The following is a 114,112-nucleotide window of genomic DNA, read 5'->3' as shown; positions in this document are numbered from 1 at the left end:
AGGAGGGGTGTATGACGGGGGCGCAATTACCCGGCAGTGGCCTGGATGATCAGGTTCCGTTCCTCGCGCGACTGGAGAGCGCCGACCGCTCGGAGCTCCTGGCTCTGGGCCACGTCCTGAATTTCGCACCTCGCGTCATGCTCCTGCACGAGCGCGAGCCGTCGTCGCATGTCCTCTTTCTGGTGCAGGGCTGGTGCAAAGTGACTGCGGCCGCCCCCAATGGATATGAGGCGCTGCTCGCCCTGCGTGGTCCCGGCGATGTCCTGGGCGAAGCCGCCGCGCTCACCGGACGGCCACGGTCGGCGACGGTGACCGCCCTGGAACCCGTGCGCGCCGTGGCGGTGGAACGCGAGCACTTCACCGACTTCCTCTCCCGCTCCCCTGCTGTCTCATTCGCCCTCCTCGGACTCACTTCCGACCGCACCCGCGCTGCCGACCGCCGACGCCTGGAATTCGCTTCGATGAGCGTGCGGGAGCGGTTCGCCGTGCTGCTGCTCGATCTGGCCCGCACGCACGGCCGTCGGACCGATGACGGCATCGAGCTCTGTGTCCCCCTGAGCAAGCAGGAGCTGGCCGGGTCTGTCGGGGCCTCTCGTGAGGCGGTACAGCGACTCCTCAAGGAGCTTCGCACCCGCGGTGTCGTAGTGACCGGGCGCAGGGCACTGCTCATCGTGCGCCCGGACGTACTACGCCGAATAGCCAGCGCCGAGCATCCGGAGGTCTGACAGCCCTCCGCCTGCCTCGTCGGCCCGAGTTCTGTGCACACGGTCACACTCCGAGTGCGTCATCCGACCTCACGGTCGAGGCCACCCCGCCGCCAAGCTGCTGCGCGGCACAGCTTCCCCAGCTGAGAGGTGACCATGACCGACCCCGTGAGCCGGACCATCCTCCTGCTCGACATCGAGAAGTACAGCAACAGAGACGACGTCGAGCAGGCTTATCTGCGCCGCATGCTCTACAGCATCGCTGACCGTGTCCTGGAGGGCGCAGGCATCGACGCAACGCTGCGGCGGCGTGCCGACCGCGGTGACTCCCTCATGGAGCTGATTGATGCCGGTGCCTCGACGACAGCGCTGCTCCGCGCTCTCCTGACCGAGGCGCCTGTGGAGTTGCGAGCGGTGAACCGGATGGCATCGGCCTCCGCGCAGATCCGGCTCCGCGCCGTGCTCGCTACGGGCTATGTCGCGGTTGACGAGCTCGACGGCTGGGTGGGAGCCGACCTCAACCATGCCTGTCGGCTGCTCGACGCCGACGTGCTGCGCCTGGCCCTGCGGGAACGCCCGAACGACTTCGCCCTGTGCGTCTCGGAGAGCGTGCACCACGGGATCGTGCAGCACGACTACCCAGGTGTTCCCAGGGACGAGTTCCACGCCATCACGGTACGGAGCAAGAACGGGCCGCTGGAGGCCTGGCTGTACGGGCCCGCCCCGAAGGACGTGCAGGGCTCCGACGGGACGAGCGGGCCGGAGGGCGGCGCCGCGCCGACCGCTGCGGCAGGAACCCGGGCCACACCTCCAAGCCACGTCGATCTCAGCAATGCCTCTTTCGGCGGCGGCTACGTGGCCGGCGACCAGCACGGCGTATCCGGAAACGGCACAGTCTTCGGCGACGTTCACCTCGGGGGCGGCGGCGCTGCCAGGCGCGGTGAGCGGGAGTGAGCGTGGGCGAGCCGGGCCCCCGGCCGGGGGCCGCCGGCCCCCGGCAGCCCAGCGACAAAGATGCCGCCGACAGCCCGCAGCAGACGGGGCCCGAGGCCGCTGAGGCAGATGACAAGCCGGAAGAACAGGACCAGCCCCAGGACGCGTGGTCCGCCCGCAGAGACTTGGTTGACCACAGCCCTAAGGCAATGGGCGTCGGTGACAACGCGCGCTTCGGCGGCAGCCTGGTCGCGGGTGATCAGCACGGCGTGAGCGGCGGCCTGGTCGCCGGCGACGTCATCATGGGGAGCAAGACGGAGATCTACCACTTCGGGGTCTCCACCACGAGCCACGGCTCCGGCGAGGTGCCGGTGTCGACCCTGGACCGCCTCGCCCCGTACTTCGTGACCAACGAGTCCGTCTTCGAGAGCCTCCTGGCGCGGCTTCGCGCGGAGCGGGTCATCGTGCTGTCCGGTCCACACTTCACCGGGCGCCGAACCGCCGCGCTGATGCTGCTCCGGCGTCTGGGTGCCTCCCCTGTCCGCTCCCTCGTCCGCGACACCACACCCGCACAACTCGTCCAGCAGCTCAGCGACGGCCAACACGCGGCCAAGGGATACGTGCTGTGCGACCTGACCACCCGCCGCGACCAACCGCTCCGGGAACCACATCTCCTCGCCGCGCGCGCCAAACTCGCCGAGGAGGACGCTTACTTGGTCATCACGGTCGGTCCAATGGCCGCCCTGGAGGACATCTCCCCCGTCGAATGGAAGCCCCCGAGCCCCTCGGAAGCACTGCAGAGGCACCTGCTGGAGCTGACCGACGAGGCGACGACGGACCGGCTGCTGGCACTGCCCGCCGTCTCGGCGTTCCTGGAGCGCGACCACCAGTTGCGCGAAGTGGCGTCCTTCGCGAAGTACCTCAAGCGGTACGCGGACGGAGAAGTCACCGAAGAGGCCGTCGGGGCCTTCTCGCTGTTCACCCTCGAAAGCCAGGTCCAGGAGTGGTTCGACGAGAACGAGGAGCTGATTCCGCTACGGGACAAGGCATTTCTCATCGCCCTGGCCGCCTTCGACGGAGGCCCCTATGCACTCACGGCCGAACTGAGCGACCTGCTCTACACCTTCCTGCAGGACACCGCGAACTCGGCGTTGCAGCCACAGGTCCCCGTCTTCGGCACCCACATCGGCAAGCGTCTCCAACTCGCTCGCGCCAAGTGGTATCCGGAGGAAGAGAACACGGAGTGGGGGCCGGTCACACAGTCCAAGGCCGCTTTCCTCGACAACCGGGTCTCGCTGGTCCTCCTGCGCGAGGTGTGGACCGGGCATCCCTCGGCGAGGCCCGCACTCGTGTACTGGCTGCAACGGCTCGCCGGTGACGGCAGGCCTCTGGTGCGCACCCGCGCGGCATCCACCGTCGCCGTCCTCGCGTACGCGGATTTGCCCTCCACCATGGCTCTGATCATCGAGCCATGGGCGACGTCCAACCTGTTCCGCCACCGTCTCGTGGCGGTCAACTCACTGACACTCGCACACCTCCTGGAGGCGCCCAACGTTCCGAGCATCCTCGACTCCTGGTGCGAGAGCGAGGATCCCGCGATGCGCTGGGTGGCCATCCGCGCGTACGGCCTGATCGGCGCGGAGCGGCCGAAACAGACCCTCGCCGCTCTTCGGAGCGCAGTCCACAAGGAGTACGAACCCGTCGACGAGGGCGGCGACGAGGAAGACATGGACGAGCTCATGGTGAAGCAGCTCGCACAGTCCGTGGAACTGCTGCTGCTCTCCCCGGTCGGCGAGCAGGTCCTCGACGAACTGCTGCACCGACTCGACCAGGACCGGGCCGTACACGATCTCGCCCTGCGCGGCTTCCTCAGCGCGTGTGCGCGACGGAAGGAGGACGCACGCAACGGACGTCCACTGATCCTCGACTGGTACGCGACCTCGGCGGCCGACGGAGGCCGCGCGGCCGGCGGGATCGTACGGCTCTGGCGCTCGGCGCTCGAAGATCGCAGGCATACGAGAGCCGCACTGGAGGAGCTGGGTGGCTGGATACGCGCCGCCGACCACGATCCGGCGACGGAATGGGCGCTTGCCGGCCTGCTCCCCGCCCTGGTCTCCACGGCCTCCGAACACCAACGCCTGAGTCACCTCCTGCGCACCGTGCGCGGAGAGGACGGCGCTGACCCGCCTCCCGTCGCTGCCCGTCTGCTGACCGTTCTGCCGAACCGTCGCTGAACCACGGACTACCACAGCGTCCGCACGAACCCCTCAAGGAGACGCCATGCCCGACTTCCGCCGACCGCCGGACTGGGATCAATCAGCCGACCGGCACACGTCCCTGATCGATCCCGTCATCACTGTCCGGCAGCTCTCACGGTTCGGATTCGCCCGCAGGGCGCTGACCCGGATCGACCACGCCCTGGTCTTCTCCACCTCCAGGGGCGGATACGAGGCCTACCTGCCGCCCCTGCGCCCGAGCCGCGGCGAGGTGGCGGCGAAGCGCTACACATCGGTATACGAGGTGGACATGGGCGTCCACCCGCACAAAGCCGAGATCCCCCTGCCCAGCGACAACGACGCCTTCGAGTTCGTCGCCGCAGTCGATTTGTCGTGGCAGGTCGTCGCCCCCGCCGCCTTCGTCAAGAGCGGCCACCGGAACGTACCGGCCCTGCTTCTCGGCGAACTGCAGCTGGCCGCTCGGCCCCTCACACGCCGGTTCGCCATCCACGACAGTGCGCGCGCCGAGCGGCAGCTGCTGCACGCTCTCTCCGGCCAGGCACCGCTCGGCACAGCCGAGGGTCTCCAGGTGCTATGGACCCTGCGGCTGCGCCGCGACCAGCAGAACATCGACCACCAGCGGCGAATCCAGTCGATCGACCACAACGCCGCCGAGCAGATACGCACCGAGCAGCAGGGCGTGGCGTACGACATCGAGCTCGACCGGCGGACCCGCCGACAGGACGAGCTCCAGGCGGGGCGGGCCACGGAGTACGGACGGCTCGACCACGAGCTCGCGCTCCAGCGGCAGGTATGGCAGCAGGAGCAGGACCAATTGCGGGCCCGCCACGAGGCGGAGCTCCGACAGCTCGAAGCCGAGAAGATCGCGTTCTACCAGGAGTATCTGGAACAGGGGGGCGTGGTGGCCTGGGCCATGCATCTCGCCAAGAATCCACAGGATTCACGGCTCGTGGTCGACAGCATGCGCGAGGACCAACTTCGTTTGATCCTCGCTGAGCTGGAGCTGGCCAGGGAACTCCTGGGCGGCAACAGCGCAGAGGACTACGAACTGGAAGGGCCCAAGCGACGGGCCCTGGACGTCATGTACAAGATCTTCAACCAGCACGTGCCGGGAATCTCTCAGGACCAATCGCCGTCGACGACGCCCGCGCCGCCGGATTCGCGGCTTACCAGGGCCGACCCGCCTCAAGACACGCCGCTGTCGGCGCACTCGAAAGAGGAGTCGGGCACGGGCGCAGAGACAGACCAGGCACCCTCAGAGCAGACCGGCGGCTTCCCCGGCTGGCAACCGCCTCCGGGCTACGGCAGTTCACCGAGCGCGCCGCCACCACAGCGCTACGGCGAAGAGCAAGGGGACCTCGCCCCATGACCCCTGCCCGCGCTCCCGCGCCCCTGCCGCCCGTCTCCGCGCCCGGAACCATGACCGCCGAACGCCTTCTCACCGATCTACGCACCGAGATCGCCCGCGCGGATGCCAAGGCCGCGGTGTTGGTGGCAGCCCTCGGCGTGATGGCGGGCGTCTTCAGCGGTCTGCTCGCCCGCCGCGAATGGACGCCCGCCTCCCTGTCCGTCTCCGCCAGTTCGACATGGTGGTCGGGTGTTCTCGCACTCGCCCTGACTCTGCTCGCGCTCCTCATGGCCGTTCTGCCGCGCTACGGCACGAGCAGATGGACACCGGGCGCTCCCCTGTCGTACTTCGGCGACATCCAACGGGCCGCACGCAGCGGCCACTTGGCAGAAGCGCTGGTCGACACCGAACGCGATCCGACGGCCGACGCGATCGCGGCTCTGTCCGCGACCAGCCGTATCGCCCTGCGCAAGCACCAGTGGGTACGCACGGGCCTGATCGCCTTCACCATCGCCTCGGTGCTGCTCCCCGGATCCCTGCTCATTGGCTGACTTCCCCTCTTCCCGGAGGCTGATCATGGCCCGACCGCACTCTCCACAACAGCCCGAACCCCCTGACGACGATGCGCCCGCCCCTGACGACCTCGACTACCACCACCGCGGCGGCCGTCTCCACTTCACCGCCCATCAACGCGGGCTGGACGCCACGGCCCTGGGTCGACTCGTCCTGCACCTGCCCGGAACACTCATGAGCCTGCTGGTCCTGCTTCTGATATCCGGTGGTCTGGATGCCTGGCTGGGCATTCCGTTCTGGATATTTCCGCTGGTCTGGCTGCTGTCCGGGGCCATGGTCTTTCACCGCCCCACGGAAGACCTCTTCGCCCGATACCTGCTGCGGCTGCAGCGTCCGATGCCCGAGGAGTACGCGCGTCTCGCTCCCGTCTGGCACGAGGTGACCGCACGCGCGGGCGTTGACGGCCAGGCGTACGACCTCTGGGTTGAGGACAGCGACGACCTCAACGCCTACGCAGCATGCGGTCACATCGTCGGGGTCACCCGGTTCGCACTCGACCGACTGCCGAGCTCGCAGCTAGCCGCCGTACTCGCCCACGAGCTGGGCCATCACACCGGTGGCCACGTCTGGGTCTCGCTGCTCGGCTACTGGTACGCGCTGCCGGGGCTTGCGGCCTGGTACACGATCCGAATGATCGTCGCCTACGCTCTGGCGTTCACCAGCTACTTCTCCTGGGCGGCGACAGCAGTGCTGGTGCTCGTGATCTGCATCATCAGCTACACCACGATCACCCGCCTGTACGGGCTACCGCTGCTGCTGCTCGTCACTCCGTATCTGATCGCCGCTGTCGGTCGACGGGCGGAGCTTCGCGCGGACCAGCACGCCGCCGCGCTCGGATTCGCCCCCATGCTGGCCCAGGTTCTGGAGGCCATGTACGCGACCGAGACCGAAGCCAAACGGCAGACCGTGGTCGCCGCCGCCGGGCACAAGCTGGCCGCGCCCAGGCTGCTGGATCAACTGCTCTCCACACACCCCGACTATCCGACCCGCATCCACCGACTACGCCCGTACCTGTGACCGGTCGGGCCAGGAACGCCGAAGGGCGGCCACCCCCGAAGGGATGACCGCCCATTCAACTCAAGCGACTATCAGGCAACGCCTACTGGTTGTACGGACCGTAGTCGTAGTCCTCCAGCGGAACAGCCTGGCCGGAGCCCGTGCCGAAGGGCGAGTAGTCGATGTCGTCGTAACCGACGGCCGAGTACATCGCTGCCTTGGCCTCTTCGGTCGGCTCCACCCGGATGTTGCGGTAGCGGGAGAGACCCGTACCGGCCGGGATGAGCTTACCGATGATGACGTTCTCCTTGAGGCCGATCAGGGAGTCGGACTTGGCGTTGATCGCCGCGTCCGTCAGGACCCTGGTCGTCTCCTGGAAGGAAGCCGCGGAGAGCCACGACTCCGTCGCAAGCGAGGCCTTGGTGATACCCATCAGCTGCGGACGGCCGGAGGCCGGGTGGCCGCCTTCCGTGACCGTGCGACGGTTCTCGGTCTCGAACTTCGAGCGCTCGACGAGCTCGCCCGGCAGCAGTTCCGCGTCGCCGGACTCGATGATCGTCACGCGGCGCAGCATCTGCCGGATGATGATCTCGATGTGCTTGTCGTGGATCGACACGCCCTGGCTGTTGTAGACCTTCTGGACTTCGCCGACCAGGTGGACCTGGACCGCGCGCTGACCGAGGATCCGCAGCACGTCGTGCGGGTTGGTGGCACCGAAGGTGAGCTTCTGGCCCACCTCGACGTGGTCACCCTCACGCACGAGGACCTTGGCGCGCTTCGAGATCGGGAAGGGAGTCTCGTCGCTGCCGTCGTCCGGCGTGACGACGATCTTCTTGGTCTTCTCGGTCTCCTCGATACGGATGCGGCCTGCCGCCTCCGAGATCGGGGCGACACCCTTGGGCGTACGAGCCTCGAAGAGCTCGACGACACGGGGCAGACCCTGGGTGATGTCGTCACCGGCCACACCACCGGTGTGGAAGGTACGCATCGTCAGCTGCGTGCCGGGCTCACCGATGGACTGGGCGGCGATGATGCCGACCGCCTCACCGATGTCGACCAGCTTGCCGGTGGCGAGCGAACGGCCGTAGCAGAAGGCACAGGTGCCGACCGCGGACTCGCAGGTCAGGACCGAACGGGTCTTGACCTCCTCGACGCCGTTGGCGACCAGGGCGTCGATCAGGACGTCACCGAGGTCGACGTTCGCCGGCGCGATGACCTTGCCGTCGATGACGACGTCCTCGGCCAGCATGCGGGCGTACACCGAGGTCTCGACGTTCTCCGTCTTGCGGAGCACACCGTCCTCGCCCTTGACCGCGATCTTGAGCTTCAGACCGCGCTCGGTGCCACAGTCCTCCTCGCGAATGATGACGTCCTGAGAGACGTCGACCAGACGACGGGTGAGGTAACCGGAGTCAGCGGTACGGAGAGCCGTGTCCGCGAGACCCTTACGAGCACCGTGGGTGGAGATGAAGTACTCAAGGACCGAGAGGCCCTCACGGAACGACGCCTTAATCGGACGCGGGATCGTCTCGTTCTTCGCGTTCGACACCAGACCACGCATACCGGCGATCTGACGCATCTGCATCATGTTTCCTCGGGCACCCGAGTCAACCATCATGAAGATGGGGTTCGTCTTGGGGAAGTTCGCGTTCATCGCCTCGGCAACCTCGTTGGTCGCCTTGGTCCAGATCGCGATGAGCTCCTGCGTGCGCTCGTCCTTGGTGATCAGACCGCGCTCGTACTGCTTCTGGACCTTCTCGTCCTGCGCCTCGTAACCCGCGACGATGGCCTTCTTGGCCTCGGGCACGACGACGTCGGAGATGGCCACGGTGACGCCCGAACGGGTCGCCCAGTGGAAGCCCGCCGCCTTCAGGTTGTCGAGCGTCGCCGCCACGATGACCTTGGGGTAGCGCTCGGCCAGGTCGTTGACGATCTCGGAGAGCTGCTTCTTGCCCACCGAGTAGTCGACGAACGGGTAGTCCTCGGGCAGCAGCTCGTTGAAGAGCGCGCGGCCCAGGGTCGTACGCAGCCGGAAGCTGTCGCCCTGCTGGTACTCCTGCTCGCCCTCTTCGACGGCCGGCGGGGTCCAGCCGCGCGGCGGGATGGTGCCCACCGGGAAGCGGATGTCGACCTTCGCCTGGAGCGAGAGCTCCTTGGCGTCGAACGCCATGGTCGCCTCGGCGGAGGAACCGAACGAACGGCCCTCACCGATGACCTTGCGCTCTTCCTCGTCCGTCGTGAGGAAGAAGAGACCGAGAACCATGTCCTGGGTCGGCATGGTGACGGGACGGCCGTCTGCCGGCTTCAGAATGTTGTTCGAGGACAGCATCAGGATGCGGGCCTCGGCCTGCGCCTCCGCGGAGAGCGGCAGGTGCACGGCCATCTGGTCACCGTCGAAGTCCGCGTTGAACGCGGTGCAGACGAGCGGGTGGATCTGAATGGCCTTGCCCTCGACCAGCTGCGGCTCGAAGGCCTGGATGCCGAGGCGGTGCAGCGTCGGCGCACGGTTCAGGAGAACCGGGTGCTCGGCGATGACCTCTTCCAGGACGTCGTACACGACCGTGCGGCCGCGCTCGACCATGCGCTTCGCCGACTTGATGTTCTGCGCGTGGTTGAGGTCAACCAGGCGCTTCATCACGAACGGCTTGAAGAGCTCAAGCGCCATGGCCTTCGGCAGACCACACTGGTGCAGCTTCAGCTGCGGGCCGACGACGATCACGGAACGCGCGGAGTAGTCCACACGCTTACCGAGAAGGTTCTGACGGAAACGACCCTGCTTGCCCTTGAGCATGTCGCTCAGGGACTTCAGCGGGCGGTTACCGGGACCGGTGACCGGGCGACCACGACGACCGTTGTCGAAGAGGGCGTCCACGGCCTCCTGGAGCATGCGCTTCTCGTTGTTCACGATGATCTCGGGAGCACCGAGGTCGAGAAGCCGCTTCAGGCGGTTGTTGCGGTTGATCACGCGGCGGTACAGGTCGTTCAGGTCGGAGGTCGCGAAGCGGCCACCGTCCAGCTGCACCATCGGACGCAGGTCCGGCGGGATGACCGGCACGCAGTCGAGCACCATGCCCTTGGGGCTGTTGCTGGTCTGCAGGAACGCGGAGACGACCTTGAGGCGCTTGAGCGCACGGGTCTTCTTCTGGCCCTTGCCGGTACGGATGATCTCGCGAAGCCGCTCGGCTTCCTCATCCAGGTCGAACGACTCAAGGCGCTTCTGCAGTGCAGCGGCACCCATCGAACCGTCGAAGTACGTGCCGAAGCGGTCACGCAGCTCGCGGTAGAGCAGCTCGTCACCCTCCAGGTCCTGGACCTTGAGGTTCTTGAAGCGGTTCCACACCTCGTCGAGACGGTCGATCTCGCGCTGCGCACGGTCGCGCAGCTGCTTCATCTCCCGCTCGGCACCTTCGCGCACCTTGCGGCGCACGTCGGCCTTGGCGCCCTCGGCCTCGAGCTCGGCCAGGTCGGTCTCGAGCTTCTTGGCGCGGGCCTCCAGGTCGGAGTCGCGACGGTTCTCGACCTGCTGACGCTCCACGGAGACGTGCGCCTCCAGGGAGGGCAGGTCACGCGTACGGCGCTCCTCGTCCACGAACGTGATCATGTACGCCGCGAAGTAGATGACCTTTTCGAGGTCCTTCGGGGCGAGATCAAGCAGGTAGCCGAGGCGCGACGGAACGCCCTTGAAGTACCAGATGTGCGTGACAGGGGCGGCCAGCTCAATGTGGCCCATCCGCTCACGACGCACCTTGGCGCGAGTGACCTCGACGCCGCAGCGCTCGCAGATGATGCCCTTGAAGCGGACACGCTTGTACTTACCGCAGTAGCACTCCCAGTCCCGGGTCGGACCGAAGATCTTCTCGCAGAAGAGTCCGTCCTTCTCGGGCTTGAGCGTGCGGTAGTTGATGGTCTCCGGCTTCTTGACCTCGCCGTGGGACCACTGTCGGATGTCGTCCGCGGTGGCAAGGCCGATCCGCAGCTCGTCGAAGAAGTTGACGTCGAGCACTTTGTCGTCAATCCCTCTTTCGGGGTCGAGTCTCAATCATGGTCTGAACGGGTCCGGGGAGAGCCGGCCGGACACGAGGTCCGGCCGGCCAACCCGTCAGACCTCTTCGACGCTGCTCGGCTCGCGCCGGGACAGGTCGATACCGAGCTCCTCCGCCGCGCGGAAGACGTCCTCGTCGGTGTCGCGCATCTCGATGGACATGCCGTCCGAGGACAGCACCTCCACGTTGAGGCAGAGCGACTGCATTTCCTTGATGAGCACCTTGAAGGACTCGGGAATGCCGGGCTCGGGGATGTTCTCGCCCTTGACGATGGCCTCGTAGACCTTCACGCGGCCGGTCACGTCGTCGGACTTGATCGTCAGCAGCTCCTGGAGGGCGTATGCGGCGCCATAAGCCTCAAGCGCCCACACCTCCATCTCACCGAAGCGCTGACCACCGAACTGAGCCTTACCACCCAGCGGCTGCTGGGTGATCATGGAGTACGGACCGGTCGAACGAGCGTGGAGCTTGTCGTCGACCAGGTGGTGCAGCTTGAGGATGTACATGTACCCGATCGAGATCGGGTCCGGGAACGGCTCGCCCGAGCGACCGTCGAACAGCCGCGCCTTGCCGGACGGCATGACCATGCGGTCGCCGTCGCGGTTCGGGACGGTGTGCTCGAGGAGGCCGGTCAGCTCGTCCTCGCGGGCGCCGTCGAAGACCGGAGTCGCGACGTTCGTCCGCGGGGCGACCTGGTCGGCGCCGATGCGCTGCAGGCTCTGCGCCCACTCCTCGCTGAGGCCGGAGACGTCCCAGCCCTGGCTGGCGAGCCAGCCGAGGTGGATCTCCAGGACCTGACCCGGGTTCATTCGGGACGGGACACCCAGCGGGTTGAGGATGATGTCGACCGGCGTGCCGTCCTCAAGGAAGGGCATGTCCTCGATCGGAAGGATCTTGGAGATGACACCCTTGTTGCCGTGCCGGCCGGCGAGCTTGTCGCCGTCCGTGATCTTGCGCTTCTGCGCCACGTAGACACGAACCAGCTGGTTCACGCCCGGCGGCAGCTCGTCGCCCTCTTCACGGTCGAAGACGCGTACGCCGATGACCTTGCCGATCTCACCGTGCGGCACCTTCAGCGAGGTGTCGCGCACCTCGCGCGCCTTCTCACCGAAGATCGCGCGGAGCAGGCGCTCCTCGGGGGTCAGCTCGGTCTCACCCTTGGGCGTGACCTTGCCGACGAGGATGTCGCCGGCGACGACCTCGGCACCGATACGGATGATGCCGCGCTCGTCGAGGTCGGCGAGGACCTCTTCGGAGACGTTCGGGATGTCCCGGGTGATCTCCTCCGGGCCCAGCTTGGTGTCACGGGCGTCGACCTCGTGCTCCTCGATGTGGATCGAGGAGAGGACGTCGTCCTGCACGAGGCGCTGCGACAGGATGATCGCGTCCTCGTAGTTGTGACCTTCCCAAGGCATGAACGCCACGAGCAGGTTCTTGCCGAGGGCCATCTCGCCCTCTTCGGTCGCGGGACCGTCGGCCAGAACCTGGCCCTCGATCACGCGGGCGCCCTCGTCGACGACAACCTTCTGGTTGACCGAGGTGCCCTGGTTCGACCGGGAGAACTTGGCGATGCGGTACGTGGTGTACGTGCCGTCGTCGTTCGTGACCGTGACGTAGTCCGCGGAGACCTCCTGGACCACACCCGCCTTCTCGGCCTTGATCACGTCACCGGCGTCGACCGCACAGCGGTACTCCATGCCGGTGCCGACGAGGGGAGCCTCGGCGGTGATCAGCGGCACGGCCTGACGCATCATGTTCGCGCCCATGAGGGCACGGTTGGCGTCGTCGTGCTCGAGGAACGGGATCATCGCGGTCGCGACCGACACCATCTGGCGCGGCGAGACGTCCATGTAGTCGACGTCGTCGCCGGGGATGTAGTCGATCTCTCCGCCACGACGGCGGACCAGGACGCGCGACTCGGTGAAGCGCATGTCCTCACCGAGCACGGCGTTGGCCTGGGCGATCACGAAGCGGTCTTCTTCGTCGGCCGTGAGGTAGTCGACGTCGTCGGTGACGACGCCCTCGACGACCTTGCGGTACGGCGTCTCGACGAAGCCGAACGCGTTGACGCGGCCGTACGAGGCGAGCGAACCGATCAGACCGATGTTGGGGCCTTCGGGAGTCTCAATCGGGCACATGCGGCCGTAGTGAGACGGGTGAACGTCACGGACCTCGAAGCCGGCCCGCTCACGGGAGAGACCACCCGGGCCAAGCGCCGACAGACGGCGCTTGTGGGTGAGACCCGACAGCGGGTTGTTCTGGTCCATGAACTGCGACAGCTGGCTGGTGCCGAAGAACTCCTTGATGGAGGCGACGACCGGCCGGATGTTGATCAGCGTCTGCGGCGTGATCGCCTCGACGTCCTGAGTCGTCATGCGCTCGCGGACGACGCGCTCCATACGAGCCAGACCCGTGCGGACCTGGTTCTGGATGAGCTCGCCGACGTTGCGCAGACGACGGTTGCCGAAGTGGTCGATGTCGTCGGTCTCGACGACGATCGACGTGCCGCTGTCACCGACGGTCTCGACCTCACCGGCGTGCAGCTTCACCAGGTACTTGATCGAGGCGATGATGTCCTCGACCGTGAGGATGCCCGCGTCGAGCGGAGCGTCCGCACCCAGCTTCTTGTTCACCTTGTAGCGGCCGACCTTCGCGAGGTCGTAGCGCTTGGGGTTGAAGTAGAGGTTCTCAAGCAGCGTCTGAGCAGCCTCGCGCGTCGGCGGCTCGCCCGGACGGAGCTTGCGGTAGATGTCGAGCAGCGCGTCGTCCTGGCCCTGGGTGTGGTCCTTCTCCAGGGTGGCGCGCATGGACTCGTACTCGCCGAACTCCTCGAGGATCTGCTCGGTCGTCCAACCGAGAGCCTTGAGCAGAACGGTGACCGACTGCTTGCGCTTGCGGTCGATGCGCACACCGACCATGTCGCGCTTGTCGATTTCCATCTCCAGCCAGGCACCCCGGGACGGGATGATCTTGGCGGAGAAAATGTCCTTGTCGGACGTCTTGTCGATCGAGGAATCGAAGTAGACACCCGGCGAACGGACCAGCTGCGACACGACGACACGCTCGGTGCCGTTGATGACGAAGGTGCCCTTGTTGGTCATGAGCGGGAAATCGCCCATGAAGACCGTCTGGGACTTGATCTCGCCGGTCTCGTTGTTGGTGAACTCAGCGGTGACGAAGAGCGGAGCGGCGAACGTGAAGTCGCGCTCCTTGCACTCGTCGATGGAGTTCTTCGGGGGCTCAAAACGGTGGTCGCGGAACGTCAGGGACATCGACCCGGAGAAGTCCTCGATCGGAGAGATCTCCTCGAAGATCTCCTCCAGACCGGACTTGGTGGGGACGTCCTGTCCACTGTCGAGAGCCGCCTCGACACGACCCTTCCACGCTTCATTCCCGAGCAGCCAGTCAAAGCTCTCGGTCTGCAGCGCAAGAAGGTTCGGAACCTCGAGGGGCTCCCTGATCTTTGCAAAGGAAATGCGCAGCGGGGCGGTGCTGGCGCCGTTGTTCGTATTCGCGGTCGAGGCAGTGCGCGAGGCGGCCAAGAGGGGGTCCTTCCGAGGGCTCGGACTCACTACGCGCGTACCGGTCCCAGGCTGGACAGGGGGACAGAATTCCCAGGTCAGGGAAGATTCGGTCCACAGTGCTCAAGCATGGGCATGCCCCTGGTGACGGGCAGGAGGCAGCTAACAGGCAGCGCAAAGGGTCAGTGTAGCCAGTTGGCCCACTGATGTCCAGTGCGGGTTTTGGAAGACCCTCGTTGTTCTCAACCCCTGCTGCAAGCCACGCCCTCGATGCACATCGATACTGCCCTCTTCGCCGCCGATCCATGCCTCGGATGCGGATCGTTGTGACGACGCGTCCTGAGAATTGCGCGCTCCGTGCGGTTCGTCAAGGCCCCCCTGCCCCGACATGGCTCCCAGAGCGTCACCGTCACGGCCGTTCCGAGGCACAACGAAGATCACCATACTCGTCGGGGCGGACTACGCAAGGCAGCCGTGGGGTGCGCCGGAGAACGCCGAAGGGCGACCACCCAGATGGGTGATCGCCCTTGGCAGGCGTCGCCTCAGCGACGCTCAAAAGGAGTCAGACGACTCGCGAGGTTACTTGACCTCGACCGAGGCGCCGGCAGCCTTGAGGGACTCGGCAGCCTTCTCGGCGGCCTCCTTGGCGACCTTCTCGAGGACCGGCTTCGGGGTGCCGTCGACCAGGTCCTTGGCCTCCTTGAGGCCCAGGGAGGTGAGCTCGCGCACGACCTTGATGACCTGGATCTTCTTCTCGCCGGCGCCGGTGAGGACGACGTCGAACTCGTCCTGCTCCTCGACGGCCTCAGCGGCGGCGGCGGGGCCGGCCGGGGCGGCGGCGACGGCCGCGGCGGCGGTGACGTCGAACTTCTCCTCGAAGGCCTTCACGAACTCGGAGAGCTCGATGAGGGTGAGCTCCTCGAACTGGGCAAGCAGGTCTTCCTGGCTGAGCTTCGCCATGATGGGCGATCCTTCCACTAATTCGGCTGGTGCCGGGTGTATATGAAGGCGGGCGTACGTTGGGCCCGCTGCGACCGTCGCCCTAGCGGGCGGCGATCAATGCGCGAGCCGAATTACTCGGCACCGCCCTGCTCGGCCTGCTTGGCACGAAGCGCCTCCGCGGTGCGGACGAACTTCGACGGCAGCGCCTGGAAGAGCTGCGCAGTCTGCGTCTGCTTGCCCTTCAGCGCGCCGGCCAGCTTGCTGAGCAGAACCTCGCGGGACTCGAGGTCCGCGAGCTTCTTGAACTCATCGGCGGACAGCGCCTTACCGTCAAGGACACCGCCCTTGATGATGAGGTTGGGGTTGTCCTTGGCGAAGTCACGAAGACCCTTCGCCGACACCACCGGGTCACCGGTGACGAAGGCAACCGCTGTCGGACCCGTGAACAGGTCGTCCAGCGTGTCGATCCCGGCGTCGTTGGCCGCGATCTTGGTCAGCGTGTTCTTCACCACGGCGTACTCGGAGTTCTCACCGAGGGAACGGCGCAGCTGCTTGAGCTGGGCCACGGTGAGACCCCGGTACTCGGTCAGCACGGCGGCGTTCGAGCTGCGGAACTTGTCCGTGAGCTCGGCTACCGCGGCAGCCTTGTCGGGCGTCGGCATAGAGCGTCAGCCTCCTTCCGGGTGATGAGGACCGCTCAAAAGGGGCTGACAAAACAAAACGCCCCGGCGCAGGCGCCGGGGCATGAGCTCGACCTGACGGAATCCCGTCCGGGAGCACTCACTTCCACAGTCACCTACGCGGGTCGTCCGCAGTTTCAGCGGATCCTTCGGCCACCGCGTCCTCGTACGAGCACACGGCAACGACCAGCGGTCTTTGGCTTCTTTGGAAGAGTACGCGAACGGGTTCGCGTCAGGCAAATCGGCTCAGAGTCGCTGTCAGATTCCTGTCAGAGGCCGCTCAGAAGCCGCTGTCGGCACCGGCGCCGGAGCCGCCCTTGCCGAGCTCCTTGAACATCTCCATCAGGTCGAAGGTCTTCCCGGCGGGCGGAGCGGTCACCTTGGCCGCGGCGCCGTAGTCGGAGAACTTCTGGGACGTCTTCATCGTGCCCTCGGGGGACTTGATGTCGATGTCCATACGGACCGGGTAGTCGTCCTCGTTGACCCAGACCTCGGTGTCGTAGCCCTTGATGCCCAACTTCTCGATGTTCTTGAACAGCTCCTCGCGCTCGCTCTTGCTGAGCACGTCGCTGAGGCCCTTGTCCGTCTCCATCATTTCCTTGACGGTGAGCCGGCCCTTGTAACGCTGGGTCTCTACGCCGTCGACCTCGGCCGGGCCGACGTGCTTCAGATTCGGCGAGTCGAGGAGCATCGCGAGCTGCTGCGCCGGGTCCTGGTTCATGCTGTCCAGACCGCCGGTCAGCTGCTTGGCGAGCTTCTCGTCACCGGCCTGCTCGGCGATGGAGTTCAGGTCCATCTTCATCCACTGCTTGCCGTCCATGTCCTTGGCGGCCGCGGCCCCCATGTCCATGTACATGACGTTGTCGGACCAGAGCATCCGGACCTTCTCCGGAGTCTCGGGGCCGCCCTCCGTGAGCGCGGAACCAGTCATCGTCATATCCATGACGGTCGGGTCCCAGCCCATGACACCGGACATCTTCATGTCGCCGCTCGCGCCGGCTGTCGACTTCGGCGCGGTCATCGTCATCTCGACCTTGGCCGACTTGGCCTTCGCGGTCTTCTCGTACGCCGCCGTGATGACCTCGGTCACCTTCGAACGGGACTGGGTCTCCCCCGAACCCGCCCCGTTCGCCTTGCCGTCCTTGTCCGAGCCTCCACAGGCCACCGCACCCGTACACAGCAGCGCGGTGGCGAGCACGGCGCCCGCCATCCTCTTACGTCCCTTGTCTCCACGCACGTAAACAGCAGTCATGACCCCACCCCTAGGAACACATGATCGACACAATTAGGTCTGGCGAGACTACCTGACGGCCAGGTCAGGCCTGTGGCTGCTGCTTCATGAGGTCCTTGAAGCCCACGGTGTCCCCGGCCGGGGGCTTCTCGGTGGAGACCGGTGTGCCGTAGTCGCTGTAGTAGACCGTCTGCGAGAAGGAACCGGTCTTCATGGCGGCCTTCTCGGTCTTCTTGACCAGCAGGTCGTCGCCGTTGACCCAGATGTCGATCTTCTCGGTGCTCATTCCGGCCTGCTTGAACTGCTTCTTCAGCTCGGCCATCTGCCCGGCGTCGAGGTCCGTGCTCTTGCCGGTGAGGTCCGCGACGTCGACGGTTCCCGCGTAGTGGGTCGCCTTCGTGCCCCGGACGCTCTCCTCGCCCACGCGCTTCACGTCGCCGGACGCGAGGAGCATCTTCACCGACTGGTTGGGCGTGGTGTTCTGCATCTGGTCCTTGAAGGCTTCGCCCGCGGCGCCGCCCATCTCGGCCAGCGTGGCGTAGTCGTACTCGATCCAGTGCTTGCCGCCGGACTGGGAGGCGAACTTGTCGCCCATGTTGGCGTAGTACGCGTCGGGCAGGTAGCGGTAGTCGATCGTGGACTGGCCGAGCTGTTCCATCTGGTCGGCGGCGGCGCCATCGGTGAGGGTCGCCGTCACCTCGCCGGTCACGCCGTCCTTCCAGCCCATGACGCCCTTCATGTCCATCGACATCTGGGTGCCCATGACCGTCTTGCCCTCGACCTTGGCCGAGTCGGCGTTGTCGGTCTTGTCCTGGATGGTGCGCAGGGCGGCTATCGGACTGAGGGCGTCGGTGCCGTTCTTCTCGCTCTTCCCGTCGCCGTCTCCGCCAGAGGAGCCACAGGCCGCGACCCCGGTCAGCGCCGCGGCCACCGCGATCGAAAGGCCCGCACGTCGCATGGTCGTGCTGTTCATGACATCCCACCCCTTGCACTCGTGTGAATTTTGCACGCTAGCGCAGTGCCCTGACAGCTATGAGGACATGCACGGATACGAGGACGGGCCCCGCACCTCGAAAGGTTGCGGGGCCCGTCATCAGAAACGCGTACGCGACGCGACTGCCGTCAGATTCAGACGGCGGCCGGGTCCTCCTCGGTGAGGAGGTTGCGGGTGCGGTTGCTGTCCAGCGGAATGCCGGGGCCCATCGTGGTGGCCAGCGCGGCCTTCTTGATGTAGCGACCCTTGGCGGCCGACGGCTTCAGACGGAGGATCTCCTCCAGCGCGGCGGCGTAGTTCTCCACCAGCTTGGTCTCGTCGAAGGAGACCTTGCCGATGATGAAGTGCAGGTTCGAGTGCTTGTCGACGCGGAACTCGATCTTGCCGCCCTTGATGTCGTTGACAGCCTTCACGACGTCGGGGGTCACGGTGCCGGTCTTCGGGTTCGGCATCAGACCACGCGGACCGAGCACGCGGCCGAGGCGGCCGACCTTGCCCATGAGGTCCGGGGTGGCGACGACGGCGTCGAAGTCCAGGCGACCCTTGGCGACCTCGTCGATGAGCTCGTCGGCGCCGACGATGTCGGCCCCAGCGGCTTCCGCGGCCGCAGCACGGTCACCGGTCGCGAAGACCAGGACCCGGGCGGTCTTGCCGGTGCCGTGCGGGAGGTTCACGGTGCCACGGACCATCTGGTCGGCCTTGCGCGGGTCGACACCCAGGCGGAAGGCGACCTCGACGGTGCCGTCGAACTTGGTCGCGGAGGTCTCCTTGGCGAGACGGACGGCCTCGAGCGGGGCGTAGAGCTTGTCCCGGTCGATCTTGGCGTCCGCAGCGCGGAGAGTCTTGCTGCGCTTCACTTCTGCTCCTGTGCGGTTACATCATGCGGCTCTGCCGCGTGACAGGTGTGGAGTCGTGGTGTGGACCAGCGCTTGGCCCTACCACTGAGAAAGGTCAGACGGGGAAAGCTCTTAACCCTCGACCGTGATGCCCATGGAACGGGCGGTGCCGGCGATGATCTTCGACGCGGCGTCCAGGTCGTTGGCGTTGAGGTCTTCCATCTTGGTGGTGGCGATCTCGCGGACCTGCGCCTCAGTGATCTTGGCGACCTTGGTCTTGTGCGGCTCGCCGGAGCCCTTCTCGACACCCGCGGCCTTGAGGATCATCTTGGCGGCCGGCGGAGTCTTGGTCACGAAGGTGAAGGAGCGGTCTTCGTAGACCGTGATCTCCACCGGGATGACCCAGCCACGCTGCGACTCGGTCGCGGCGTTGTAGGCCTTGCAGAACTCCATGATGTTGACGCCGTGCTGGCCCAGCGCGGGGCCGACCGGCGGGGCCGGGTTGGCTGCGCCGGCCTGGATCTGGAGCTTGATAAGCCCCGTGACCTTCTTCTTCTTGGGAGGCATTGCTCTCTCCGGGTCCTAGTGAGAGTTTCCAGCCACCATCCAGTCATCCGGATGGAGGCATACCGCACCACGATAACGGGTATAGCAGCGCGGCCAAAAACCGAGCAGGTCAGACAGGCTTTGAGAGCCCGTCTGACCTGGTCGGAGGCGTGTGTTCCAGAGGAGGCCGCTAGGGCTAGTTCTTCTGGATCTGGTCGAAGCTGAGCTCGACCGGGGTCTCGCGGCCAAAGATCTCGACGAGACCCTTGACCTTCTTCGAGTCGGCGTTGATCTCGTTGATCGTCGCCTGCAGCGTCGCGAACGGGCCGTCGGTGACGGTGACCGAGTCGCCGACCTCGAAGTCCAGAACCTGGACCTCGACCTTGCGGGACGGAGCCGGCTTGCCCTCGGCCTCGGCGGCCTCGCGGGCTGCCTTCTCCTCGGCCTCGGGGGCGAGCATCTTGACGATCTCGTCCAGGGTCAGCGGGTACGGGTCGTAGGCGTTGCCCACGAAGCCGGTGACGCCGGGGGTGTTGCGGACGACGCCCCAGGACTCGTTCGTCAGGTCCATGCGCACCAGGACGTATCCGGGGAGCTTGTTCTGACGGATGGTCTTGCGCTCGCCGTTCTTGATCTGCGCGACCTCTTCCTGCGGCACCTCGGCCTGGAAGATGAAGTCCTCGACGTTCAGCGAGACGGCACGCTGCTCGAGGTTGGTCTTCACGCGGTTCTCGTAACCGGCGTACGTGTGGATGACGTACCACTCGCCGGGGAGGGTGCGGAGCTCTTCGCGCAGGGCCACGATCGGGTCGACCGGCTCGGCCTCCTCCTCGTCCTCCGCGGACTCGGACTCGGCAGCCTCTTCGGCCTCGTCATCGGCGGCGGCCTCGTCGCCAGCCTCGGCGTCCTCGGCGTCCTCGGCGGACTCGGCGACGGCCTCGTCGGACTCGGCCACGGGCTCGACGTGCAGGGCCGACTCTTCGGCGGGTACGCCCGCGGCGGCGTCAGCAGCTTCGGCCTGGTCCGGGTCCTCGGCGTCCGCCGCCTCGACGATGTCGAGCTTGTCCTCCACGGACTCCGCCGACTCGATGGCGTCGTTCAGGTTCGGGTCAGACACGGTGGCTGCTTCTTCCTGGATACAGAGGGGTGGAACGCGCGAAACGGGCGCCGGGTACGGCGCCCTTCGCTCTCGGCTGTGCCATCGGCTCAGCCGAAGACGTACTTGACGGCCTGGTTGAACCCATAGTCAATCACGGTCACGAGGCCGATCATGATGACGACGAAGACAATCACCACGGTGGTGTACGTCGTGAGCTGACTGCGAGTCGGCCAGACGACCTTGCGGAGTTCCGCGACGATCTGGCGGTAGAAGAGCGCGAGACGGCCGAAGGGGCCCTTCTTGCCGCGCTTGCCGCCCTTGCGGGCCTTCTTCTTGGACTCCGGCGCCTCGTCCTGGGCATCAGGCATGTCGATGGAGCCCACGGCGTCCGTCACTCGTCCTCACCTGATTCCGGGTCGTGGCCGTGCCGCGCCCGGTATGAGCCGCACGGCGGTGCAATGCAGTACGTACATGCGCACACATCCGAGAGGAGTGTGTAGCAGGGCCGGAGGGACTTGAACCCCCAACCGCTGGTTTTGGAGACCAGTGCTCTACCAATTGAGCTACGACCCTTTGATTTCCCCCAACCTACCGCATCCGCCCGAGTGCACTGAGTGCGATGAGTGGGTGCGGCCGGTGAAGGCCAACGAGCAGTGAGTGTACGTGCTCTGAGGCCCTCCGTCGAACAGAATCAGATCCGGTGGCCCGTCGGCAAACACCGAAACCTGTGTGCCCGGGGTGTTTCGGGTCTGGAACGATGGGGTGATGAGCGCTTCCACTTCTCCCACCGAGCGCCGGGTGTCCGCCCGCATCGGCGCGATCTCCGAGTCCGCGACCCTCGCCGTCGACGCCAAGGCGAAGGCCCTCAAGGCCGCCGGGCGGCCGGTGATCGGGTTCGGCGCGGGTGAGCCCGACTTCCCGACGCCCGACTACATCGTCGAAGCCGCCGTCGAAGCCTGCAAGAACCCGAAGTACCACCGCTACACCCCGGCCGGCGGGCTCCCCGAGCTCAAGGCCGCGATCGCCGCGAAGACGCTGCGCGACTCCGGGTACGAGGTCGACTCCTCGCAGGTCCTGGTGACGAACGGCGGCAAGCAGGCCATCTACCAGGCGTTCGCCGCGATCCTCGACCCGGGCGACGAGGTCATCGTCCCGGCTCCCTACTGGACGACGTACCCGGAGTCGATCCGTCTCGCGGGCGGCGTGCCGGTCGAGGTCGTCGCCGACGAGACCACGGGCTACCGCGTCTCGGTGGAGCAGTTGGAGGCCGCTCGCACGGAGCGTACGAAGGTCGTCCTCTTCGTGTCGCCGTCCAACCCGACGGGTGCCGTCTACAGCGAGGCCGACGCCGAGGCGATCGGCCGCTGGGCCGTCGAGCACGGCCTGTGGGTGCTCACCGACGAGATCTACGAACACCTCGTCTACGGAGACGCGAAGTTCACCTCGCTCCCGGCGATCCTGCCCGAGCTGCGCGACAAGTGCATCGTGGTCAACGGCGTGGCCAAGACGTATGCGATGACCGGCTGGCGCGTGGGGTGGATCGTCGGCCCGAAGGACGTGGTGAAGGCCGCGACGAACCTCCAGTCGCACGCCACGTCGAACGTCTCCAACGTCGCGCAGGTCGCGGCCATCGCGGCCGTCTCCGGCGACCTGGCCGCCGTCGACAAGATGCGCGAGGCCTTCGACCGGCGCCGCAGGACCATCGTGCGGATGCTGAACGACATCGACGGCGTGCTCTGCCCCGAGCCCGAGGGTGCCTTCTACGCCTACCCCTCCGTGAAGGGCCTCATCGGCAAGGAGATCCGGGGCAAGCGCCCGCAGGACTCCGTGGAGCTCGCCGCGCTGATCCTCGAGGAGGCCGAGGTCGCGGTCGTTCCTGGCGAGGCCTTCGGGACGCCGGGCTACCTGCGTCTTTCGTACGCCCTGGGTGACGAGGACCTCGTCGAGGGCGTGTCGCGGCTCCAGAAGCTGCTCGCCGAGGCCCGCGACTGACGGTCACGCCCCTTTTCGGCAGGCCCACGCGCGCGTGCGGGCCGTCTCCCCTCTTCGGGGAGGCGGCCCGTTTCTTCGTTCGGAGATGTGCACGAAGGGGAAAGTGGCTTCCGGGACGCCACATCCGTACGGCAAGATCCTCGAATGGAGCGTGTACGTGACGTAAGAGAGCTGCCGAAGGCCCATCTGCATCTGCACTTCACCGGGTCGATGCGGCCCACGACCCTGCTGGAACTCGCCGACAAATACGGGGTGCGGCTGCCCCCGGCGCTGACCGGCGGTGAGCCTCCGCAGCTGCGGGCGACCGATGAGCGCGGATGGTTCCGCTTCCAGCGGCTCTACGACATGGCGCGGTCCTGTCTGCGGGAGCCCGAGGACATCCAGCGCCTGGTGCGGGAGGCCGCGGAGGAGGATCTGCGGGACGGGTCGGGATGGCTGGAGATCCAGGTCGACCCGACGTCGTACGCCCCTCGGCTCGGCGGGCTCATTCCGGCCCTGGAAATCATCCTGGACGCCGTCGAGAGCGCCTCGCGGGACACCGGCCTGGGAATGCGCGTGCTCGTCGCCGCGAACCGCATGAAGCACCCTCTGGACGCGCGCACGCTGGCCCGGCTCGCCGTGCGGTACGCCGATCACGGCATCGTCGGCTTCGGCCTCTCCAACGACGAACGCCGGGGATTCGCACGGGACTTCGACCGGGCCTTCGCGATCGCACGGGACGGCGGCCTGCTCGCGGCGCCGCACGGCGGTGAGCTCAGCGGGCCCTCCTCGGTGCGGGACTGCCTGGACGACCTGCACGCGGGGCGGATCGGGCACGGGGTGCGGGCGGCCGAGGACCCGCGGCTCCTGAAGCGGCTCGCGGAGCGGGGCGTGACCTGCGAGGTGTGCCCGGCGTCCAACGTGGCGCTCGGCGTCTACGAGAAGCCCGAGGACGTGCCGCTGCGGACCTTGTACGACGCCGGGGTGCCGATGGCGCTCGGGGCCGACGACCCGCTGCTCTTCGGGTCACGGCTCGCCGCGCAGTACGAGATCGCGCGCAAGCACCACGCCTTCGACGACAGCGATCTGGCCGAGCTGGCCCGGCAGTCGGTGCGCGGCTCGGCCGCCCCGGTCGACATACAGGTGAAGCTGCTGTCCGGGATCGAGGAGTGGCTCAGCGGCTGATGCCCGCGAGGAGGGTGCGGGCGAGGGCGGCGGCGAACTCGTCGACGGGCTGCGGGGGTTGCTTGCCGACCGTGGAGTCGTAGGCGAAGGCACGCTGGGCACAGGCGCCCAGGAGCAGCGAGGCGGCCGCGAACGTGTCGGCTCCGGGGGCGATCCGGCCGGCGTCGCGTTCGGCGCGGAGGTAGGCGTCGAGGGCCTCGATGGGCACGTGCGGGCCCGTACCCATCTCCTGCATGGAGTCTTCGTGACGGCGCTTGAGCTTGGTCTCGGCGTAGAGGGACGCGGCGATCGGGAAGCTCTGGGCGTAGAAGTGGCTGGCCAGGCGGGCGATCTCGGCGAGGTTCTCCTCCACGGGCCGCTCCCCCGGGTCCTCGGCGAGACGGCGCAGAAGCGGGCCCAGGCGCGGCAGCCGCTCCTGGAGGACGCCCACGAACAGCTCTTCCTTGCTCGCGAAGTGCTTGTAGAGGGCCGCTTCGGAGCAGCCCGCCGCCTTGGCGATCTCCTTGGTGGTGGCACGGGCGAGGCCGATGGTGAGCATGAGGTCGTGCGCCGCGTCGAGGATGCGGGCCCGGGTGGGCTTCTGCTGCGTGTGCCGTTGCTGCATGTGCCGTCCAACCAAGCTTGACGAATGGGTGAGTGAGTACTCACCCTAGGGGTGAGTGAATACTTACCCACCCTGGGGAGGATGCGCCATGAGGCTCACGGTGTTCGGTGCGACCGGCGGTGTCGGCGGGGAGATCGTCCGGCAGGCGCTCGCCGCGGGTCACGAGGTCACGGCCGTCGTGCGTGACCCCTCACGGCTGAGCGCGACAGCCGCGACGGGAGGGAGCCTTGAGGTGTTCCGGGCCGACCTGACCGAACCGGAGGCCCTGCGGGCCGCGGTGGCCGGACGGGACGCGGTCCTCTCTGGCCTCGGGGCACGCAAGAAGGCGGACGTGGGGATCGCGTCCGAGCTCACGCGGTCCGTGGTGCGCGCGATGGAGGCCGAGGGGGTGCGCAGGCTGGTGGTGGTGAGCGCGGCGCCGGTCGGCCCTCCGGCCGAGCGCCGGCCGGTGGTCGACCGGATCGTGGGGTCCCTGGTCAGCGCGATCCTGAAGCCCGTGTACGACGATCTGCGGGCCATGGAGGCCGACCTGGCGGGCAGCGCGACGGACTGGACGTCCGTGCGCCCGCCGAGGCTCCAGGACAAGCCAGTGACGGGCAGCTATCGGAAGGTCGTCGGGGGCACGCCGGTCAGCGGGCGGTTCATCGGGAGGGCCGATGTGGCGCACGCGATGCTGGCGTCGCTCGACGACCTGTCGACGGTGAAGCAGGGCGTGGGCGTCGCCTACTAGCCGCCTCCTGGAGGCGGCCCCTGGAGGTTCCCCCTCTGGAAGGTGCCCCTCTGGAGGTGCCTCTAGAGGCTGACGCCCACCGTCACCGGCTCGTTGACCAGCGTGACCCCGAAGGCGTCCTGCACTCCGGCGACGACCTCACGGGCGAGGGCGAGCAGGTCCTCCGTGGTCGCGCCGCCGCGGTTGGTGAGGGCGAGGGTGTGCTTGGTGGAGATGCGCGCCCGGCCCTCTCCGTAGCCCTTGGTGAAGCCCGCCTTGTCGATGAGCCAGGCGGCGGAGGTCTTCACACGGCCGTCGTCCGTCGGGAAGGCGGGGGGTGCCACGTCCGGGCCCAGACGGTCCGCCACGCGCGCGTGGAAGGCGGCGAACTCGTCCTGCGTGAGGATCGGGTTGGTGAAGAAGGACCCGGCCGACCAGCTGTCGTGGTCCTCGGGGTCGAGCACCATGCCCTTGCCCGCGCGCAGCTTCAGTACGGTCTCGCGGGCGACGGCCGCCGGGACGCGCTCACCGGCCTCGACGCCAAGGGTGCGGGCCGTCTCCGGGTACTTGAGGGGGGCGCTCATCCCTTGGGCGTCCTCAAGCACGAAGCGGACGCGCAGCACCACGAAGCGGTCGGCATCGGCCTTGAAACGGCTGTGGCGGTACGAGAAGTCGCACTCGGCGTTCGTGACGGTGACCGTCTCGTGCGTCTTCCTGTCGTACGCGATCACTTCGGTGATGGTCGACGAGACCTCCTGGCCGTACGCCCCCACGTTCTGGATCGGCGTCGCACCCGCGGAGCCGGGGATCCCGGCGAGGCACTCGATGCCCGCCAGGCCGGCCTCCACGACACGGGCCACCGCGTCGGTCCACACTTCACCGGCTGCCAGTTCGAGCTTCGTACCGTCGAGTTCGAAGCCCTTCGTGGCGATGCGCAGAGCGGTGCCGTCGAACCCCTTGTCGCCGATGACGAGGTTCGAGCCGCCTCCGATGAGAAGCAGCGGGGTCCCGGAGTCGTCGGCTTCGCGGACGGCGGCGATCACCTCGGCGTCGGTCGTCGCGGTGATCAGACGGGCCGCGGGACCGCCGAGCCGGAAGGTGGTCAGCGGGGCGAGGGGAGCATCGTGGAGTTCCTGCACGTGCTCAAGAGTACGGTCCGGGGGGGGGGGGGTGGGGGGGGGGGGGGGGCGGTGTGGGGTTCCTGCAAGGTGCCAGAGGCCCGTTTCCTTCTCCCTTCTTTTTGGCGGCCCCCACGGACCGTGGGGTGAGACGGGTGGAGCCGGTTCTGGGGGCGGACGGAGCCGGTTCGGGGGTGGGGCGGGCGGAGCCGGTTCAGACTCCGGCCGGCGTGCGCGCCTCGGCCACGGCCGGTGCGGCGTCGACCGGCTTCTCGGTCGCCGTCCGCCCCGGGAGCAGCGCGGCCGACACCGCGCCGATGCCGACCACCCCGGCGCCGACCCACAGCGCCGGCCCGAGGCCGTCCACGAAGTGCTGGGCGGGCCCGTAGCCGCCCTGGGCGGAGAAGACCGAGGCGAGGATCGCGATGCCGAGGGCGCCGCCGACCTCCCGCAGGGCGTTGTTGGCGCCGGACGCGATGCCCTGCTCGGACGGGCGGACGCTGGACATCACCAGGTTCGCGGCGGGGGCGAAGTACAGCGCCATGCCGATCCCGCTGATGATCAGGGCGGGCAGCTGGGCGGCGTACGACACATCGGGCTCCACGATGGCCGCGAACCAGGCGAGGCCGACGGCCTGGAGCGCGAGGCCCGCGGTCACGACGGGGCGGCCGCCGATCCGGTCCGACAGATAGCCCGCGATGGGGGCGACGATCATCGGCATACCGGTCCAGGGGAGCATCCGCAGGCCCGCCTCTGTGGGCGAGTAGCCGATGACGTTCTGCAGGAACTGGCTGAGCAGGAAGATCGAGCCGAACATTCCTACGAACATCAGCAGGCTCGCGGCGTTGATCGCGGAGAAGGCGCGGCTACGGAAGAGCCGCATCGGCAGCATCGGGTTCTTGCTGTTGATGCCGTGGTGGACGAAACCGCCGAGCAGCGCGGCGCCCGCGATCAGGCCGGTGAGGACGGGAGCGCTGGTCCAGCCGTCGATGTTGCCGCGGATAAGGCCGTAGACGATCCCGAAGAGCCCGCCGCTGGCCAGCAGCGTTCCGGCGATGTCGAGCGGTGCCCCCGTGCCGTAGGACTCGGAGAGGCGCAGGCGGGCCAGCGGGAGCAGAGCGACGCCGAGCGGGACGTTCAGCCAGAAGATCCACTGCCAGGACACGTGTTCGGTGAGGCTGCCTCCGATGAGCGGACCACTGGCGACCGCGAGACCGTTGACGGCGCCCCAGATCCCGTACACCATCCCGCGCTTGGCCACCGGGACGGCCGCCGTCAGGAGGGTCAGCGTCAGCGGCATCATGATCGCGGCACCGACGCCCTGGACCGCACGGGCGGCGATCAGCGCCTCGATGCCGGGCGCGAGGGCCGCGGCCGCGGAGGCTCCGGTGAAGATGGTGAGGCCGGTGATGAAGAGCTTGCGGCGCCCGAAGCGGTCGCCCAGGGCCGCGCCGAACATCAGCAGCACGGCGAAGGTGAGGGTGTAGGCGCTCACCGTCCATTCGAGGTCGTGCAGCGCTCCCCCGAAGTCCTCACGGATGGCGGGCAGGGCCGTGGTGACGACGAGGTTGTCCAGGGCCGCCATGAATCCGGCGACGCTGGTGATGGCGAGGGCCCAGGCCGCTTGCCCGCGCCGTGCTGTCTGCAGTGACATCGCTTCCCCTATGGTTAGTTATTGATGACTAACTTTCGTGGGCGCAAAAGTACGCACCCTCCTGACCTGCACGGATCAACTCGGCTCAGTGCAGCTCAGCTCAGCCGTACTGAGCTGAGCTGAGCTTGACTCGGCCCAGTGCAGCCCGGCCCGGCTCGACCCCGCTCAGCTCGATCCTCGATCCGGCTCAGCTCTTGCGCTGCGCCGAGTCGTAAAGACCGGCCCACACCCGATGGTCGGGCCGGAACCCCATCGACACCAGGACATTGATCAGCATCCCGCACGCGAGGAACTGCGTCGTCTCGTCGACGTCCGCACCCAGCGCGAGGCGGGCCGTGTCGTACATCTCCATCCAACCGGCCCGCAACGCCTCGCCGAACTCCCGGTCACCGGACGCCTCCGCGGATGCCACGGCGACGTACATCTGCATCTGCATGAGCAGTATGTCCGGGTCGTCGGCGATGAGCGCCCGATAGGCCTCACCCATGGCGGGCAGGACTTCCTCCCCGTCGAGCCCCTCGGACGCCTTCCTGAAGACCTCGGTGACCTCCTGGCAGCAGCGCTTGGACGCGGCGAGGAAGATCGCCTCCTTCCCCGGGAAGAGGCGGAAGAGATACGGCTGCGAGACACCCACCCGTTTGGCGATCACCTCGGTGGACGTGCCGTTGAAGCCGCCGCGGGCGAATTCGATCATCGCCGCGCGGATGACGCTCTCGCGTCGCTCCTCTGCGCTCATCCTGACCATGAGATGAAGTTAGTGGCCAATCACTACCTAAGTCAAGAGGTCTTGGCGAGCAGACGCGAGGAGCGACAAGGGCGAGCAGAGGTAAGGGGCACCCACTGTGGGCGGGCGCCCCTTACCTCTTCATGTGCCGCGAAGGTCAGAGGCCAAAGGTCAGAGGCCAAAGGTCAGAGGTCAGAGGTCAGAGGTCAGAGGTCAGAGGTCAGGCGAGCTGGACCACGGCCCGGGACATGCCAAGGACCTTCTGGTCGCCGCTCTTCGCCACCAGGTCCACCCGGACCCGGTTGTCGTCGAGCTTCGCCGCGACCTTGGCGCTGACCTCGATCAGCGCGCCCTTGTCGTCGTTCGGGACCACGACGGGCTTGGTGAAGCGCACGCCGTACTCGACGACGGAGGCAGGGTCGCCCACCCAGTCCGTCACCACGCGGATCGCCTCGGCCATGGTGAACATGCCGTGCGCGATGACGTCGGGCAGGCCGACCTCGACCGCGAACTTCTCGTTCCAGTGGATCGGGTTGAAGTCACCGGAGGCGCCCGCGTACCGCACGAGGGTGGCGCGCGTCACGGGGAAGCTCTGGGGCGTCAGCTCGGTGCCGACCTCGACGCTGTCGTACGAAATCTTGGCGGTCATCGACTCAGGCTCCCTCTGCCGCGGGCTCCGCCGCACGCGCGACGAGCTTGGTCCAGGCGGTCACGACATGCTCGCCGGCCTCGTCGTGGACCTCGCCGCGGATGTCCAGGATGTCGTTGCCCGCCATCGACTTGATGGCCTCGATGGTCGAGGTGACCCTGAGCCGGTCCCCCGCACGCACCGGGCGGGTGTACGCGAACTTCTGGTCCCCGTGCACGACGCGGCTGTAGTCGAGCCCCAGCTGCGGGTCCTCGACGACCTGGCCCGCGGCCTTGAACGAGATGGAGAACACGAAAGTCGGCGGAGCGATCACATCGGGGTGCCCGAACGCCTTGGCGGCCTCCGCGTCGGTGTACGCGGGGTTGGCGTCGCCCACCGCCTCGGCGAACTCACGGATCTTCTCCCGGCCGACCTCATAGGGATCGGTGGGCGGGTAGGACCGCCCCACGAAGGACTGGTCGAGCGCCATGGACTCGGTACCTCCTGCAGGTATGGGTGAACAACGACGCGAGGCCGCCCCCGAAAACGGGGACGGCCTCGTGTACGAGCCTGTATCTAGCGCGTTTCGCGGTGCGCAGTGTGCGCGTTGCAGCGCGGGCAGTGCTTCTTCATCTCAAGACGGTCCGGGTCGTTACGCCGGTTCTTCTTGGTGATGTAGTTCCGCTCCTTGCACTCCACGCAGGCCAGCGTGATCTTCGGGCGGACGTCTGTGGCAGCCACGTGAGTGCTCCTTGACGGACGGATGGACGGATGAACGCAAAAAAATAGTAGCCGATCGAAGGTCCGACCCCACAATCGGCTACCAATTCAGTAGCGGTGACCGGACTTGAACCGGTGACACAGCGATTATGAGCCGCTTGCTCTACCGACTGAGCTACACCGCTGCGATGCCGGATCCCCCCGTCCGAAAACGAGGATCAACCAACATCAGAGCCCCAATGCGGAATCGAACCGCAGACCTTCTCCTTACCATGGAGACGCTCTACCGACTGAGCTATTGGGGCGAGCGATGAAGACATTACACGGTCGGCCGCCGATCGCCCAAATCCGTTTCGCCGGGGCTGTCCAGGGGCATCGCGACAGGCGTCCCGGCCGCCTCACCACGTCACTTCAGCGCCTCACGCCAGGCCGGTTCGGGCCCTCTGACGACGCCGGTTCGGACCCACTGACCACGCCGGTACGGGCCCTCGAACCGCTCCTCTTCGGAGCCCCGGGCCGCGGTCCTCCGTATCCCCGCGCCACGGTTCTCAGTGGCCCCGCGCCACGGTTCTCAGCGGCCTCTCAGCGGCCCCGCACCACGCCTCTCAGGAGCCCGCGCATCGCTTCTCCGGAGCCCCGCGCAACGCTTCTTTGTAGACCCGCACCACGCCGGTACGACTATTTCGCTCCTCCTCGAAGAGGGCCGGTCGTCGCCATAGGCTCGATCCACGTTGCGTGATCTTGGACGTCGTGTCCCCGGACGCCTCCGCCCGGCCGACGCCACACCCCGCAGCCGCCCCCGAACCTCAGGAGCGCGATGCCCGACAGCCAGCCGCAGCCCCACTCCTCCGGCCCTTCCGGCTCCTCGGGCTCCTCCGGCTCTTCCGGTTCCTCGGGTGATGACGCCGACGCCACCGCCCTGCTCCTCTGCGGCGCCCGGCTGACCGACGGCCGGACCGTGGACGTGCGGCTCGGCTCCGGGCGCATCGAGGCGGTCGGCACGGCGGGGAGCCTGACCGCGCAGTCCGCGCGACAGTCCGCGCGCGTGGACCTCGGCGGCTACCTCCTGCTCCCGGCCGCGGCCGAACCGCACGCGCACAGCGACACGGCCCTTTCCGCGGACGCGGAGGGCCCGGTCTCGTACGAACTCGCCGACGTCCAGCGCCGGACCACCGAGGCCGCCCTGCTGCAGCTGGGGCACGGCGCTACGGCGCTGCGCTCGCACGTGCGGATCGGTGACGTGCCCGGGCTCACGTCGATGGAGGCGGTGCTGCAGGCGCGGCGCTCGCTGCGTGGCCTGGTCGACCTGACGGCCGTTGCCGTGCCGCGGCTGCTGACCGGGGTGGCCGGTACCGACGGGCTCGCGATGCTGCGGGACGCGGTGAAAATGGGCGCCTCCGTAGTGGGCGGTTGCCCCGATCTCGACCCCGATCCGACCGGGTACGTGGAGGCGGTGCTCGAGGTCGCCGCCGAGCACGGCTGCCCCGTCGACCTGCACACGGACGCCAGCGATTCGGCGCGGCTCGGGCGGCTCGCGGCGATGGCGGGCGGGCTGCGGCCCGGGGTGACGATCGGTCCGTGCGGCGGGCTCGGACGGCTTCCGTCGGACGTCGCCGCCCGGACGGCGGAACAGCTGGCGGCGGCCGGCGTGACGGTGGTGTGCCTGCCGCAGGGCGGGTGCGGAAGCGTGGAGCGGCGGGGCACTGTGGCTCCGGTCCGGCTGCTTCGGGCGGCCGGGGTACGGATCGCCGCGGGCAGCGGGGCCATGCGGGACGTGTCGAACCCCGTGGGGCGCGGGGATCCGCTGGAGGCCGCCTATCTGCTGGCCTCGCGGTGCGGGCTGCGTCCCGATGACGCGTACGGCGCCGTGAGCACGGCGGCGCGGGCCGCGCTGGGGCTGCCCCAGGTGCGGGTGGAGGCGGGCTTCCCCGCCGAGCTGCTCGCGGTGCGCGGCGACCATCTCGCGGGGGCGCTCTCGCTCGCGTACAGCCGCATCGTGGTGCACCGGGGGCGCGTGGTGGCACGGACGAGCGCGGTGCGGGAGTACTGCGATTCGGCAGCCGCCGTGGCCCTCGACCTGCCGCGCCAGGGCCGCTCGAAGGGAGCGGGCCCGGGACGGCCGAAGGGCGCGGAACCGTCCTGAGGGCGGCGGCAGCGTCCTGAGGGCGGGTGACGCTTCCAGCCGTGCTCCCGCGTGCGCGGGGCGATCATGCGGGAGCTGTCGTACGGTCGGAGACATGCGCATTGTCATCGCTGGAGGTCATGGTCAGATCGCGCTGCGGCTCGAGCGGTTGCTCGCCGCGCGGGGTGACGAGGTCGTAGGACTCGTCCGCAGTGCCGGACAGGAAGGCGATCTGCGGGCAGCGGGTGCCGAAGCGGCGCTGTGCGACCTGGAGTCGGCATCCGTCGACGAGGTCGCCGGGCTTCTGGAGGGCGCCGACGCGGCCGTCTTCGCGGCGGGCGCGGGGCCGGGCAGCGGGGCCGACCGCAAGAACACCGTGGACCGCGACGCCGCCGTGCTCTTCGCCGACGCGGCCGAGCGCGCGGGCGTGCGGCGCTACGTCGTCGTGTCGTCGATGGGCGCCGACCCCGCGCACGAGGGCGACGAGATCTTCGACGCCTATCTGCGGGCCAAGGGCGAGGCCGACGCGTCCGTACGCGGCCGCGGGGCCCTGGACTGGACGATCCTGCGCCCCGGGATGCTGACGGACGACGCGGGCACCGGTCTCGTACGCCTGGAGGTGTCGACCGGGCGCGGGCCGATCCCGCGGGACGACGTGGCCGCGGTGCTCGCGGAGCTCGTCGATTCGTCGGCGACGGCGGGTCTGACGCTGGAGCTGATCAGCGGTTCGACGCCGGTGTCCGTGGCGGTCAAGTCCGTGGCGGGCAACTGACGCCCGCTCTGGACGGGAACTGAACTTCCGCACGCCGAAGTCGGATTGCGAAGTCGGTCTCCTGAGGGATGTCCCGCGCGCGTGGCGGTGCTTGTCTTGAGCTGCCGCCTACGTGAGGAACGTCATGCCCGCTTCCGATGTGCCCGCCGCGCGCGAGGCTCTCGTGCGGCAGATGTACGCCGTCTTCAGTACCGAAGCGCGCGACGCGTTCATCCCCCGCTCCCTGGCACCGGACGTGGACTGGCCGAATCTCCTGGACAACACGCGCGCCCGCGGCATCCCGGCGGTCCGCGCCTACTGGGCTCGGCAGTTCGCGGTGATGCATCCGCTGGTGCACCTGGAGCGGCTGCGGCTCGACGACGACGGGCGGCGCGTCGTGGCGACCGTGCGGCCCGGGCTGCGGGACGAGGCGGGTGATCACTGGGCACCGACGACGGTCGAGCACGTCTACACGTTCCGGGACGACGGCTTGGTGAGCCGGATGGACATAAGGAATCCGTAGTCCCACCCGTGCCCCACGCATGCCCCACGCGTGTGCCCCGTGCGGGCCCCACAGGAGCCCTGGGAGCCCTGGGAGCGCCTCAGAACAGCGGGAGCTGGCCGGGGAAGTCCGGGACCACGTAACCGTCCAGGGCGGGCTGTGCGGCGCCCAGCAGGGCCTGCCTGCGCGAACCCGGACAGGAGACGAGATCACCGCTGCCGCGCTGCCCAGGCGGATCATGGCGCGCGAACCGACCCCCGACGACGGCGATTTCACGGCGGCACTCGGGACAGTTCCTGCGGCGCGAGGCCGTGGATGACGCTGACAACATGGCCTCAGCGTACGAAAAGACCCCCTCCGACTCGCGTTTCCGCAAGATCGGAGAGGGTCTCCTTCGTGTGGCGGCGCCAGGATTCGAACCTGGGAAGGCTGAGCCGGCAGATTTACAGTCTGCTCCCTTTGGCCGCTCGGGCACACCGCCTGGGTCGCTGCCTGGAATCGACCGTTTGGTGCGGGCGCTCCGTGGCAACGACGTAAACGATACCTGATGCACAGGGGTGCTTCGCCACCCGATTGATCAGTACCCGGCGCGGGTGCGGTGGCTAGGCTTTGCGGATGCGGCCAGGGACCGAAGGCCGTGCACCAGCTGAGTACGCAGACCCCGATACAAGGAGCCACAGGACATGGCCGACTCCAGTTTCGACATCGTCTCGAAGGTCGAGCGGCAGGAGGTCGACAACGCCCTCAACCAGGCCGCCAAGGAGATCTCGCAGCGCTACGACTTCAAGGGCACGGGTGCCTCGATCGCCTGGTCCGGCGAGAAGATCCTGATGGAGGCGAACGGCGAGGAGCGGGTCAAGGCGATCCTCGACATCTTCCAGTCCAAGCTGATCAAGCGAGGTATCTCGCTGAAGTCGCTGGACGCGGGTGAGCCGCAGTTGTCCGGCAAGGAGTACAAGATCTTCGCCTCGATCGAAGAGGGCATCTCCCAGGAGAATGCGAAGAAGGTCGCCAAGCTCATCCGCGATGAGGGCCCGAAGGGCGTCAAGGCGCAGGTCCAGGGCGACGAGCTGCGCGTCAGCTCGAAGAGCCGCGACGACCTGCAGGCCGTACAGGCGCTGGTCAAGGGGCAGGACTTCGACTTCGACGTGCAGTTCGCCAACTACCGGTAGTCGCCGGTGGGCGGTGGGCGGTAGTCCGTAGTCGCCAGTTAGTACTGGTGTTTCTCGTCGTACGACGCCGGAGGGCGGGCACCCGAGTCGGGTGCCCGCCCTTGCTGCTGGCCGCAGATCGTGGGATTGGTGCCTGGAGCGGCGCGCGTGGCCTCAGCGGCGTGAGTGGCCGAAGAAGATGCGGTAGACGACGAGCAGGGCGAGTGAGCCGCCGATGGCCGCCACCCAGGTCGGGCCGTCGTAGAAGTCGTTGGTTATCGGGCGGTCGAGATAGCGGGCGGAGTACCAGCCGCCGATGAAGGCGCCCGCGATGCCGATGAGGGTCGTGCCGATGAAGCCACCCGGGTCGCGGCCTGGCAGCAGAACCTTGGCGATGGCACCGGCGAGCAGCCCCAGAACGATCCAGCTGATGATGCCCATGCGGTGAACCTGCCCCTCTCTGTGCTGTCCTCCTGAAGGACGTCACGGGGGCGGGGCGCGGTTGCGGTGATCAGTCGGATGCGGTGTACGACACACGGGTGCGATGCCGTGGCATCGCACCCGGTACGCGCGCTAGCGCGCCGCGAACGGCTGGTCCGTGCGGACGATTTCGCGGCCGAGCGGCATCAACGACACCGGGATCAGCTTGAAGTTGGCGACGCCCAGCGGGATTCCGATGATCGTGACGCAGAGAAGAAAGCCGGTGACGACGTGGCCGATCGCGAGCCACCAGCCCGCGAGGATCAGCCACAGGACGTTGCCGACGCAGGACGCCGCGCCCGCGTCGCGGCGCTCAACTGTCGTGTAGCCGAAGGGCCACAGGGCATAGCGGCCTATCCGGAAGCTGGCGAGACCGAACGGGATGCCGATGATCGTGATGCACAGGAGCACCCCCGCCAGGAGGTAGGCGAGGAACATCCAGAAGCCGCACAGGACGAGCCATATGACGTTGAGGATTGTCTTCACTGGTGGCGACCTGCCATCTGCTCGAGCCGGGCAATGCGCTCCGCCATCGGCGGATGCGTGGAGAACATCTTGGACATGCCCTGCCCCGGACGGAAAGGGTTCGCAATCATCATGTGACTTGCCGTCTCGATGCGTGGCTCGGGCGGCAGCGGCAGCTGCTTCGTGCCCGCGTCGAGCTTACGCAGGGCGCTCGCGAGGGCCAGAGGGTCCCCCGTGAGCTGCGCGCCCGAAGCGTCGGCCTCGTACTCCCTGGAGCGGCTGATCGCGAGTTGGATGACGGAGGCGGCCAGCGGGCCGAGGAGCATGATCAGGAGCATGCCGAAGATGCCGGGGCCGTCGTTGTCGTTCGACCTGCCGACAGGGATCAGCCAGGCGAAGTTGACCAGGAACATGATCACCGAGGCGAGTGCGCCCGCGACCGACGAGATCAGGATGTCGCGGTTGTAGACATGGCTGAGCTCGTGGCCGATGACGCCCCGCAGCTCGCGCTCGTCCAGGAGGCGCAGGATGCCGTCGGTGCAGCACACCGCCGCGTTGCGCGGATTGCGGCCCGTCGCGAACGCGTTCGGCGCCTCGGTGGGCGAGATGTAGAGGCGGGGCATGGGCTGGCGGGCCTGGGTGGAGAGCTCGCGGACCATGCGGTACAGCGCGGGGGCCTCGAATTCGCTCACCGGGCGCGCGCGCATGGCACGCAGGGCGAGCTTGTCGCTGTTCCAGTACGCGTACGCATTGGTGCCGAGCGCCACGAAAAGCGCGACGATCAAGCCCGTACGCCCGAAGAAACTGCCGATGACGAGAATGAGAGCGGACAGTCCCCCGAGGAGTACGGCGGTCTTCAGCCCGTTGGTCCGTCGGTGCACGGTACGCCCTCCTGTGGTGCGTGGGGGAACCCTCTGTCTACTGGTGCTTCCACTCTTCAGTGGACCCTCCCGTACTGGTCAACGCCAGGCGGCAGGCACTAGTTCCCTTGTGCGCACAGGAGCGGTGCAGGCGCGATATGGGCCGCTCGGGTGATGGCCGAGCGGCCCTCGCGGAGCCGGGGCCGCGTCAGAAGAGGCCGGTGTCGGAGAACCTCAGAACGAGTTGCGGCGCTCCGGAGAGGGCGATGCCGAGGACCGCGGTCAGGGCGATGGCCGCCGTCAGGGGAGCCGGGACGCGATGCTTTACCGGCTCGCCCTCGGGGGCGCGGAACAGCAGCGCGGTCCACTGGAGGTAGTAGAAGAGCGCGATGACCACGTTCACGGCCATCACCACGGCGAGCCAGCCCAGGCCCGCGTCGACCGCCGCCGAGAAGACGGTGACCTTCGCGAAGAGGCCGATGATGCCCGGCGGCAGGCCCGCGAGGCAGAGCAGGAAGAAGCCGAGCACCAGGGCCGCGAGGGGGCTCCTCGCGTACAGGCCCCGGTAGTCGCTGACGCGGTTCAGGCGCTGGGTCCGGCCGACGAGGGCGGCGACGGCGAAGGCTCCGAGGTTCACGGCCGCGTACATGAGGGCGTACGCGACGGTGGAGCCGACGGCCTTCTCGGCCTCCGCGGGGTTGTCGGCGTATCCGGCGGCGGCGATCGGCACGAGGAGGTATCCCGCCTGGCCGACCGAGGACCAGGCGAGCAGGCGTACCGCGCTGTACGCGCGCGTGGCCTGCTGGCGCAGCGCCGCCACGTTGCCCGCGGTCATGGTGAGGGCGGCGAGCACGGCGAGCGCCGGGCCCCACACGTCCGCGTACGAGGGGAAGGCGACGACGGTGACGAGGATCAGGCCGGTGAAGCCGACCGCCTTGCCTACTACGGAGAGATAGGCGGCGACCGGCAGCGGCGCGCCCACGTAGGTGTCGGGCACCCAGAAGTGGAAGGGCACGGCGGCCACCTTGAAGGCGAAGCCGACGAGGGTGAGGGCGACGCCGGCCTGGGCGAGCGTGTCCAGCTGCCCGTCGACGTGCCGGAGCTCGTCGGCGATCTCGGTGAGGTGCAGGGTGCCGGTCGCGGCGTACACGAAGCTGACGCCCATCAGCGTCACGGCGGTCGCGGTGACGGAGGAGAGGAAGAACTTCAGGGCCGCCTCGGAAGAACGCTTGTCGCCGTGCCTGAGGCCGACGAGGGCGAAGGCGGGCAGCGAGGCGACTTCGAGTGCGACGACGAGGGTCGCGAGGTCACGCGAGGCGGGCAGCAGCGCGGCACCCGCGGCGGAGGAGAGCAGCAGGAACCAGAACTCCCCTTCGGGGAGTTCCTTCTCCGTGCCGTTCGCGTCCTTGAGCGCGCTCATCGAGAGCAGTGCGGCCAGCAAGGCGCCGCCGAGTACGAGCAGTTGGATGACGAGCGTGAAGCGGTCCGCGGTGTAGCTACAAGCGTTCGCGGCGCCGGTCAGGCAGAACGTCGAGCGGTCGTCGTTCAGGAGCGGCAGCAGGGAGAGTGCGGCCACGGCGAGACCTGCCACGGAGATCCAGCCGAGCAGCGCCTTCTTCTTGTCGCCCACGAAGAGGTCGGCGACGAGCACGAGGAGACCGACGACCGCCGCGACGGTGGGCGGAGCGATCGCGAGCCAGTCGACGGACTGGACGACACTGGCGGCGCTTTCGACGGCCACGGTCACGACTTGCCTCCTGAGAGGAGCTGCTGCACGGCCGGGTCGGTGAGGCCGAGCAGAGCGGCGGGCCAGAGTCCGGCGAGGACGGTGAGGGCGACGAGCGGGGTCCAGGCGGCGAACTCATAGCCCTGGACGTCGGCGAGCGCCGGGGAATCGGTCTTGGCGGCGCCCTGGGACATCGGGCCCATGCAGACGCGGCGTACGACGATGAGCATGTACGCGGCGGTGAGCAGGGTGCCGAAGGCGGCGATCGCCATGAAGGTGAGGAAGGCCGGGCGGCTGAGGTCGTCGGCGGGCTTGAACGCGCCGAACAGGGCGAGCATCTCGCCCCAGAACCCGGCGAGGCCCGGCAGACCGAGCGAGGCGACGGCGCCGAAGGCCAGGAGACCGCCGAGGCGGGGGGCCTTGCCGTAGAGCGCGGCGCCCGATTCCTGCGCGAGGGTGTCGAGGTCGCTGGTACCGGTGCGGTCCTTCAGCGCGCCGACGAGGAAGAACAGCAGGCCGGTGATGAGGCCGTGCGCGATGTTGGCGAACAGCGCGCCGTTCACACCGGTCGGGCTCATCGTCGAGATGCCGAGGAGCACGAAACCCATGTGCCCCACGGACGAGTACGCGATGAGGCGCTTGAGGTCGCCCTTCGCACCCTGCTTGGCGAGGGCGAGGCAGGCGAGCGAACCGTAGATGATCCCGACGACCGCGAAGGCCGCGAGGTACGGCGCGAAGGTGTGCATGCCGTCGGGCGCGATCGGCAGCAGGATCCTGACGAAACCGTACGTTCCCATCTTCAGCAGCACACCGGCCAGCAGGACCGAGCCGACGGTGGGCGCGGCGGTGTGCGCGTCCGGCAGCCAGCTGTGCAGCGGCCACATCGGCGTCTTGACCGCGAGCCCGATCCCGATCGCCAGAACGGCGATGACCTGCACGGACGTGGTCAGGCCCCGGCCGTTGTCAGTGGCGAGTGCCACCATGTCGAATGTGCCTGACTTGAGGCCGATGAGGAGGAGGCCGAGCAGCATCACGACGGAGCCGAGCAGCGTGTAGAGGATGAACTTCCAAGCCGCTTGGGTGCGTTGGGCGCCGCCCCAGCGTGCGATGAGGAAGTACATCGGGATGAGGACCATCTCGAACGCCAGGAAGAACAGCAGCAGGTCGAGGACGGCGAAGGTCGCGAGGGTGCCGGACTCGAGCACGAGGATCAGTGCCACAAATGCCTTGGGAGACGGGCCCGACGGCATTTTGAAGTAGGAGTACAGCGCGCAGAGGAAGGTCAACAGCGCGGTCAGGACCAGGAGGGGGAGCGAGATGCCGTCGATGCCGAGGTGGATGCGCACGTCGAGTGCGGGGATCCAGCTGATATCGGTCGTGGCCTGCATCTTTGACGGGTGGTCATGGTCGAAGCCGAGCGCGAGGACGATCGCGGCGATGAGGATCGCGCCGGTCACGGTCACACCGTGGCGCAGCACGGCCTGGTCGGGTGACTTCCCCTTCAGCCCGGGCGGGGCCGGGAGCAGGGCGGCCACGGCGCCGATGAGCGGGCCGATGACGATCAATGCGAGAAGGAACTGCATCACGGATTCGCTGATATCGATCACGGCTGCTCACGCTCCGACGGTGGCGACGAGGACGGCGGCGACAGCCAGGACGACGGTGCCTGCGAGCAGCGCGCTCAGGTAGGTCTGCACATTGCCGGTCTGCGCGCGGCGGACGGCCGCGCCGAGCCAGCGGGGTGCGGTGCCCGCGCCGCGTACGTACGTCTCGACGACCTCGCGGTCGAGGAACCGGACGAGACGCGCGGCGGCCTGGACGGGGCGCACGAACAGGGCGGCGTAGACGGCGTCGAGGTGGAAGCCGACGGCGGCGTGCCGGTGCAGCGGGCCGAGCAGGAGGCGGCCGGGGTCGGCCGGGTCGTGGGCGGCGGCCACGTCTCCGTAGGCGGGGGCGTGCGTGGCGATGGCCTCGGCTTCGACCAGGCCTCCGTCGGCTGCGGCTCCCGTGTCGGCGGCGACCGCGCCCATCGGGTGGCGGTCGGCGAGGGCCGTGGTGTGGCGCCACGCGCCGTAGGTGACGAGCCCGCCGACGAGGGCGAATCCCGTGCCGAGGACGGAGGTGGTGAGGGTCGGGGTGAGCGAGTGGCCGTCGAACCATTTCGGCAGGACGCCGACGGTGAGGCCGAAGGCGAGTGAGGGCACGGCGAGCACCCAGAGCACGGCGGTCATCGCGACGGGCTGCCTGCCGTGGTCCGGGGCTTCGGGGCCCCTGCCGTTGAAGGCGAGCAGCCACAGACGCGTCGCGTAGGCGGCGGTGAGGAGGGCGGTCAGCAGACCGGCGACCAGGACGATCCAGCCCGCCGCGGTGGGAGCGGTCTCGGAGTGTCCTGTGGCCGCGTGCTCGGCGGCACCCAGGACGGCCTCCTTGGAGAAGAAGCCGCTGAACGGCGGGATCGCGGCGAGCGCGAGGAGCGCCACGGTCATCGTCCAGAAGGCGTCGGGGACGCGGTCGCGCAGGCCCTTCATGCGGGACATCGCGGCGAGGGAGTTGGTGCCGGCGGCGTGGATGATCACGCCCGCGCCGAGGAAGAGGAGCGCCTTGAAGGCGCCGTGCGACAGGAGGTGGAAGACGGCGGCACCGCGGTCGCCGACGGCGAGGGCGCCGGTCAGATAGCCGAGCTGGCCGATCGTCGAGTACGCGAGGACGCGCTTGATGTCGTCCTGGGCGAGCGCGGCGATCGCCGAGCCGGCCATGGTGACGGCGGCCATGACGGCGAGGACGACCATTGCCGCCGCCGACACGGCGAAGACAGGGAGGAGCCGGGCCACGAAATAGACACCGGCGGCGACCATCGTCGCGGCGTGGATGAGCGCGGAGACGGGGGTGGGGCCCGCCATCGCGTCGGGCAGCCAGGTGTGCAGCGGGAACTGCGCGGACTTGCCCGCCACACCGGCGAGGAGCAGCAGGGCGATCAGCGTCGGGTGGTCGAGGCCGCCGCCCGCGACCGTTGCGAGGACGGTCGTGATGCGGAACGACCCGGTGTCGACGGCGAGCGCGAACAGGCCGATCAGGAAGGGGACATCGCCGAGCTTGGTGACCAGGAAGGCCTTGAGGGAGGCGGCGCGGGCTTCGGGCGTCTCCCAGTAGTGGCCGACGAGGAAGTACGAGCAGATGCCCATGATCTCCCAGCCGACCAGGAGCACCATCAGGTCGCCGGAGTAGACGACGAGCAGCATCGCAGAGGTGAAGAGGGAGACGAGAGCGGCGTACGAGGGGTAGCGCGGGTCGTCGCGCAGGTAGCCCGTCGAGTAGATCTGCACGCAGGAGGCGACGACGCCGACCAGGACGGCGACGAGGGCGGCGAAGCCGTCGATGTGCAGGGCCAGTTCGATGGGGATCGAGCCGGTCGGGGTGAGCTCGGTGGCGGACTCGATGTCGGCGCCGCCGCCGTGGCGGGCTGCGACCAGGACGGCGATGACCAACGCCGCCAGGGTGGGCAGCACCGCGAGGGGGCGTACGAGACCGGGGACGGTGCGGCCGAGCAGCAGACCGGCGACCGCGCCCAGGAACGGCAGGAGGGGGACGAGTACGGCGAGGGTGGTCGTGGTCACGCGGTGGCCTCAGCCTTCTGCGACTTCTGTGCCGGGTCGTCCGAGAGGGGTTCTTCGGCGGCCGTGCCCTCGGCGTCGTCATCGGGGTCGTCGGGGCCCTCGGCGGTGTCGCGGAGTTCGTCGACGGCGGAGGAGCCGCGGTTGCGGTAGACCGCCAGGACGATCGCGAGGCCGATGCCGATCTCCGCGGCGGCGATGGCGATGGTGAAGAGGGTCAGGGCCTGGCCGGAGTGGAGGGCGTCGCGGAGCCAGACGTCGAAGGCGACCAGGTTGAGGTTGACGGCGTTGAGCATCAGCTCGACGGACATCAGGACCAGGATCGCGTTGCGGCGGGCGAGTACTCCGTACAGGCCTACGCAGAAGAGGAGGGCGGCCAGGACGGCGGGATAGGCGAGGTGCATCAGCGCTGCTCCTTGTCGCTGGGGGCTTCGCTGGGGGCACCGGTCGTGCGGGGGTGGCCGGTTGTGCGGGGGCGGCCAGTTGTTCGGGGTTGGCCGGTTGTGCGGGTGTCGTCGGGGGCGTCGTTCAGGCGGGTCATACGGGCGTTCCTGCGGGAGAGGACGATCGCGCCGACCAGGGCGGCGAGGAGCAGGACCGAGAGGGCCTCGAACGGCAGCACCCAGTGCTGGAAGAGGAACTCTCCGGTCGCGCCGGTGGAGCCCTGGGCCTCGTCGGCGGCGCGGTCGAGGTCGATCCAGGTCGTCCGGAAGGCGTCGACGACGACCCAGACCAGGGCGGCGGCCGCGAGGAGGGCCACCGCGAGCGCGACCGGGCGGTTGCCCGAATCGGCGTCCGGGGAACGGCCGATGGGGGCCCTGGTGAGCATCAGTCCGAACAGAAGGAGGACGACGACGGAGCCGACATAGATCAGGACCTGCACCCAGGCGATGAACTCGGCGGTGAGCAGGAGGTACTCGACGGCCAGGCCGCCGAGCGTCGCCACGAGCCACAGGGCGGCGTGCACCAGCTGCTTGGTGGTGACGGTGACGATCGCCGAGCCGAGGGTGACGAGGCCGACCAGGAGGAAGGCGATCTCGACTCCCGTCGGGGAGAGGAAGCCTTGAGGGGCGTTGGCTGCGAAAGTCACGCGTCTCCCTCCGGTCCGGACGGCGCTTCCTGTGCCGCTTCGGCTGTCCGGGCCGACTGTGCTGCTTCGGCTTCCTCGGCTGCCTGTGCTGCTTCGGCTTCCTGGGCCGCGGCCAGCTTCTCCGCCGCCTTGCGGGCGGTGACGATCTCCTTGGGGTCCTCGGCCGCGGGGTCCAGGGCCGGTGGGGCCGGGACCGTCCACATCCAGTCGCGGAGCTTGTCGCGTTCGTGGGTGAGTTCGTGGATGTCGGTCTCGGCGTACTCGAACTCCGGGGACCAGAACAGTGCGTCGAAGGGGCAGACCTCGATGCAGATGCCGCAGTACATGCAGAGGGAGAAGTCGATGGCGAAGCGGTCGAGGACGTTGCGGCTGCGTTCGCGGCCGCCCTCGACGGCCGGCGGGACCGTCTCCTTGTGGGAGTCGATGTAGATGCACCAGTCCGGGCACTCCCGGGCGCAGAGCATGCAGACCGTGCAGTTCTCCTCGAAGAGCCCGATGACGCCGCGGGTGCGGGGCGGGAGTTCGGGCTGATGCTCCGGGTACTGCTCGGTGACGGTCTTCTTCGTCATCGTGCGGAGGGTGACGGCGAGGCCCTTGGCCAGGCCGCTGCCAGGGATCGGAGGCATTAGTTGATCGCCACCTTCACGATTCCGGTGAGCGCGATCTGCGCGAGGGCGAGCGGGACGAGGAAGGTCCAGGAGAACTTCTGGAGCTGGTCCTCGCGGAGACGGGGGTAGCTGACGCGTAGCCAGATCACGAGGAAGGCGAGCACCGCCGTCTTCAGGAGGGTCCAGACCCAGCCGAGTCCTTCGGCGCCCCAGGGGCCGTGCCAGCCGCCGAGGAAGAGGACGGTGGTGAGGCCGCAGAGGACGACGATTCCGGCGTACTCGGCGAGGAGGAAGAGGGCGAAGCGCAGGCCCGTGTACTCGGTGTACGCACCGAAGATGATCTCCGAGTCGGCGACCGGCATGTCGAAGGGCGGACGCTGGAGTTCGGCGAGCCCGGCGACGAAGAAGACGAGGGCGCCGACGATCTGCCAGGGCAGCCACCACCACTCGAAGGCGTTGAGGATGCCGGGCAGTGAAACCGTCCCGGCCGCCATCGCGACCGAGGCCGCGGCGAGCAGCATCGGGAGTTCGTACGCCAGGAGCTGGGCGGCGGTGCGCAGGCCGCCGAGGAGGGAGAACTTGTTGGCGCTCGCCCAGCCCGCCATGAGCGAGCCGAGCACGCCGACGCCCATGACCGCGAGCACGAAGAAGATGCCCGCGTCGACGAGTTGGCCGACGGCACCTTCGCTCGGGCCGATGGGGATCGCGACGAGGACCAGGAGATAGGGCAGCAGGGCGACGGCGGGGGCGAGCTGGAAGATGCGGCGGTCGGCCTCCGCCGGTACGACGTCTTCCTTCTGCGCGAACTTGACCCCGTCGGCGACGAGCTGGGCCCAGCCGTGGAAGCCGCCCGCGTACATGGGGCCGAGGCGGCCCTGCATATGGGCCATCACCTTGTGCTCGGTCTGGCCGATGACCAGGGGCAGCACGAGGAAGACGGCGAAGACGATGAGGAGACGCAGGGCGACGTCGAGCGCGTCGGTCACTCCGGGCCTCCTTGGCGGTCTTCGCCGGGGGTGGTTTCGGGCTCGGGGGTGGTGCTCTCGGGCTTGGCTTGGCCGGGCGCTTCGGTGGAGCCGGGCGCTTCGGTGGGGCCGGTGTCCGTGTCTTTGGCGTCTTTGGCGTCCTTGGCGTCCTTGGCGTCCTTGGCGGTCGCGGCGCCCTCGGGCCGCTCAGCAGCAGCCGTAGTCGACTCCTCCGGGGCGTCGAACGCCGGTCGGGCCTGGTGCCATGGGGCGTCGGAACTGGCCGCGGGCGTCTTGGGCTTCGGCTCGGGCGCAGGAGCGGCCTCAGGCTCGGGCTTCGGCGCGGGCGCAGGAGCGGTCTCAGGCTCGGGCTTCGGCGCGGGCTTGGTCTCGGGTGCCGCAGCGGTCTCAGGCTTGGCTTCAGGCGCTGCGGCCGTCCCCGGCTTGGCTTCAGGCGCTGCGGCCGTCCCCGGCTTGGCTTCAGGCGCTGTGGCCGTCTCCGGCTCAGGGTCGGCCTCAGGGGCCGGAGCAGCTCCCGTCGGCGGCTCCGGCGTCGCCCGCTGCGAGGCCGAGCCCTGGCTCACGCTGCGCGAGCGGCGCGGGGTCCGGGGCTCCGGCTGCGCTGCCTCGGCCTGGCCCGCAGCGGCCGGTGCGGCAGCCGCCTGGCTGGCCGAGCCCTCGCCCGCCGTGCGTGTACGGCGGGCCGGGCGGTCGCCTGCCGCGCGGGCGGCGCCGCGGGCCGGGCGGGCCGGGGCCGCGGGGAGTTGGCCCTTCAGGGGGCCCCATTCGTTCGGGTCGGGTACGCCGGGAGGCAGCATCTGGCGGCGCTTGGGCCCGCCGTGCTCCGACTCCCCCGGCTCCTTCGCGCCGGGCCACGCCTTCGCGACCCGGGCCGCGAGGACGAAGTCCTTACGTAGAGGGTGGCCTTCAAAGGTGTCCGGGAGGAGCAGCGGCACCAGGTGCGGGTGGCCTTCGAAAGCGATGCCGAACATCTCGTGCGTCTCGCGCTCGTGCCACGCCGCGCCCGCGTAGACGTCGACCGCGGTCGGCAGGGCAGGGGCGTCGTGCGGGACGGTCGTACGGATGAGGAGGCGACGTACCGGAGAGAGGGCGACGACGTGGGCCGAGACGTAAAAGCCCGTGCCCGGTTCGTCGACGGCGCTCAGCCAGTCGAAATAGGTGCAGTTCAGGGTCGTGCGCGCGGTTTCCAGAGCCGCGATCCACGTGCTCGGCGGCACGTCGACCGTCAAGAGGTCGTACGACTCCTCGGCCGTGGCCTCCGCGCCGAAGAGCTCCTCGACGGGGCTCGGCAGCCAGCCGGTCATGCCTTCTCCTCCCCTGTCGCGGCCCCGGACACCGGTGCCTCCGGTGCCCGCGTCGGCACCGGAGGCTTGACGAGTCCGCTCTGCAGAGCCGCCGTCGAAGGCCGCCCGCCGTTGCCGTTGCCGTACCGCTCGGCCAGCGACTCCCGCGCGATCTTCTCCTGGAGCTTGAGGATGCCCTGGAGCAGCGCTTCGGGACGGGGCGGGCAGCCGGGTACGTACACGTCGACCGGGATGATCTGGTCGACGCCCTTGGTCACCGCGTACGAATCCCAGTACGGGCCACCGCAGTTGGAGCAGGCGCCGAAGGAGATGACGTACTTCGGCTCGGGCATCTGCTCGTACAGGCGCTTCACGGCCGGGGCCATCTTGTCCGTGACCGTACCGGAGACGACCATCAGGTCGGCCTGGCGCGGACCCGGCGCGAACGGGATCACGCCGAGCCGGATGAAGTCGTGCCGCGCCATGGAGGCGGCGATGAACTCGATGGCGCAGCAGGCGAGGCCGAAGTTGAAGACCCACAGCGAGTACCGGCGGCCCCAGTTGAGGACCACCTTCATCGGCTCGGGCGCGAGGCGGGACAGCACGCCGAGCTTCTGCGGCTCGGATGCGGGGAGCAGTGTCGGCTCGGGCAGGAGCACGGGCTCCGGCACGGGCTCCGGGGTCACGTCCATGTGAGGACGCCCTTCTTGTATGCGTACAGCAGGCCCACGGTCAGGAAGCCGAGGAAGATGAACATCTCCACCAGCGTCGTCGCACCGTAGCCGGGCGCGGCGAAAACCGTCGCCCACGGAAAGAGGAAGATCGAGTCGACGGCGAAGATGACATAGAGGAACGCGTAGACGTAGTAGCGGACCTGGGTGTGGGCCCAGCCGTCACCGACCGGGTCGACGCCGCACTCGTACGTCAGGAGCTTCTCGGGTGTCGGTACGACGGGCCTGAGCAGCCGCCCCGCCCCGAAGGCGACACCGACGAACAGCACGCCGACGACGGCGAGCAGTCCGACGACGGAGTACGACTGGTAGTAGCTCGCCGCGACATTCGACACGTGCACGTCAGCCCCTCACTCCCTGACACTCATCGACACTCATCGCTGATCGCTGATCGCTGATCGCTGTTCGACGATCTGTACGCACGGGAGTCTAGGGCCTGCTAAAGACGGGGTAAGCAGAGCGTCACGCATCGGCAAGGACTGATCGCTCGTGACGTGGCGCCGACGGGGGCGTCGGCAGGCGGGCGCGGGCGGGCGCAGGCGGGTGGGGTTATCCCCCGGGCGTCCGGGCGGCCCTCCTCATGGCGCCGCGGCGGCGGGCCGTGCACCCTAGCGCTTATGACCGCACGCGCCATGTCCTCATCCACGTCCCCGCCGCCCGCGCGCTTCGCGGCGTACGACCGGCAGACCTGGAAGGAGATCGCGCACCTCCTCGCCAACCTCCCCCTGGGCGTGGCCGGTTTCGTCTACGCGGTCGTCACGATCGCGGCCGGCGGCGGTCTCGCCGTGACGGTCATCGGCCTGCCGCTGCTCGCGGGCGCGCTGCTCGGCGCGCGGCTCCTGGGCAAGATGGAGCGGGCCCGGGCGCGGGCACTCCTCGGGCTGTGGATCGACGAGCCGAGCCCGATGCCGAAACTGCGCAAGCACGGGTTCTTCAGCTGGCTGCGGTCGAGTCTGAGAGACCCGGTCGGCTGGCGCACGATGCTGTACTCGTTCATGCGGCTGCCCTGGGGAGTGGTGACGTTCACCGTCACCCTGACGGGGCTCTTCGTGTTCTGGCCCGTGCTTCCCTACGTCGTGCGCGGCCTGACCAACGCCGACCGTGTGATGGCGCGCGGGCTGCTCTCGCCCTCCGACGAACTGGAGCGGCGCATCGTCGAGTTGGAGTCGGACCGCGGGGTCGTCGTGGACACGGCCGCGGCCGACCTGCGCCGCATCGAGCGCGACCTGCACGACGGGGCGCAGGCCCGCCTCGTCGCGCTCGCCATGGGGCTCGGTCTGGCCAAGGAGAAGCTCCTTGAGGGCCAGGCCGACGACACGGTGGCGGCGATGGTCGACGAGGCGCACGGCGAGGTGAAGCTCGCCCTGCAGGAACTGCGCGATCTCGCCCGCGGCATCCACCCCGCGGTCCTGACCGACCGCGGCCTGGACGCGGCCCTTTCCTCGCTCGCCGCGCGGTGCACGGTCCCGGTGAAGGTGACGGCCGATCTACCGACGCGCCCGGCCGCCGCGATCGAGGGCAGCGCGTACTTCACCGTCTCCGAGCTGCTGCAGAACGTCAGCAAGCACAGCGGGGCGCGTTCGGCGTCCGTGGAGGTGTGGCGTGCCGATCAGCGGCTGCTCATCCAGGTGCGGGACGACGGCCGGGGCGGCGCGAGTCTGGACGGGGGCACGGGCATGGCGGGCCTCGCGGACCGGCTCGGCGCGGTCGACGGCCTGTTCGTGATCGAGTCGCCGGAGGGCGGACCCACGACGATCACGGCGGAACTGCCCTGGCGGGACCGGGACCGGGACCGGGACCGGGGCAGGGAGAGGGACAGGGGTCAGGATGCGCGGGGGTAGGGACCGCGACGCCCGGAGGTAGGGGCCGCGATGCCCGGGGGTAGGGAAAACCCCCGGTCGAAGACACCTACGCACCACATGGTCCGGATCAGCTGCGCACGGGAGTCTGGAGATACGACGCCGGAGCACCACGGAACACAACGCGACGTCGAGGCAGCACACGACCGAGCAGCCCGAGCAGATCCAGCAGCCCGAGCGGCCCGAGCAGACCCGGCAGCCCGAGCGGGCCCGAGCAGACCCAGCAGACCCAGCAGACCCAGCAGAAACGGACGACACCGATGGCCACGGAGTACGGACAGGAGTACGGACGCATGAACCGTTCGGAGTTCCGGCGATCCGACCTCGATGAGCGGCAGCCGCGTATCCCAGCCGGGCTGCGCGCGCCGATCGAGGCCCGCGCCTGGAAGGAGTTCGGCTATGTGCTCCTGAGCCTGCCGATCAGCATCGTGACGTTCACGTTCGCGGTCACGATGCTCTCGCTCGGCGCCGGGCTGCTGATCACGTTCATCGGCATCCCGGTACTCGCCGCCGGGCTCGCCGCCTGCCGTGGGATCGGCTCGCTCGAGCGGGTGCGGGCGCGGGCCCTGCTCGACGTGGAGGTGGCGAACCCGGAGCCGCTGCGGCCCACGAACGGCGGCGGCATGATGGCGTGGATCGGCGCCGTGCTCAAGAGCGGCGTCTCCTGGCGGCACGTCCTCTACTCCCTGCTCCACATGCCGTGGGCGGTCTTCTCCTTCGGCGTGTCGGTGCTCTTCTGGACGTACGGCTGGGCGATGCTCACGTACCCGCTGTGGCAGTGGCTCTTCCCGGTCTACGGCGGCCAGGACGGCATCCAGCTCTACGGCGACGACGGGCACCGCGTCCTCATCGACAACCCCTTCGAGATCGGCGTCACCGCCCTCACCGGCCTGCTGGTCACGCTCGCCACGCCTTGGATCATCCGGGCCCTGACCACCGTCGACCGCGTCATGGTCGTCGGGCTGCTCGGCCCTTCCAGCCTGGCGACGCGCGTCGTCGAGCTGGAGTCGGACCGCGGGGTCGTCGTCGACACGGCCGCGGCCGATCTGCGCCGCATCGAGCGCGACCTGCACGACGGGGCGCAGGCCCGCCTCGTCGCGCTCGCCATGGACCTGGGTCTGGCCAAGGAGAAGCTGACGGAGGACCCCCAGGCCGCGGCCCGCATGGTGGACGAGGCACACGGCGAGGTGAAGGTCGCCCTCCAGGAGCTGCGCGACCTGGCCCGCGGCATCCACCCGGCGGTCCTGACCGACCGCGGTCTGGACGCGGCGCTCTCCGCGCTCGCCGCCCGGTGCACGGTTCCGATCCAGGTCGAGGTGGATCTGCCCGCGCGTCCTGCCGCCGCGATCGAGGGCATCGCGTACTTCACCGTCTCCGAGCTGCTGCAGAACATCAGCAAGCACGCGCGGGCGACCCGTGGCTCGGTCGACGTCTGGCAGGTCGAGAACCGGCTGATGCTTCAGGTCTCCGACAACGGCGCGGGGGGCGCGGACGTGACCGGCGGCTCCGGCCTCGCGGGGCTCGCCGAGCGGCTCGACGCGGTCGACGGGATTCTGGTCGTGGATTCGCCCGTGGGCGGCCCGACGACCGTGACGGCGGAGCTGCCCTGGCGGGCTTAAGGGCGGAGCTGCCCTGGTGGGCGTGGGAGCGGAGCTGCCCTGGCGAGCGTGACGGCGGAGCTGCCCTAGCGGGCGCGAGGGCGGAGCTGCCCTGGTGGGCATGACGGCGGCCCCACCCCGCTCGCCCAACCGGTAATCCCACCCCGCTCGCCCAACCGGTAGCCCACCCCCGCTCGCCCAACCAGTAGCCCACCCCCCTCATCCACCAGGTAGTCCCCCTCGCTCACCCACCCGGTAGCCCCCAGCGAGGGGAAGCCGGGTGGGTGTTCTGCCGTGCCGGTCCGTCCACGCACGCGGTAACGCCCCTTAGTACGCGCGATACTGGGGTGTCGGGGGACAACCAGAATCGAATATGCCGGGGGGCCGTGAACGTGGAGGACAAAGTGCGGGTCGTCATCGCCGAGGATTCAGTGCTGCTGAGGGAGGGCCTGACCCGTCTGCTGACCGACCGGGGGCACGACGTCGTCGCGGGGGTGGGCGACGCGGACCAGCTGATCAAGACGATCAACGAGCTCTCCTCCACGGGTGCGCTGCCCGATGTGGTCGTCGCCGACGTGCGGATGCCGCCCACGCACACCGACGAGGGGGTGCGGGCCGCGGTGCATCTGCGCCACCAGTTCCCGGGCCTCGGGGTGCTTGTCCTCTCGCAGTACGTCGAGGAGCAGTACGCCACCGAGCTGCTCGCCGGGTCCAGCCGTGGCGTCGGCTATCTGCTCAAGGACCGCGTCGCGGAGGTGCGCGAGTTCGTGGACGCGGTGGTGCGCGTCGCACAGGGCGGCACCGCGCTCGACCCGGAGGTCGTGGCGCAGCTGCTCGGCCGCAGCCGCAAGCAGGATGTCCTCGCGAGGCTTACTCCGCGCGAACGCGAGGTACTCGGTCTGATGGCCGAGGGGCGGACCAACTCCGCGGTCGCCCGGCAGTTGGTGGTGAGCGACGGCGCCGTCGAGAAGCACGTCAGCAACATCTTCCTGAAGCTGGGGCTCTCCCAGAGTGACGGGGATCACCGACGCGTTCTGGCGGTTCTCACCTACCTGAATTCATAGCAATCTGACACTCTGTCAGCTATTTGACGGCTTGAGCGCCACCAAAGGCGCTTGAGCGTCACTGGAGGCAGGGGCGCCACCATGAGCGCACAGAAGCACGGAGAGCAGTCCTGGAACCAGCAGTCCTAGAACCAAAGGATGGGCGGGGGCGTCTTCCATGACGGGCCGGGGGGTGAGGCACACCGTGACAAAACGGGGCAACATTGCGTCTCAAAAGCGCGTCCGTCATGCGATCTACCACAGGTAGGTGACCCTTACCGACGTAGGGTGGACTTTGGGAAGGCCGGTCGCCCAGCCCTTCCCGCTCAGCCGCCCGAGGGAGGTCCAGTTCAGTGACCAGCCAGGTCAGTAGCACAGCCGAGCAGGCCGATGGGACAGTAGTCGGAGAGCAGCGCAAGCCTGCTGGTGAGAAGGATGTACGCCGTCTGGACCGGGTGATCATCCGTTTCGCGGGTGACTCGGGTGACGGTATGCAGCTCACCGGCGACCGGTTCACCTCGGAGACGGCGTCCTTCGGGAACGACCTGTCGACACTGCCGAACTTCCCCGCCGAGATCCGTGCTCCTGCCGGCACCCTGCCGGGTGTTTCCTCCTTTCAGTTGCATTTCGCCGATCACGACATCCTCACGCCGGGCGACGCGCCGAACGTCCTGGTCGCGATGAACCCGGCCGCCCTGAAGGCGAACATCGCCGATGTGCCGCGCGGCGCGGAGATCATCGTCAACACCGACGAGTTCTCCAAACGGGCGATGGCGAAGGTGGGCTATGAGGCCTCGCCGCTTGAGGACGGTTCGCTGGATGGCTACAGCGTCCATCCGGTGCCGCTGACGACCCTGACCGTCGAGGCGCTGGGGGAGTTCGACCTCTCGCGCAAGGACGCGGGCCGCAGCAAGAACATGTTCGCGCTTGGGTTGCTGTCGTGGATGTATCACCGGCCGACCGAGGGGACGGAGAAGTTCCTGCGGTCGAAGTTCGCCAAGAAGCCGGACATCGCGGAGGCGAACATCGCGGCGTTCAGGGCGGGTTGGAACTTCGGTGAGACGACGGAGGACTTCGCGGTCTCCTACGAGGTCGCCCCGGCCACCCAGGCCTTCCCGACGGGTACCTACCGCAACATCTCGGGGAACCTGGCGCTGTCCTACGGTTTGATCGCGGCGGGGCGGCAGGCGGATCTGCCGCTCTATCTGGGCTCGTATCCCATCACTCCGGCCTCCGACATCCTGCACGAGCTCTCCAGGCACAAGAACTTCGGGGTGCGCACGTTCCAGGCCGAGGACGAGATCGCGGGCATCGGGGCCGCTTTGGGCGCGGCGTTCGGCGGCTCGCTGGCGGTGACCACGACCTCGGGACCGGGAGTGGCGCTGAAGTCGGAGACGATCGGCCTCGCGGTGTCGCTGGAGTTGCCGCTGCTGGTCGTGGACATCCAGCGGGGCGGGCCGAGCACGGGGTTGCCGACCAAGACCGAGCAGGCGGATCTTTTGCAGGCGATGTACGGGCGCAACGGCGAGGCGCCGGTGCCGATCGTGGCGCCGAAGACCCCGGCCGACTGCTTCGACGCGGCGATCGAGGCGGCCCGCATCGCGGTCACCTACCGCACCCCGGTCTTCCTGCTCTCCGACGGATATCTGGCCAACGGCTCCGAGCCCTGGCGCATCCCGGACACCGATGAACTCCCGGATCTGCGCGTGCAGTTCGCCTCGGGTACCAATCACACCGAGGACGACGGGAGTGAGGTGTTCTGGCCCTACAAGCGTGATCCGCGGACCCTGGCCCGCCCGTGGGCGATCCCCGGCACGCCGGGTCTTGAGCACCGGATCGGCGGGATCGAGAAGCAGGACGGCACGGGCAACATCTCCTACGACCCGGCCAACCACGACTTCATGGTCCGCACCCGCCAGGCCAAGATCGACAATATCGACGTCCCGGATCTGGAGGTCGACGACCCGGGCGGCGACGCCACGCTGCTCGTCCTGGGCTGGGGCTCGACGTACGGCCCCATCACCGCGGCGGTACGCCGACTGCGGGCGGTCGGCGAGAGCGTGGCGCAGGTCCATCTGCGCCACCTCAACCCCTTCCCCCGCAACCTCGGCGAGATCCTCAAGCGTTACGACAAGGTGGTGATTCCCGAGATGAACCTCGGGCAGCTCGCCACACTGCTCCGCGCCAAGTACCTCGTGGACGCGGTCTCGTACAACCAGGTCAATGGAATGCCGTTCAAGGCCGAGCAGCTCGCCACGGCTCTCAAGGAGGCCATCAATGGCTGACACGAAGACCGACAGCACCGGGAGCACCAAAAGCGCCGGGAGCGCTGGGAGCGCCGGGAGCGCCGGGAGCACGATCGAAGCGCTTTCCCTGGTGCCCAAGGCCGAGGCCAAGCAGTCCATGAAGGACTTCAAGTCCGACCAGGAGGTGCGCTGGTGCCCCGGCTGCGGCGACTACGCCGTCCTGGCCGCCGTACAGGGCTTCATGCCCGAACTCGGCCTGGCCAAGGAGAACATCGTCTTCGTCTCCGGCATCGGCTGCAGCTCCCGCTTCCCGTACTACATGAACACCTACGGGATGCACTCCATCCACGGCCGCGCCCCCGCCATCGCCACCGGACTGGCCTCCTCCAGGCGGGATTTGAGCGTGTGGGTGGTCACGGGAGACGGCGACGCCCTGTCCATCGGCGGCAACCACCTCATCCACGCCCTGCGCCGCAACGTCAACCTCAAAATCCTGCTCTTCAACAACCGGATCTACGGCCTCACCAAGGGCCAGTACTCCCCCACCTCCGAAGTCGGCAAAATCACCAAGTCGACGCCGATGGGCTCCCTCGACGCCCCCTTCAACCCGGTGTCGCTGGCCATCGGCGCGGAGGCGAGCTTCGTGGCGCGGACCGTGGACTCCGACCGCAAACACCTCACCAGCGTCCTGCGCGAGGCCGCCGAACACCCCGGCACCGCCCTGGTGGAGATCTACCAGAACTGCAACATCTTCAACGACGGCGCCTTCGAGGTCCTCAAGGACAAGCAACAGGCCGAGGAAGCCGTCATCCGCCTGGAGCACGGCCGGCCCATCCGCTTCGGAGCACCCCTGGAGAACGGTTCCGGCTCCAAGGGCGTCGTACGCGACCCGGCCACCGGCGACCTCAAAGTCGTCCCCGTCACCCCCGAGACCGAGTCACAGATCCTGATCCACGACGCGCACTCCACCTCCCCCACCCTGGCCTTCGCGCTCTCCCGCCTGGCGGACCCCGACACCCTGCACCACACCCCCATCGGGGTCTTCCGCAACGTCGAACGCCCGGTCTACGACACCCTCATGTCCGACCAGCTCGACACCGCCATCGAGCACAACGGCAAGGGCGACCTCGCCACACTCCTCGCCGGCAACGACACCTGGACCGTCGCCGGCTGACACCGCCGGGCACTGCCCCCTGCGCCCGGTTCTGACTTTTCAGGACCGGGCTTCGTCATACGCCCGCCGGGCTTCGTCGTGCACCTGCCGGGCTTCGTCATACGCCTGCCGCGCTTCGTCGTACGCCTGCCGGGCTTCGTCGTACGTCTGCCTCGCTTCCTGTACGTCCGACAGGCGCCGCTCGGTCCACTCGGCGAGCGCCCGCACCTGCTCGCCGACCTCGCGCCCGAGGTCGGTGAGCGAGTAGTCGACGCGCGGCGGAATGACCGGCTTGGCGTCGCGGTGCACGAGGCCGTCGCGCTCCAGGGTCTGAAGGGTCTGCGTCAGCATCTTCTCGCTGACCCGGCCGAGAGCCCGGCGCAGTTCGCTGAAGCGGTACGAGCGCTCGTCCAGGGCGATCAGGACGAGTACCCCCCAGCGGCTCGTCACGTGTTCCAGGACGAGGCGCTGCGGGCACATCCCGTCGTCGCCGAGGTTCCAAGTACTTACTGCCATGCCAGTACCTTACTTCAAAGTGGGTACTTTCCGAAAGTTAGCGCCCGGCGTAGGCTCTTCCTCAGAACCAGACCAAAGGGAGATTCCAGACATGAGCATCGTCGTCACCGGAGCCACCGGACACCTCGGCCGTCTCGTCATCGACGGGCTGCTCGACGCGCAGGTGCCCGCCGGGCAGATCGCCGCCGTAGTCCGCAACAAGGAGAAGGCCGCCGACCTCGCCGCGCGCGGTGTCGAACTGCGGATCGCGGACTACAGCGCGCCCGAGACCCTCACCGGCGTCTTCGCCGCGGGCGACAGGGTCCTGCTGATCTCCGGCAGCGAGGTCGGGCAGCGCGTGCCGCAGCACGCGGCGGTGATCGACGCCGCCCGCGCGGCGGACGTGGCGCTGCTCGCGTACACCGGCGTCCTCGGCGGACCCGACGCCGACTTCGACCTCGCGGACGAGCACAAGGAGACCGAGCAGCTCGTCCTCGACTCCGGTATTCCGCACACGTTCCTGCGCAACGGCTGGTACCACGAGAACTACACGGCCAACCTCGCCCCCGTCCTGGAGCACGGCGCCGTCGTCGCCTCCGCGGGCGAGGGCAGGGTCGCCTCCGCCTCGCGCGCCGACTACGCGGCCGCCGCCGTCGCCGTACTCACCGGCGAGGGCCACGAGGGCAAGGCCTACGAGCTGAGCGGCGATGTCGCGTGGAGCCTCGCCGAGTACGCCGCCGAGATCTCCCGGCAGACCGGCAAGGACATCTCGTACGCGAACGTCCCCGCCGAGCAGAACCTCGCGATCCTGACCGGCGCCGGGCTTCCCGAGCAGTTCGCCGCGATCCTCGTCGACGTGGACTCGGCGATCGAGCGGGGTCTCCTCGCCGGTACGAGCGGTGATCTCGCCCGTCTCATCGGGCGGCCGACGACGCCTCTCGCGGACGCGATCGCGGTTGCGCTCAAGGGCTGAGGACGGTGGCGCTCAAGGGCTGAGGGCGACGGCGCTCAAGGGCTGAGCGCGGAGCAGATGCCGAGGAGGTCGGAGCAGATCTGGGCCGAGGCGGACGTCATGACCGTTTTCCTGAGACGGGCATGACACGGGAGTGTCTGTGCGGCTACCTTCTTGGAGGCAGCGTGGGGCTGCCACGCACCAAGGAGGGGCCGTGGACGCCGCCGCAGCTGAGCAGTCGAAGAGCGAGCAGCGCACAGGACTGCTGAACGGCATCGCGGCCTACGGGATGTGGGGCCTCGTGCCCCTGTTCTGGCCCCTGCTCAAGCCGGCCGGGGCGGGCGAGATCCTCGCGCACCGGATGGCGTGGTCCCTGGTCGTGGTCGGCATCGCGCTGCTCGTCGTGCGGCGCTGGGCCTGGGCCGGTGAACTGATCCGGCAGCCGCGCAAGCTGGGCCTGGTGACGATCGCCGCGGCGGTCATCACGATCAACTGGGGCGTCTACATCTGGGCCGTGAACTCCGGCCACGTCGTGGAGGCCTCCCTCGGCTACTTCATCAACCCCCTGGTCACCATCGCGATGGGCGTCCTGCTCCTCGGCGAACGGCTGCGGCCCGTGCAGTGGACGGCCGTCGCCGTCGGCCTCGCGGCAGTTCTCGTACTCGCCTTCGGGTACGGGCAGCCGCCGTGGATCTCGCTCTGCCTCGCCTTCTCCTTCGCCACGTACGGCCTGGCGAAGAAGAAGGTCGGCCTCAGCGGTCTGGAGTCCCTCGCCGCCGAGACCGCGATCCAGTTCCTGCCCGCGGTCGGGTTCCTGGTGTGGCTCAGTCTGCGGGGCGACGCCACGTTCGGCACGGAGGGTTTCGGGCACGGGACGCTGCTCGCGGCGACCGGTCTGGTCACCGCCATTCCCCTGGTCTGCTTCGGCGCCGCCGCGATCCGGGTGCCGCTCGCGACGCTCGGGATGCTGCAATACCTCGCTCCCGTCTTCCAGTTCCTGCTCGGCATCCTGTACTTCCATGAGGCGATGCCGCCCGAGCGGTGGGCCGGGTTCGGGCTTGTGTGGCTGGCGCTGACGTTGCTGACCTGGGATGCGGTGCGCTCCGCGCGGGCCAATGCGGTGCGGTTGGCTGCCGCGAGGGCATCGGTGGCCGGGGTTCCCGTCGCCGGGCGGGAGACTGAGCCGATGACTCCCGCTGCCGGGCGGGAGGAGTCCGGGGTCTGACGCCGCGGCCACCGTCCGTCCCTGCGGGTGTGTTGTGGCTGGGCGTTGCGGGTGGGTTGTGGCTGGGCATTGCGGGTGGGTTGTGGCTGGGCATTGTTGTGGCTGGGCGTTGCGGGTGTGTTGTGGCTGGGCGTTGAGGCTGGGCGCGCCGTTCCCCGTGCCCCTTCGGGGCGCTCTCAGCCCCAGGCCCTCGCCTCCGATGCGGCCTTCGCGTAGACGCTGAAATCCTTGGGCTCTCGGCCCAGTACGTCTCGTACGCCGCTCACGGGCGCCGCGTTGTAGCCGTCCGCCAGCCAGGCGAGTACGTCCGCGAGGGCGCGGGCCGGTTCGGCGGGGACGTCTGCCGCGGTCAGTTCCGCCACGTACTCGTCCGCCGTGATGTGCTCGAACCGCATCGGGCGCCCCGACGCCTGCGACAGTTCCGCGACCGCCTCGGCGAAGCTCAGCGCGCGCGGCCCGGAGAGTTCGTAGACCCGGCCCGTGTGCCCGTCCTCGGTGAGCAGGGCGGCGGCCACGTCCGCGATGTCGTCCACGTCGATGAACGGTTCCGGCACATCGCCGACGGGGAGTGCGAGGCGGCCCGCCACGAGGGGTGCGTGGAAGATGTCCTCGTCGAAGTTCTGGGTGAAGTTGTTCGGGCGGATCACCGTCCAGTCCACGCCCGCCTCGCGCACCACGCGCTCGGCCTCCGCCATGGACGGCTCGAAGGAGCCGCCGTACACCTCGACGCCCCGCCCCGACAGGACGACGAAGCGGCGTACGCCCGCCGCCACTGCCTGGTCGACGAAGTCGGCGATCGGCTCGGGCTCGGGCGGACCGACCAAGTAGAGGGCGGACACGCCCTCAAGGGCCGGGGCCCAGGTGGAGCGGTCGGTCCAGTCGAAGCGGGTCTCGCCGGAGCGTGACGCCGCGCGCACGGCCCGGCCCGCCTCCCGCAGCCGGGAGACCACGCGGCGGCCTGTCTTGCCGGTGGCGCCGAGGACGAGGATGAGGGCGCCGGATGCCGGAGGGTTCTCCGCGTCGCTCACCGCGTCGCTCACCGCGTTGCTCTTCGCGCCGCTCTCTGGGTCGCTCTTCGCGTTGTTCTCTGCGTTGTTCTCTGCGTTGTTCTTCGCGTTGTCGGTCATGGGTACAGCCAACTGCCTTGCCGCGCCTTGTCACATGGGCGCCCGTCTCGCCCGCATGGGAGTACGTCTACGCGAGCGGGGCGCCGTCTACGGTGGGGGCATGGACGCTCTGGGGGATCTGCTGCGAGGGGTACGCGCTGACGGCGCGCTGTTCGACCGCACGGTGCTGACAGGACCTTGGGAGGAGAGCCGTAGCGAGGGGGCCGCGCTGACGCTGGTCTCGGTGGTGCGCGGCACGGCGCGGATCGCCGCCGCGTCGGGGGAACCGCGCACTCTGGGGGAAGGGGCCGCGGCCGTGGTGTGTACTCCGGCCCCGTTCACGCTCTCCGCCCCGGGCGCGCGCGTGGGCCCCGACGAGTGTGAACTGGTCACCGGCGCCTACCAGTTGGACAGCGCGGTGGGCAGGCGCCTGGTCAGCATGCTGCCGCCGCTCCTCGTGGTGCCGTCCGGCGACGACTGCACGCCCATCCTGGAGCTGATCGCCGCGGAAGTGGCCGCCGACCGGCCGGGCCGCCAGTTCGTGATGGACCGGATGCTCGACTGGCTGCTGGCCTGCACCCTGCGCGAGTGGTTCGACCTGCCGGACGCCTGCCCGCCCGCCTGGTACAGCGCGCTCGGCGACGAGGTGATCGGCCCCGCCCTGCACGCCATGCACGACGAGCCATCGCGGCCCTGGACGGTGGCCTCGCTCGCCGCACGCGCCCAGGTGTCGCGCGCCGCGTTCGCCCGCAACTTCGCCGAACAGGTCGGCAGGCCCCCGATGGCGTACCTCACCGAGTGGCGGATGACGCTCGCCGCCGAGCTGCTCGCCGAGCCGGGTGCGACGGTGGCGTCCGTGGCCGGGAAGGTCGGGTACGCGGACGGGTTCGGATTCAGCGACGCCTTCAAGCGGATCCGGGGCATCGCGCCGAGCGGCTACCGCGCCTCGCTGACCGCCCGGCGGCCGGACTCCGGCGCGCCGCTCAGGGCGGCGGGCTGACCGACGCCCGCTCGTCCGACGCCCGCCCGCTCGTCCGACTCCCCCCGTCCGACGCCCGCCCCCTCACCCAACTCCCCCCCCGTCCGACGCCCGCCCCCTCACCCAACTCCCCCCCCGTCCGACGCCTCCTCGCCCAACTCCCCTCTCACCATCGGCTACACCCGCATCCAGACGGGCGCCCCAACCGACTGGGCCCGAACCGACCGGGGCCGCGTCACCGACGTCCTGGCCGTCTTGGCCGTCCTGCGCGAGAAGGAACCCCCGCGCTGCGCCCGCGACTGGCGGCGCCACCGCGTGCCGGACTGCTGGTACTGCGGGATGTTCCAACCCGGGGATTGCTTCCGTCACGGCCTCGAGACAGGAGCGGACAGGAGTAGCGCGCCGACCACGTACCTCCTTCGTCTCAGGTCCTGCGCGGAGCGCTGTGCAGCAGGCCGTCGAGGAGGAGGCGGGTGATGGTTCGGGCCTCGTCCAGCCATCCCTCGCTCACCCGCAGAGCGCAGATGCCGCCAAGGGCCCGCAGCAGGGTGGGGCCGGTGACGTCGTCGCGTACGGCGCCGGCTGCGGCGCCGGCATCGAGCAGCCGGGTGAGAGCGTCGCTCATACGGGACCGGGCGTCGTCGAAGACCGGTGAGTCGCTCGCCATGATGCTCTCCAGTGCCACGGACATGCCCTTGCCCACGGCGGCGTGGTCCACGAGCAGCAGCAAGAAACGGCGCAGGGCCTCCGCCGGGGCGTACTGACCCAGCAGGTGGTCGGGCGCTGCACACAGGTCGTCGACCTCTTTGCGGTAGACCTCCTCGATCAGTGCGTCGCGGGTCTCGAAGTGGCGGTAGAGCGTTCCGACGGCTACCCCGGCGCTGCGGGCGATGTCTTCCACGTGCGCGTCGTCGTCACCGTCGAGGAACGCCTCGCGGGCCGCGGCCAGCAGTGCCTCGCGGTTGCGCTGCGCGTCCCGGCGCAACGGGCGTGATGCCGTCAAGGAAACCTCCATAAGGTGAGTCCGACTCCGCTTAGGTGTACATTTTCCGGAGTCAGGTTCACTTTACTGAGGAGACGCCCCGTGCCGAACACCGACAAGAGTCTGGACGGCCTGCGCGTGCTGGTCACCGGTGGCAGCCGGGGACTGGGCGAGGCGACCGTACGCCGGTTCGTCTCCGCCGGCGCGACCGTGCTGACGGCCTCCCGCACCCCGCCCACGACAGACAGCGGTGCCGCGTTTCTCGCGGCCGACCTGTCCACGGAGCAGGGCGTGGCCGACCTCGGTCGCCGCGTCGTCGAGCACATGGGTGGTGTAGACGTACTCGTGAACAACGCCGGTGCGGCGAGCGCGCCGGCGCCGACCCTGAGCCGGTCGGACGCGTCCTGGCAGGCGGACCTGGAGATGAACCTCCTCAGCGCGGTGCGCCTCGACCGGGCCCTGGTGCCGGGAATGGTCGAGCGCGGATCCGGCGTGGTGGTGCACGTCTCCTCGATCGCCAGCCAGCTGCCCCAGCGCACCGAGGCGTCCTACGCCGCCGCCAAGGCCGCGCTGAACACCTACAGCCGGGAACTGGCCACAGAGGTTGGTGAGCACGGCGTGCGCGTGGTGTGTGTCCTTCCCGGTTTCGTCGTTACCGACGGCGCGACCGCCCACCTGCGCCACATGGCCGAGAAGCAGGGCGTGACCACCGAGGAGGTCACCCAGCAGATCGTGGACCACCTGAAAGTCCCCCTGGGCCGCCCCGGGGATCCCGAGGACGTCGCCGAGATGATCGCCTTCCTCGCCTCCGACCGTGCGAAGTGGCTCACCGGCGCGCAGTTCCGCGTCGACGGCGGCATCCTCCCCACCGTCTGAAGCCCGACCAGCACGAAGAACAGGACCCCAACATGCCCCTCACCCTCACTTCCGTGATCATCGACGCTGCCGACATCGAGACGGAAGGCGCCTTCTGGCACCGCCTTCTCGGCGGCTCTGTCCACCGCACACCCACGCATCGCTTCATCCAGGGCCCCGGTCTGCCGGTGGTCGTCGTACAGTCGGCCCCCGGACATGTCGCTCCGAGCTGGCCCGACGGCACCTCACAGCAGATGCACCTCGACTTCGGCGTCGACGACCTCGCGAGCGCCGATCGCACGGCCACCGAGGCGGGCGCTATCCGCCTGCGGCCGACCGAGGCTGCAGGCGACCACACCGGCAACTGCGTCTACGCCAGCCCGGCCGGGCACCCCTTCTGCCTTCGCGCAGCCTGAGACCGCACAGCCGCTGGGGGGACGGCTCCGGCTGCCACGACTCAAGCGGCACCCGGCTGCGGAGTAGCCAGGCCATGGCACGTGCGGCGACGGATCTGCTTGGCCCTTACTCGCCGGGCGGGCGCTGCCTGCTCCGCAGATCCGATGGGCAGCGTAGGGAGCATCATCGCCACCGCTCTCCGTCATCCGGTTCGCGGCGGCCTGCTCGCTGAAACCGAGCAGGCGGCTGAAGTCGAATCGAAGCCACAGGACAACCACACGACCTCGAACGCACCGCCCGTCAAACGGAATTACCCGGGAGTGCCTGCGCACCCGCCTCGACGGTTCTCGTGCCACCACCGCATGCCGCGCGCGACGATCCGACCGCCCTGCGGAACACGGCGACCGATATGCGCTCTTGACGCGCGGTCAATCCCACCCGCACCATCAGGCACGCCAATTCCGTTCGACATGCGCGGAATTGGCGTACCCCCACGGGCCCCCACGGCCCTCAACAGAACAATCCGACAGAACAGAACACGGAGCCCCCCACATGAAGCTCTCCGTTCCCGGACGCACCACGGCAGCCGCCGTCATAGCCGTCGCCGGACTCCTCACCACCAGCGCGATATCCTCCGCGGCCCCCGCCCCCAAGGCGGCCGCCCCCGACATATCCGTGGCCAACGTCCAGGCCCACCTCTCCCAGCTGCAGTCCATCGCCTCGGCCAACGGCGGCAACCGCGCCCACGGCAGCGCGGGCTACAAGGCCTCCATCGACTATGTGAAGGGCAAGCTGGACGAGGCCGGATTCACCACCTCGCTCCAGGAGTTCACCTCCAACGGCAAGACCGGCTACAACCTGATCGCCGACTGGCCCGGCGGCGACGCCGACCAGGTCGTCATGGCGGGCTCGCACCTCGACAGCGTGGGCGAGGGCCCCGGCATCAACGACAACGGCTCCGGTTCGGCCGCGATACTGGAGACCGCGCTCACCGTGGCGCACGAGAAGTACAAGCCCACCAAGCACCTGCGGTTCGCCTGGTGGGGCGCCGAGGAGCTGGGGCTCGTCGGCTCCTCGCACTACGTCGACAAACTACCCGCCGACGAGCGCTCGAAGATCAAGGACTACCTGAACTTCGACATGATCGGCTCCCCGAACCCGGGTTACTTCGTCTACGACGACGACCCCACCATCGAGAAGACCTTCAAGGACTACTACGGCGGCCTCAACCTCGCCACGGAGCCCGACGAGGAGGGCGACGGCCGCTCGGACCACGCCCCGTTCAAGGACGCGGGCGTCCCGGTCGGCGGACTGTTCAGCGGCGCCGACTACGAGAAGACCGCCGAGCAGGCCCAGAACTGGGGCGGCACGGCCGGTGAGCCGTTCGACAAGTGCTACCACTCCGCGTGCGACACGGAGTCGAACATCGACGGGAAGGCCCTCGACCACAACAGCGACGCCATCGCGTACGCGGTGTGGGGGCTCTCCTCTTAATCGGCGGACTCCAGGCCCCTTGGTCCGCGGACTCCACGCCCCTTGGTCCGCGGGCCTCATTTCCCGCCTAGCTGTGCGCCCGCGGGCCTCACGTCCCGCCGGGCCACCCCTGGACGAAATTACCTGCGCGTGCATATAGTGCACGCGCAGGTAATCGGCAATCGCCGTACTTCCAGCTCCAGGGGGACCCCATGACTCGCAAGTTCCTTTTCGTACTCGGCAGCTCGCGTCCCGACGGCAACACGGAGACCCTGGCCCGCCGGGCCGCCGAGCAGCTCCCTTCGAACGTCGAGCAGCGCTGGCTGAACCTCGCCGACCACCCGGTGCCGGACTTCGAGGACCTCCGCCACGACAGCGATCACGTCCGCCCGTCCGGCAACAACATCGCGACGCTGCTCGACGCGACCGTCGAGGCGACCGACATCGTCATCGCGTCGCCCCTGTACTGGTACTCCGTCTCGGCCACCACCAAGCGCTACCTCGACTACTGGTCGGGCTGGCTGCGCACCCCCGGCGTCGACTTCAAGGCCACGATGGCCGGTCGCACCCTGTGGGGCGTGACGGCGCTGGCCGACGATCAGCCGGTCGTCGCCGATCCGCTCGTCGGCACCCTGCGCAACTCCGCCGCGTATCTCGGGATGCGCTTCGGCGGCGTACTGCTCGGCAACGGCAGCAAGCCCGGCGACGTACTGAAGGACGAGCGGGCCCTGACCGAGGCCAAGTCGTTCTTCGCACAGGAATCGGCACCGGCCCGCTTCCCGTTCGAAGACTGACACGGAGGAGGCCGACCGACGCGGAGGAGGCCGATGCGGAGAGAGCTGACGCCGCCTACGCCGTGATGTCCTTCGCCCCGAACCGCGCCCACGCCGCCGAGCCGAACAGGGCCGCGTACAGGCCCTGCAGGCCGAGGTTCTTGACCAGCTCGTCCCAGTAGACGGGCTCGCGCATCAGGTCCGCGAAGGACAGCCAGTAGTGCGAGAAGAAGTACGGCTGGATGGCGTGCAGTTGGGGGATCTGGTCGAGGATCTGGACCGTGATGAGCAGGCCGACGGTCGTCGCCATCGCCGCGATGCCGCTGCTGGTCAGCGTCGACACGAAGAGGCCGAGGGCCGCCACACCGATCAGTGACGCGGCGACCACGAGGGCGATGAGCAGCGCGCGCAGCAACCCTGCGCCGAAGCTGATCGGGACGCCGGAGATCGTGGTGACCTCGCCGACCGGGAAGAGCAGCGCCCCGACGGCGAGCGCGGAGAGGGCCACAACGAGCGTCGCGACCAGGCAGAACGTCATCGTCGTCGCGTACTTGGCAAGCAGCAGACGCGTACGTCCCGCCGGGGCGACAAGGAGATAGCGCAGCGTCCCGGCGCTTGACTCGCCCGCGATGGAGTCGCCCGCGACGACGCCGACCGCCATGGGCAGGAAGAAGGGGAGCGTCGCGGCGAGCGCGGTGAAGACGAGGAACAGGCCGTTGTTCGTGATCTGCGCGATGAACGCGGGGCCCCCGGCCTCGCCACCCCCGCCGACCGTCGAGCCGTCGCTCGTCTCGATCTTGACGGCGATGCCCACGAGGATCGGCACGGCGGCGAGCACGCCGAGCAGGGCGAGGGTCCGCCAGCGGCGGAAGGTGATGCCCAGCTCGCTACGGAAAAGCCCGAGGCTCCAGATCCGCCGGACCTCGCGCACGTCACCGCTCTCGCGTACGCCAAGTTCACCGTGTTCGCCATGTTCGTGGCGTACGCCGTGTTCACCGCGTACGCCATGTTCATCGTGTTCGCCATGTTCACCGCGTACGCCGACAGCCTCATCCCGCGACATCGAAGCCCTCCCCCGTCAACGCCACGAACGCGTCCTCCAGCGAGGCCCGTTCGACGCCGAAGCCCCGTACCCGTACGCCCGCACCGACCAGAGCGGCGTTCAGCTCCGCGAGGTCCGTGCCGGTGTCCGCGTATGCGCCAGCGTCAGCGCCAGTGCCCGGCGGTTCGCCCGTCACGCGGTCCTCCGCCACGACGAGGTCCGTCACGCCGAGCTCCTTCAGGACGCGTACCGCGTCACCCGTGTCCGGGGTCGTCACGACAAGGCGGCCCCGCGCGCCGGCGGCGAGCTCGGCCACCGGCCCCTGGATGATCAGACGGCCCTGAGCCATCACCGCGGCATGCGAGCAGACCTGCTCGATCTCGTCCAGGAGGTGTGAGGAGAGGAAGACGGTCGTGCCCTCCGACGCCAACTCCCTGACCAGCGAACGGATCTCGCGCATGCCCTGCGGATCGAGGCCGTTGGTCGGCTCGTCGAGCACGAGGAGCCTGCGCGGCTGGAGCAGAGCCGCCGCGAGGCCGAGGCGCTGCTTCATGCCCAGGGAGTACGCCTTCGCCTTCTTGCCCGCGGCTGCCGTCAACCCGACCCGGTCCAGGGCTGCTTCGGCACGGACGCGGCGGGTGCGCGGGTCGGCGGTCGGGTCCGCGGCGTCGTACCGCAGGAGGTTGTCGCGGCCGGAGAGGAAGCCGTAGAGGGCCGGGCCCTCGATGAGCGCGCCCACGTGCGGGAGCACGGTGCGCGTGTCGCGCGGCATGGGGCGGCCGAGGAGCTTGGCCCAGCCGGAAGTCGGCTCGATCAGGCCCATCAACATCCGAATGGTGGTCGTCTTGCCCGAGCCGTTCGGACCGAGGAAACCGAACACGCTTCCGGCGGGGACGGTGAGGCTCAGACGGTCCACGGCCAACTGCTTGCCGTAGCGCTTGGTGAGAGCGTCGGTCTCGATCACGCTCTCCGTCGCCCCGCTGGTGCCCGGCACTCAGCCCTCCCCGCTCGAAATCGTGACGGCGGGTCCGCGGTGCCTGCCCGGCACCTCGGACCCGTCGCTCATTCGCCTTGCCGCAGCACGCTACTTAGCCGCGTTCGCCGCGTTCGCCGCCTTGACCAGGGCGTCCTTGGTGACCGCGCCCGCGTAGACCTTGCCGTCCTCGGTGATGAGGGCGTTGATCAGGCGCGTCTTGAAGACCGTGCCCGAGCCGAACTCGCCCGTCACCTTGTCGCCGAGCGAGTCGAGCAGCCGCTGCGCGTCCGGCGACGCGGCGCCGGATCCGCCCGTCGGGAGACCCTGGCCGCCCGGCAGCTTCAGCTCGGCGATGGAGTTCCAGCCCTTGCCGATGACATTCAGACCGTTCAGGTCCTCCTTGCCCTCGAACTCCTTGCCCTTGAACTCCTTGCCCTCGAAACTGTGCTTCTTGGCCTCGGACCCGGCCTTGGCGTCATCGCCCTCCGTGACCTTCGCGCCCTTGGGCGGCGTGAAGTCGAAGGTCGACGCGGCCGGCTTGCCGAAGTCGACCTTCGTGAAGCCCGCGTCGACGACCGCGCTGCCGCCGCTCGACGGAGTGAGCGTGAACTTCAGCGGCGTACCCGTCTTCGAGTCCACCGCGACCGTGATCTGGCCGACTGTCGAGCCGGACTGCTTGGGCTTGATGACCAGACGATAGGCGTCACGGCCCGCGACCTGCGCGGTGCCGTCCACCTTCACCGACGTCGTGCCGTCGACCGCCTTCAGGGCTTCCTGGGCCAGTTCCTTGGGGGTGGCAGGGACGCCCTTGGGGACGCCCTTGGGGATGTCCTTGGGGACGTTCTTGAGGCTGTCCCTCTTGCCGGAGTCCCCGGCCGCCTTGCCCGCCGACTCGGAGTGGTACGCCTCGTTCGACTTGCTGTCGTAGGCCCACACGTCGTCGCCGTTGTGGATCAGGCTGTACTCGGCTGCGTCGTCCAGGACGGACAGCTTCTGCTTGTCGGGGCCGTCGGCGGCGACGCGCAGCGTGTGCGTGCCCGACGCCAGCTCCATCAGCTTGGCCTGCGGGTCGGCGGCCGAACCCCCGCCGTCCGCGCCCTTGCCTCCTCCGCCGCCCCCGCCGCCCGAGGCGAAGCCGCCGGCCATGTCGCCGCCGAAGGACGGAAGGCCGAGGTCGGTGCTGATCTTCACGTTGCCCGAGAGCTGCTGCGTGTCCGACGCGGCGATCTTCTCGATCAGTTGCTGTGCGGTGACATCGGGCAGGTCGGGGTCGCCCGACGTGGCGAGCGCCGGGACGAGACCGATGGTCGCCGCCGCCACCCCCGCCACCGCGACGGGGACCACGTAACGCGCCGCTTTTCTGCGGCCTACGCGCAGCTCCCCGGTCTCACTGGTGTTCTGCTCCGGTTCGTACGGTGCCATTGTGTGCCCTACCTCCGTGGTCGGCGGCGGCCTTCCCAGTACGTGCGTGCGTCCACCCCGCGCCGCCATTCTCACCCGAATAGGTCAGGAGTGGTTGTTCTTGCTGGACCTTGCTGGTGTCTATACGACCAAATCGGCCAGCGAGAAGCGTCAGACCCCGGGAGCAACTCCACGTACTGCTGTGGGATGACACGGAGAGGCGGCACCTCCCCCATCCCGTAGGGGAGACGCCGCCGATACACCACCCGAGGCGCCACCAAGACACCACCCGAGGCACCACCGAGACACCATCAAGACGCCACCGAGCTACCAGCGAGCCACCACCGATCAGCCAGGCTCAGCGCTGCACGAACACGTAGTCCGCCTTGTACGGCACCTTCGCGATGGCACCCGGCTTGCAGTCACCCGCCGGTGCGACCCCGCCCACCGTGTTCAGGCGCAGGATCTCCGCGGTACCGGCGAGCAACCCGTGCCCCTTGCCGGTCTGAGTCGCCGCCAGGTCGAGTTCGGGGATGTTCTTGTCGCCGTTCGGGGTCTTGGAGATCAGCTTGCCGGTGACCTGGCTGCGGTCGGGGGCCGTCCAGCGCGGGGTGCCGGAGTTGGGGGCGACGAAGTCGTGCGCGATGCCGCCGCCGAGCCGGGCGCGCACGTCACGCTGCGCGAAGGCGAACTTCCCGGAACCGTCCTCGGCCTTCTTGCACTCGTAGATCTGCTTGCCCTGGATCACGGAGGCCTGGAAGTTGGCCGCCGCGTGGCGGAAGTCGAAGTCCGTGGTCACCGTGTGGAGCTGGCCGCGGACCGCGCCGCCCGGGAACTCGGCGGTGTGCAGGTTGGCGTAGAAGCTGCCGGGGTCCGCCTTCAACTGCTTGAGCAGCGCCACGTCGTCGACCCTGACGGTCCCGGAGACGCGGTTGCCCTTGCTCTTGTCGAGCAGCTTGGTGAACTCGATCTTGATGCCGCCGTTGGTGCCCTTGGCGCCCTGGTGAATGTGGAGGGCGGTCGGCCTGCCGGTGCCGCGCCACTCGACGCTGACCGACACCTTGTCGCCCTTGACCTTGACGAACTCGAGCGCCCTGCCGTCCTTGTCGCCCACCGCGGGGCCGCCCTGTACCGGCACCTCGTTCGCGCCGTTCATGCTCGCCACGAAGACGGACCCACCGCCGCTGGAGCCGCCGCTGCCGCCGGTACTGCCGCTGTGCGCGACGGCGGGCGGCGCCACGACCGCCATGCCCGCCGCCGCGGCGACGGCCGCACCGACGGCGAGCAGAGCCCGCCGACGGTGCGCGAAAGTCCCGGAGGTAGCAAAACTCTCCATGCCCATGATCTGAATTCCCCCCTGCCTGAGCCGGCGCCCCACAGCGCCGACTTCCGGGCATAGGTACGGGATAGATCTGAACCTGGACTCAATCCAAAAGCGACAGAAGATGTGACATAAGTCACACACGACAGGTCTTCGACCCGCCCGAACGGCCGCCCGAACAGCCCGCCGGAACAGCCCGCCGGAACAGCCGCCCGATCAACCCACCCGAACGGCCACCCGATCGACCCGCCCGATCAACCCGCCCGATGCACCACAAGATCGCAGAGCTCGACGAGCGACGTCTTCGCGTCGCAGTCCCGCAGCGGCGCGAGCGTCGCCCGGGCCTCCTCCGCGAACCGCACGGTGTCCTTGCGCGCCTGCTCCAGGGCCGGGTGGGCCCGCAGCCGCGTCAGCGCCTCGGCGTGCCGCGCGTCGTCCGTCAGGTCCGAGTCGAGGAGCTCGCTCAGGGCGATGTCATCGGCGAGCCCGAGCTTCTCCACCCGCTCGCGCAGGCGCAGGACCGGAAGGGTGGGGATGCCTTCACGGAGGTCCGTGCCCGGCGTCTTGCCGGACTCGTGCGAGTCGGACGCGATGTCCAGTACGTCGTCGGCGAGCTGGAAGGCGACGCCGAGCCGCTCGCCGTACTGCGTCAGGACGTCCACGACGGTCTCGTCGGCACCCGACATCATGGCGCCGAAACGGCACGCCACGGCGACGAGCGAACCGGTCTTGCCGCCGAGCACGTCGAAGTAGTGGTCGATCGGATCGCGGCCCTCGGTCGGTCCCGCCGTCTCCAGGATCTGGCCGGTGACCAGGCGTTCGAAGGCCTCCGCCTGGATGCGGACGGCGTCAGGGCCGAGGTCGGCCAGGATGTACGAGGCGCGGGCGAACAGGAAGTCACCGGTGAGCACGGCGACGGAGTTGCCCCAGCGCTGATTGGCGCTCTCGACCCCGCGGCGCACGTCCGCCTCGTCCATCACGTCGTCGTGATAGAGCGTCGCGAGGTGCGTGAGCTCGACGACGACGGCGGAGGGCACGACACCCTGCGCGTACGGATCGCCGAACTGCGAGGAGAGCATCACGAGGAGCGGCCTGAACCGCTTGCCGCCCGCACGCACCAGATGCTGCGCGGCCTCCGTGATGAAGGGGACCCCGCTTTTGGTGGCGTCGAGCAGACCTTCCTCGACGGCCGCCAATCCGGCCTGGACATCGGCTTCGAGAGCCTGGTCCCGCACGCTGAGGCCGAAGGGCCCGACGACGGTCACGAGGGGTTCTCCTGTCTGCTGACGATCACAAGTCGGTCACTCGGTCGATCATCACTCGGTCGATCTTTGCGCGATGACGGGGTCGATGACACGGTTTGTCGATGTGTCGCTGCCATCACACAAGTCAGCGTATCCGGTCCCCTTTCGATCACAGTGGGCACCCGCCTGTGCAATGCCGCCCAGGCGACGTGCGATCACCACCGGTATGTTCTTGATCAGCTGATACGACACAGAAGACCGCATCACCCCGCAATCCCCGTTATCCCCGGGATCCCGTTATCCGCGGGATCCCCGCGATCCCCCTGGCCCCCGCCCCCTGATCCCCGCAATCCCTGTAATCCCCGAAAGCCCCATGAACAACGGAACGACCGGGAGCAGAACCTTTGTCCCGCACTGAGGCCGACGCCGAACCGCCCGCGGAGCCGCCGACGAACCCGACGGAGCCGCCGCCCGCCGACGACCACGCCTTCTTCGGGCAGCCGCGCGGGCTTCTCACCCTGTCGGGTCTGGAGGTCTGGGAGCGCTTCTCGTTCCTCGGCATGCAGGCCATCCTCGTCCTGTACTTCGCGGACTCCGTCGCGAACGACGGCATGGGCATGGATTCCGGAACCGCCGCTTCGGTGTCGGCGGCGTACGGAACGCTCGTCTATCTGGTGTCGGTGGCGGGCGGCTGGCTCGCCGACCGCATCCTCGGCTCGTACCGCGCGGTCCTGTGGGGCGGCATCCTCATCGCCTGCGGCCACTACTCGATGGCGATCCCGACGGCGACGATGACCTGGGTGGGCCTCGGCCTGATCAGCGCGGGCACCGGCCTCCTGAAGCCGAACGTCGCCTCGATGGTCGGCAAGCTCTACCGCACCGAAGACCAGCGGCGCGACGCGGGCTTCGCGCTGTACTACATGGGCATCAACATCGGCGCCTTCGCGGGCCCGCTGATCACCGGCTGGCTCGGCGACCACAAGGGCTGGCACTGGGGCTTCTCGGCGGCCGCGATCGGCATGACCTTCGGCCTCGTCCAGTACGTCCTGGGCCGCCGCCACCTCGCGGGACGCAAGGCATCGGCCGAATTCGCGCTGCCCAAGGACGCGATGCGCCGCGCGGTCGTCCTGATCGTCGTGGGCGCCGTCGTGTTCGCCGCCCTCGCGGCTCTGCTGGCCGCCGTCGGCTGGCTGACGATGGACCGCTTCGTCGACGTGCTCACCGTCATCTCGGTGATCGCGCCGGTCGTCTACTTCACGGTCATGTTCCGCAGCCCGCGCGTGAGCGCCGAGGAGCGCGGCCGGCTGAGGCCGTACGTGGTCCTCTTCCTCGCCTCGGTCGTCTTCAACTTCATCCTCTTCCAGGCCTACTCGACGATGATCCTGCTGGCATCGACGAACGCCGAGACGTCGATCCTCGGCTTCACCTTCCCCGCCAGCTGGTACGCCTCCGCCCTCGGCGCCTTCGAGGTCGCGCTCGCCCCCGTCGTCGCCGCGGTCTGGGCCCGGATGGGCCCCCGCCAGCCGCACGCCTCCAACAAGATCGCGTTCGGCGTGATCCTGGGCGGCCTGTCGTTCCTCCTGATGGTCCTGCCCACCTCGGGGCACGGCGACGGCTCGTACAAGATGGCGGTCTGGTGGATCGTCGGCTCCTACCTGCTGCTCGGTCTCGGCGACATCCTCGTGGAGACATCCGGCATGTCGGCCACGACGAAGCTCGCCCCACAGGCCTTCGCCAGCCAGACCATGGCCCTCTGGTTCCTCTCGCTCGCCCTCGCCAACGGCATCCAGGCACAGATCGTGAAGCTGTACGGAGAGGTCTCCAACCCGGCGTACTTCGGCGTGAACGGCGCGATCGCGGTGGCCGCCGGTGTCGCCGTCGTCCTGCTCGCACCGTGGCTGCGCCGCACCATGCACCCCGTCCACTGAGGACACTGAGGTTCCCCCCATGCACACCATGCAGATTCGTTCTTCCTTCCCGTACGAGACCACCCGCGAGGACGTCCAGATCCCCCTCCCGGACGGCACCAGGCTGTACGCGCGCATCTGGCGCCCGGTGACGGACGAACCCGTCCCCGCACTCCTGGAGTACCTCCCCTACCGCCTGAGCGACTGGACGGCGCCACGCGACTTCCAGCGCCACCCCTGGTACGCGGGCCACGGATACGCCTCCGTGCGCGTGGACGTGCGGGGCCACGGCAACTCGGAGGGCATGCCGGGCGACGAGTACTCACCGGTCGAGCTGGCCGACGGGGTCGAGGTCGTCAACTGGCTCGCCGAGCAGCCCTGGTGCTCCGGCAAGGTCGGCATGTTCGGCATCTCCTGGGGCGGCTTCAACTCCCTCCAGATCGCGGCCCTCGCGCCCGAGCCGCTCAAGGCGGTCATCACGGTCTGCTCCGCGGACGACCGTTATGACAACGACGTGCACTACATGGGTGGTTCCGTCCTCGCGGTGGACATGCACGCGTGGGCGGCGACGATGCTCGCCTTCGTCTCCCGCCCCCCGGACCCGCTGTTCGTCGGCGACCGCTGGCGGGACATGTGGCGCACCCGCCTCGAAGCGGTCGACCCCTTCATCCACACCTGGCTCGACCACCAGACCCGCGACGCCTACTGGCAGCACGGCAGCGTCTGCGAGGACTACGCGGCGATCGACGCGGCGGTGCTCGCGGTGGGCGGCTTCCACGACCCCTACCGGGACACGGTCCTGCGTCTGGTCGAGCACCTGCCGGGCGACGTCCGGGGATTGATCGGCCCGTGGTCGCACCAGTACCCGGACCGGGGCCTGCCGCCGGGCCCGGCGATCGGCTTCCTCCAGGAGACCCTGCGCTGGTGGGACCACCACCTCAAGGGCATCGACACGGGCGTCATGGCCGAGCCGAAACTCCGCTCCTGGATCAGCGATTCCCACCCGCCGGCGACCGTGTACGCGGAGCTGCCGGGCGGCTGGGTGGGCGACCCCTCCTGGCCGTCCCCGAACGTCACACCGACCCCCTACGCCCTCCAGGGCCATCCCATGGTGGTCGACTCCCCCCAGCACACGGGGCTGGACGCGGGCCGCTACTTCCCCTTCGGCAACGACGCGGACCTGCCGCCGGACCAGCGGGACGAGGACGCGAAATCGGCGTGCTTCGAGTTCGAGGTCCCCTCGGCCGTACGCATCCTGGGCCGCCCCAAGGTGACGCTGCGCCTGACGATGGACGTCCCGTCAGGACAGGCGATCGCGCGGGTGTGCGACGTGGCCCCGGACGGCTCGTCGACCCTGGTCACGCGAGGCGTCCTGAACCTCTCGTCGCGCAACGGCAGGGACCGGGTGGACCCGTGGCCGGTCGGCGGGACGGAGGACGTGACGTTCGAACTGAACGCGATCGGCCACACCTTCCCGCCGGGCCACCGCATCCGGCTCGCGGTGTCGTCGGCGTACTGGCCGTGGATCTGGCCGCAGGCGGACTCGGCGGGCTTCACCCTCGACCCGGCGGGCAGCGCACTGGAACTCCCGGTGCGCGAGGGTGACTTGGACCCGTCGATCACCTTCCCTCCGCCCGAGCAGTCGGAGCCGCTGGAAGTGATGTACCCGGCGACGCTCGACGAGCCGCGCCCCGAGCGCCTGGTCGTACGCGATGTGGCGAAGGGCGAATGGCGCCTGGAGGTGGACCCGCGCTACGGCGGTACGCGCGTCTACCCGGACGGCCTCGAATTCACCGAGGACGCTGTGGAGACGTACACGATCAACGAGTCCGACCCCCTCAGCGCCCGCACCCGGTCCGACTGGACGATCCGTCTGCACCGCCCCGAGCTGGCATGGGACGTGTCGATCAACTCCCGCTCGGAGATCACGTGCGACGCGACGGACTTCATCACGTCGAACGAGGTGGTGTGCAGGGACGGGGCTGAGGTGGTGTTCCACAGGACGTGGGAGAAGCGGATCCCGAGGACGGCGGGGTAGCGCTCTACTCCGCCCCGGACTCAGACCCGGATTCCACCCCGGACTCCGACCCGGGTGCCACCCCGGACTCCGACCCGGATCCCGCCCCGGACTCCGACCCGGATCCCGCCCCGGCGAGCAACCGCTCAAGCACGACGGCCACCCCATCATCCTCATTGGACGAAGTCACCTCATCGGCGGCGGACTTGAGGTCGGGGTGGGCGTTGGCCATGGCGACACCACGGGCCGCCCACACGAACATCGGCACGTCATTGGGCATGTCCCCGAAGGCGATGGTGTCCTGGGAGCTCAGCCCGAGCCGCTCGGCGGCGAGGGCGAGCCCGGTCGCCTTGGTCACCCCGCGCGGCTGGAGCTCGACGGTGCCGGGCCCGGACATGGTGACGGTGGCGAGGGACCCGACCGCATCGCGCGCGACGGCGGCCAACTCGTCGTCGTTCAGCTCGGGGTGGCGCAGCAGCACCTTGCTGATGGGCTCGGCCCAAAACGCGTCACGCTTGTGGACACGCACCGCGGGCAAGGTGGGATGCGGCATCAGATACCCCGGCTCGATGAGGGTGAGCCCGTCCACGCCGTCCTGGTCCACGGCGGCGTAGACCTGCCCGATCTCCGCCTCGATCTTCCCGAGCGCGGCCTCGGCGAGCTCACGGTCGAGCGTCACGGACCAGACCATGCGGTGGGCCCCTGAGTCGTACAACTGCGCCCCCTGCCCGCATACGGCCAGGCCGCCGCCCCCCAGATCATCGAGGAGCGGCTTCACGCGCGGCGCGGGCCGCCCGGTCACCACCAGGTGACGCGCCCCCGCATCCGCGATCGCCGTCAACGCGGCCAACGACCGGTCGGAGACGGTGTCGTCGCCGCGCAGCAGCGTTCCGTCCAGGTCAGTGGCGATAAGTGAATATGCGAGGGGGGCAGCCATGATCCAGAGAATACGGATCCCCGGCGATGCGCAAAGCAATGTGACAGGAGCTGTGACGCACGCAGTGCGCTGGTCGCACTACCGGCGCTCGCCGGATTCACCGAGACGTGTCTCCTTGAACCGTCCCTAAGGTAGTACTTCCCCCGGAACGGACACCGGAGATGACATGACGCGGGAGTCGACGGGGGAGTCGACGCGCGAGCCGAAGCACGAGCCCGGCGCACGAGCCCGGCACACGAGCCCGGCGCACGAGTTCCTCGCACCTCTGAGCGACATCATGCTGGAGTACTGCCGCGAGATGGCGGACGTCATGGTGGAGCTGTTCGGGACGCATCGGACGGAGGCCGTCGCGAGGATCAATGAGCGGTACGCGCGAGCGGACACCGAGGCGCCGGGCCACGAGATCATGGGCCACGAGCTCCCTGAGTTCTGGGCCTACACCCCGCGTCAGCCGTGCACCCGCGCCACATGCCCCGCCACCCGGGGCGAAGCGAACTCCGTGCCGCACACGAACCGCATCACAGGGCCGTACGACGCCGCCGCCGGGAGGCCGGTGAAGTACAGGCCCGGGATCGATGAGACATAGCCCGCGCCCAGCTTCGGTGTGCCCCGGCTCGTGGCGAGCCGGGCGCGGAGTGCGGGGCCGAGGAAGTCCATCGCGGCGATGTCGACCCGGTAGCCCGTCGCCGCTATGACGTGGTCGGCGGAGAGTTCGCGGACGCGACCGCCCAGGGTCTCCACCTTCAGGACGGGGTTGCCGTCCTGGACCTCCGCCGATGTGATGCCCCGGACCTCGCACGTCTCGACCTCGCGCTCGAAGCGCTCGCGCAGCCACCACGCGCCCAGCGGGCCGAGAATGCGGCGCACCAGGAAGTGGCGGGCCTGCGGGGGCAGATAGCGGTACGGGTGGGGGTAGTAGCTGAGCGCGTAGAGCGACCAGGCGCGGCCGAACGGCGACTCGGGGCGCAGCTTCGGCTGCTTCCACGGGGGCTCGCCGAAGTCCACCGATCCCTTGCCGCGCGCCACCACCCGTACGGTCGCGCCCGCTTCGGCGGCGAGCGCGGCCGTCTCCAGGGCCGACTGCCCCGCGCCGACCACGATCAGCTCGCGCCCCGCGAACCGCGCCAGGTCGCTGTGCTGCGAGCTGTGCGATACGGGCCCTGTGGGGGTCGGCCCGTCCGGCACGGCCGACGCGAGCGCGGGCGGCAGCTGCGCGAGGCCCGAGAGGCCGGTGGCGACGACGACCGCTCGGGCCGTGAACTGCTCGCCGGAGTCCAGCTTCAGGTCGAAACCCTCGGTGCCCTTGCGGTCGACCGACACCACCCGCACCTGCTCCAGGTCGGGCACGAGTTTCTCCTTGAACCACTCCCCGTAGGCGATGAAGGTCTCGACGGGGATGATGTCCTCGTCGGTGACCAGTGGCGGTATCCCCGCGGCCTTGCAGTAGTCGACAAGCTTGTGGCCGCCCTGCGGCGCGTCGATGCTCGAGGCCACCGGGGTCGATTTCAGGAGCATCCCCGCGGGCATGTTCGCGCGCCAACTCACCATCGGGTCACCGAAGACCCGCACCGGAATACCCCGGGCCCGTAGATGGGCGGCAGTGGACAGGCCGAACGGCCCCGCCCCGATGACTGCTACTGGATTGATCACGAAGTCCCTCCCCAGGACGTCACTTGTTGCGTGTGCCTACTTCGTGTGGTGCTTGTGCTGGTACTGGTGTTGGTGCCGGGTTCAGTTGTGGTGGTGCGCCCGTCGTGCTCGCGCTGTGCTGTGGTCGTCAGCCGTCGTGCTCGCGCTGTGGTGGTCAGCCCGTCGTCCTTCCGCGTCTCTTGGTCCGCCAGAGCTGATACAGGTGTTTCGCCCCCGGTCGTACGAATCTCGCGAGCATCGTGAAGAACGGCTTCATGTCGTCCGCCGCGAGCCAGGCCAGCTCCGTGCCGCTCGCGTGCGGGGGCGCGTGCGGTGTGGTGTATCCGCTGCGGCGGTAGGCGAGGAGTGCGGGCAGGTCGATGTTCTCGACGACATAGCGGTGACCGGCGCGTTGTTCCCCCTTGGGGACGGCGCGACCTGTCAGGTGCAGGTGCATCGCGCGGACGACGTCTATCCCGGACTCGTTCTCGAAGAGCCGGAACTGTGCGCCCATGCGAGGGTTGAAATCGAGCAGTTTGTACTGACCGTCGCGCCGGTCGAAGCGCAGGTCCAGGTCGATGACGCCGGTGAAGCCGATCTGTTTGATGAAACGTGCGGCGAGGTCCGCGAGTTCCGGATTGTCGACGACGTACGCATTCGCCGTCATTCCCGCGTGCGGCGGCCAGGAGCGCACCTTGACGCCGGTGAACAGCGCGCGCGGCGTCGAGTCCACGTCGAAGTACGCGTGCACGATCCAGTCCTCGGCCTGCTCCCGCGGCAGATACTCCTGGAGGATCACTCCGGGCCGCTCGCCCCAGTCACGGGCGAGGCCGAGCAGGCCCTTCGGGGTCTCGATGCGCGTCGTACCGTTCACCGCGGGCCGGGAGCGGCGCGTGAACGCCTCGCGGTTCTTGGCGACCACCGGAAAGACCGCGGAGGCGGCGAACTCCTCGATGTCCCCGAAGCTCTCGGGGAAGGAGGCGGTCGGCGAGGCGATGCCGTGCTCCACGCACAGCTCGTGCAGGCCCTGCTTGCTTGCGAGGCGGCGGGGTAACTCCGGCTCCACGCGCGGAAAGAGGAACCCCGCTCCGCGCAGCACGTCCTGGTGCTCGGCGATGAGGACGGCCGCTTCCTCGTCGGTCGGGATCAGGACCGTGGGCCTGCCTATCCTGCGGGCGATGCGCAGCATCCCCTCGACGAGCCGCTGCGGCTCCTCCGCCCCGGTGGTCGGCCAGGGAAAGGCGCGGGTGAGGTGGCGCGAGGCCGCGGCCGGTGTGTAACGGTCTTCCGTGATCGCGTACATGGGCACGCCGAGCCGCCCCAGACTGCGGATCGCGCCCACTCCGCCATGGTGCAGCGGGTAGTTCCCGAACTTCACGATCAGGCCGGGCACCTCACGGTCGACCGTGAAGGGCACGACGTCGTTCCTCATGGCCACGGGTCCCCCCACGTGTCCCTCCGTCTGACCCGGACCCACCCCGTCCGCGTCCCCCAAAGGACGCTAAGCCGGAACTGACCACTCCAGCAAGGCTTATTCGGACATTGCGAACTCTTTAGACACTGCCCCAACCGGAGCTTCCCACGTAACGTGTGGCACACCCATATGGAAAGCGAGGCAGGTACGCATGTCCGAGCACACCCCGCTCGACCCGGCAGGGAGCAACCCTTCCGCCCACTCCGTAGGCGACCCCTTCGCTCTCGCGGAGGGCGATCCCTTCGGGCCGCACAACCTCCCGTACGGCGTGTTCTCCCTGGCCGGAGCCCCTGCCGGAGCCACTGCTGGAGCCCCTGCCGGGGACTCGTCCACGGGCTCGGCCGGGGCCGCGGAGCGCCGTGTCGGTGTACGACTCGGCGATCACGTCCTCGACGCAGGTGCCGCGGCCGCCGCGCTCGGCTCGCCCTACGTGTCGCTGCTCGCCAGGCCCACGCTCAACCCGCTGCTCGCCGCGGGCCGCACGGCCTGGTCCGATGTGCGTCGTGCGCTCACCGCATGGGTGACGATTCCGGCTCACCGCGAGGTCGTACGCCCCCTGCTGTACCCCCTGTCCGAGGTCACCCTGCACCTCCCCTTCGAGGTCGCGGACTATGTGGACTTCTATGCCTCCGAGCACCACGCGACGCACCTGGGGCAGATCTTCCGCCCGGACTCACCGACCCCGCTGACCCCCAACTGGAAGCACCTGCCGATCGGTTACCACGGCCGGTCCGGCACCGTTGTGGTCTCCGGAACCGAAGTGGTACGTCCCAAGGGGCAGCGCAAGGCCCCCTCGGAGACGGCGCCGGTCTTCGGGCCCTCCGTCCGCCTCGACATCGAGGCCGAGGTCGGCTTCGTCGTGGGTACGCCTTCGGAGCTGGGCACGCCGGTGCCGCTCGCGGACTTCCGGGAGCACGTCTTCGGGCTCAGCCTCCTCAACGACTGGTCGGCGCGCGACATCCAGGCCTGGGAGTACGTTCCGCTCGGACCGTTCCTCGGCAAGTCCTTCTGCACCTCCGTCTCGGCGTGGATCACCCCCCTCGAAGCCCTGGACGCGGCGCGGGTCACCCCTCCGGAGCGCACGCACGAACTCCTGCCCTACCTGGACGACTCGGCGGAATCCGTCGCGGACGAGCCCGCCGGTTACGACCTGCGCATCACCGTGACCCTGAACGGCCACGTCATCTCCGAGCCCCCCTTCTCCACCGTGTACTGGACGGCCGCCCAGCAGCTGGCCCACATGACCGCGAACGGCGCGTCCCTGCGCACGGGCGACCTGTACGGCTCGGGCACGGTGAGCGGCCCCTCCGACGGGCAGTACGGCTCCCTGATCGAGATCACCTGGAACGGCCGCGACCCGCTTGTCCTCCCGGACGGCAAGCGGACGTTCCTCGAGGACGGCGACGAGGTCACCCTCACGGCATGGGCCCCCGGCCCGGACGGCACCCGGGTCGGCCTCGGCGAGGTCTCTGGCAGGGTCGCCTCGGCACGGTGAGGTTGCGGCCGGGGGCCTTGGGGCCGGGTCAGGGACCCGGCCCCTTCTCGGACTCCCTCTGACGGCAGTGCCCTGAAGGGGCGCGGGGAACTGCGCGACCAGCCACGACGGTGCCGCACACGACGGCTGCTCAGAAGTCGTCCGGCGGCTCCGGCCACTCCTCCTCCGGGGCGTCGTCCGGGTACTCCGGGGCTCGGGCGTCCTGCGGGGCCGGTGCGGGCAGCGACGCCTGCGAGGGCACCGCATCAACCGGCCCGGAGGGCTCCGCACCCCCGGACAGCCCCGCGAGGACCTCAAGCACGCCCTCCCCGTACGTCGCCAGCTTCTTCTCGCCCAGGCCGCTGATGCCGCCCAGTTCCGCCAGGGACGAGGGTCGCAGTGTGGCGATCTCCCGGAGCGTGGCGTCGTGGAAGATCACGTACGCCGGGAGGCCGAGCTCCTTGGCCTGCGCGCCGCGCCACGCGCGCAGCGCCTCGAACACCGGCACCGCCTCCTGGGGCAGCTCGGCGACGGCCGCCGCTGTCTTCGCCTTGCGCTCCCCCTTCGCGGCCTTCGCCGCGGCGGGCCGCTTCGGCTCCTTGCGCAACCGCACCTCCCGCTCCCGGCCGAGGACTGAACCGCTCTCCTCGGTCAGGACCAGCGTCCCGTACTCCCCCTCGACCGCGAGCAGGCCCTGCGCCAGCAACTGCCGCACCACGCCGCGCCATTCGGCCTCCGCGAGCTCCTCGCCGATGCCGAAGACCGAGAGCTGGTCGTGGTCGAACTGGATGACCTTGGCGGTCTTCTTGCCGAGCAGGATGTCGATGATCTGGCCCGCGCCGAACTTCTGGCCGCGCTCGCGCTGGAGGCGCACGATCGTGGACAGGGCCTTCTGGGCCGCGACCGTGCCGTCCCAGGTCTCCGGCGGGGTGAGGCAGGTGTCGCAGTTGCCGCAGGACTGTCCGTCCGCGTCCTGGCCGAAGTACGTGAGGAGCTGGGCCCTGCGGCACTGGGCCGTCTCGCACAGCGCCAGCATCGAGTCCAGGTGCGCGGCCGCCCGGCGGCGGAACGCCTCGCCCCCCTCGCTGCTCTGGATCATCTTCCGCTGCTGGACCACGTCCTGCAGTCCGTACGCCATCCAGGCCGTGGAGGGCTGTCCGTCACGGCCCGCACGGCCCGTCTCCTGGTAGTAGCCCTCGACCGACTTCGGCAGGTCGAGGTGGGCGACGAACCGGACGTCCGGCTTGTCGATGCCCATGCCGAAGGCGATGGTGGCGCAGACGACCAGTCCCTCTTCCCGCAGGAAGCGGGACTGGTGGGCGGCGCGCGTCCCACCGTCCAGGCCCGCGTGGTACGGAACGGCCTCGATGCCGTTCCTGCAGAGGAACTCGGCGGTCTTCTCGACCGAATTGCGCGAGAGGCAGTAGACGATGCCCGCGTCGCCCGCGTGCTCCTCCTTGAGGAAGGACAGGAGCTGCTTCTTCGGCTCGGCCTTCGGCACGACGCGGTACTGGATGTTGGGCCGGTCGAAGCTCGCCACGAAGTGCTTCGCGTCCGGCATGCCGAGCCGCTCGGTGATCTCGCGGTGCGTGGCGTGTGTCGCGGTGGCCGTCAGGGCGATGCGGGGCACGTCCGGCCAGCGCTCGCCGAGCAGGGAGAGCGCCAGATAGTCCGGGCGGAAGTCGTGACCCCACTGCGCCACGCAGTGCGCCTCGTCGATCGCGAAGACGGAGATCTTGCCGCGGGAGAGCAGATCGAGCGTCCCGTCGAGGCGCAGCCGCTCCGGCGCCAGATACAGGACGTCGAGCTCCCCCGCGAGGAACTCGGCCTCCATCACACGCCGCTCGTCGAAGTCCTGCGTGGAGTTGATGAACCCGGCCCGCACGCCCAGGGCCCGCAGCGCGTCCACCTGGTCCTGCATGAGCGCGATGAGGGGGGAGACGACCACGCCCGTGCCGGGCCTGACCAGGGCGGGGATCTGATAGCAGAGCGACTTGCCGCCACCGGTGGGCATCAGTACGACGGAGTCACCGCCCGCGACCACATGCTCGATGATCGCTTCTTGCTCACCGCGGAACGCGTCGTACCCGAAGACGCGGTGCAGCGTCCGCAGTGCGTCGCTCTCCGCCACCGCGACCGGTGCGGTCACCTCGCTCATGCCATCGTTCCCATCCATCGCCCTGCCCCCGTACGTCGTGCTTCGACCACTGCCTCCACGATAGGGCTCCGCACCGACACCTCTGGAAGTTATCCACAGGCCGCCGCCCGGCACCCTTGTCGGACGGGGTGCCGGGCGGCGGCGAAGCGAAGGCGAGCAGAGCAGGTGGACTACCGGACGAAGACCCCCGCCTGGTTCGCCAGATCCAGGAAGTACTGCGGGGCCACGCCCAGGACCAGCGTCACCGCGACGCCCACCCCGATCGCCGTCATCGTCAGCGGCGAGGGCACGGCCACGGTCGGGCCGTCCGCCTTCGGCTCGCTGAAGAACATGAGCACGATCACGCGGATGTAGAAGAACGCCGCGATCGCGGACGAGATCACACCGACCACGACGAGCGCACCGGCGCCGCCCTCCGCCGCCGCCTTGAACACCGCGAACTTCCCGGAGAACCCGGAGGTCAGCGGAATACCGGCGAAGGCGAGCAGGAAGACCGCGAAGACGGCCGCGACGAGCGGCGAGCGCCGGCCGAGCCCCGCCCACTTGGACAGGTGCGTGGCCTCGCCGCCCGCGTCCCGCACCAGCGTGACCACCGCGAAAGCACCGATCGTCACGAAGGAGTAGGCCGCCAGGTAGAAGAGCACGGACGAGATGCCGTCCGGCGTCATGGCGATGACACCGGCGAGGATGAAGCCCGCGTGCGCGATCGAGGAGTACGCGAGCAGCCGCTTGATGTCGGTCTGGGTGATCGCGACGATCGCGCCGACCAGCATCGTGAGGATCACGACACCCCACATGACCGGCCGCCAGTCCCAGCGCAGCCCCGGCAGGACCACGTACAGGAGCCTGAGCAGCGCGCCGAAGGCGGCCACCTTCGTCGCCGCGGCCATGAAGCCGGTGACCGGGGTGGGCGCACCCTCGTACACATCGGGCGTCCACATGTGGAACGGCACCGCGCCGACCTTGAAGAGCAGTCCCATGACGATCATCGCGGCGCCGATCAGAAGCAGCGCGTCGTTGCCCATGGTGTCGGCGAGCGCCGGGTTGACGCTCTGGATGCTGCCGTCGACGACCTTCGCGATCGTGCCGTACGAAACCGAGCCCGCGTACCCGTAGAGGAGGGCGATCCCGAAGAGCAGGAACGCCGATGAGAACGAGCCGAGCAGGAAGTACTTGACGGCGGCTTCCTGCGACATCAGGCGCTTGCGGCGGGCGAGCGCGCAGAGCAGGTACAGCGGCAGCGAGAAGACCTCGAGGGCGATGAAGAGCGTCAGGAGGTCGTTCGCCGACGGGAAGACGAGCATTCCGCCGATCGCGAAGAGCGCGAGGGGGAACACCTCGGTGGTGGTGAACCCGGCCTTCGTCGCGGCCTTCTCGCCCTCGCTGCCCGGCGTCGCTCCGGCCTGCGCGGCGAAGGAGTCGACGCGATTGCCGTGCGCCACGGGGTCGAGCCGCCGCTCCGCGAAGGTGAAGATCGCGACGAGCCCCGCGAGGAGGATCGTGCCCTGCAGGAAGAGCGCGGGCCCGTCGACCGCGATCGCGCCCATGGCGGCGATATGCGCCTTCGTCGAGCCGTACCCGGTGGCCGCGAGTCCGACGACCGCGGCGAAGGCCGCGATGATGGCGACGACGGCCACGAACAGCTGGGCGTAGTAACGGGACTTGCGAGGCAGGAAGGCCTCGATGAGGATCCCGATGACCGCCGCACCGATGACGATCAGCGTCGGTGACAGCTGCGCGTACTCGATGGTGGGAGTGTCGATCTTGTCGATCTGATCCTGCGGCGCCGCAGCCGACGCCATTGTCCACAGGCTGTGGACGGCTGATGCGCTCACTTGGCCGCCTCCACGTCGGGCTTCGGGTCCTTCTGCTGTACGTCGGACATGGTGTGCTTGACCGCCGGGTTCACCAGGTCGGTGAGCGGCTTCGGGTAGACGCCGAGGCCGATCAGGAGCGCGATCAGCGGAGCGACGACCACGAGTTCACGCACTCGCAGGTCCGGCATGGCCGAGACCTCCGGCTTCACCGGGCCCGTCATCGTCCGCTGGTAGAGGACGAGGGTGTAGAGCGCGGCGAGCACGATGCCGATCGTGGCGATGATCCCGACCACCGGATAGCGCGCGAACGCGCCGACCAGGACCAGGAATTCACTCACGAACGGCGCGAGCCCCGGCAGCGAGAGCGTTGCGAGACCACCGATCAGGAAGGTGCCCGCGAGCACCGGCGCCACCTTCTGCACCCCTCCGTAGTCCGCGATGAGCCGCGAACCGCGCCGCGAGATCAGGAAGCCGGCCACCAGCATCAGCGCGGCCGTCGAGATCCCGTGGTTGACCATGTACAGCGTCGCGCCGGACTGCCCCTGGGAGGTCATCGCGAAGATGCCGAGAATGATGAACCCGAAGTGCGAGATCGACGCGTACGCCACAAGGCGCTTGATGTCGCGCTGGCCGACCGCGAGCAGAGCGCCGTAGATGATGCTGATCAGCGCGAGCACGAGGATGACCGGTGTCGCCCACTTGCTCGCCTCGGGGAAGAGCCCGAGGCAGAACCGCAGCATCGCGAAGGTGCCGACCTTGTCGACCACTGCCGTGATCAGCACGGCGACCGGGGCCGTGGACTCGCCCATCGCGTTCGGCAGCCAGGTGTGCAGCGGCCACAGCGGCGCCTTCACCGCGAAGGCGAAGAAGAAGCCGAGGAAGAGCCATCGCTCGGTGCTGGTCGCCATGTCCAGCGTGCCGTTGGCCCGCGCCTCGGCGATCTCCTGGAGCGAGAAGTTCCCCGCCACCACGTAGAGGCCGATCACCGCGGCCAGCATGATGAGCCCGCCGGCCAGGTTGTAGAGCAGGAACTTCACGGCCGCGTACGAGCGTTGCGCCGACGCCTTCTCGTCGCTGCCCGAGTGGGCGCGGTCCCCGAAGCCGCCGATGAGGAAGTACATCGGGATGAGCATGGCTTCGAAGAAGATGTAGAAGAGGAAGACGTCCGTGGCGGCGAAGGAGATGATCACCATCGCCTCGACGGCGAGGATCAGGGCGAAGAAGCCCTGAGTCGGGCGCCATCGCGAGGACTTCGTCTCCAGGGGATCGGCGTCGTGCCAGCCCGCCAGGATGATGAAGGGCATCAGGAGCGCGGTGAGCGCGATGAGGGCGACACCGATGCCGTCCACCCCGAGCTCGTACCGCACCCCGAACTCCGCGATCCAGGCGCGGGACTCGGTCAGTTGATAACGGGACCCGTCGGGGTCGAACCGCACGAGCACGGTCACGGCGAGCGCGAGCGTGGCGAGCGACACGAGCAGCGCGAGCCACTTGGCGGCGGTCCGCCGGGCGGCCGGGACGGCTGCCGTGGCGATCGCGCCGACCGCGGGCAGGGCCGCCGTCGCTGTCAGCAGAGGAAAGGACATCGGTATCAGACCGCCCTCATCAGCAGGGTCGCGGCGATGAGTACCGCAACGCCGCCGAACATCGAGACCGCGTAGGAGCGGGCATAGCCGTTCTGCATCTTGCGCAGCCGTCCGGAGAGCCCGCCGACCGAGGCCGCCGTGCCGTTGACGACTCCGTCGACCAGGGTGTGGTCGACGTACACCAGGGAGCGAGTGAGGTGCTCTCCGCCGCGGACCAGGACGACGTGGTTGAAGTCGTCCTGGAGGAGGTCGCGCCGGGCCGCCCGGGTGACCAGCGAACCGCGCGGGGCGGTGACCGGGACGGGACGGCGGCCGTACTGGACGTAGGCGAGGGCCACACCGATGACCAGGACGACCATGGTGGCGCCCGTGACCGTGGTGGCGCTCAGCGGCGAGTCACCGTGGTCGTGCTGGGTGACCGGCTCCAGCCAGTGCATGAAGCGGTCGCCGATGCTGAAGAAGCCACCCGCGAAGACCGACCCGAAGGCGAGCACGATCATCGGGATCGTCATGGACTTCGGCGACTCGTGCGGGTGCGGCTCGTTGCCCTCGGCATCGGGCTGCCAGCGCTTCTCACCGAAGAAGGTCATGATCATCACGCGCGTCATGTAGAACGCGGTGATCGCGGCGCCGAGCAGTGCGACCGAGCCGAGGATCCAGCCCTCCGTGCCGCCCTTGGCGAACGCCGCCTCGATGATCTTGTCCTTGGAGAAGAAGCCGGACAGACCGGGGAAGCCGATGATCGCCAGATAGCCGAGCCCGAAGGTCACGAAGGTGACCGGCATGTACTTCCTGAGGCCGCCGTACTTCCTCATGTCGACCTCGTCGTTCATGCCGTGCATGACCGAACCGGCGCCGAGGAAGAGCCCGGCCTTGAAGAAGCCGTGCGTCACCAGGTGCATGATCGCGAAGACGTAGCCGATGGGGCCGAGGCCCGCGGCCAGGATCATGTACCCGATCTGGGACATCGTCGACCCGGCGAGGGCCTTCTTGATGTCGTCCTTCGCGCAACCGACGATCGCACCGAAGAGGAGCGTGACCGCACCGACGACGGTGACGACGAGCTGCGCGTCCGGTGCGCCGTTGAAGATCGCGCCGGAGCGGACGATCAAGTACACGCCCGCGGTCACCATCGTCGCCGCGTGGATGAGGGCCGAGACCGGGGTCGGGCCCTCCATCGCGTCGCCGAGCCAGGACTGCAGCGGCACCTGGGCCGACTTGCCGCACGCCGCGAGCAGCAGCATCAGGCCGATGGCCGTCAGCTTGCCCTCCGACGTCTGGCCGGTGGCCTCAAGGACAGGTCCGAAGGCGAAGGTCCCGAAGGTGGTGAACATCAGCATGATGGCGATCGAGAGGCCCATGTCGCCGACCCTGTTGACCAGGAACGCCTTCTTCGCGGCGGTGGCCGCGCTGGGCTTGTGCTGCCAGAAGCCGATCAGGAGGTACGAGGCGAGGCCGACGCCCTCCCATCCGACGTACAGGAGGAGGTAGTTGTCGGCGAGGACCAGGATGAGCATCGCCGCGAGGAACAGGTTCAGATAGCCGAAGAAGCGGCGGCGCCGCTCGTCGTGCTCCATGTACCCGATGGAGTAGATGTGGATCAGGGTGCCCACACCGGTGATCAGCAGGACGAACGTCATCGACAGCTGGTCGAGCTGGAAGGCGACGTCCGCCTGGAAACCCTCCACGGGAATCCAACTGAACAGATGCTGGGAAAGGGAGCGCTCCTCGGCGCCCTTGCCCAGCATGTCGACGAAGAGCACCGCACCGACGACGAAGGACGCGGCCGCGAGCAGCGTGCCGAGCCAGTGGCCGACACGGTCCAACCACCGCCCGCCGCACAGCAGTACGGCCGCTCCGAGCAGAGGCGCTGCCACGAGCAGCGCGATCAGGTTCTCCACTTTTCAGCGACCCCTTACAGCTTCATCAGGCTGGCGTCGTCGACCGAGGCCGAGTGACGGGAGCGGAACAGCGACACGATGATCGCGAGGCCGACCACGACTTCCGCCGCGGCGACGACCATCGTGAAGAAGGCGATGATCTGGCCGTCGAGGTTGCCGTGCAGCCGCGAGAAGGCGACGAAGGCCAAGTTGCACGCGTTGAGCATCAGCTCGATACACATGAAGACCACGATCGCGTTCCGCCTGATCAGGACGCCGGTGGCGCCGATCGAGAACAACAGCGCCGCGAGATAAAGGTAGTTGACCGGATTCACTTCGACGCCTCCCCGCTCTTGGACGACCGCTCGAGACGGTCCTCGGAACGCTGTTCGAGGGCCCGCAGATCGTCCAGCGCCTCATTCGAGACGTCGCGGATCTGGCCGCGCTCACGCAGCGTCTTGTTGACCGTGAGCTCCGACGGGGTGCCGTCGGGGAGCAGGCCCGCGACGTCCACGGCGTTGTGCCGGGCGTAGACGCCGGGGGCGGGCAGCGGCGGCAGGTGGTTGGAGCGCACGCGCTCCTCGGACATCTCGCGCTGCGTCTTGGCGCGCTCCGTGCGCTCGCGGTGGGTGAGCACCATCGCGCCGACGGTGGCGGTGATGAGCAGTGCGCCGGTGATCTCGAAGGCGAAGACGTACTTCGTGAAGATGCTCTCGGCGAGGCCCTGCACGTTGCCGCCGGCGTTCGCCTTGCTGAGTCCGGCGAATTCGTTCACCGAGGCGTTCCCGATGCCCGCGAAGAGCAGGATGGCGAAGCCGAAGCCACAGAGACCGGCCAGCCAGCGCTGACCCTTGATGGTCTCCTTCAGGGAGTCGGCGGCGGTGACGCCGACGAGCATGACCACGAAGAGGAAGAGCATCATGATCGCGCCGGTGTAGACGACGACCTGGACGATGCCCAGGAAGTACGCCCCGTTGGCGAGGTAGAAGACCGCAAGGACGATCATGGTCCCGGCGAGACAGAGCGCGCTGTGCACGGCCTTCTTCATGAGGATCGTGCACAGGGCGCCGATCACGGCGACCGTGCCGAGCACCCAGAACTGGACGGCCTCACCGGTGGATGTGGTGTAGGCGGCGAGTTGGGTCATCGGTTGATCACCTCCCCCGACGCGGGCTCGTCGTCCCCGAAGGTGGAGGCGGCCTCTTGGGGCGTCTCGCCCTTGGAGAGGGCCACTTGAGGCACCGTGCCGGGCGCGGCCTCCGTCACCAGACCGCGGTAGTAGTCCTGCTCGTCCGTGCCCGGGAAGATCGAGTGCGGTGACTCGACCATGCCTTCCTCCAGGCCGGCGAGCAGCTGCTCCTTGGTGAAGATGAGCTTCTCGCGGCTGCTGTCGGCCAGCTCGAACTCGTTCGTCATCGTCAGCGCGCGCGTGGGGCACGCCTCGATGCACAGGCCGCACAGGATGCAGCGGGCGTAATTGATCTGGTAGACGCGGCCGTAACGCTCACCCGGGGAGTAGCGCTCCTCCTCGGTGTTGTCCGCGCCCTCCACATAGATCGCGTCCGCGGGGCAGGCCCAGGCGCAGAGCTCGCAGCCGATGCACTTCTCCAGGCCGTCCGGATGGCGATTGAGCTGGTGCCTGCCGTGGAAGCGGGGAGCGGTGGTCTTCTCCTGCTCCGGATACTGCTCGGTCAGCCGCTTCTTGAACATGGCCTTGAAGGTCACGCCGAAGCCCGCGACGGGGTTCTGGAACCCCTGCTTCGATTGGTTCGACTCGTGTGGTGCCTGGTGCGGCTCTTTCTTCGACTCAGCCATCGGACGCCTCCTTTCCGTCACTACGGGTTCCGTCACTTTGAGTATCCGGCCCACCACTGACAATCAACTCCCGCTCCTGGCGCGAGCGGCGACGGGGCACGGGCGGCAGGCTCTGTCCGGGCAGCGGCGGGACGGGGAATCCGCCCGCCATCGGGTCGAAGGCGACGGGTTCCTCGCTCTCGGATCGTGCTGCCGCTTCCTTCTCGCGCTTGTCGCGGAAGATGTCGACGACGACGGAGAGCAACAGGAGCGCGATCACTCCCCCGCCCACGTAGAGCGCGATCGAGGTGAAGTCGTAGTTCTCGTTCCGCATCGCCCTGACCGTGGCCACGAGCATCAGCCAGACGACCGAGACCGGGATCAGAACCTTCCAGCCGAGCTTCATCAGCTGGTCGTAGCGGACGCGTGGCAGCGTGCCGCGCAGCCAGATGAAGAAGAACAGCAACAGCTGGACCTTGATCACGAACCAGAGCATCGGCCACCAGCCGTGGTTCGCGCCCTCCCAGAAGGTGCTGACCGGATACGGGGCCCGCCAGCCGCCCAGGAACAGGGTGACCGAGACCGCCGAGACGGTGACCATGTTGACGTACTCGGCGAGCATGAACAGCGCGAACTTGATCGACGAGTACTCGGTGTTGAAGCCGCCGACGAGGTCGCCCTCGGACTCCGGCATGTCGAACGGAGCGCGGTTGGTCTCACCGATCATCGTCACGATGTAGATCAGGAACGAGACGGGAAGCAGCAGTACGTACCAGCGGTCCGCCTGCGCCTCCACGATCGCCGAGGTCGACATCGACCCGGAGTAGAGGAACACCGAGGCGAACGCGGCGCCCATCGCGATCTCGTACGAGATCATCTGCGCGCAGGAGCGCAGTCCGCCCAGGAGCGGATAGGTCGAACCGGAGCTCCAGCCCGCCAGCACGATGCCGTAGATGCCGACCGAGGCGACCGCGAGGATGTAGAGCATCGCGATCGGCAGGTCGGTGAGCTGCATCGTCGTGCGCTGGCCGAAGATCGAGATTTCGTTGCCCGCGGGCCCGAAGGGGATCACCGCGATCGCCATGAAAGCCGGGATGGCCGCGACGATCGGCGCGAGGATGTACACCACCTTGTCCGCGCGCTTGACGATCAGGTCTTCCTTGAGCATCAGCTTGATGCCGTCCGCGAGGGACTGCAGCATGCCCCAGGGGCCGTGCCGGTTCGGGCCGATGCGTAGCTGCATCCAGGCGACGACCTTGCGCTCCCACACGATGGAGAAGAGCACCGTCACCATCAGGAACGCGAAGCAGAAGACCGCCTTGACGGCGACCAGCCACCACGGGTCACGGCCGAACATGGACAGGTCTTCCGCCGCAAGCGGCACCACGGTGTGCATCACGACGTCACCTCCGGGGCCTGTGAGGGCTCCGGCAGGAGCGCCGGGCCGATGCGGACGAGATCGCCGGGGCGCGCGCCGGTGTCGGAAGTGACGCCTCCCCCGGTCGAGTTCAGCGGCAGCCACACCACACGGTCGGGCATCTCGGTGACCAGGAGCGGCAGTTCGGTCGCCCCTGCGGAGCCGGTGACGGCCAGGACGTCGCCGTCCTTGACGCCCGCCTCGGCCGCGGTGGCCGCCGAGAGCCGGGCGACCGCGGCGTGCCGCGTACCGGCAAGCGCTTCGTCGCCCTCCTGGAGGCGGCCCCGGTCGAGCAGCAGCCGGTGCCCAGCGAGAACGGCCTCTCCGGAGGAGGGCCTCGGCGGCTGGGCGGCTGTCTCCAGGGGCTCGGTGGCGTGCGGTCCTTCCCAGCCGCCGAGCCGGTCGAGCTCGCGCCGGGCCGATGCCAGGTCGGGAAGACCCAGGTGTACGTCCCCGGCGTCGGCCAGCATGTGCAGCACACGCGCGTCCGTCGGGGCCAGCGTGCGCGTCATGTGGTCGGGCTTGAGTGCGGCGTCGAACATCCGTGCCCTGCCCTCCCAGTTGAGGAAGGTGCCGGGCTTCTCCGCGACCGCGGCCACGGGAAGTACGACGTCGGCGTGGTCGGTGACCTCACTGGGCCGCAGCTCCAGGGAGACCAGGAACCCGACCTCGGAGAGTGCTTCACGCGCGCGTGCCGGGTCCGGAAGGTCGGCGACCTCCACGCCCGCCACCAGGAGGGCGCCCAGTTCGCCGGTCGCCGCCGCCTCGATGATCTGGCCGGTGTCGCGGCCGTGGCGGTGCGGGAGTTCGGCCACGCGCCAGGCGGCCGCGACCTCGTCCCGTGCGCGCGGGTCGGTGGAAGGACGCCCGCCGGGAAGCAGCGAAGGCAGCGCGCCCGCCTCAAGGGCGCCGCGCTCCCCCGCCCGGCGGGGAATCCACACCAGCCGCGCACCGGTCGCGGACGCGGCCCGTACGGCGGCGGTGAGCCCGCCCGCCACAGCGGCGAGACGCTCGCCGACCACGATCACCGCTCCCGGGGCGCGCAGCGACTCGGCCGCCGTGGCGCCCTCGCCGTCCAGGCCGACTCCGCCGGCCAGGGCGTCGAGCCACTCCGTCTCGGTGCCGGGAGCCGCGGGCAGCAGCGTGCCGCCCGCCTTCTCCAGGCCGCGCGTCTGATGCGTCGCGAGGGAGAACGTCCGCTGGCCGTGCTTGCGCCAGGCCTTGCGCAGGCGCAGGAAGACCCCGGGCGCCTCCTCCTCGGACTCGAGCCCGACGAGCAGGACGGCGGGTGCCTTCTCCACTTCCGCGTACGTGACTCCGGTGCCGTCGAGATCCCGGCCACGGCCCGCCACGCGGGCGGCGAGGAAGTCGGCCTCCTCGGCGCTGTGCACGCGCGCGCGGAAGTCGATGTCGTTCGTGTCGAGCGCCACGCGCGCGTACTTGCTGTACGCGTAGGCGTCCTCCACGGTGAGGCGCCCGCCGGTCAGCACGCCGGCCCGGCCGCGCGCGGCGGCGAGCCCGGTGGCCGCGGCTTCGAGAGCCTCGGGCCAGCTGGCCGTCTCCAGCTCACCGGTCTCGGAGTTGCGCACCAGCGGCGTGGTGAGCCGGTCCGGCTTCTGCGCGTAACGGAAGCCGAAGCGCCCCTTGTCGCAGAGCCACTCCTCGTTGACCTCGGGGTCGTCCGCGGCGAGCCGCCGCATGACCTTGCCGCGCCGGTGGTCGGTACGGGTCGCGCAGCCGCCCGCGCAGTGCTCGCAGACCGACGGCGACGACACGAGGTCGAAGGGCCGGGAGCGGAAGCGATACGCCGCCGAGGTCAGCGCGCCGACCGGACAGATCTGGATGGTGTTCCCCGAGAAGTACGACTCGAAGGGATCACCCTCGCCCGTACCGACCTGCTGGAGCGCGCCGCGCTCCAGCAGCTCGATCATCGGGTCGCCCGCGATCTGGTTGGAGAAACGGGTGCAGCGAGCGCAGAGCACGCACCGCTCGCGGTCGAGAAGGACCTGCGTCGAAATCGGCACCGGCTTCTCGAAAGTCCGCTTCTTGCCCTCGAAGCGGGTGTCCGGGTCGCCGACCTGCATCGCCTGGTTCTGCAGCGGGCACTCGCCGCCCTTGTCGCAGACCGGGCAGTCCAGCGGGTGGTTGATGAGGAGCAGCTCCATCACACCGCGCTGCGCCTTCTCGGCGACCGGCGAGGACAGCTGCGACTTCACGACCATGCCGTCGGTGCAGGTGATGGTGCAGGACGCCATCGGCTTGCGCTGGCCCTCCACCTCGACGATGCACTGGCGGCAGGCGCCCGCCGGGTCGAGCAGCGGGTGGTCGCAGAAGCGCGGGATCTCGATGCCGAGGAGCTCGGCGGCCCGGATGACCAGCGTCCCCTTCGGGACGCTGATCTCGATGCCGTCGATCGTCAGCGACACGAGGTCCTCCGGCGGAACCGCCGCCTCGCCGCCCCCGGAGGGAGCGCTGTTCGTGGTCACTGTCATGCGTTCACCTCCGAATGTGCGGCGGGCCTGTCGGCCCAGAGAGTCGACTTGGCCGGGTCGAAGGGGCAGCCCTTGCCGGTGATGTGCTCCTCGTACTCCTCGCGGAAGTACTTGAGCGAGGAGAAGATCGGCGACGCGGCGCCGTCACCGAGGGCGCAGAAGGACTTGCCGTTGATGTTGTCGGCGATGTCGTTCAGCTTGTCGAGGTCGGACATGACGCCCTTGCCCGCCTCGATGTCGCGGAGCAACTGCACCAGCCAGTACGTTCCTTCGCGGCAGGGCGTGCACTTGCCGCAGGACTCGTGGGCGTAGAACTCGGTCCAGCGCGTGACCGCCCGCACGACGCAGGTCGTCTCGTCGAAGCACTGGAGCGCCTTCGTGCCGAGCATCGACCCGGCGGCGCCCACGCCCTCGTAGTCCAGGGGGACGTCGAGGTGCTCGTCGGTGAACATCGGCGTCGAGGAACCGCCCGGCGTCCAGAACTTGAGCCGGTGGCCCGCCCTGATCCCGCCGCTCATGTCGAGCAGCTGGCGCAGGGTGATGCCGAGGGGGGCCTCGTACTGGCCGGGGCTCGTGACGTGGCCGCTCAGCGAATAGAGCGTGAAGCCGGGGGACTTCTCGCTCCCCATCGATTTGAACCAGTCTTTTCCGCGATTCAGGATCGCGGGAACCGACGCGATGGATTCGACGTTGTTGACGACAGTGGGGCATGCGTAGAGGCCCGCGACGGCCGGGAAAGGGGGACGCAGTCGCGGCTGGCCACGGCGGCCTTCGAGCGAGTCGAGCAGCGCGGTCTCCTCACCACAGATGTACGCGCCCGCGCCCGCGTGCACGGTGAGTTCGAGATCGAGTCCGCTGCCCAGGATGTTCTCGCCCAGGAATCCCGCCTCTTTCGCCTCACGCACGGCCTCGTGCAACCGCCTGAGCACGGGGACGACTTCACCGCGCAGGTAGATGAAGGCATGCGAAGAACGGATCGCGTAACACGCGATCACGATCCCCTCGATGAGGGAATGCGGGTTCGCGAAGAGGAGCGGGATGTCCTTGCAGGTCCCCGGCTCCGATTCGTCGGCGTTGACAACTAGATAGTGCGGCTTTCCATCTCCCTGCGGAATGAACTGCCATTTCATTCCGGTGGGGAATCCCGCGCCGCCCCTGCCCCGCAGACCGGAGTCCTTCACGTACGCGATGAGGTCGTCCGGCGCCATGGCCAGGGCCTTGCGCAGGCCTTCGTACCCCTCGTGCCGTCGGTAGGTGTCGAGCGTCCAGGACTTCTCCACGTCCCAGAACGCCGAAAGCACCGGCGCGAGCAGTTTCTCGGGGCTCGTCTCGTTGTCGATCTCGGCTGCCAAGGTCATCACTCCCCCTCCTCGGCGGTCGGTCCGGCCGGGTGGGCCGGGTCGGATGCCGAGGTCTCCTGCGGTGCGTCGTGCGAGCTGAGGTGCTCGGCGGGCGCCTCGTCCTGCGGGCCGCCCGTGCGCGGGTGGACCACACGCGGCTGGGGCAACTCACCCTTGGCCAGGCGCAGTCCGATCAGCGAGGCCGGACCCGCGCCGCCGCTCGCCTCGACGGCGCCGGCCCGCTCGTCCGGGAAGCCCGCCAGGATCCGGGCCGTCTCCTTGTACGTGCACAAGGGGGCGCCGCGGGTCGGCTCGACCTGCACGCCCGCGCGCAGGTCGTCGACGAGCCGCTTGGCGGTCTCGGGAGTCTGGTTGTCGAAGAACTCCCAGTTGACCATCACGACGGGAGCGAAGTCACAGGCCGCGTTGCACTCGATGTGCTCCAGCGTGACCTTGCCGTCCTCTGTGGTCCCCTCGTTGCCGACGCCCAGGTGCTCCTGCAGCGACTCGAAGATCGCGTCGCCGCCCATGACGGCGCACAGCGTGTTCGTGCAGACGCCGACCTGGTAGTCACCGGAGGGCTTGCGCCGGTACATCGTGTAGAAGGTCGCGACCGCGGTGACCTCGGCGGTGGTCAGGCCGAGCACCTCCGCGCAGAAGGCCATGCCCGTGCGCGTGACGTGGCCCTCCTCGGACTGCACCAGGTGCAGCAGCGGGAGCAGCGCGGACCGGGAGTCCGGGTAGCGGGAGATGACCTCCTTGGCGTCCGCGTCGAGCCTGGCCCGTACGTCGGCCGGGAAGTCGGGGGCGGGGAGTTGGGGCATGCCCAGGCTGACGCCCGCACCCTGCTGGGAAGGAGTGGTGGTCACCGGTCGACGCCTCCCATCACGGGGTCGATGGAGGCGACGGCGACGATGACGTCGGCGACCTGGCCGCCCTCGCACATCGCCGCCATGGCCTGCAGGTTGGTGAAGGACGGGTCACGGAAGTGGACCCGGTAGGGGCGGGTGCCGCCGTCGGAGACGACATGCACGCCGAGCTCGCCCTTGGGCGACTCGACCGCGGTGTACGCCTGTCCGGCCGGGACCCTGAAGCCCTCGGTCACCAGCTTGAAGTGGTGGATCAGGGACTCCATGGAGGTGCCCATGATCTTCTTGATGTGGTCGAGCGAGTTGCCCAACCCGTCCGGGCCGAGCGCCAGCTGCGCGGGCCAGGCGATCTTCTTGTCGCCGACCATGACCGGACCCGGCTCGAGGCGGTCCAGGCACTGCTCGACGATGCGCAGCGACTGGCGCATCTCCTCGAGGCGGATCAGGAAGCGCCCGTAGGAGTCGCAGGTGTCGGCGGTCGGCACGTCGAACTCGTAGTTCTCGTAGCCGCAGTAGGGATCCGACTTGCGCAGGTCGTGCGGCAGGCCCGCCGAGCGCAGGACCGGGCCCGTGGCGCCGAGGGCCATGCAGCCCGCGAGGTCGAGGTAGCCGACGTCCTGCATGCGGGCCTTGAAGATGGGGTTCCCGGTGGCGAGCTTGTCGTACTCGCCGAGGTTCTTCCGCATCTTCTTCACGAACTCGCGCATCTGGTCCACCGCGCCCGGCGGCAGGTCCTGGGCGAGCCCGCCGGGCCGGACGTACGCGTGGTTCATGCGCAGGCCGGTGATCAACTCGAAGATGTCGAGAACGAGTTCACGATCTCGGAAGCCGTAGATCATGATCGTCGTCGCGCCCAGCTCCATGCCGCCGGTGGCGATGCACACCAGGTGCGAGGAGAGCCGGTTGAGCTCCATCAGGAGCACGCGGATGATCGAGGCGCGGTCCGGGATCTGGTCCTCGATGCCGAGGAGCTTCTCGACCCCGAGGCAGTACGCCGTCTCGTTGAAGAACGGCGTGAGGTAGTCCATGCGCGTGACGAACGTCGTGCCCTGCGTCCACGTGCGGTACTCGAGGTTCTTCTCGATGCCCGTGTGCAGATAGCCGATGCCGCAGCGGGCCTCGGAGACAGTCTCGCCCTCGATCTCCAGGATGAGCCGGAGCACACCATGGGTGGAGGGGTGCTGCGGACCCATGTTGACGATGATGCGCTCGTCGTCGGACCGGGCCGCGGACTGGACGACCTCGTCCCAGTCGCCGCCGGTGACTGTATATACAGTCCCCTCGGTCGTTTCGCGCGCGGATGCATGTGACGTGCTCATCAGCTGTACGACCTCCGCTGGTCCGGAGCCGGGATCTGGGCGCCCTTGTACTCGACGGCGATGCCGCCGAGGGGGTAGTCCTTGCGCTGCGGGAAGCCCTGCCAGTCGTCCGGCATCATGATCCGCGTCAGCGCCGGGTGACCGTCGAAGATCAGGCCGAAGAAGTCGTACGCCTCGCGCTCGTGCCAGTCGTTCGTCGGATAGACCGCGACCAGCGAGGGGACGTGCGGATCGGCGTCAGGGGCACTGACTTCGAGCCGAATCAGGCGGTTGTGGGTGATCGAGCGCAGGTGGTAGACGGCGTGCAGCTCGCGGCCCTTGTCCTCGAGGAAGTGCACCCCCGAGACGCCCGTACAGAGCTCGAAGCGCAGGGCCGGGTCGTCGCGCAGGGTCTGGGCGACCCGGACGAGGTGCTCGCGCGCGACGTGGAAGGTGAGCTCGTCGCGGTCGACGACCGTCTTCTCGATCGCGTTCTCCGGGAGGAGCCCCTGCTCTTCCAGGGCGCCTTCCAGCTCGTCCGCCACTTCGTCGAACCAGCCGCCGTAGGGGCGCGCGGTGGCGCCCGGCAGGGTGACCGTCCGCACCAGGCCGCCGTAACCGGACGTGTCGCCGCCGTTGTTGGCGCCGAACATGCCCTTGCGTACGCCGATGACCTTGCCGGCCTCGTCACGGGGGGCCGGGACGCCGTTTCCGTTCAGGTGCTCTTCATGCGCGTCGCTCACCGCAGCAGCCCCTTCATCTCGATGGTGGGGAGCGCCTTGAGGGCCGCCTCCTCCGCCTCGCGGGCCGCTTCCTCCGCGTTGACCCCGAGCTTGGAGCCCTGGATCTTCTGGTGGAGCTTGAGGATGGCGTCCATCAGCATCTCGGGCCGTGGCGGACAGCCGGGCAAATAGATGTCAACAGGGACGATGTGGTCCACACCCTGCACAATCGCGTAATTGTTGAACATACCGCCCGATGAAGCGCAAACCCCCATGGAAATGACCCACTTGGGGTTGGGCATCTGGTCATAGACCTGCCGCAGGACCGGCGCCATCTTCTGGCTCACGCGTCCGGCCACGATCATCAGATCGGCCTGGCGCGGCGAACCGCGGAAGACCTCCATGCCGAAGCGAGCCAGGTCATAGCGCCCGGCTCCCGTCGTCATCATCTCGATGGCGCAGCACGCGAGGCCGAAGGTCGCGGGGAAGACGGATGACTTGCGCACCCAGCCCGCGGCCTGTTCGACGGTGGTCAGCAGAAATCCGCTCGGCAGTTTCTCTTCGAGTCCCATGCTCTTTGCCCCTCAGACCCTTAGTCCCATTCCAGGCCGCCACGCCGCCATACGTACGCGTAGGCGACGAAGACGGTGAGCACGAAGAGCAGCATCTCCACGAGCCCGAAAATCCCCAGCGCGTCGAAGGTGACGGCCCAGGGGTAAAGGAAGACGATCTCGATGTCGAAGACGATGAAGAGCATCGCCGTCAGGTAGTACTTGATCGGGAATCGCCCGCCGCCGGCCGGAGTCGGCGTCGGCTCGATACCGCACTCATACGCCTCTAGCTTGGCTCGGTTGTACCGCTTTGGACCGATAAGCGTGGCCATGACCACGGAGAAGATCGCAAAGCCTGCCCCGAGGGCTCCCAGCACGAGGATGGGCGCATAGGCATTCACGCTCCTCGCTCCTCTCAGTCGGCACTGACTGTTGGCGGTTGCATTGGACTGCGCCCCGCCCCCACGAAGATCGCGCACATGTGAAGCAGGTCACAAGCCCAACTGCCCCGCATCTTATGCCCGCCGGTCTGTGATCTGCGACACGGGGTGCGACAACGGCTTTGTGATCTCCACCACCTGACGAAGGATCATGAAGTCGGATGAGCGGTGATCTTCATACGCGAAGCGCCTGAGTGATCACCAGAGGTGACATCTCAGCGAGTCACCCCTGGTCGGGAGGGGGTCGCCCTATCAAGCGATGGCCGCCGCAGGCAAATTGGCGCTGGACACGACGGCTTGATAGTGGCGGCGCGTTCACACTTTGGCGGGAGCGGTGTGGACGTAAGTGGACGGCCGGGCACGCGTGCACGGATTCACTAGCGGGTGGAGAGGGGTCGACGCGAGGGCGGCGCGGGGTCGGCGCAGGATCGATGCGGGGTCGGCGCGGGGGTCACTGTGGGGTCGGTGCGGGGGCCGCTGCGGGGTCGGTGCGCGCGATGCGCGGGCGGCGGTCGATACGCGAGGGCCGCATGGTCGGTACGCACTCGGGTACGCGAACGACGTACGACCGGGGTGCGTGGACGGCGCGACGGCGCACGACCGGGGTACGCGAATGGAGTGGCGTCAGTGACGTCATCACGAGAGCCACCCCAAGAGCCGCCACAAGAGCCGCGACGAGAGACGAAGAGATGTCACCACAAGAGGGGATCGGCACCGGGCCCACACCGCCCCGGCACCGGCCGACCGCCGATCCATCGTCGATTCGGCGTCGATCCGTCACCGGTCCCCCACATCGGCAACACCCCTGAATTCTTCGGGACATCTCAGAAAGGTCTCGGCCGGATCTCAGGGAGATCCCCTAGGGCCACACCTGTGACCTGCGCCACACGGCACCCTGCGGTGAATAAACCGGGCTTGGCCAACCGACTCAACCGGTGGTAGTCCATGGGCAATTCGGACGTATCGCAGAAAGCCCATGATCACAGGCGTGATCACCACTGTCCGCATTGCCCGTTACGGCGTCAATAAGAAGTGACACGCCCGGGATTCGAGGCCGCCAGGGGCAACTGTGGCGCAGCCCACGTTTCTTGATGGGAACCCTGACTCCCTGATAGCGGTTGTTCTCATGTCCCACACCGCTCACATACCCAGCCACCGGAAGCCCCGTCGTAGCGCCTCGAAGATGGCCCTGCGCGCCGGAGTTGCCGGTGGCGTCCTCAGCACCCTGGCAGTGGCCGCGGCAGCTGGCACGGCGACCGCAGCCGAGCCGGTGACCGAGACCATCGAAATGCCGACGCTCACCACGGACCTCTCCACGCAGATCGCGCAGTCCGCGGATGCCACCCAGCAGACCGCCGACAGCTACGAGCTCCGCGCCGAGCAGGACGCGGCCGCCGTGAAGGCCGCCAAGCAGGCCAAGGAAGACCAGGCCACCGCCAAGAAGAAGGCGGAGGCCAAGGCGAAGGCCGAGGCCGCCGCCAAGAAGAAGGCGGAGGAGGAGCGCGCCTCGCGTTCCGCCGAGCGCACGACGCTCAGCGCGTCGGGCTCCGGCTCGAGCACCGCCGCCGCCGATGTGGCCCCGGCCAGCGGCAACGTCGGCTCGGTCATCAGCTTCCTCAAGGCCCAGCTCGGTGACGCGTACGTCATGGGTGCTTCAGGACCCAACGCCTGGGACTGCTCCAGCCTCGTCCAGGCCGCGTTCAAGCAGGCGGGTGTGGACCTCCCGCGCGTCTCGCAGGACCAGTCGGTCGCCGGTACACCGGTTTCGCTCTCCAACGTCCAGGTGGGCGACATCCTTTACTGGGGTGGCGCGGGCTCCGCGTACCACGTGGGTGTGTACATCGGTAACGGTCAGTACCTCGACGCCGCCAACCCCGGCAAGGGCGTTGTCATCCAGGACCTGTCGGGCTACCCCGCCGACGGTGCCGTGCGCGTCCTCTGAGGCCCCTCACAGCCACGTAGAAGGGCCGGGAAACCCGATGGGGTTTCCCGGCCCTTCTACGTGCGCCTCAGCCCTTCCTGAGCTTCGGCCCTTCCTGAGCTTCCGCCCTTCCTGCGCCTCAGCCCTTCGGCGAAAGCTCACCCATCTCGGACCAGCTGCTGCCCGGAATCTCGGTGTGGATGATTTCCGGGGTCGACGCGATCAACTCGGACATCGTCTCCATACCGGCCTTGAAGTGGTCGGAGCCGACGTGCGCGGCGCCCGCCTCCTGCGAGGCGAAGCCCTCCAGGAGGACGAACTGGTTCGGGTCGTCCACGCTGCGGGACCAGTCGTAGAAGAGGTTGCCTTCCTCCGCGCGCGTGGCACGGGTGAACTCGGCGGTGCGCTCCAGCCAGCTGTCGCTGTACTCGGGGCGGACGGTGAACTTGACGGCGATGAAGATCATGCGACCAGCGTCCTGCCGTCCACCCCGTGAGGGCAAATCGGATACGCCCTGTTTTCTGAGAGCCGAAGTTTTCCGGGAGCCGAACCGGGCTGCCCGGCTGCGGGGCTACGGGGCTACCGGGCAGCCCGGCTCTCGGGCTACGGGGCTACCGGCGCCTCACGCCTTCGGCGCCACCTTGCTCAGCCCGTTGATGATGCGGTCCATCGCGTCGCCGCCCGTCGGGTCGGTGAGGTTGGCCAGCATCTTCAGCGTGAAGCGCATCAGCATCGGGTGGGTCAGGCCGCGCTGCGTGGCCATCTTCATGACCTTCGGGTTGCCGATGAGCTTCACGAAGGCACGGCCCAGCGTGTAGTAGCCGCCGTACGTGTCCTTGAGGATCTTCGGGTAGTTGTGCAGCGCCAGTTCGCGCTGGCCGGGGGTCGAGCGGGCGTGCGCCTGGACGATGACGTCCGCCGCGATCTGCCCGGACTCCATGGCGTACGCGATGCCCTCGCCGTTGAAGGGGTTCACCATGCCGCCCGCGTCACCGACCAGGAGCAGGCCCTTGGTGTAGTGCGGCTGGCGGTTGAAGGCCATCGGCAGGGCCGCGCCGCGGATCGGCATCGTCATGTTGTCCGGGGTGTAGCCCCAGTCCTCCGGCATCGAGGCGCACCAGGCCTTCAACACCTCGCGCCAGTCGAGCTCCTTGTAGGCCGCGGAGGAGTCGAGGATGCCGAGCCCGACGTTCGACGTGCCGTCACCCATGCCGAAGATCCAGCCGTAGCCGGGCAGCAGCCGGTCCTGGGCGCCGCGGCGGTCCCACAGCTCGAGCCAGGACTCCAGGTAGTCGTCGTCGTGGCGCGGCGACGTGAAGTACGTACGGACGGCGACGCCCATCGGGCGGTCCTCGCGGCGGTGCAGACCCATCGCGAGGGAGAGCCGCGTCGAGTTGCCGTCGGCGGCGACCACAAGCGGGGCGTGGAACGTAACCGGCGTCTTCTCCTCGCCCATCTTGGCGTGCACGCCGGTGATGCGGCCCGTGCGGTCGTCGATGATCGGGGCGCCGACATTGCAGCGCTCGTACACGCGGGCGCCCGCCTTCTGCGCCTGGCGCGCGAGCTGCTCGTCGAAGTCGTCGCGCTTACGGACCAGGCCGTAGTTCGGGTAGGCGGCGAGATCCGGCCAATCGAGCTGGAGCCGTACGCCGCCCCCGATGATGCGCAGGCCCTTGTTCCGCAGCCAGCCCGCCTCTTCGGAGATGTCGATGCCCATGGACACCAGCTGTTTGGTGGCGCGCGGCGTCAGACCGTCGCCGCAGACCTTCTCCCTCGGGAACGCGGTCTTCTCCAGAAGGAGTACGTCGAGTCCGGCCTTCGCCAGGTAATAGGCGGTCGTGGAACCGGCTGGCCCGGCCCCGACGACGATCACATCAGCGGTGTGTTCGGTGAGGGGCTGGGGCTCGGTCACGGCGGGTTCTCCCCAAAGCTCGAAATCTGTGTGCCGACGGGCACGGGTTATGGGCAGTCTATGCAGCGGTACCGATCAGCCAGCCGAAGGGCCACCCGTGACAAAGCAGGCGACAGAGCAGGCGACAGCGCAAGCGACTGAGCAAGCGACAGAGCAGGCACCGCCGATCAGGCCGACCAGACCGACCAGGCCCCTGCCTGCCGTACAGCTGCGCGTCCCGACCCACGAGGACGCTCTGGTCTGGCACCGCCTCTTCGACGACCCGGACGTCATGAAGTTCCTGGGCGGCCGCTCCGCCGAACTCTCCATGTACGAGGAGCTGACCGCCCGGCAGCGCAGACACGACGCCGAACTCGGCTACTGCCTCTGGACGTTGCTCGACGCGGACGGCGAGCCGATCGGCTTCGCCGGAGCACAGCCCTGGCCGCGCGACTGGGGGCCCACGGGAGAGATCGAGATCGGCTGGCGTCTGGGCCGCGCCGCCTGGGGGAAGGGGTACGCGACCGCCGCCGCGCGGGCGGCCGTGGAACGGGTACGCGCGGCGGGCGTACGGGACGTGGTGGCCGTGGTCGACGCCCACAACGAACGGTCGGCGGCGGTGACGCGGCGGCTCGGCATGGAACAGGCAGAGACCTACACATCGCCGGTGTCGAACCGTCAGGTGCACGGCTTTCGGCTCACGCTGTAACGGGCGGACGGGGCTTCGTAACGGGCGGACGGGGCTTCGGCAGGGCGTCGGCGGGGGTGACGGACCGCTTCCGGCCGACGCCCGGCGGGTCTACCCTTCCGGTACCGCTGGGGGGTGACATCTGTGCCGAAGGCGCCCAGGACGGACGACGTGCGCGTGCCGCGGTTGACGGGACTCATGGCCGTGGACGCGCGCGATTCGGCGGAGAAGCACGGCGTACTGCTCACGGCGCCCGACCGCCCCGACTTCCACCTGGTCGTCGTCGAGTACGTGGTCCGGCAGTACCCCCTCCCCGGCATGTGGATCCCGCGCGATGCCGTCGTCACCGTCTGGTTCGACCTCGGCCCCGACGAGGGCGACGGCGGCGCGGGGGTGCGCGAACCACGCCACCCCGGACCGCCGGACGGCGGCCTGCGCCGCGAGCTCGACGAGCCGGGGCCCGAGGTCGGCGCCGTCTGGTGAACGCGCCGGTGCTCAGCCGTTGAGCCGCCAGTGCTCCAGCGCGATCCGGTGGACCTTCGCGCCCTCGCTCGTGGGCCAGAAGTCCGCGCGCCAGGACAGCTGGATGGCGTACTCGGTGCCGTTGTCCGCGACGTAACTCTGGTCGAGGGCGTGGATCTCGCGGCCCGCCGTGTCGGTGAAGGTGTACTCCCAGATCGCGCCGCTACGTCCCTCGAAGGTGTTCGGCTCCAGGCGGATCCGCTGGTAGTCCGACTTCTTCGGGTCCTTCTTGGCGTCCTTCTCGATGGTCGTGAAGTTCTCGTACGAGGTGTACGGCGCGTACGGCACCACGCCGACCAGGAACTCCTCCCGGCCGGTCGAACCCGCGTACACGATCTGCCCGGGACGCTCCTCGCCCTGCCGGGTCCAGCCGTCCGGCACGGCGAACTCGAAGCCGCTCACGTCGGACACCAGGTCGGAGCCCGCGGGCACTCTGGGGGTGTCGTCCACGGTGTCCCGGCTCGCGCTCGGCTCCTCCGTGGGCGTGAACGTGGGCGATGCGGTGGGCGACGCGGTGGGCGACGCGTTCGGTGCCGGCGGCTCGGTCCGGTCCTCGGTCCGGCTGATGGCGGGCTTGTCGTCCTTGCCTCCGGCCTTGTCCGCCTTGCCGTCGTCGTTGTTCTGCCAGAGCAGGACACCGGCCGCGATACCGCTGCCGATGATGAAGGCGCCGACGAGGGTGCCGACCCAGAGGGCGGTGCGGCGGGACTCGGGTGGTGTGGTGGGGGGCTGCTGGAAGGAATGCGGGGCGTAGGCGAAGGCGGGGGTTCCGGTCGGGACGTACGTGGGCTGGTCGTGCGTGGGCAGGTCGTGCGTGGGCTGGTCGTACGTGGGCAGGTCGTGGGCGCTCTGAGGTGTGGGGGCAACCGGGTTCGCCGGAGCGTCCGTCGTGACGGGGCCCACGGCGCCGACGGCGGCCGCGGCCTCGGGAGCCGTGCCCACGGGACCGCCCGGCATCGGCGGGCCCGAAGGAACCGGCCCCGCGACGAGCCCCGTCCGCTGCCCCGCCATCTGCAGCAGGAACGGCGCGATGAGCGCCGCGACGACGACCCAGAGCAGCCCGAAGAGCAGCGCGTCCGGCACGCTCACGCCCGCCTCGAAGGTGCCGTTGCCCGAGCCGCCCGAACTGCCGCCTCCGCCGAACTCCGCCGAGGCGCTTCCGGTGGCGTCGACACTGACCCCGCCGACCCCGGCGAGAAGCAGGAAGAGCCCGAAGAAGACACCGGCGGCGAGCAGTTGCTCTCCCCGGTGCGCGGAACGGCGGGCGGCGAGGACGCCGAGGACCAGCGCGCAGACGAGCCCGAGCGTCAACGCCCCCGCGATCGCCCACGCGTTGGTGACGTCCCCCAGCTCGGAGAGCCCGAAGGACTCGCTCTCGTAGCCACCCCCGTACGACGAACTGCTCCCCTGCACCGAGGCGTCGAGCGGCGCGCCCCACCCGAGGCCGAGGGCGGCGACGCCCAGGTTCGGCAGCAGGAGAAGGGCGATGACCAGCGGGGACACATTGGCGTCGTCGAGGTCGGCGACGCGTTCGAGGTCGTCGATCTGGGCGAGGCTGATGAACGCGACGACCGAGCAGAGCGCAAGCACGACGGCGAGCGCGCGCAGCGCGGTGCCGGTGGCACGGAACGTCGCCTGCCACACCGGCCGTCGGGCGAGCCAGTGGGCCAGGTCGTGGCGGTGCAGTACGCCCCCGGAGACGGCCAGTCCGAGTACGAACGCACCGAGCGCGGCGAGCACGGGCGACGAGGAAAGCTCGACGCCGTCGATCTCGGGCTGCGCGAAGAGGCTGAGCACGAGGGTGCCCGTGGTCACCAACAGGGTGACGCGCACGGCTGCTTCGAGCCCCGGCGTGCCCCCGCCCTGGTTTCCGGCGCGCACGAGAAGGCGGTTGCGCAGGATGTGTACGCCGATGAAGAGGGCCCCGATCCACAGCGCGGTGGCGGTGAGCGGAATGAGGTGCAGCGCGGCGCTGCCGTCGAAGGCGGTGCCCACATCGGGGCTGTCACCGCCGAAGACCGACGACGACTGCTGCCGCTCGCTCCCGGAGACCTCGAAGCCGCCGCCCACGGCCTGGAGCAGAGTCGCGAGAGCGATCCGCATCCGATCGCCGAACCCGACGACGACGTCACCGCCACCACTTCCCTCGCCCTGCCCGTAGGAGGGAATGGCCATCGCGACCGCCGCGACGAGCACCAACCCCACGGGCCACAGGGCGGCTTGAGCGGCCCCGGCCCAGTCGCCCCGAAACGCCCGTCCGAAGAAGGCGCCGAGGGGAGAGGGCGCGGAGGGCGGCCCGGGAACGTATGCGGGCGGGGATGGAGACGGAGGCGGGGATACGGGGGCGGCAGCGGGAAGTGCGGGCGCGGGAAGGGAAGTTGCGGTGAACCCGGGCCCGGCGGGCGTCTGCTTGGCAGGCGTCTGCCCGGCAGGCGTCTCCCTGGCGGGCGCGTCCGGCTCAGGTTCAGTCGCAGCGGCGTCCTGCTCACCGGTGTCCCCTACAGCGGTCGGAGCGCCGAGCTCCGCCGCGGGCAAATCCGCGGGCCCCGCGTCCACGGACGTGCCACGCGGGCGCTCTCGCCCGCACTTCATACAGAAGCGGGCCTCTTCAGGGGTGGATGCCCCGCAGTGAGGACAGTTCGACGCCATAGGGACGCTCCGTCATTGGGGAGATGACCAGAAAGACCGACCCATGCCGAGCGACCCAGCAGCGGCTGATGCGAAAGAGCGGACTCGCATCGACGCCGTCGCGTCGGCGGAGTCGTATCACAACGGACACATCTTGCCCTGCGGCTGGTTCCCGTCAACTCGGTTCACAGCGGAATATTTCGCGCGCTTGTGCTCCGGGCGTCCCGCGGCAGGTCTACGCCTTGAATCCCCGGTGCAGCGCCACGACCCCACCGGTCAGATTCCGCCACGCCACCTTCGACCAGCCCGCGTCCTGCAACAGCGCGGCCAGCGTCGGCTGGTCCGGCCAGGAGCGGATGGACTCCGCGAGATAGACGTACGCGTCGGGGTTGGAGGAGACCGTGCGCGCGACCGGCGGCAGCGCCCGCATCAGGTACTCCTCGTAGACCGTGCGGAACGGCGCCCATGTCGCGTGCGAGAACTCGCAGATGACGACCCGGCCGCCGGGCTTCGTCACGCGGTACATCTCCCGCAGCGCCTGGTCCGTCTCCTGGACGTTGCGCAGCCCGAAGGAGATCGTGACGGCGTCGAACGTGTCGTCCTTGAACGGCAGCTTCGTCGCGTCCCCGGCCGTGAACGGCATCCAGGGGTGACGTGCCTTGCCGACCCGCAGCATGCCGAGCGAGAAGTCGCAGGGCACCACGTACGCGCCGGCCTGCGCGAAGGGCTGCGACGAGGTGGCGGTCCCGGCGGCGAGGTCGAGGACCTTCTGCGCGGGCCGCGCGTCGACGGCCTTGGCGACGGCCTTGCGCCACAGCCGGGCCTGCCCGAGCGACATCACGTCGTTCGTGATGTCGTACCGTTCCGCCACGTCGTCGAACATCGAGGCGACTTCGTGCGGCTGCTTGTCCAGAGATGCGCGGGTCACCCGGCCCATTGTGTCAGGCCGGTCTTCTGTCTTGGCGGCGGCCCGCTTCGCCTGCGGCGGGCTTTCTCGCCTGCGGCGGGCCTTCTCGCCTGCGGCGGGCCTTCTCGCCTGCGGCGGGCCTTCTCGCCTGCGGCGGGCCTTCTCGCCTGCGGCGGGCCTTCTCGCCTGCGGCGGGCTCTTCGCCGGAGCGTCTGCCTGGCGGGGCCGTCTGGCGGGTGCGGGTCTGTTGTGGTTGCTCGCGCAGTTCCCCGCGCCCCTGAGGGCGCCCCTGACAGGGCTGCCCTCAGCGCGCCCTGTACACCAATCGTCCCTCCACCACCGTCGCCACGCACGTCTGTGCCCCACGCCGCACCAGCTCCGCGCGGTCGGGCACGTCGAAGATCGCGAAGCGGGCCGGGCCGCCCTCCGCCAGGCGCGGCAGGAGGACGAGTGGGGTCGGCGACAGGGACACGGGGCCCGTGAGCCGGGGTGGGCGCCGGCCGACCGCGAGGCCCGCCCTGCGGACGGTGTCGAGGACGGGCCGGGCGTGCAGTTCGCCCGCGACGGCCACCGTGCCGTGTGCGAAGAGCCGCTGCACGCCCCGCCGGGCGCTGGCTCCGAGCCGGGACGGATCGACGCGGAAGAGGGTCCGCGCACGCTCCCCGCCGATGGGCTCGGTACCGAGCCGGTCGGCCTCACGCGGGTCGGGATGGTAGGTGGCTTCGAGGAGTTCGGGGCCGTACGGGTTGAGCAGGCCCGGCGTGAGGATGCCGGGCCAGCGCCGGACGCGCGCGGACGGGTGTGCGGCGGCCAGCTCCTCGTACGGGCCGACGGCGGCGAGGCTCGCCCCGTCGACCATGATCGCCGTTTCCGGTGTCCCTTCGGCGACGTGAAGTGTGCGCAAAACAGCCTCAGTTACTGGCGAGGAGCTTGAGCTCGGGGTGGGCCGTGCCGCCCTCGATCGCCGTGGAGGAGATGTGCGAGGCGACGCGGTCGTCGGTCGGGTCGTTCGCCGGGTCGTCGTGCACGACGAGGTGCTCGTACGTCGTGGCGCGCTGGGCCGGGACGCGGTCCGCGGTGCGGATCATGTCGATCATGTCGCGCAGGTTGTTGCGGTGCTTGGCGCCGGCGGAGGAGACGACGTTCTCCTCCAGCATCACGGAGCCGAGGTCGTCCGCCCCGTAGTGCAGGGTGAGCTGGCCGGCCTCCTTGCCGGTGGTCAGCCAGGAACCCTGGATGTGGGCCACGTTGTCGAGGAAGATCCGCGAGATCGCGATCATGCGGATGTACTCGAAGATGGTGGCCTGGGTCCGGCCCTTGAGGTGGTTGTTCTCAGGCTGGTACGTGTACGGGATGAAGGCCCGGAAGCCACCGGTCTTGTCCTGCGTGTCGCGGATCATCCGCAGGTGCTCGATGCGCTCGGCGTTGGTCTCGCCCGTGCCCATGAGCATCGTGGACGTCGACTCGACGCCGAGATTGTGGGCGATCTCCATGATCTCCAGCCAGCGCTCGCCGCTCTCCTTGAGCGGGGCGATGGCCTTGCGCGGGCGGGCCGGGAGCAGCTCGGCACCGGCACCGGCGAAGGAGTCGAGCCCGGCGGCGTGGATCCGCTGGATCGCCTCTTCGGCGGAGACCTTCGAGATGCGGGCCATGTGCTCGACCTCGGAGGCGCCGAGGGAGTGGATGACCAGCTGCGGGAAGTTCTTCTTGATCGCGGAGAAGTGCTCTTCGTAGTACTCGACACCGAAGTCCGGGTGGTGCCCGCCCTGGAACATGACCTGCGTGCCACCGAGCTCGACGGTCTCGGCGCAGCGCCGCAGGATGTCGTCGAGGTCGCGCGTCCAGCCCTTCTTGGTGTCCTTCGGGGCCGCGTAGAAGGCGCAGAACTTGCAGGCCGTCACACACACGTTGGTGTAGTTGATGTTCCGCTCGATGATGTACGTCGCGATGTGCTCGGTCCCGGCGTAACGGCGGCGGCGGATGGCGTCCGCGGCGGCGCCGAGCGCGTGCAGCGGGGCATCGCGGTAGAGGTCGAGCGCCTCTTCCTCAGTGATCCGCCCACCTGCGGCGGCACGGTCGAGCACGGACTGAAGGTCGGCCTTCTCGGTCACCGGGGCGTCCCTTTCGTAAGGGTTCTGGACGGACTGAATCAGCGTACGCCAGGGGGTCCGCCCACCCGACGTCAGGCGGCGTACGCCCGGATCGGCACGTCAGGCGGCGTACGCCCCGATGAGCAGCCCCAAGAACGCCCCGCCGATCAGGAAGGGCCCGAACGGGATCGCCGTCTTGCGCCCGGCGCGGCGGGCGACGACGAGCCACCCCCCGTACAGGGCGGCGAGCAGGAACCCGGCGAAGGTGCCGAGCAGTACCGCGCCCCACCCGTACCAGCCCAGGACGGCACCCAGGCTCAGCGCCAGCTTCACGTCGCCGAAGCCCATGCCGTTCGGGCTGATGAGGAAGAGCACGAAGTACGCGCCGCCGAGCCCGAGCCCCCCGTACAGCGCGTGCACCAGGGAACCGGCGTGCTCGGGAAGCAGCGCGGCGCCCCCGAGGAGGACGAGCGCGGCGACGGCGAGCGGCAGGGTGAGTACGTCGGGCAGCCGGTGCACACCGAAGTCCACGACGGCGAGCAGCACGCCGAAGGGCGCGAGCAGCAGCCAGACGGCGAGCTCGGGCCGCGGGCCCGTCGCGGCGGCGAGGGCGGCGCAGACGAAGGCGGTGGCGAGGGAGACGGTGAGGGTGCGCGGCCCGATGTGCGTCCCGTCCGCACACCGCGGGAGCCCGACCCAGCCGCCGACGGGATGCCCGTCGGGGCAGCTGTCCCGCCACGCCTCGTCGGGCGGCACGGAGAGCCGGTAGACGGCACGGGGCACGAGGAGCCCGGCGAGGGCGCCCCAGAGGGCGCCGCCGACGACGACGTACAGGAGCGGGTCCAACGTTCACCCTCTAGACGCGGAGATACGGAGAGATGGACGGGGGGGAGGGAGAGATCCGCCGCGAAGCGGCGGCCTGGAAACCGCCCCACCCCCGCAGCGGCGGCACTACCCGACGGCGGAAAGCCCACTGCGCCAGGCAGGAAGCAGCTCGTCGAGGAGAGCCTCGGTCCGAGGCGGCACGCCCCTCGCCCCGCTCCGGGCGACGAGGTCAGCGGCAACCTGCTGGAGCCGCGCCGGATCGCCCACGGCGTGGGTCGCCCGCAGCAGCTCGTTCCAGAGCCGCTCGTCCCCCGGCGCGGAGTTCAGCGAGGCGTTCAGCGCCTCGATGGCCTTCTCCGAGCGCCCCTTCTCCAGGTGGAACTCGGACAGGGCGAGGCCGATGTCGGCGACGAGCAGCGGCAGCTGCGCGTCGATGATCTCGTGCGTGAGCCACGCGTACCGCCCCTGCGGCCGGTCCGAGAGCAGCGGCCCGCGTACGAGCACCAGGGCGTCGGTGAGCATCCGCCCCCGCACGGCCCGGCTGTTGGCCCCGCGCCCTTGGGTCGCCTCGTGGTAGAGCGAGCGCAGGACGTCCAGGTCGGACACGACGGACTTGGCGAGCGTGAGCCGCCCGCTCCGGTCGGCCCGCAGCCGGGCCTCCCCGTCCGGCTCGGTGCCGAGCCAGTCCCGCAGCCGGTCGACGAGCGCGTCGCGTACGTCCTCGGTGACACCGCGCGGCCACAGCGCGGAGGCGAGCACCCGCGGGTGCACACCCTCGCGGTGCAGCAGGAGCAGCGCGAGCGCCTCGTGCATCAGCGGGCTGCGCTCGCCGTCCGGAGTGTCGAGGCCGATGATCTCGTACGTACCGACGAGGCGCGCGTACACCGCGGGCCGCCCCTGCTCGGTGACGTCGACGAGGAACGGCGGGGTGGCGGCGCCACGACCCGAACCGGTGCGTCCCTCGCCCTCGCCCGCGCCCGCGCCCGGGTCGGCGTCGACGAAGAGCTCCACGACGGCCCTCTGCTGGGCCTCGGGCAGCGCCTGCGCCTCCAGTTCGAGCCCGAGCAGCGGGGCGAGCAGCTTGCCGTCGGGGGTGATCTCCATCTCCCAGGCGGCGCCCGGCAGGTCCCCGGACTCCGTGCCGACGAGGTATCCGATGCCCAGCCGGCTCGCGTCGGAGGCCAGTTCGGCGAGCTTCACGGCGTCTTCCCCGGTGGGCTCGGCGGCGAGCAGCACCAGGTGCGGCGCCCAGCGGGTGTGCTGGGCAGGCCCCGTACGACCAGTAAGTACTGAGTCGTGCCCGGCGGCCCCCAGGGCTCCGCGCCGCTGCCGCGTCTCGGCCTCCATCGTCTCGATCAGCGCCTCGATGTCGTCGAGGTGCCGCAGCCGGTTGGGCGCGAGCGGCGTCAGGTCCTGCCCGAAGCCGACGAGGGTGATGGTCATGCGGTCGGACCACCCGTTGGTGGCGAGCTCGGCGGCGACGGAGGCGAAGACGGCGGCGCGGTCGGCCTCACGCCCGCTCAGCGAGACGACACCAGGTACGGCTTCGAGGTTGAGGAGCAGCCGCGAGTCGTCGAGCGTTCCCAGACTCACGAGCCCCGGGTAGGGAGCGGCGGTATCCATGTCCTCGTACCGCTCGGCGTCGGTCCGTGCCAGCATCCAGAACGTCTGGTCCTGCCCCAACTGCCAGGGGGCGGGCGGCCGTCCGGCGGGCTGGGCGAGCTGGAGGTGCAGATCGCCGTTGCTGAGCCAGGCGGCGTAGACGGTCGGCAGAGCGCGCGATTCCTCGGCGAGGGAGGCGGCAAGCCCCCGCAACGACAGATCGAGAAGCCGTACGCCCTCGGGGTCGGCCCCGACGAGCAGCGCGTCCTGCACATCGGCGGCGCCACCGGTCGGCGTGGGCGGCTCCATGCCGCGGCGTCCACCGACGGCGCCCATGGCGGACTGCCACAGCGCGTGGCGCCGACGGCGTCCGAGCGCGCCGAGGAGCCCGGCGGCGAGAAGGGGCGCGCCGATGAGGGCCTCGGGCAACCCGAAGGAGAACCCTTCGGACTCGCTCCCGCTGCTGGCGACGGGCGCTTCCTGCTGCCCGTGCCCGGCACCCTCGGAGGGCCGCTGCTCGGGGATGGAGATGTGGGCGGTGTCACGGTCGACGGACCCACCGCCACCCTGCTCCTTGGCCCCGCCGCCCTGTTCCTGGGCGTGCCCCCCGGACTTCGCGTAGTCGGAGATCTGCTCCTTCACGTCCTGCGAGACCTTGGGCGCCTCGTCGGGCATCTCGACGAGCTCGCCACCGTGCGCGTCCGCGGGCATCTCCATGATCCAGCCCGGCCGAATGAGGCTGGCCTCGGAGAGCTTGGATCCGTCGGGCTGCTCACGGTCCTTGTTGAGCTGGTAGATCTCCTTGTAGCGGCGACCGTCTCCCAGGTGCCGCTCGGCGATCTCCCACATCGAATCGTGGTGACGCCCTTCGGGCGGCTGGATCCGGTAGTACTTGGTGTCCCCGTCCTTGGCGTTGCTGCCACCGGCGTGGGCGGCTGCCTGCTCGGCCTGCTCGGCGACGGCACTGGCGGCGCTCCCGGCCTGCTCCTGCCCGAAGAGACCACCGGGCGTCTGCTGGGCGGAAGCGGCGGAGGCGGGCTTCTGATTCCCCTCCAGCGACTGCCCGAACTGCGAGAGCCCCGGCGCGAAGCTGGCGGCGGTGGCGCCCACCAGGAGCAGGGCGGCGACGAGTTGACGGGCGAGGAGCTGGCTTCCGCCGGCGCCGGGAATGCGGCCCGGCATACCGACACCCGAGAGCGCGGCCTTGACCTCCACCAGCACACAGGCGGTGAACTGGGCCCAGGCGAGCCAGACGACAACAGTCAGTACGTTGATGAACGTCCCGACCGTGATCTCCTGCTGCAACCAGTCAAGGGAGGGCGCACCGCCCGGAAGCGGCCACCCCACGGCGACGGCGAGGGCGCCGGGTACGCCGAAGACCAGCGCGGCCAGCGCGACAAAGGCGAGGAACGCCTTGAAGAAGTCCCCGAACGAACGTCGACGCCGGGGCAGCGGCTGCGGCGTCCGGTTCCGTGGAGCCGACGGGCCGCCTGTCGAACTTGAAGAGGTGCGCGCCATGGCGGGTGTCCTGTTGTCCTCTGAGAGGGAGCGGATAGAGATACAGCGGTTTCAGCCGTATCAACGGTTTCAGTCGTATCAGCGGTTTCAGCCGTATCAACGGTTTCAGCCGTATCAACGGTCTGTCTGTGCTGTGGGCTGAGCGTACTGAGGCGATGGTACGGAAGGGGCCGAAGGTCAGACAGAGGCAACGGCCCCCAAGGGCGGTGAGAGGACTTCCCCGGGTGACCGTTAACGCCCGAGTTGCACGGTAAGCGCAGCTCTTCCTGCGCGGTTCCAGCCCGATTCCGCCCCCCGATTGCCCGCCCCGGACCGCCATTCCCGGGCATTCACCCCCGCGAGTCACAGTTCCGGCACGGAATCGCTGCGCCCGCGTAGCACTTGAGACCCGTCCGCTGCTGTTCGCTTCCGTCACCGCACAGAACGCGAGAACCTTCACAAGGCCCACCAGTACTGATAACCCACGCCTGGTAGCGTCATTCAGCTTCATTCTCGCCTGCACACATACGCAACTCTGCCGAACTCTGCCGAACTCTGGGGGACTGCAATCGTGGCCCGTCGCACTATGCCCATCGTCGCCACGCTGGTGGCGAGCGCGACCCTGCTGTTGACCGCGTGCGGGAGCGGCGGGAGTGATGACTCCTCGGACAAGATCGAGGGGGCGGGCCAGGGGTCGAGCAAGCCGTCCCCCACTGCGTCGGAGTCCTCGGACGTCGACCGCCCCAAGATCACGCTCCCCAAGTCCTTCAAGGCCGACTTCCAGGGCTGGACGGACAGCGACCCGAAGATCCAGTCGATCCTGAACGACGGCAAGGAACGGCTCCGTGGAACGTACGCCGCGATCGGTGACGCCGACCCCAAGGCCGATTACCTGGCCTTCTACAGCACCCGGTCCGCCCTCACCAGCGGCGAGGAGTGGGTCAAAGGCTACAAGGGGCTGACGATCACCGGCGAGGTCACGGCATCCAACCCCGAGGCGAAGATCCGCGAGAAGGGCCGGGCGACTCTCTTCTACTGCGTGGACGAGAGCAAGGGCTTCAGCAAGGACCTCAAGACCGGCAAGAAGGAGGGGACGCCCGCTGGCGAGTCCCCCAAGGTCCAGTACCGCACAGCCCTTGAGAAGGGTGATAACGGCGTCTGGATGACCACCTCGGTAGAGTCCGCCCCTGGGGGATGCTGATCATGCGCTCCAATCGCAGCACCATAGGCACCGCTGTCGTCCGCGTGATCGCCCCCTTGGCGATCGTCTCCGCTCTCGTCCCGTCGTCCGCACTGGCGTTGGGCGGGCCGACCCATGAAGGCGGCGGCACCGCGGACGACAAAGGCAACCTCGGGGCCGGTGTCACGCACTCCGAGATCAGGATTACGTACAAGAGCGGCGGCGACGGCGGCGGCAAGAAGGGGAATCTGGCGCCGATCGACCCCAACTGGAAGCCTCCGGCCTGCTGGTACGAGCCCGTCTACACGCCCGAGCAGCTCAAGAAGGCCGCAGAGGCGGGAGATGTCGACCACGTCGGCATCCACGAGATCTGGTCGGACGCGATCTTCATCGATCACTACGACAAGGGCGAGGCCGACGACAACTTCGACGATGAGAACAGCCACGCCGAGGGCTACAAGAACTACAACATCGGCAAGGACGGCTACTTCTGGCGCGGTGTCGCTCCGGACGACAGCGATCCGGACTCATGGGACTGCGGCCGCCTCATGTTCTGGCAGGACGCGGGAACGGTCCCCGACATCCCGCACGCCCCGACGCCGAAGATGCTCGCCGAGTACGCCTACGACAAGGTGAAGGTCCCCGACACCGAGGTGGAGCTCAAGCCGGAGGCCAAGTCGACGGTGAACATTCCCACTTGGGTGTGGCTGGACAAGGGCACCTTCAAGGACGTCAAGGTCCGCGCGGAGCTGCCGAACACGGGCCTCTGGGCGGAGACAACCGCAAAGCCGAAGAGCCTGCACCTGGAACCGGGCACGGGCGACGCGGAGACCTTCCCCGCATCCGGCGAGTGCGAGATCAACGACGACGGCAGCATCGGCACGCCCTACACCAAGGGCAAGTCGAAGCAGGACCCGCCGTGCGGCATCAAGTACCTCCGAGCAACCGACGGAAAGCCGTACCAGCTGAAGGCGTCGATCACCTGGGAGATCTCGTGGCAAGGCTCCCAGAACACCGGAGCCGACCTGCCCGACGGCACCTTCGAGACAACCCAGGACATGGACGTCCAGGAAATCCA

The 114,112-nt window shown here is 69.0% G+C and carries 99 protein-coding genes, 4 tRNA genes and 1 pseudogene (1 of these 104 cut by a window edge); 33 read left to right on the top strand and 71 right to left on the bottom strand.

Annotated elements, in window-relative coordinates; genetic code table 11:
* The first annotated feature begins 11 nt into the window (after positions 1–11).
* From ACZ5CR_RS27810 to ACZ5CR_RS27785, 6 genes are all read left to right on the top strand, one after another.
* Entirely contained in the window at positions 12–725 is a 714-nt protein-coding gene (locus ACZ5CR_RS27810) for a Crp/Fnr family transcriptional regulator (protein WP_468862139.1), read from the top strand.
* Between the two features lie 135 nt (positions 726–860).
* On the top strand, positions 861–1,658 hold the full coding sequence (locus tag ACZ5CR_RS27805) for a hypothetical protein (RefSeq protein ID WP_468862136.1): 798 nt from the start codon (positions 861–863) through the stop codon (positions 1,656–1,658).
* Between the two features lie 188 nt (positions 1,659–1,846).
* Positions 1,847–3,871, top strand: a complete 2,025-nt coding sequence (locus ACZ5CR_RS27800) for a hypothetical protein (RefSeq protein WP_468862134.1) — start codon at positions 1,847–1,849, stop codon at positions 3,869–3,871.
* 46 nt (positions 3,872–3,917) lie between these two features.
* The gene (locus ACZ5CR_RS27795) at positions 3,918–5,243 is read left to right on the top strand and encodes a hypothetical protein (RefSeq protein ID WP_468862132.1); all 1,326 of its coding nucleotides are present in this window, start codon (positions 3,918–3,920) and stop codon (positions 5,241–5,243) included.
* Entirely contained in the window at positions 5,240–5,773 is a 534-nt protein-coding gene (locus ACZ5CR_RS27790) for a Pycsar system effector family protein (RefSeq protein ID WP_468862129.1), read from the top strand. The genes ACZ5CR_RS27795 and ACZ5CR_RS27790 overlap by 4 nt, the downstream gene beginning before the upstream one ends.
* 25 nt (positions 5,774–5,798) lie before the next feature.
* Complete coding sequence (locus ACZ5CR_RS27785; RefSeq protein ID WP_468862127.1) at positions 5,799–6,812, top strand: M48 family metalloprotease; 1,014 nt, start codon at positions 5,799–5,801, stop codon at positions 6,810–6,812.
* 82 nt (positions 6,813–6,894) lie between these two features.
* On the opposite strand, the gene ACZ5CR_RS27780 is transcribed toward ACZ5CR_RS27785, so the two are convergent.
* The 11 genes from ACZ5CR_RS27780 to ACZ5CR_RS27730 all read right to left on the bottom strand — a co-directional run bounded on the left by ACZ5CR_RS27780 (position 6,895) and on the right by ACZ5CR_RS27730 (position 21,256).
* The gene (locus ACZ5CR_RS27780) at positions 6,895–10,794 is read right to left on the bottom strand and encodes a DNA-directed RNA polymerase subunit beta' (RefSeq protein WP_468862126.1); all 3,900 of its coding nucleotides are present in this window, start codon (positions 10,792–10,794) and stop codon (positions 6,895–6,897) included.
* Positions 10,795–10,890: 96 nt separating this feature from the next.
* Positions 10,891–14,376, bottom strand: a complete 3,486-nt coding sequence (gene rpoB / locus ACZ5CR_RS27775) for a DNA-directed RNA polymerase subunit beta (RefSeq protein ID WP_468862123.1) — start codon at positions 14,374–14,376, stop codon at positions 10,891–10,893.
* A gap of 558 nt (positions 14,377–14,934) precedes the next feature.
* The gene (rplL, locus tag ACZ5CR_RS27770) at positions 14,935–15,315 is read right to left on the bottom strand and encodes a 50S ribosomal protein L7/L12 (protein ID WP_468862121.1); all 381 of its coding nucleotides are present in this window, start codon (positions 15,313–15,315) and stop codon (positions 14,935–14,937) included.
* 113 nt (positions 15,316–15,428) lie between these two features.
* Positions 15,429–15,959: a 50S ribosomal protein L10 gene (gene rplJ, locus ACZ5CR_RS27765; RefSeq protein ID WP_453536285.1), complete on the bottom strand. Its 531-nt coding sequence runs from the start codon at positions 15,957–15,959 to the stop codon at positions 15,429–15,431.
* Between the two features lie 298 nt (positions 15,960–16,257).
* Entirely contained in the window at positions 16,258–17,229 is a 972-nt protein-coding gene (locus ACZ5CR_RS27760) for an SCO4651 family lipoprotein (protein WP_468862118.1), read from the bottom strand.
* 64 nt (positions 17,230–17,293) lie between these two features.
* Positions 17,294–18,181 carry an SCO4651 family lipoprotein gene (locus tag ACZ5CR_RS27755; protein WP_468862116.1) on the bottom strand — a complete coding sequence of 296 codons (888 nt, stop codon included), beginning with the start codon at positions 18,179–18,181 and terminating at the stop codon, positions 17,294–17,296.
* Between the two features lie 155 nt (positions 18,182–18,336).
* The gene (rplA, locus tag ACZ5CR_RS27750; protein WP_344522028.1) at positions 18,337–19,059 is read right to left on the bottom strand and encodes a 50S ribosomal protein L1; all 723 of its coding nucleotides are present in this window, start codon (positions 19,057–19,059) and stop codon (positions 18,337–18,339) included.
* A 111-nt stretch (positions 19,060–19,170) separates the two neighbouring features.
* The gene (gene rplK, locus ACZ5CR_RS27745) at positions 19,171–19,605 is read right to left on the bottom strand and encodes a 50S ribosomal protein L11 (protein ID WP_160506641.1); all 435 of its coding nucleotides are present in this window, start codon (positions 19,603–19,605) and stop codon (positions 19,171–19,173) included.
* Between the two features lie 175 nt (positions 19,606–19,780).
* The gene (gene nusG, locus ACZ5CR_RS27740; protein ID WP_468862113.1) at positions 19,781–20,701 is read right to left on the bottom strand and encodes a transcription termination/antitermination protein NusG; all 921 of its coding nucleotides are present in this window, start codon (positions 20,699–20,701) and stop codon (positions 19,781–19,783) included.
* Between the two features lie 89 nt (positions 20,702–20,790).
* Positions 20,791–21,078 (bottom strand): preprotein translocase subunit SecE, encoded by a 288-nt coding sequence (secE, locus tag ACZ5CR_RS27735; RefSeq protein WP_190084400.1) that lies wholly within the window; start codon positions 21,076–21,078, stop codon positions 20,791–20,793.
* 105 nt (positions 21,079–21,183) lie between these two features.
* Positions 21,184–21,256 (bottom strand) — tRNA-Trp (locus ACZ5CR_RS27730).
* Positions 21,257–21,448: 192 nt separating this feature from the next.
* Here ACZ5CR_RS27730 and ACZ5CR_RS27725 point away from each other — a divergent pair.
* Together ACZ5CR_RS27725 and ACZ5CR_RS27720 are read left to right on the top strand one after the other, a co-directional pair.
* On the top strand, positions 21,449–22,675 hold the full coding sequence (locus ACZ5CR_RS27725; protein WP_468862112.1) for a pyridoxal phosphate-dependent aminotransferase: 1,227 nt from the start codon (positions 21,449–21,451) through the stop codon (positions 22,673–22,675).
* A gap of 144 nt (positions 22,676–22,819) precedes the next feature.
* Positions 22,820–23,839 carry an adenosine deaminase gene (locus ACZ5CR_RS27720; RefSeq protein WP_468862110.1) on the top strand — a complete coding sequence of 340 codons (1,020 nt, stop codon included), beginning with the start codon at positions 22,820–22,822 and terminating at the stop codon, positions 23,837–23,839.
* Here the strand turns inward: ACZ5CR_RS27720 and ACZ5CR_RS27715 are convergent.
* Positions 23,829–24,443, bottom strand: a complete 615-nt coding sequence (locus ACZ5CR_RS27715; protein WP_468862108.1) for a TetR/AcrR family transcriptional regulator — start codon at positions 24,441–24,443, stop codon at positions 23,829–23,831. The two genes, ACZ5CR_RS27720 and ACZ5CR_RS27715, sit on opposite strands and share 11 nt — an antisense overlap.
* Before the next feature lie 88 nt (positions 24,444–24,531).
* Here ACZ5CR_RS27715 and ACZ5CR_RS27710 point away from each other — a divergent pair, with 88 nt between their 5' ends.
* Positions 24,532–25,173, top strand: a complete 642-nt coding sequence (locus ACZ5CR_RS27710) for an NAD(P)-dependent oxidoreductase (RefSeq protein WP_468862105.1) — start codon at positions 24,532–24,534, stop codon at positions 25,171–25,173.
* Positions 25,174–25,235: 62 nt separating this feature from the next.
* Here the strand turns inward: ACZ5CR_RS27710 and ACZ5CR_RS27705 are convergent, their stop codons facing one another.
* From ACZ5CR_RS27705 to ACZ5CR_RS27670, 8 genes are all read right to left on the bottom strand, one after another.
* On the bottom strand, positions 25,236–26,291 hold the full coding sequence (locus ACZ5CR_RS27705; RefSeq protein ID WP_468862103.1) for a UDP-N-acetylmuramate dehydrogenase: 1,056 nt from the start codon (positions 26,289–26,291) through the stop codon (positions 25,236–25,238).
* A gap of 193 nt (positions 26,292–26,484) precedes the next feature.
* Positions 26,485–27,924, bottom strand: coding sequence for a DHA2 family efflux MFS transporter permease subunit (locus tag ACZ5CR_RS27700; protein WP_468862101.1), 1,440 nt, complete (start codon positions 27,922–27,924; stop codon positions 26,485–26,487).
* A 187-nt stretch (positions 27,925–28,111) separates the two neighbouring features.
* A complete protein-coding gene (locus ACZ5CR_RS27695) occupies positions 28,112–28,669 on the bottom strand; it encodes a TetR/AcrR family transcriptional regulator (RefSeq protein WP_468862100.1) in 558 nt (185 codons plus the stop codon).
* A gap of 199 nt (positions 28,670–28,868) precedes the next feature.
* Positions 28,869–29,297 (bottom strand): MaoC family dehydratase, encoded by a 429-nt coding sequence (locus ACZ5CR_RS27690; protein ID WP_468862098.1) that lies wholly within the window; start codon positions 29,295–29,297, stop codon positions 28,869–28,871.
* Between the two features lie 4 nt (positions 29,298–29,301).
* Complete coding sequence (locus tag ACZ5CR_RS27685) at positions 29,302–29,766, bottom strand: FAS1-like dehydratase domain-containing protein (protein WP_468862095.1); 465 nt, start codon at positions 29,764–29,766, stop codon at positions 29,302–29,304.
* Positions 29,767–29,852: 86 nt separating this feature from the next.
* On the bottom strand, positions 29,853–30,017 hold the full coding sequence (gene rpmG / locus ACZ5CR_RS27680; RefSeq protein ID WP_004571794.1) for a 50S ribosomal protein L33: 165 nt from the start codon (positions 30,015–30,017) through the stop codon (positions 29,853–29,855).
* A gap of 91 nt (positions 30,018–30,108) precedes the next feature.
* Positions 30,109–30,181: transfer RNA gene (locus tag ACZ5CR_RS27675), tRNA-Met, on the bottom strand.
* A gap of 47 nt (positions 30,182–30,228) precedes the next feature.
* A tRNA-Thr gene (locus tag ACZ5CR_RS27670) sits at positions 30,229–30,301 on the bottom strand.
* Positions 30,302–30,813: 512 nt separating this feature from the next.
* Here ACZ5CR_RS27670 and ACZ5CR_RS27665 point away from each other — a divergent pair.
* The 3 genes from ACZ5CR_RS27665 (at position 30,814) to ACZ5CR_RS27655 (ending at position 33,392) form a co-directional block, all read left to right on the top strand.
* Positions 30,814–32,139 (top strand): amidohydrolase family protein, encoded by a 1,326-nt coding sequence (locus ACZ5CR_RS27665; protein ID WP_468862093.1) that lies wholly within the window; start codon positions 30,814–30,816, stop codon positions 32,137–32,139.
* A gap of 94 nt (positions 32,140–32,233) precedes the next feature.
* Positions 32,234–32,890 (top strand): SDR family oxidoreductase, encoded by a 657-nt coding sequence (locus ACZ5CR_RS27660; RefSeq protein WP_468862091.1) that lies wholly within the window; start codon positions 32,234–32,236, stop codon positions 32,888–32,890.
* A 124-nt stretch (positions 32,891–33,014) separates the two neighbouring features.
* Positions 33,015–33,392, top strand: a complete 378-nt coding sequence (locus ACZ5CR_RS27655; protein ID WP_468862088.1) for a nuclear transport factor 2 family protein — start codon at positions 33,015–33,017, stop codon at positions 33,390–33,392.
* Positions 33,393–33,471: 79 nt separating this feature from the next.
* On the opposite strand, the gene ACZ5CR_RS27650 is transcribed toward ACZ5CR_RS27655, so the two are convergent.
* Positions 33,472–33,702, bottom strand: coding sequence for a hypothetical protein (locus ACZ5CR_RS27650; protein WP_468862086.1), 231 nt, complete (start codon positions 33,700–33,702; stop codon positions 33,472–33,474).
* 68 nt (positions 33,703–33,770) lie between these two features.
* A tRNA-Tyr gene (locus tag ACZ5CR_RS27645) sits at positions 33,771–33,852 on the bottom strand.
* A 202-nt stretch (positions 33,853–34,054) separates the two neighbouring features.
* Here ACZ5CR_RS27645 and ACZ5CR_RS27640 point away from each other — a divergent pair.
* The gene (locus ACZ5CR_RS27640) at positions 34,055–34,543 is read left to right on the top strand and encodes a YajQ family cyclic di-GMP-binding protein (RefSeq protein ID WP_468862084.1); all 489 of its coding nucleotides are present in this window, start codon (positions 34,055–34,057) and stop codon (positions 34,541–34,543) included.
* Positions 34,544–34,696: 153 nt separating this feature from the next.
* On the opposite strand, the gene ACZ5CR_RS27635 is transcribed toward ACZ5CR_RS27640, so the two are convergent.
* The 13 genes from ACZ5CR_RS27635 to ACZ5CR_RS27575 form a co-directional block, all read right to left on the bottom strand.
* Positions 34,697–34,963, bottom strand: coding sequence for a GlsB/YeaQ/YmgE family stress response membrane protein (locus tag ACZ5CR_RS27635; RefSeq protein WP_468862082.1), 267 nt, complete (start codon positions 34,961–34,963; stop codon positions 34,697–34,699).
* A gap of 132 nt (positions 34,964–35,095) precedes the next feature.
* On the bottom strand, positions 35,096–35,488 hold the full coding sequence (locus ACZ5CR_RS27630; protein ID WP_389917017.1) for a YccF domain-containing protein: 393 nt from the start codon (positions 35,486–35,488) through the stop codon (positions 35,096–35,098).
* Positions 35,485–36,348 carry a zinc metalloprotease HtpX gene (gene htpX / locus ACZ5CR_RS27625; RefSeq protein WP_383276987.1) on the bottom strand — a complete coding sequence of 288 codons (864 nt, stop codon included), beginning with the start codon at positions 36,346–36,348 and terminating at the stop codon, positions 35,485–35,487. The genes ACZ5CR_RS27630 and htpX overlap by 4 nt, the downstream gene beginning before the upstream one ends.
* A gap of 187 nt (positions 36,349–36,535) precedes the next feature.
* Positions 36,536–38,074 (bottom strand): NADH-quinone oxidoreductase subunit N, encoded by a 1,539-nt coding sequence (locus tag ACZ5CR_RS27620; RefSeq protein WP_468862079.1) that lies wholly within the window; start codon positions 38,072–38,074, stop codon positions 36,536–36,538.
* Entirely contained in the window at positions 38,071–39,660 is a 1,590-nt protein-coding gene (locus ACZ5CR_RS27615) for an NADH-quinone oxidoreductase subunit M (RefSeq protein ID WP_468862078.1), read from the bottom strand. Before ACZ5CR_RS27615 ends, ACZ5CR_RS27620 begins: the two co-directional genes overlap by 4 nt.
* A 6-nt stretch (positions 39,661–39,666) precedes the next feature.
* Positions 39,667–41,667, bottom strand: coding sequence for an NADH-quinone oxidoreductase subunit 5 family protein (locus ACZ5CR_RS27610; RefSeq protein WP_468862075.1), 2,001 nt, complete (start codon positions 41,665–41,667; stop codon positions 39,667–39,669).
* The gene (nuoK, locus tag ACZ5CR_RS27605; RefSeq protein ID WP_468862072.1) at positions 41,664–42,068 is read right to left on the bottom strand and encodes an NADH-quinone oxidoreductase subunit NuoK; all 405 of its coding nucleotides are present in this window, start codon (positions 42,066–42,068) and stop codon (positions 41,664–41,666) included. The genes ACZ5CR_RS27610 and nuoK (ACZ5CR_RS27605) overlap by 4 nt, the downstream gene beginning before the upstream one ends.
* Positions 42,068–42,754 (bottom strand): NADH-quinone oxidoreductase subunit J family protein, encoded by a 687-nt coding sequence (locus ACZ5CR_RS27600; protein ID WP_468862070.1) that lies wholly within the window; start codon positions 42,752–42,754, stop codon positions 42,068–42,070. Before ACZ5CR_RS27600 ends, nuoK (ACZ5CR_RS27605) begins: the two co-directional genes overlap by 1 nt.
* The gene (locus tag ACZ5CR_RS27595) at positions 42,751–43,380 is read right to left on the bottom strand and encodes a NuoI/complex I 23 kDa subunit family protein (protein WP_468862069.1); all 630 of its coding nucleotides are present in this window, start codon (positions 43,378–43,380) and stop codon (positions 42,751–42,753) included. The genes ACZ5CR_RS27600 and ACZ5CR_RS27595 overlap by 4 nt, the downstream gene beginning before the upstream one ends.
* A complete protein-coding gene (locus tag ACZ5CR_RS27590; RefSeq protein ID WP_468862067.1) occupies positions 43,380–44,348 on the bottom strand; it encodes a complex I subunit 1/NuoH family protein in 969 nt (322 codons plus the stop codon). The genes ACZ5CR_RS27595 and ACZ5CR_RS27590 overlap by 1 nt, the downstream gene beginning before the upstream one ends.
* Entirely contained in the window at positions 44,345–45,652 is a 1,308-nt protein-coding gene (locus ACZ5CR_RS27585; protein ID WP_468862064.1) for an NADH-quinone oxidoreductase subunit C, read from the bottom strand. Before ACZ5CR_RS27585 ends, ACZ5CR_RS27590 begins: the two co-directional genes overlap by 4 nt.
* On the bottom strand, positions 45,649–46,323 hold the full coding sequence (locus ACZ5CR_RS27580; RefSeq protein WP_468862062.1) for an NADH-quinone oxidoreductase subunit B: 675 nt from the start codon (positions 46,321–46,323) through the stop codon (positions 45,649–45,651). The genes ACZ5CR_RS27585 and ACZ5CR_RS27580 overlap by 4 nt, the downstream gene beginning before the upstream one ends.
* A complete protein-coding gene (locus ACZ5CR_RS27575) occupies positions 46,314–46,703 on the bottom strand; it encodes an NADH-quinone oxidoreductase subunit A (protein ID WP_468862061.1) in 390 nt (129 codons plus the stop codon). Before ACZ5CR_RS27575 ends, ACZ5CR_RS27580 begins: the two co-directional genes overlap by 10 nt.
* Positions 46,704–46,979: 276 nt before the next feature.
* Here ACZ5CR_RS27575 and ACZ5CR_RS27570 point away from each other — a divergent pair, with 276 nt between their 5' ends.
* A complete protein-coding gene (locus ACZ5CR_RS27570) occupies positions 46,980–48,203 on the top strand; it encodes a sensor histidine kinase (RefSeq protein WP_468862059.1) in 1,224 nt (407 codons plus the stop codon).
* 88 nt (positions 48,204–48,291) lie between these two features.
* Here ACZ5CR_RS27570 and ACZ5CR_RS27565 read toward each other — a convergent pair whose 3' ends face one another.
* Positions 48,292–48,516: a hypothetical protein gene (locus ACZ5CR_RS27565; RefSeq protein ID WP_468862182.1), complete on the bottom strand. Its 225-nt coding sequence runs from the start codon at positions 48,514–48,516 to the stop codon at positions 48,292–48,294.
* Here ACZ5CR_RS27565 and ACZ5CR_RS27560 point away from each other — a divergent pair.
* The 4 genes from ACZ5CR_RS27560 to ACZ5CR_RS27545 all read left to right on the top strand — a co-directional run bounded on the left by ACZ5CR_RS27560 (position 48,482) and on the right by ACZ5CR_RS27545 (position 54,282).
* Positions 48,482–49,840 (top strand): sensor histidine kinase, encoded by a 1,359-nt coding sequence (locus tag ACZ5CR_RS27560; RefSeq protein WP_468862056.1) that lies wholly within the window; start codon positions 48,482–48,484, stop codon positions 49,838–49,840. The two genes, ACZ5CR_RS27565 and ACZ5CR_RS27560, sit on opposite strands and share 35 nt — an antisense overlap.
* 383 nt (positions 49,841–50,223) lie before the next feature.
* Complete coding sequence (locus ACZ5CR_RS27555) at positions 50,224–50,883, top strand: LuxR C-terminal-related transcriptional regulator (protein WP_468862178.1); 660 nt, start codon at positions 50,224–50,226, stop codon at positions 50,881–50,883.
* Positions 50,884–51,215: 332 nt separating this feature from the next.
* Positions 51,216–53,147: a 2-oxoacid:acceptor oxidoreductase subunit alpha gene (locus ACZ5CR_RS27550; protein WP_468862054.1), complete on the top strand. Its 1,932-nt coding sequence runs from the start codon at positions 51,216–51,218 to the stop codon at positions 53,145–53,147.
* A 118-nt stretch (positions 53,148–53,265) separates the two neighbouring features.
* Positions 53,266–54,282 carry a 2-oxoacid:ferredoxin oxidoreductase subunit beta gene (locus ACZ5CR_RS27545; protein ID WP_468862175.1) on the top strand — a complete coding sequence of 339 codons (1,017 nt, stop codon included), beginning with the start codon at positions 53,266–53,268 and terminating at the stop codon, positions 54,280–54,282.
* Positions 54,283–54,321: 39 nt separating this feature from the next.
* On the opposite strand, the gene ACZ5CR_RS27540 is transcribed toward ACZ5CR_RS27545, so the two are convergent.
* Positions 54,322–54,777 carry a winged helix-turn-helix transcriptional regulator gene (locus ACZ5CR_RS27540; protein WP_468862053.1) on the bottom strand — a complete coding sequence of 152 codons (456 nt, stop codon included), beginning with the start codon at positions 54,775–54,777 and terminating at the stop codon, positions 54,322–54,324.
* Between the two features lie 91 nt (positions 54,778–54,868).
* Here ACZ5CR_RS27540 and ACZ5CR_RS27535 point away from each other — a divergent pair, with 91 nt between their 5' ends.
* Positions 54,869–55,729 carry an SDR family oxidoreductase gene (locus tag ACZ5CR_RS27535; RefSeq protein ID WP_468862052.1) on the top strand — a complete coding sequence of 287 codons (861 nt, stop codon included), beginning with the start codon at positions 54,869–54,871 and terminating at the stop codon, positions 55,727–55,729.
* A gap of 193 nt (positions 55,730–55,922) precedes the next feature.
* Positions 55,923–56,933: an EamA family transporter RarD gene (gene rarD, locus ACZ5CR_RS27530; protein ID WP_468862051.1), complete on the top strand. Its 1,011-nt coding sequence runs from the start codon at positions 55,923–55,925 to the stop codon at positions 56,931–56,933.
* A 176-nt stretch (positions 56,934–57,109) separates the two neighbouring features.
* Here the strand turns inward: rarD and ACZ5CR_RS27525 are convergent, their stop codons facing one another.
* Positions 57,110–58,060, bottom strand: a complete 951-nt coding sequence (locus ACZ5CR_RS27525; RefSeq protein ID WP_468862050.1) for an NAD(P)H-binding protein — start codon at positions 58,058–58,060, stop codon at positions 57,110–57,112.
* A gap of 100 nt (positions 58,061–58,160) precedes the next feature.
* Between ACZ5CR_RS27525 and ACZ5CR_RS27520 the strand changes: the two genes are divergently transcribed.
* On the top strand, positions 58,161–59,039 hold the full coding sequence (locus tag ACZ5CR_RS27520; protein WP_468862048.1) for an AraC family transcriptional regulator: 879 nt from the start codon (positions 58,161–58,163) through the stop codon (positions 59,037–59,039).
* A 403-nt stretch (positions 59,040–59,442) separates the two neighbouring features.
* Here the strand turns inward: ACZ5CR_RS27520 and ACZ5CR_RS27515 are convergent, their stop codons facing one another.
* On the bottom strand, positions 59,443–60,021 hold the full coding sequence (locus tag ACZ5CR_RS27515) for a TetR/AcrR family transcriptional regulator (RefSeq protein ID WP_468862047.1): 579 nt from the start codon (positions 60,019–60,021) through the stop codon (positions 59,443–59,445).
* A gap of 81 nt (positions 60,022–60,102) precedes the next feature.
* On the opposite strand from ACZ5CR_RS27515, the gene ACZ5CR_RS27510 reads away from it, so the two are divergent.
* The 4 genes from ACZ5CR_RS27510 (at position 60,103) to ACZ5CR_RS27495 (ending at position 63,518) form a co-directional block, all read left to right on the top strand.
* Positions 60,103–60,876 carry an oxidoreductase gene (locus tag ACZ5CR_RS27510; RefSeq protein ID WP_468862045.1) on the top strand — a complete coding sequence of 258 codons (774 nt, stop codon included), beginning with the start codon at positions 60,103–60,105 and terminating at the stop codon, positions 60,874–60,876.
* Between the two features lie 32 nt (positions 60,877–60,908).
* Entirely contained in the window at positions 60,909–61,271 is a 363-nt protein-coding gene (locus ACZ5CR_RS27505) for a VOC family protein (RefSeq protein ID WP_468862043.1), read from the top strand.
* Positions 61,272–61,803: 532 nt separating this feature from the next.
* Positions 61,804–62,745: a M28 family metallopeptidase gene (locus ACZ5CR_RS27500; protein ID WP_468862041.1), complete on the top strand. Its 942-nt coding sequence runs from the start codon at positions 61,804–61,806 to the stop codon at positions 62,743–62,745.
* A gap of 191 nt (positions 62,746–62,936) precedes the next feature.
* Complete coding sequence (locus tag ACZ5CR_RS27495) at positions 62,937–63,518, top strand: flavodoxin family protein (RefSeq protein WP_468862038.1); 582 nt, start codon at positions 62,937–62,939, stop codon at positions 63,516–63,518.
* A 55-nt stretch (positions 63,519–63,573) separates the two neighbouring features.
* Here the strand turns inward: ACZ5CR_RS27495 and ACZ5CR_RS27490 are convergent, their stop codons facing one another.
* The 5 genes from ACZ5CR_RS27490 to ACZ5CR_RS27470 all read right to left on the bottom strand — a co-directional run bounded on the left by ACZ5CR_RS27490 (position 63,574) and on the right by ACZ5CR_RS27470 (position 69,502).
* The gene (locus ACZ5CR_RS27490; protein ID WP_468862036.1) at positions 63,574–64,560 is read right to left on the bottom strand and encodes an ABC transporter permease; all 987 of its coding nucleotides are present in this window, start codon (positions 64,558–64,560) and stop codon (positions 63,574–63,576) included.
* Positions 64,547–65,533, bottom strand: a complete 987-nt coding sequence (locus tag ACZ5CR_RS27485) for an ABC transporter ATP-binding protein (protein ID WP_468862034.1) — start codon at positions 65,531–65,533, stop codon at positions 64,547–64,549. The genes ACZ5CR_RS27490 and ACZ5CR_RS27485 overlap by 14 nt, the downstream gene beginning before the upstream one ends.
* Positions 65,534–65,623: 90 nt before the next feature.
* Complete coding sequence (locus ACZ5CR_RS27480) at positions 65,624–66,937, bottom strand: LolA family protein (RefSeq protein WP_468862033.1); 1,314 nt, start codon at positions 66,935–66,937, stop codon at positions 65,624–65,626.
* 337 nt (positions 66,938–67,274) lie between these two features.
* The gene (locus ACZ5CR_RS27475) at positions 67,275–68,252 is read right to left on the bottom strand and encodes a CHRD domain-containing protein (protein ID WP_468862031.1); all 978 of its coding nucleotides are present in this window, start codon (positions 68,250–68,252) and stop codon (positions 67,275–67,277) included.
* Positions 68,253–68,491: 239 nt separating this feature from the next.
* Positions 68,492–69,502: a polyprenyl synthetase family protein gene (locus ACZ5CR_RS27470; RefSeq protein ID WP_389912400.1), complete on the bottom strand. Its 1,011-nt coding sequence runs from the start codon at positions 69,500–69,502 to the stop codon at positions 68,492–68,494.
* Positions 69,503–69,885: 383 nt separating this feature from the next.
* On the opposite strand from ACZ5CR_RS27470, the gene ACZ5CR_RS27465 reads away from it, so the two are divergent.
* Together ACZ5CR_RS27465 and ACZ5CR_RS27460 are read left to right on the top strand one after the other, a co-directional pair.
* Entirely contained in the window at positions 69,886–71,409 is a 1,524-nt protein-coding gene (locus ACZ5CR_RS27465) for a peptide MFS transporter (RefSeq protein ID WP_468862028.1), read from the top strand.
* 28 nt (positions 71,410–71,437) lie between these two features.
* Positions 71,438–73,426: a CocE/NonD family hydrolase gene (locus tag ACZ5CR_RS27460; RefSeq protein WP_468862026.1), complete on the top strand. Its 1,989-nt coding sequence runs from the start codon at positions 71,438–71,440 to the stop codon at positions 73,424–73,426.
* Between the two features lie 4 nt (positions 73,427–73,430).
* On the opposite strand, the gene ACZ5CR_RS27455 is transcribed toward ACZ5CR_RS27460, so the two are convergent.
* From ACZ5CR_RS27455 to ACZ5CR_RS27445, 3 genes are all read right to left on the bottom strand, one after another.
* Positions 73,431–74,342 (bottom strand): HAD family hydrolase, encoded by a 912-nt coding sequence (locus tag ACZ5CR_RS27455; protein ID WP_468862023.1) that lies wholly within the window; start codon positions 74,340–74,342, stop codon positions 73,431–73,433.
* 447 nt (positions 74,343–74,789) lie between these two features.
* The gene (locus ACZ5CR_RS27450) at positions 74,790–75,992 is read right to left on the bottom strand and encodes an FAD-dependent oxidoreductase (RefSeq protein WP_468862021.1); all 1,203 of its coding nucleotides are present in this window, start codon (positions 75,990–75,992) and stop codon (positions 74,790–74,792) included.
* Between the two features lie 154 nt (positions 75,993–76,146).
* Positions 76,147–77,403, bottom strand: coding sequence for a carboxylate--amine ligase (locus ACZ5CR_RS27445; RefSeq protein ID WP_468862018.1), 1,257 nt, complete (start codon positions 77,401–77,403; stop codon positions 76,147–76,149).
* A gap of 193 nt (positions 77,404–77,596) precedes the next feature.
* Here ACZ5CR_RS27445 and fahA point away from each other — a divergent pair, with 193 nt between their 5' ends.
* Positions 77,597–78,940, top strand: a complete 1,344-nt coding sequence (gene fahA, locus ACZ5CR_RS27440) for a fumarylacetoacetase (RefSeq protein WP_468862016.1) — start codon at positions 77,597–77,599, stop codon at positions 78,938–78,940.
* A gap of 130 nt (positions 78,941–79,070) precedes the next feature.
* On the opposite strand, the gene recQ is transcribed toward fahA, so the two are convergent.
* The 15 genes from recQ to ACZ5CR_RS27365 form a co-directional block, all read right to left on the bottom strand.
* Positions 79,071–81,077: a DNA helicase RecQ gene (gene recQ, locus ACZ5CR_RS27435; RefSeq protein ID WP_468862013.1), complete on the bottom strand. Its 2,007-nt coding sequence runs from the start codon at positions 81,075–81,077 to the stop codon at positions 79,071–79,073.
* A 170-nt stretch (positions 81,078–81,247) separates the two neighbouring features.
* A complete protein-coding gene (nuoN, locus tag ACZ5CR_RS27430) occupies positions 81,248–82,912 on the bottom strand; it encodes an NADH-quinone oxidoreductase subunit NuoN (RefSeq protein ID WP_468862011.1) in 1,665 nt (554 codons plus the stop codon).
* Complete coding sequence (locus ACZ5CR_RS27425) at positions 82,909–84,480, bottom strand: NADH-quinone oxidoreductase subunit M (protein ID WP_468862008.1); 1,572 nt, start codon at positions 84,478–84,480, stop codon at positions 82,909–82,911. Before ACZ5CR_RS27425 ends, nuoN begins: the two co-directional genes overlap by 4 nt.
* A gap of 5 nt (positions 84,481–84,485) precedes the next feature.
* The gene (gene nuoL, locus ACZ5CR_RS27420; RefSeq protein WP_468862005.1) at positions 84,486–86,381 is read right to left on the bottom strand and encodes an NADH-quinone oxidoreductase subunit L; all 1,896 of its coding nucleotides are present in this window, start codon (positions 86,379–86,381) and stop codon (positions 84,486–84,488) included.
* 14 nt (positions 86,382–86,395) lie between these two features.
* The gene (gene nuoK, locus ACZ5CR_RS27415; RefSeq protein WP_249588397.1) at positions 86,396–86,695 is read right to left on the bottom strand and encodes an NADH-quinone oxidoreductase subunit NuoK; all 300 of its coding nucleotides are present in this window, start codon (positions 86,693–86,695) and stop codon (positions 86,396–86,398) included.
* Complete coding sequence (locus ACZ5CR_RS27410) at positions 86,692–87,507, bottom strand: NADH-quinone oxidoreductase subunit J (RefSeq protein WP_468862003.1); 816 nt, start codon at positions 87,505–87,507, stop codon at positions 86,692–86,694. Before ACZ5CR_RS27410 ends, nuoK (ACZ5CR_RS27415) begins: the two co-directional genes overlap by 4 nt.
* Positions 87,504–88,175: an NADH-quinone oxidoreductase subunit NuoI gene (gene nuoI, locus ACZ5CR_RS27405; RefSeq protein ID WP_468862002.1), complete on the bottom strand. Its 672-nt coding sequence runs from the start codon at positions 88,173–88,175 to the stop codon at positions 87,504–87,506. The genes ACZ5CR_RS27410 and nuoI overlap by 4 nt, the downstream gene beginning before the upstream one ends.
* Entirely contained in the window at positions 88,168–89,550 is a 1,383-nt protein-coding gene (nuoH, locus tag ACZ5CR_RS27400) for an NADH-quinone oxidoreductase subunit NuoH (RefSeq protein WP_468861999.1), read from the bottom strand. The genes nuoI and nuoH overlap by 8 nt, the downstream gene beginning before the upstream one ends.
* Complete coding sequence (locus tag ACZ5CR_RS27395) at positions 89,550–92,063, bottom strand: NADH-quinone oxidoreductase subunit G (RefSeq protein WP_468861997.1); 2,514 nt, start codon at positions 92,061–92,063, stop codon at positions 89,550–89,552. The genes nuoH and ACZ5CR_RS27395 overlap by 1 nt, the downstream gene beginning before the upstream one ends.
* Positions 92,060–93,421 (bottom strand): NADH-quinone oxidoreductase subunit NuoF, encoded by a 1,362-nt coding sequence (gene nuoF, locus ACZ5CR_RS27390; protein WP_468861994.1) that lies wholly within the window; start codon positions 93,419–93,421, stop codon positions 92,060–92,062. The genes ACZ5CR_RS27395 and nuoF overlap by 4 nt, the downstream gene beginning before the upstream one ends.
* A complete protein-coding gene (gene nuoE / locus ACZ5CR_RS27385; RefSeq protein ID WP_468862173.1) occupies positions 93,421–94,227 on the bottom strand; it encodes an NADH-quinone oxidoreductase subunit NuoE in 807 nt (268 codons plus the stop codon). The genes nuoF and nuoE overlap by 1 nt, the downstream gene beginning before the upstream one ends.
* 41 nt (positions 94,228–94,268) lie before the next feature.
* On the bottom strand, positions 94,269–95,591 hold the full coding sequence (locus ACZ5CR_RS27380; RefSeq protein WP_389912446.1) for an NADH-quinone oxidoreductase subunit D: 1,323 nt from the start codon (positions 95,589–95,591) through the stop codon (positions 94,269–94,271).
* A complete protein-coding gene (locus tag ACZ5CR_RS27375; protein WP_468862170.1) occupies positions 95,591–96,289 on the bottom strand; it encodes an NADH-quinone oxidoreductase subunit C in 699 nt (232 codons plus the stop codon). The genes ACZ5CR_RS27380 and ACZ5CR_RS27375 overlap by 1 nt, the downstream gene beginning before the upstream one ends.
* A gap of 20 nt (positions 96,290–96,309) precedes the next feature.
* Positions 96,310–96,864 (bottom strand): NuoB/complex I 20 kDa subunit family protein, encoded by a 555-nt coding sequence (locus ACZ5CR_RS27370; protein ID WP_005313804.1) that lies wholly within the window; start codon positions 96,862–96,864, stop codon positions 96,310–96,312.
* Positions 96,865–96,884: 20 nt separating this feature from the next.
* Positions 96,885–97,244: an NADH-quinone oxidoreductase subunit A gene (locus ACZ5CR_RS27365; protein WP_003992243.1), complete on the bottom strand. Its 360-nt coding sequence runs from the start codon at positions 97,242–97,244 to the stop codon at positions 96,885–96,887.
* Between the two features lie 1,165 nt (positions 97,245–98,409).
* On the opposite strand from ACZ5CR_RS27365, the gene ACZ5CR_RS27360 reads away from it, so the two are divergent.
* On the top strand, positions 98,410–99,225 hold the full coding sequence (locus ACZ5CR_RS27360; protein ID WP_468861991.1) for a C40 family peptidase: 816 nt from the start codon (positions 98,410–98,412) through the stop codon (positions 99,223–99,225).
* A gap of 118 nt (positions 99,226–99,343) precedes the next feature.
* Here ACZ5CR_RS27360 and ACZ5CR_RS27355 read toward each other — a convergent pair whose 3' ends face one another.
* A complete protein-coding gene (locus ACZ5CR_RS27355; RefSeq protein ID WP_468861989.1) occupies positions 99,344–99,670 on the bottom strand; it encodes a putative quinol monooxygenase in 327 nt (108 codons plus the stop codon).
* Between the two features lie 156 nt (positions 99,671–99,826).
* Positions 99,827–101,116, bottom strand: coding sequence for a geranylgeranyl reductase family protein (locus tag ACZ5CR_RS27350; RefSeq protein ID WP_389912455.1), 1,290 nt, complete (start codon positions 101,114–101,116; stop codon positions 99,827–99,829).
* Positions 101,117–101,282: 166 nt separating this feature from the next.
* On the opposite strand from ACZ5CR_RS27350, the gene ACZ5CR_RS27345 reads away from it, so the two are divergent.
* Together ACZ5CR_RS27345 and ACZ5CR_RS27340 are read left to right on the top strand one after the other, a co-directional pair.
* Positions 101,283–101,804: a GNAT family N-acetyltransferase gene (locus tag ACZ5CR_RS27345; protein WP_468862168.1), complete on the top strand. Its 522-nt coding sequence runs from the start codon at positions 101,283–101,285 to the stop codon at positions 101,802–101,804.
* 114 nt (positions 101,805–101,918) lie between these two features.
* Positions 101,919–102,266: a PASTA domain-containing protein gene (locus ACZ5CR_RS27340; protein ID WP_468861987.1), complete on the top strand. Its 348-nt coding sequence runs from the start codon at positions 101,919–101,921 to the stop codon at positions 102,264–102,266.
* Positions 102,267–102,278: 12 nt separating this feature from the next.
* Here the strand turns inward: ACZ5CR_RS27340 and ACZ5CR_RS27335 are convergent, their stop codons facing one another.
* From ACZ5CR_RS27335 to ACZ5CR_RS27305, 7 genes and pseudogenes are all read right to left on the bottom strand, one after another.
* Complete coding sequence (locus tag ACZ5CR_RS27335; protein ID WP_468862180.1) at positions 102,279–104,510, bottom strand: hypothetical protein; 2,232 nt, start codon at positions 104,508–104,510, stop codon at positions 102,279–102,281.
* A gap of 375 nt (positions 104,511–104,885) precedes the next feature.
* Positions 104,886–104,954 (bottom strand): annotated as a pseudogene (locus ACZ5CR_RS27330) (zinc-ribbon domain-containing protein); the annotation flags it as partial.
* Positions 104,955–105,168: 214 nt separating this feature from the next.
* On the bottom strand, positions 105,169–105,861 hold the full coding sequence (locus tag ACZ5CR_RS27325; protein ID WP_468861984.1) for a demethylmenaquinone methyltransferase: 693 nt from the start codon (positions 105,859–105,861) through the stop codon (positions 105,169–105,171).
* A gap of 283 nt (positions 105,862–106,144) precedes the next feature.
* A complete protein-coding gene (locus ACZ5CR_RS27320; RefSeq protein WP_468861982.1) occupies positions 106,145–106,744 on the bottom strand; it encodes a hypothetical protein in 600 nt (199 codons plus the stop codon).
* Between the two features lie 7 nt (positions 106,745–106,751).
* On the bottom strand, positions 106,752–107,951 hold the full coding sequence (gene mqnC / locus ACZ5CR_RS27315; RefSeq protein ID WP_468861979.1) for a cyclic dehypoxanthinyl futalosine synthase: 1,200 nt from the start codon (positions 107,949–107,951) through the stop codon (positions 106,752–106,754).
* Positions 107,952–108,050: 99 nt separating this feature from the next.
* Positions 108,051–108,776 carry a prepilin peptidase gene (locus ACZ5CR_RS27310; RefSeq protein WP_468861978.1) on the bottom strand — a complete coding sequence of 242 codons (726 nt, stop codon included), beginning with the start codon at positions 108,774–108,776 and terminating at the stop codon, positions 108,051–108,053.
* Between the two features lie 105 nt (positions 108,777–108,881).
* Positions 108,882–111,875 (bottom strand): BTAD domain-containing putative transcriptional regulator, encoded by a 2,994-nt coding sequence (locus tag ACZ5CR_RS27305; RefSeq protein ID WP_468861976.1) that lies wholly within the window; start codon positions 111,873–111,875, stop codon positions 108,882–108,884.
* A gap of 550 nt (positions 111,876–112,425) precedes the next feature.
* Between ACZ5CR_RS27305 and ACZ5CR_RS27300 the strand changes: the two genes are divergently transcribed.
* Positions 112,426–113,055, top strand: coding sequence for a hypothetical protein (locus tag ACZ5CR_RS27300; protein ID WP_468861974.1), 630 nt, complete (start codon positions 112,426–112,428; stop codon positions 113,053–113,055).
* A gap of 2 nt (positions 113,056–113,057) precedes the next feature.
* A protein-coding gene (locus tag ACZ5CR_RS27295; RefSeq protein WP_468861972.1) for a hypothetical protein crosses the window boundary here: on the top strand, positions 113,058–114,112 show its 5' portion. 16 nt of this gene lie beyond the right edge of the window; 1,055 of the gene's 1,071 nt are visible here — the first part of the coding sequence; its start codon is at positions 113,058–113,060; its stop codon lies beyond the right edge, outside the window.

This window comes from Streptomyces sp. NPDC031274, assembly GCF_055570235.1.
This window is presented reverse-complemented; position numbering and strand designations above follow the sequence as displayed.

Excerpts from the sequence above, each read along its gene's own strand:
- ACZ5CR_RS27445 (WP_468862018.1), bottom strand. The coding sequence starts at position 77,403 with ATGAGGAACGACGTCGTGCCCTTCACGGTCGACCGTGAGGTGCCCGGC.
- fahA (WP_468862016.1), top strand. The coding sequence starts at position 77,597 with ATGTCCGAGCACACCCCGCTCGACCCGGCAGGGAGCAACCCTTCCGCC.
- ACZ5CR_RS27665 (WP_468862093.1), top strand. The coding sequence starts at position 30,814 with ATGCCCGACAGCCAGCCGCAGCCCCACTCCTCCGGCCCTTCCGGCTCC.
- ACZ5CR_RS27710 (WP_468862105.1), top strand. The coding sequence starts at position 24,532 with ATGAGGCTCACGGTGTTCGGTGCGACCGGCGGTGTCGGCGGGGAGATC.
- ACZ5CR_RS27495 (WP_468862038.1), top strand. The coding sequence starts at position 62,937 with ATGACTCGCAAGTTCCTTTTCGTACTCGGCAGCTCGCGTCCCGACGGC.
- ACZ5CR_RS27805 (WP_468862136.1), top strand. The coding sequence starts at position 861 with ATGACCGACCCCGTGAGCCGGACCATCCTCCTGCTCGACATCGAGAAG.
- ACZ5CR_RS27790 (WP_468862129.1), top strand. The coding sequence starts at position 5,240 with ATGACCCCTGCCCGCGCTCCCGCGCCCCTGCCGCCCGTCTCCGCGCCC.
- ACZ5CR_RS27455 (WP_468862023.1), bottom strand. The coding sequence starts at position 74,342 with ATGGCTGCCCCCCTCGCATATTCACTTATCGCCACTGACCTGGACGGA.
- ACZ5CR_RS27595 (WP_468862069.1), bottom strand. The coding sequence starts at position 43,380 with ATGCCTCCGATCCCTGGCAGCGGCCTGGCCAAGGGCCTCGCCGTCACC.
- rplL (WP_468862121.1), bottom strand. The coding sequence starts at position 15,315 with ATGGCGAAGCTCAGCCAGGAAGACCTGCTTGCCCAGTTCGAGGAGCTC.
- ACZ5CR_RS27635 (WP_468862082.1), bottom strand. The coding sequence starts at position 34,963 with ATGGGCATCATCAGCTGGATCGTTCTGGGGCTGCTCGCCGGTGCCATC.
- ACZ5CR_RS27395 (WP_468861997.1), bottom strand. The coding sequence starts at position 92,063 with ATGACAGTGACCACGAACAGCGCTCCCTCCGGGGGCGGCGAGGCGGCG.
- ACZ5CR_RS27810 (WP_468862139.1), top strand. The coding sequence starts at position 12 with ATGACGGGGGCGCAATTACCCGGCAGTGGCCTGGATGATCAGGTTCCG.
- ACZ5CR_RS27685 (WP_468862095.1), bottom strand. The coding sequence starts at position 29,766 with ATGGCGCTCGACCAGTCCTTCGTGGGGCGGTCCTACCCGCCCACCGAT.
- ACZ5CR_RS27560 (WP_468862056.1), top strand. The coding sequence starts at position 48,482 with ATGGCCACGGAGTACGGACAGGAGTACGGACGCATGAACCGTTCGGAG.
- ACZ5CR_RS27475 (WP_468862031.1), bottom strand. The coding sequence starts at position 68,252 with ATGGAGAGTTTTGCTACCTCCGGGACTTTCGCGCACCGTCGGCGGGCT.
- ACZ5CR_RS27760 (WP_468862118.1), bottom strand. The coding sequence starts at position 17,229 with ATGACTGCTGTTTACGTGCGTGGAGACAAGGGACGTAAGAGGATGGCG.
- ACZ5CR_RS27640 (WP_468862084.1), top strand. The coding sequence starts at position 34,055 with ATGGCCGACTCCAGTTTCGACATCGTCTCGAAGGTCGAGCGGCAGGAG.
- ACZ5CR_RS27800 (WP_468862134.1), top strand. The coding sequence starts at position 1,847 with ATGGGCGTCGGTGACAACGCGCGCTTCGGCGGCAGCCTGGTCGCGGGT.
- ACZ5CR_RS27690 (WP_468862098.1), bottom strand. The coding sequence starts at position 29,297 with ATGACCGCCAAGATTTCGTACGACAGCGTCGAGGTCGGCACCGAGCTG.
- ACZ5CR_RS27360 (WP_468861991.1), top strand. The coding sequence starts at position 98,410 with ATGTCCCACACCGCTCACATACCCAGCCACCGGAAGCCCCGTCGTAGC.
- ACZ5CR_RS27655 (WP_468862088.1), top strand. The coding sequence starts at position 33,015 with ATGCCCGCTTCCGATGTGCCCGCCGCGCGCGAGGCTCTCGTGCGGCAG.
- ACZ5CR_RS27565 (WP_468862182.1), bottom strand. The coding sequence starts at position 48,516 with ATGCGTCCGTACTCCTGTCCGTACTCCGTGGCCATCGGTGTCGTCCGT.
- rplJ (WP_453536285.1), bottom strand. The coding sequence starts at position 15,959 with ATGCCGACGCCCGACAAGGCTGCCGCGGTAGCCGAGCTCACGGACAAG.
- ACZ5CR_RS27505 (WP_468862043.1), top strand. The coding sequence starts at position 60,909 with ATGCCCCTCACCCTCACTTCCGTGATCATCGACGCTGCCGACATCGAG.
- nuoH (WP_468861999.1), bottom strand. The coding sequence starts at position 89,550 with ATGCACACCGTGGTGCCGCTTGCGGCGGAAGACCTGTCCATGTTCGGC.
- ACZ5CR_RS27305 (WP_468861976.1), bottom strand. The coding sequence starts at position 111,875 with ATGGCGCGCACCTCTTCAAGTTCGACAGGCGGCCCGTCGGCTCCACGG.
- ACZ5CR_RS27535 (WP_468862052.1), top strand. The coding sequence starts at position 54,869 with ATGAGCATCGTCGTCACCGGAGCCACCGGACACCTCGGCCGTCTCGTC.
- ACZ5CR_RS27580 (WP_468862062.1), bottom strand. The coding sequence starts at position 46,323 with ATGGACGTGACCCCGGAGCCCGTGCCGGAGCCCGTGCTCCTGCCCGAG.
- ACZ5CR_RS27720 (WP_468862110.1), top strand. The coding sequence starts at position 22,820 with ATGGAGCGTGTACGTGACGTAAGAGAGCTGCCGAAGGCCCATCTGCAT.
- ACZ5CR_RS27755 (WP_468862116.1), bottom strand. The coding sequence starts at position 18,181 with ATGAACAGCACGACCATGCGACGTGCGGGCCTTTCGATCGCGGTGGCC.
- ACZ5CR_RS27525 (WP_468862050.1), bottom strand. The coding sequence starts at position 58,060 with ATGACCGACAACGCGAAGAACAACGCAGAGAACAACGCAGAGAACAAC.
- ACZ5CR_RS27785 (WP_468862127.1), top strand. The coding sequence starts at position 5,799 with ATGGCCCGACCGCACTCTCCACAACAGCCCGAACCCCCTGACGACGAT.
- ACZ5CR_RS27695 (WP_468862100.1), bottom strand. The coding sequence starts at position 28,669 with ATGGTCAGGATGAGCGCAGAGGAGCGACGCGAGAGCGTCATCCGCGCG.
- nuoI (WP_468862002.1), bottom strand. The coding sequence starts at position 88,175 with ATGGCTGAGTCGAAGAAAGAGCCGCACCAGGCACCACACGAGTCGAAC.
- ACZ5CR_RS27795 (WP_468862132.1), top strand. The coding sequence starts at position 3,918 with ATGCCCGACTTCCGCCGACCGCCGGACTGGGATCAATCAGCCGACCGG.
- rplK (WP_160506641.1), bottom strand. The coding sequence starts at position 19,605 with ATGCCTCCCAAGAAGAAGAAGGTCACGGGGCTTATCAAGCTCCAGATC.
- ACZ5CR_RS27545 (WP_468862175.1), top strand. The coding sequence starts at position 53,266 with ATGAAGGACTTCAAGTCCGACCAGGAGGTGCGCTGGTGCCCCGGCTGC.
- ACZ5CR_RS27490 (WP_468862036.1), bottom strand. The coding sequence starts at position 64,560 with ATGTCGCGGGATGAGGCTGTCGGCGTACGCGGTGAACATGGCGAACAC.
- recQ (WP_468862013.1), bottom strand. The coding sequence starts at position 81,077 with ATGAGCGAGGTGACCGCACCGGTCGCGGTGGCGGAGAGCGACGCACTG.
- ACZ5CR_RS27520 (WP_468862048.1), top strand. The coding sequence starts at position 58,161 with ATGGACGCTCTGGGGGATCTGCTGCGAGGGGTACGCGCTGACGGCGCG.
- ACZ5CR_RS27650 (WP_468862086.1), bottom strand. The coding sequence starts at position 33,702 with ATGTTGTCAGCGTCATCCACGGCCTCGCGCCGCAGGAACTGTCCCGAG.
- ACZ5CR_RS27715 (WP_468862108.1), bottom strand. The coding sequence starts at position 24,443 with ATGCAGCAACGGCACACGCAGCAGAAGCCCACCCGGGCCCGCATCCTC.
- ACZ5CR_RS27380 (WP_389912446.1), bottom strand. The coding sequence starts at position 95,591 with ATGAGCACGTCACATGCATCCGCGCGCGAAACGACCGAGGGGACTGTA.
- ACZ5CR_RS27460 (WP_468862026.1), top strand. The coding sequence starts at position 71,438 with ATGCAGATTCGTTCTTCCTTCCCGTACGAGACCACCCGCGAGGACGTC.
- ACZ5CR_RS27425 (WP_468862008.1), bottom strand. The coding sequence starts at position 84,480 with ATGTCCTTTCCTCTGCTGACAGCGACGGCGGCCCTGCCCGCGGTCGGC.
- nuoK (WP_468862072.1), bottom strand. The coding sequence starts at position 42,068 with ATGCACCTCGCCTATCCCGCCGTCCTGGCCGCCCTCCTCTTCTGCGTA.
- ACZ5CR_RS27725 (WP_468862112.1), top strand. The coding sequence starts at position 21,449 with ATGAGCGCTTCCACTTCTCCCACCGAGCGCCGGGTGTCCGCCCGCATC.
- ACZ5CR_RS27480 (WP_468862033.1), bottom strand. The coding sequence starts at position 66,937 with ATGGCACCGTACGAACCGGAGCAGAACACCAGTGAGACCGGGGAGCTG.
- ACZ5CR_RS27355 (WP_468861989.1), bottom strand. The coding sequence starts at position 99,670 with ATGATCTTCATCGCCGTCAAGTTCACCGTCCGCCCCGAGTACAGCGAC.
- ACZ5CR_RS27370 (WP_005313804.1), bottom strand. The coding sequence starts at position 96,864 with ATGGGACTCGAAGAGAAACTGCCGAGCGGATTTCTGCTGACCACCGTC.
- ACZ5CR_RS27660 (WP_468862091.1), top strand. The coding sequence starts at position 32,234 with ATGCGCATTGTCATCGCTGGAGGTCATGGTCAGATCGCGCTGCGGCTC.
- ACZ5CR_RS27410 (WP_468862003.1), bottom strand. The coding sequence starts at position 87,507 with ATGACCCAACTCGCCGCCTACACCACATCCACCGGTGAGGCCGTCCAG.
- nuoE (WP_468862173.1), bottom strand. The coding sequence starts at position 94,227 with ATGCCCCAACTCCCCGCCCCCGACTTCCCGGCCGACGTACGGGCCAGG.
- ACZ5CR_RS27585 (WP_468862064.1), bottom strand. The coding sequence starts at position 45,652 with ATGACCGGCTGGCTGCCGAGCCCCGTCGAGGAGCTCTTCGGCGCGGAG.
- ACZ5CR_RS27540 (WP_468862053.1), bottom strand. The coding sequence starts at position 54,777 with ATGGCAGTAAGTACTTGGAACCTCGGCGACGACGGGATGTGCCCGCAG.
- ACZ5CR_RS27500 (WP_468862041.1), top strand. The coding sequence starts at position 61,804 with ATGAAGCTCTCCGTTCCCGGACGCACCACGGCAGCCGCCGTCATAGCC.
- ACZ5CR_RS27570 (WP_468862059.1), top strand. The coding sequence starts at position 46,980 with ATGACCGCACGCGCCATGTCCTCATCCACGTCCCCGCCGCCCGCGCGC.
- ACZ5CR_RS27700 (WP_468862101.1), bottom strand. The coding sequence starts at position 27,924 with ATGTCACTGCAGACAGCACGGCGCGGGCAAGCGGCCTGGGCCCTCGCC.
- nuoF (WP_468861994.1), bottom strand. The coding sequence starts at position 93,421 with ATGACCTTGGCAGCCGAGATCGACAACGAGACGAGCCCCGAGAAACTG.